The following is a 111,903-nucleotide window of genomic DNA, read 5'->3' on the forward strand; positions in this document are numbered from 1 at the left end:
CGCCACATGACGGTCTTCGCCGACGCGCTTGCAGAGCGGGGGATCCCTCACCGCATCCTGGGTCTCGGTGGGCTGCTCTCCACTCCCGAGGTCGTTGACGTCGTCGCCGTGCTGCGCGTGTTGGACGATCCGCGTCAGGGGTCCGCGCTCATCCGCATCCTGTCGGGTCCGCGCTTCGGGGTGGGGTTGTCGGACCTGGCAGCCCTCCGCCGGCTCGCAGACACCCTTGCGCGGCGCGGGGCCGATCTCACTCCGCTTGCACCGGAGGTACTCGCACGGATGCGGGACTCGGTCGGGCCCGACGAACAGGCATCGATCGTCGACGCGCTCGACAGGATCCGATCGCTGCGGCCAGGCAGCGCACTGCTCTCAGAGGTCAGCCCCGAAGGCGTCGAGCGACTTCGGGGTGCATCCGGCATGTTTCATCGCCTGCGCGGTGTGCTCGGTGGTCCGATCCCCGAAGTGATCCGAGCAATAGAACGCGAACTGTTGCTCGATATTGAACTCGCGGCGAACGAGACTCGCGGCCCGGCAGGTCTTGCCACTGCGCAGCTGCGATCGTTCCTCGACGAGATCCAGGGATTCCTCGCCGTTGACGAGCGGGGGTCACTCTCGAGTCTGCTCGCGTGGCTTGACCATGCCGAAGAGACGGACGAGCTCATGCCGCGAACCGAGCCGCCCGAGCCGGGCGTCGTTCAGCTGCTCACCATCCACGGTGCCAAGGGATTGGAGTGGGACGCGGTCGCGGTTGTGCGGATGGTGCAGGACGAACTGCCGGCGCGGCCCCGGTCGACGCAGGGATGGATGGGGTACGGCACGTTGCCCTACCGGTTCCGCGGTGATCGTGCCGCACTTCCGGCGCTCGCGTGGGAGGAGGCGACGGACCGAAAGGCGCTACGGAGCGCGATCACGCAGTTCAAGGCGTCCGTCAAAGATCACCTCGCCGCTGAGGAGCGACGGCTGGCCTACGTCGCAGTAACCCGGGCGCGCAGTGATCTGCTGTTGACCGGCTCGCGGTGGGGAGGGCAGCGCGACCAGCGCGCTCCCAGCGTCTTCCTCGATGAGATCGGCGCCGCCCTGGGGTGGGAATCCACCGGCTCGACTGACGACAGCGCGAATCCCTACGAGGACCGCCGTGGGCCCGCGGTGACCTGGCCCATGGACCCGCTCGGGACACGCGCCGACCGGGTCCATCGCGCGGCGCAGCGAGTGCGACACATTCTGGATCGGTGGCAGACAGAGCCCTCCATCGAGCCGGACATCGAGCCGGACATCGATCCCGAGATTGTGCAGTTGCTGGCAGAACGCGACGAGCGTGCCGCGCTGCATCGTGCCGCCAGCGAGGGACCCCGCCGGGTCGCTGCCTCACGCTTCAAGGACTTCGTCGTCGATGCCGGCGCTGCGCTTGACGACTTCGTCCGTCCCATGCCGGAACGGCCATACCGCGCGACGACCCTCGGGACGCGCTTCCATGCCTGGGTCGAGTCCCGGTCGGGCAAGACGGGCCGCGGGTCGTCCCTGGACGATGCGCTGTGGGAGCTCGACCTCGACGACGAGGGCATCGACCTCGGCAGCGACGACGCTAGCGCCGCGGAATCAGAGGACGCGGCCCTGACCAGGCTCCAGGAGACATTCCTGCGCTCCGAATGGGCGGGGCTCGCTCCGATCGAGGTGGAGACAGAGATCGACATGTCGCTGCGCGGTGCGACGGGGGTGGAGCAGGTCATCTGCAAGCTCGATGCGGTCTACCGGCGTGAGGATCGCGGCGGAAGGATCGAAATCGTCGACTGGAAGACCGGTGCCCCGCCGCGATCGGAAGCCGACCGGAGCAACCGGATGCTGCAGCTCGCGCTGTATCGCCTCGCCTATCACAAGCGAACGGGCGTGCCCCTGGACGAGATCGATGTCGTGCTGTACTACGTCGCCGACGATCTCACGATCCGCTCCGACCGGGTCTACTCGGAACCGGAGCTTGCCCACCTCTGGAACGCCGCGCGCGCGGCGCGGGCCGGCTCGTCGGCGTCAGAACCATCCTCGGACCCGAACAGTGCCGACGAGGCTGTCGCCGGAAGGATGATGGGAGCCGTGACGAGGTCGGGCGTCGCAGCACTCTCACGCTCGTTTTCGAGCACGGGCACGGCCTCGTCATCCGCTGCGGGCAAGTCACCATCGGGGTCGGGCGTGTCGGACGACTCGTTGAGTTGAGCGTCGTCCTCGGTGGGGAGCCACATCGCGAGTTCTTCGGGATCGTACGCGTCGGTGTGCATCGACGTGTCTGCGAGCTGCGCCTCGGTATCAGCGAGCGCTGCCGACGTGTCGGGAACGCGACCCAGCACCGCCATGGCATCGTCCATACCCGACGTCGTCCGAACAACCAGATCGTCGCCACCCACGGTGTCGGCCAGTGACGAGAGCAGTGCTTCGGCGTCGGCCACGATCGCGCGATCGTCAGCGTCGTGGCCGTGCACGAGCCACGCCGCGAACTCGAGCTCTGCGTGCAGGCGAGCTCGGGAGCGCAGCAGGCCGTCTGGGGCTCGGCTGCTTGCGGCGATGTAGGCGTCCAGGACATCGCCGGCCGCGGCGGGTGCCGAAGCCAGCCACTGCAGGTCTACTGCCGGATCGCCGACCGCGACGGCGTGCCAATCGGCGACGCCGACCACGGTGGGAACCCCGCCCTGATCGGCGAGGAAGAAGCTGGAGGATGACGCGCCGCCGAGGACCACGGTCGGTTCGAAGCGCCAGAGGTCATCGTCGGCGATTGCTCGACGCCACCTCGACACCAGGGCGCGCGGCATCCTCTTGGTGTGCTCGGCCCGGTCGACGAGGCGCGATGCTTCGTCTCTGACCTGCTCCGCCGAACGAATGACCAAGCCCGCCTCGCGAGCCCACGACACGGGGAGGGCGTGTGTGGCGGCGAGAGCGTCGGCCAGTGCTGGGGCGACGCCGGGGCCGGCGGGGACCTCGCCGGGGTCGACGCGGTAGCCGGCGATGAAGCTTGTGATCACGGCGGTTTCGTCGGCAAGCGGAACTTCGCCCAGGAGTTCGGGTGCAGCGTATGGCAGCAAGGCGCGTACGCCGGGCGTGAGCGCGCGCAGAGCCCGTGCGTCGGCGCGGAGGTCGTCGGCAGCCTCGGGGTCCGTTGCCACACGGATGACGACCTGGGCGCCGGTGTCGAGGGTTGCTTGCACGGCATCCATCCGGCCCGCCGAGTGCTCGGTCAGCGGGGCGACGGCGACGATGTCGGCATCCGGCGCGACGGCCGAGACCGCCGCGGCTAGAGTGAACAGGGTGCGCGCCATGTGCCCAGGGTAGGTCTGGCAAGCGCCGCAGCCGTCGCGCCACGCCCTTGAGGGAGGTCCTCGTTCTCATGCGCTCCTTCGCCGTCCCGCCACTGGCCCGCGGCGGGTTCGACCGTGCTGAGCACCGCAGAACGGCGATCGGATCCGCGCCGGATGACGCAGCTCTCGTGCTTCCGGTGCACCGCGACAACGCTCCGGTGATCGCTCGCGATGGAGATGCGCCGGCCTTGCAGTGGTGGCCGAGCACCGACCCAGCGCTGGCAGGAGCCGATGGCGAGTACGCCTTCCTGGGCACCGGGTCCGATGGCACCGACCGCTGGGTTCTCGCGCTCCGCGAGATTCCGCGTGGCTTCGGTGACCGAGTTACGTGGGCGTCGCTGCGCGTCATCGGGGGAGAGCTCGGCGACGCCGACGGTGGAGCCTTTGTAGCGGCGGTGAGTCTCGGGCGCTGGTTACTGGATTCGGCCTACTGCCCCCGCTGCGGATCCTTGAGCGCACTGCAGTCCGGTGGGTGGTCGCGGCGCTGCTTCTCGTGCGAGCAGGACATCTTTCCCCGGACCGATCCTGCCGTCATCGTCGCTGTCACCGACCCTACCGGCGCCAGGCTGCTGCTGGGATCCCATGTCGCCTGGGGGATGGGCAGGTTCTCGTGTTTTGCCGGGTTCGTTGAGGCCGGCGAATCCCTCGAGGCCGCGGTCACGCGAGAGATTCTCGAGGAGGCCGGTGTCCACGTCCAAGACATGACGTACGTCGCATCGCAAGCATGGCCCTATCCGCGCTCGCTCATGGTCGGCTTCCACGCGGTGACGAGCACCGAGATCCCCGTCGCCGATGGCGAGGAGATCATCGAGGTCCGCTGGTTCGATCGCGCTGAGATCGGGGCCGCGCTGGGCGGCGATTCGGATGTCCAGCTTCCCGGGCTCAGCTCCATCGCGCGCACCCTCATTGAGCAGTGGTACCGGTCGGCGCAGCAGTGAACGCGCTCGAGGGTCTTGACGAGCAGCAGCGTGAGGCGGTGACGGCCCTCCGCGGGCCGGTGTGCGTGCTCGCCGGCGCCGGCACCGGCAAGACACGCGTGATCACCCGGCGGATCGCGCACGGCGTCGACACCGGCGCGTACTCGCCGGGTCGTGTCATGGCGCTCACCTTCACCAGTAAGGCCGCTGGTGAGCTGCGGGGGAGGCTCCGGATGCTGGGCGTCGACGGCGTGGCAGCCCGTACCTTCCACAGCGCGGCGCTCGCCCAGCTCAACTACTTCTGGCCCACCCTCGCCGGTGATCGCCCGCCCGCGATCATCGACAACAAGGTGCGGGTTCTCGCGCACGCTGCCGATGGCATCGGACTGGAGCTTGACACACCGACTCTGCGCGACGTGGCCTCCGATATCGAGTGGCGCAAGGTCACGATGCGCACGATCGACGAGTACGCGCGCGTCCGCGCGGGCGCCACCGTTGGGAGACTGCCGGCCTCGAGCGCAGTTGAGCTTCACCGCGCCTACGAGGCGCTCAAGGACCAGCGCCGACAGATGGATTTCGAGGACGTGCTCCTGGCGTGCGCCGGGATGCTCGAGACTGAGACCCACGTGCTCGCGGCCGTCCGCGAGCAGTACCGGCACTTCACCGTCGATGAGTATCAGGACGTCTCGCCTCTCCAGCAGCACCTGCTCGAACTGTGGGTGGGGGATCGGCGCGACCTCTGCGTGGTCGGCGACGCGAGCCAGACCATCTATTCGTTCGCAGGCGCAGACCCGCGGTTTCTCATCGAGTTTCCACTGCGGTGGGACGATGCCCGGGTCGTCGAACTGCACCGCAACTATCGTTCGGATGCAGCGGTGCTGGCCGTGGCCAACGACCTCATGCGAGAACGCCCCGGGGCCGTGCACCTGACGGCCGCGGCGGCGAAGACAGCACCTGATTCCACGCCGACCGTGTCGACCTATCGCGACGAGGCTGACGAAGCCCGCGGCGTGGCTGTGCGCATCGCTGAGCAGCTCCGGGCGGGAGCAGATCCGGCATCCATCGCCGTCCTCTACCGCACCGGAGCGCAGTCTGCGGAGATCGCGGCAGCGCTGGCAGACGCCGGGATCGCCACGACAGTGCTGGGAGGCCGGCGGTTCTTCGACCTTCCCGAGGTTCGTCAGGCGGTGCTGGCGCTGCGCGGCGCGTCAGTCGCACCGCTCGAGCGAGGATTCGTCGACGCCGTTCGCGACATCCTGCGATCTTTGGGCATGACCGACGAAGCGCCGCCCGCGGGAGGAGCCGTGCGTGAATCGTGGGAGGCGCGCGCGGCGATCCTGCGGCTTGCCGAAGAGGCACCGGCCGGAACGACCATGCGTTCGTTCACCGACGAGCTCATGTCCCGCGCACGGGCCCAGGATGAACCGACCCTTCGTGCCATCACGCTCGCGACCCTGCACGCAGCCAAGGGTCTGGAGTGGGACCACGTGTACCTCGTCGGTCTTGCCGAAGGGCTGCTGCCGATCGCATACGCCACGCACTTCGACCAGATCGACGAAGAGCGGCGCCTTGCCTACGTCGGCATCACGCGGGCACGGCGATCCCTGTCGCTGTCGTGGTCCGCGGGATCGCGGGGGCGCTCGCCGTCGCGTTTTCTGCAGGAGATCCGCACGAGCACTCGGGATGCTGCTCCCACTGCCGGCTCTCGGCGCCGTCAGTGAGCGTCAGACGCAGACTGAGCCCGCTGCGTCCCGCCAGCAGCAGCCTTCCCGTGTGAAGTGCTGCCTCGGCGGCGAGGGATGCCGGACCCGCCGGATCGCCGCGTCCGACCAATTGCGCCGCCACCAGCGGCCATGCCGGATCCCGGTCGCGTTCGTGAGCTGCCACGCAGACCAAGCACGCGCTCTGGCCCGGCAGGACGAGCGGGCCGACATCTGCTTCACCAGCTCCCAGGACGATTCCGATGTGCGGGATGTCCTCGCCCATCCAGGGCGCAGCTCGCCGCGGATGCAGCCCGTGCGCGGCGACCATCACGACGGCATCCTGCTCCCGCGACGTGTCGAGCGAGGCGTCGATCCCCAGGTCCTGCAGTCCGTCGCGGATGTACGTTCCATACCGGGCCGCGGGATCATCGACGACCTCCACTCCGACCCGCAAAGCGGTCCCGGTGCTGACGATGACGGGGCTCAGCCGCCCGAGCAGTGCATCGACGTCGGCCGCCGCGACCCCGAGGGATCGGGCGAGCGCACTCACGCCGACCTCCGGGATGCCTTTGACCAGTTCGCGGATCACCTGCAGTTGCCACAGATCCGGCTCGTCGAGCCGTACGCGATCACTCCTGCCGAACTGGAGCATCGTCGGGGTGCGCCACAGGGGCGGGTAGGCGGGGTCGATGCGCAGCATGCCCCGATTGTCCGGGGCGAGGGGGCCTCGGCGGTGGCGCTGTCCACAGAAATCTCCCGGCGCGTGGATGATCGCTCCTGGGGAGGAGCGGTTGTCGCACCGACGCTGAACGCCCCCGTGCCGCGTGCCTAGACGGGGTGCTCGTCGGGGCCGTCGGCCGCAGGGCCGCCCTCTTCGGAACTCCCGCTCGTCGTCGACCCGCCACTGTCTTCGCCGGAGAGCAGTCGGGCCAGCGCGTCGTCGAACTCGTCCGGTGCCGGTTCCTCACCGCGGGCGCGCGCTTCGAGCCTCGCAATCAGTGCGCTCGGGTCGTCGATGTCGGCAGCCGTGGGGACCAGATCGGGTGAGTCCCAGAGTTCGTCTCGCGCCTCGATGCCGACGGCATCCGTGATCGCGCGCCACATGCTCGCGGCTTCACGGATGCGGCGGGGACGAAGCTCGAGTCCGACCAATGTTCCGAGCGCCTGTTCAGCCGGTCCGCCGACGGCGCGGCGCCGGCGGACGGTCTCGGCGATTCGGTCGGCCGCAGGAAGGCGGGTTGTGGCTTGCGCCGTCACGACGTCAACCCAGCCCTCGATCGTCGCCAGCATCGTCTCCAGGCGGGCGAGGGCTGCCTGCTGCGACTCAGACCGTTCCGGCAACAGCGCTCCGCTCTCCAATGCCTCGCGCAGTTCCTCGGGGTGCTGCGGATCGAACCGGCCCGCGAGCTCTTCGAGCGCTCCGGTATCGACCCGGACTCCGCGTGCGAAGTCCGACACCTGCGAGAGCACGTGCAGTCGCAGCCATCGTGCGTGCCGGAACAGCCGAGCGTGCGCGAGCTCACGGGTGGCGATGTAGAGCGCGAACTGGTCGTCGGGGATCTCGAGATCCTTCGCGAGCTGCGCGTAGTTCTGGGGCACAACGGCGGCTTGACCGTCGGGCAGCAGCGGAATGCCGACATCGCCACCGCTGACGACCTCTGTTGAGAGGTTGCCGACGACGGTTCCCAGCTGTGCGGCGAATAGAGAACCACCGATCGTGCGCATCACCCGCCCGGCACCGGCGATCATCTGCTGCATCTCGGGAGGTGACTGCTCTTGGAGCGCCGCAGTGAAGGCATCCGCGATGCTCGTCGCTACCGGCTCAGCCAGCTCTTGCCACACGGGCAGGGTGGCTTCCACCCATCCGCCGCGGGTCATGGTCACTCCCGGACCCGGGAGGTCCGAGATCGTCGTGGCTTCACCGAGCCACAGGGATGCAAGGGTGAAAGCGTCGTCGGCTGCCGAGCGGTCGGCAGCGGTGATCCCCGCGCCGTCTTTGTTCGCGATGTGCAGCGCCTGTGTCGTGGCGGCATCCCAGGAGATCCCGCCCTCACCGGCTGAGGCCATTGCGCCCTGCAGTTGCTGCATGGCCCGCTGGATCATCGCGGGGTCGAACCCCATCTTCTGCAGTTCGGCGAGCTGGTCGCCGCCCATGCCGTCCTGGCCGAACAGCTGCCGGAACAGCTCGGGAAGGTCGTCGTCGGGGTTCCGGTCGTCGTCAGCCACGGGTACCGCCTTTCAGCCGGTTCTTGAGCTTGGCATCTACGCTAGTCGCACGAATGATCGCACCCGCGGGCCCCACCTGAATCGCCTTACGCCGGTCGCGAACGACGGCCGAGAGGATGACGTGGCGCTGTTCGACGAGAACGTATCGGTGACGCCTGCGCGGCGGGCGCCTATCAATCGCCGCACGCGCGTGGGATTGTGGGCGCTGGTCGTCGCGCTGCTGGCCTTGCTGGCGATGTCGTTCCTGCCAACTGCGTATGTCATCGAGCTTCCCGGCCCCGTCTACAACACGCTCGGTACCGTCAGCACGAGCGACGGTGAGGAGGTTCCCCTCATCGAGGTGTCGGGTGCCGAGACCTACCCGACCTCTGGCGCCCTGGACCTCCTGACTGTGCAGATCGCGGGAAGCCGCGAGCGTCCGCCGTCGTGGTTCGATCTCGCGGTTGCCTGGTTCGACCCCTCCCGCGCCGTCGTTCCGATCGAGTCGGTCTTCCCCGAGGGGCAAACCAGTGAACAGCGCAGCGAGCAATCAGCCGCTCTCATGGTCGACTCCCAAGAGGAGGCCACAGCGGCAGCGCTCACTGAGCTTGGCTACGACGTCGGCAGGCAGGTGTCGGTCGTCTCTGTCGGTGAGGATGCCGCAGCAAACGGCATCCTGGAAGAAGGCGATGTCGTGCTGCGCGCCGACGGCGAGCCGGTGACCGATGCCGCGGCCCTGCGCGAGCAGGTGCAGCAGGGCGGTGGGGCTCCGCTGAGCCTTGACATCCTGCGCGATGGAAAGCCCCTGACGGTCGAGGTCACGCCGGCCGCCACCACCGTGGACGGCCAAACGATGTGGCTCATCGGAATCACCCTCATCACCGACTATGACTTTCCGATCGACGTCACGATCCAGCTGAACAACGTCGGTGGGCCGAGCGCGGGGATGATGTTCGCTCTGGGAATCATGGACACGCTGACGCCCGGCAACCTCAACGGCGGCCAGAACGTCGCGGGGACCGGCACGATCACTGCTGACGGGACAGTCGGGCCGATCGGCGGCATCCAGCAGAAGATGTGGGGTGCCTACCGAGCGGATGCCGACTACTTCCTCGCGCCCGCCGCCAACTGCTCGGAGGTCGTGGGTGAGATTCCCGGCGACCTGCAGGTGTTCTCGGTTCAAACTCTCGATGACGCGCTGACCGTTCTCGACACGATCAGTTCGGGCGGAGACCTGGCGCAGCTTCCGACCTGCGAGTGAGTGCCGGGCCGAACAGGCAGGGTCGCTCAGAGCGAACAGGATCAGGGCATCTGCACGGCGATCGCTCAGAACCTGCCGCCTAGGATGAAACGGTGACCACGACCTCAGCGCCGAACAGGGCCACGCCTTCGCCGTCCCGCCGCATCCTCGCCATCTCCCTTGCGATCATCGCCGCGCTCGTTGTCGGCTTCTTCATCTTCGCGAGCCTGTACGCGGATTGGCTCTGGTACGACCAGCTCGGATTCCAGGAGGTCCTGGTCACGCAGTGGGTAGCCCGCGTGATCATGTTCGTCATCGGCTTCCTCGGGATGGCGGTTCCGGTCTGGGTCACCATTCAGCTCGCCTACCGGTTGCGACCGGTCTACGTGCGGCTGAGTTCGCAGCTGGATCGCTACCAAGAAGTCGTCGAGCCGCTGCGTCGCCTGGCGATGTGGGGGATTCCCGTCTTCTTCGGCTTCTTCGCGGGATTCGCGGCATCCACGCAATGGCAGACGACCTGGTTGTGGCTCAACGGCGTTGCCACCGATGTGACGGATCCGATCTTCAATCTCGACACCGGCTTCTACATGTTCGCCATGCCGTTCTACAGCGCGCTGCTCGGCTTCGTCTCGGCGGTCCTGCTGGTGAGCCTGCTGGTGACCGTGGTCGTGTCCTACCTCTACGGCTCTGTCCGGGTGGGCCAGCGCGAACTGCGCATCTCGAAGTCCGCTCGTATTCAGATTGCCGTGATCGCGGGACTCTACGTCTTGGTGCAGGGTGTGAGCCTGTGGCTGGATCGCTACCTGCTGATGGTCCAAAACGATGACCGCATCACCGGGCCCGCCTACACGAGCGTCAACGCTGTCATTCCGGGTCTGTCGATCCTGGCCATCAGTGCGATCGTCGTTGCGATCCTCTTCTTCGTCACCGCCATCATCGGCCGCTGGCGGTACCCGCTGGTTGCCACTGCGGTGCTCGTGGTCGCAACGGTCGTGGTCGGTGTCGGCTATCCCTGGGTGGTCAACACGTTCCAGGTGACCCCGAACAAGATCAACTACGAGGCGCAGTACTACCAGTACAACATCGACGCCACGAAGGCCGCCTACGGTGTCAGCGGTCTCGAGCAGATGGAGTTCTCGGCGGCAACCGATGCCGAGGCCGGGCAGTTGCGTGAGGATGCTGCAACGACGGCTCAGATCCGCATCATGGACCCGACAATCATCCCTCCGACTGTGCGGCAGCTCGAGCAGTACCGTGCGTACTACCAGTTCCACAATCCGCTCGACGTCGACCGCTATGAGATCGACGGCCAGTCGCAGGACACCGTCGTCTCGGTGCGCGAACTCGACGTGAACCAGCTGGATGCCGCGGCGCAGACCTGGCAGAACACGAGCCTCATCTACACCCACGGTTACGGGCTCGTGGTCGCCAAGGGTAACGACCGCACCACCGAGGGTGAGCCGGTCTTCCTTGAGCGCGGCATCCCCGCTGCGGGGTTCCTCTCCGATCAGGAGGACTTCGAGCCGCGCGTCTACTTCGGTGAGATGTCGCCGCAGTACTCGATCGTCGGGGCCCCCGAGGGGACGGCGCCCATTGAGCTTGACTACCCGACCGGCTCCTCGGAAGGCTCCGGCGACGTCAAGACGACGTTCGAAGGAAACGGCGGCCCGAGCGTCGGAAGCGTCTTCAACCGTCTGATCTACGCGCTGAAGTTCCAGTCCGAGCAGATCCTCTTCTCTGACGACATCAACGAGGATTCGCAGATCCTGTACGACCGGGACCCGGCGACGCGCGTGCAGAAGGTCGCGCCGTATCTGCAGCTGGACTCCGATCCGTACCCGAGCGTCGTCGATGGTCGCATCGTGTGGATCATCGACGGCTACACCCGTAGCGCGAACTACCCGTACTCGTCGACGGTGAGCCTGCAGGAAGCGATCTCGGACTCGAACACCGCTCAGCAGCGGTTCGGTCTGGACAACATCAACTACATCCGCAACTCGGTGAAGGCCACCGTCGACGCGTACGACGGATCGGTGACCCTGTACGCGTGGGATGAGACCGACCCGGTGCTACAGACGTGGCAGAAGGTCTACCCTTCGACGCTCAAGCCGATCTCTGACATGTCGGCAGACCTCATGAGCCACGTGCGGTACCCGACCGATCTCTTCAAGGTGCAGCGCGCGATCCTCGGTGTCTACCACGTGAGCGATGCGCAGTCGTTCTACCAGCGCGACAACGCCTGGGAGACGCCGAACGACCCGCAGAACGACTCTGAGCTCCAGCCGCCGTATTACCTGACGATGCAGATGCCGGGTCAAACCTCGCCGACGTACTCGATGTTCACGACGTTCATTCCCTCGTCCGAGGCGGGGAACGCCCGAAACGTGCTCATGGGCTATCTGGCGGTTGACTCGAACGCGGGAGCCACTGCGGGTGCGCCCAGTGACGACTACGGCAAGCTGCGCATGCTCGTGATCTCTGCTGACACGACGGTGCCCGGCCCCGGACAGGTTCAGAACACCTTCAACGCCGACCCGCTGATCTCGTCGCAGATCAACCTGCTGAAGCAGGGACAGTCCGACGTGCTGAACGGAAACCTCCTCACCCTTCCCGTGGGCGGTGGACTGCTGTACGTCCAGCCGGTCTTCGTGCAGTCATCGGGGGCGACAAAGCTTCCGACCCTGCAGAAGGTGCTCGTGTCGTTCGGTAACGACATCGCGTTCGAAGACACCCTGTCCGAAGCTCTCGACGCCCTGTTCGGCGGCGACGCCGGTGCCACCGGTGGTGACAGCGATGTGACGCCCACGCCGGGAGCTACGACGCAGCCGACGCCCGAGCCGAGCCCGACGGAGACGACGACACCGACCGAGCCGACGGATGCCTACCAGGTGGCGCTGCAGGAGGCTCAGCAGGCCATGCTCGACCGGGACGCGGCTTTGAAGGCTGGCGATCTGACGGCATTCGCCGAGGCTGACGCGAGGCTGACGGCGGCGGTGGAGCAGCTGATCGCCCTGGGCGCACAGTAGGCGCGCTCAGGCGGTCAGGATCCACCACCAGATCAGCAGCAGCGTCACCACGAAGCCGGCGAACTGGTTGATCCAGAGAAATCGGCGCCATCCGATGGTGGCACGTTCGGCGTCGGCGTCACGGATCGATCGGTACGGCCAGACCGCGACGAGGTACGGGATGGCGGCGATCGCGGACAGCGGTCCCGGCCACGCCGTGCCGAGCATGACGAGCCCGGAGAGGGCGTAGCAGACGAGGGCGAACCTCACCGTCCACCGCGCCCCGCGGGCCGTGGCGATCGACGAGATTCCCGCTTCCCGGTCGGCCACGACATCCTGGACGGCGCCGAACGCGTGCGAGGCGACACCCCACAGGCCGAAGGCCAGGATGATGAGTCCGAGCTGCCACGTCCAGGTCGCCCCGGCCAGGACCAGACCGTAGACGGCGGGGGAGAAGAAGTGGATGCTGCTGGCGACGGAGTCGGCGAAGGGCCGCTCCTTCAAGCGCAGCGGCGGGGCACTGTAGAACACCACGAAGAACAGGCTGAGGGCGAGGACCAGCCACGATAGTGGTGACCCGACGATGGCCAGATAGATCACGAACGGGGTGCACGACAGGCCTGCAGCCCAGAGGGTGATGGGGTGCATCCGTCGATCGAGGACCGCGCCGTGGGCGCCGCCCTTGCGCGGATTGCGGAGATCCGACTCATAGTCGAACACGTCGTTGATCCCGTACATCGCGAGGTTGTAGGGGATGAGGAAGAACAGGGTGCCGATGACGACAGTCGCGTCGATGTGCCGGGTTGTCAGGAGGTAGGCGGCAGCGAACGGGTAGGCGGTGTTGATCCAGCTGACCGGGCGCGACGAGACGAAGAGTTCGCGGATCACTCGCCCGGGCCCGAGAGTTGGCTCAGCGCTGCTCACGAGTGACCCCCGTGCGAGCTTTGGGTAGCAGGACATAAACGGCAGGCACGAGGTAGGCGGCGCAGATCGCGTACGAGAAGTCCTCGATTGGTGCGACCCCGATGCGGATGCCACTCGAGGTGCCCTCGGGATAGGCGACGAGCCCCGCGGAAATGATCACGTTGTCGAAGATCGCGGTGAGGATGACGAGAACGGCGGCGCTGATCGTCGATGCCAGCATCCGGCGTTTCATGCCCGGCTGCGTCGCCGACAGCAGCGTCACGACAAGCGTGAATAGCGCGAACGGAATGATGATGAGCGCGTACGTCATTGCTCACTCACCGCCCCGTCCGCGCTCGACCGCGCGGCGCGGGAGTCCATGTAACGGAGCGCACCGGCGTAGATCACGAGCCCGAGGTAACACAGGAACGCGAGGAAGAAGGGCTCTTCCAGGGGAAGCTCGGGTGCCAGATCGATCCCGATGAACAGCCCGCTGTCGCCCTTGATGAACGCGCGGGTGAGGATGCCGACGGCATCCCACGCGAGAAAGAACATCACCCCGATGGCGACAGCTGCGAGCGTCCGAACAGGCGCAGCGAAGGCTGCCAGTCGCCAGCGCGCGTCGATCACGGCAATCCCCGCCGCAGAAACCAGGATCGCCAGAAGATACAGACCCGGCATCTCAGACGGCCGCCGGCTCGGCAATCGGCCCCGGGGAGCGGTCACCGCGCAGGCGCTTGACGACGAGCTCGGCCGAGATCAGGCACATCGGTAGTCCGATTCCCGGCAGCGCCGACGCTCCCGCGTAGGCGAGGGAATCGACCTTCTTCGAGGCGTTGCGGGGGCGGAACACGGCACTCTGGCGCAACGTGTGTGCAAGGCCCAGTGCGTTGCCGCGCCACGCATGGAAGTCGTGTTCGAAGTCTCCGGGTGCGATCGTGCGGCGAACGGTTATCCGTTCCGCAAGGTCCGGGATGTTGCACCACTGAGAGATCTGCGCGATCACCCGATCGGCGGCTGCTTCGATGCGAGGTGAGCCGCCGCGGTCGACACCGCCGTAGCCGAGACTCGGATCCGCGGGGATGGGAACCAGGACGAACAGGTTCTCGCTGCCCGCGGGAGCGACTGTCGAGTCAGTGGCGGAGGGCTTGCAGACATAGATCGATGCCGGGTCTGGGATGCGGGTGTGCTCGCCGAAGATGTCATCGAAGTTCGAGCGCCAGTCTTCGGTGAACAACAGCGTGTGGTGGGTGAGCTGCGGCAGCTCGCCCTCGACTCCCAGCAGCAGGAGCAGCGCACCGGGACTGGGTGTGCGCTTGTCCCACCACTTCTCGGGGTAGGTGCGTAGCGGCTCGGGAAGCAGCTGGGTTTCCGTGAAGTGCAGATCTGCCGAGGAGACCACCAGGCCGGCATCCACCCGGCGCCCGTCCGCGAGCGTGATTCCCGTTGCCTGGGCGCGCCCGCCGGCGGTGGGGGTTGTGACGATCGAGGTGACCTCGGCGCCCGTTTCGATGGACACGCCTGCCCCCCGCGCGACGCGCTCGACGGCGCGGATGACTTCGTAGAGCCCTCCTTGCGGGTAGAGCACGCCGTCCGCGAGATCCAGGTGGCTCATGAGGTGGTAGAGGCTGGGCACCCCGTACGGGGAGCCGCCGAGAAACACCGCCGGGTAGCCCAAGACCTGCTGGAGCCGTTTGTCGGAGAAGCGGCGTTCGACGTGACGCGAGAGCGTCGTTGTCAGCAGGGGCGCGAGCTGCGGCACGCGACGCAGCAGCGCGGGGTCGCGAAGACCCGCTGTCGTCTCGTACGTGTCATACAGGAACCGCGTAACCGCGAGATCGTAGGCATCCTTTGCCGAGTCGAGGTACTCGGCAAGGGCAGCTCCCGCTCCCGGTTCGATGCTTTCGAACAGCTGTGTGGAAAGTTCTCGGCCTGAGCGGATGTCGATCGGATCGCTCGCGGTGCCGGCTGGCGGCTCACTGTAGACGCGGTAGGCGGGGTCCAGGCGCACGAGGTTGAGCTGCTCGGCGGTACTCGTCCCGAGCAGCCGGAAGAAGTGGTCGAACACCTCGGGCATGAGGTACCAGCTGGGTCCGGTGTCGAAACGGAAACCGTCAGCCTCCCAGACTCCGGCGCGACCGCCGACCTGCTCGCGGGCCTCGAACAGGCTCACCGACCATCCCTCGCGGGCGAGAAGCGCGGCAGTAGCCAGGCCCGCGATCCCGCCTCCGATAACGACCGCTGTTCCTGCGTCTTTCGGTGCCCTCGGCGTGTGGGCGCTAGCTGTCTCGCTCATGCGGACTCCTCATTCCTGGGCTGGTCGATTCGGGGCGACGTGATCGGCGCTCCCGGCCCTCACGTGCCGGTGCGGCGTGGCGCGACCCCCACCAGGGCGCGGGCGATGAGCCCTGCCTTGACGATATCGGGCACGCGCACCCGAACGGTCGGTGCGGGGTCGGCTCGGAGCCGGCGCGAGAGCTCGGCAAACAGGTCGTGTGCCGCGATCACGGCGCGCCGACAGTCAGCTGGCAGTTGGGGGATAACCGCGGCAGCAGCGGCGAGGTCAGCATCGATCCGGTCGAGGATCGCTTCACGGTCATGATCACCTGTCGCGATGCCGAGATAGTCACGTCCGAGCGTTGCCTCGTCGTGGTCCAGGTCGCGCAGGAAGTTGACGTCCTGGAAGGCAGCGCCCAGACGCCTGGCGCCGTCGACCAGTTCGGGCGTGGGACCGGACGGTGAGGGCTGGCCGGCATTGACGAAAACCTGCAGGCACATGAGTCCGACGACCTCGGCCGATCCGTACACATACGAGTCGTGGGAGGCGTCGTCGTGGGAGGCGACGGTGAGGTCGGTTCGCATCGATGCAAAAAAAGGATCGATGAGGTCGGCGCCGATGACGCACTCGCGTGCGGTGCGTGCGAAGGCGTGCACCACGAGGTTGCTGCTGAAACGCCTCTCGATCGCGCCCATCGTCTCTTCCTGTAGCGCATCGAGGAGGGCAGCGGCTTGCGTGGCATCCAAGCCCGCTTCGATGGCGGGGCCGTCGACAATCTCATCGGCGACGCGCACGAGGGCGTAGATGTTGCGCACGTGCGTGCGGGCTCGGGATCCGAGGAGGCGCGTGGCCATGCCGAACGAGGTCGAGTACGCCGCGATCACGGCGGCGGCAGCCTCGTCGGCTGCGTTGTCGTAGAGGGCGATTCCTGTCGGCTGATGGCTCACGGAATGCGCTCCTCCACTGCCGCGGCGAGCGTGTCGGCCAAGGTCACCGCACGAGGCGGGAGCGTCGAGCGGGAGGCGCGTCGTCGCACATCCGAGAGGTTCTCGGCGATGAGCTGATGAAGTCTTTCCCGGGCGCCGCTGGCTTCGAGAGCGGATTGAGCGTGTCGGATCGCGATCGGACCGGTATGGGCAACGGCGAGCGTGCTGGTCACCAAGGGCCACTGTGCGCTCTCGCGGGCGAGTGCGATGAGTGGCGTTCGCTTGGACTCGCGGAGGTCGCTTCCGGCAGCTTTGCCGGCTTGTTCCGCAGTGCCGAACGCGCCGATGAGGTCATCGACCAGTTGGAATGCCAGGCCCAGGGACCCACCGATGCGTTCGAGGTCGGCGATCCAGGTCGATGGTGCGCCGGCGAGTATCGCACCGGCGCACAAGGGGGCGGTGAACGAGTACACGGCGGTCTTGTTGTAGGTGGCGGCGAGAATATCCGCCTGTTCCGCGAGGTCGGGGGCCACGCTGTTCTCGACGTCGGCGAGTTCTCCGGCTGCCGAAACGAAGACCGCGTCGTCGAGCAAGTCAAGCAGCCGGGCCCGTTGTGAGTCGGGGACTTCGGCCAGCGCCACCATGCGGGTCGCTTCGTGAAGCAGCAGGTCTCCGGCGAGGATCGCCGCAGCATCCCCGAGCAGCGCGGCGCCCTTTGCGTCAGCGCCCTGCGTCTTCGCTCGAATGCGGAATCGACCGGCGACGTTGGGTACGCCTCGCCTGGTGACGTCATGGTCGATGACGTCGTCGTGGATGACGAATGCGCTATGCAGCAGCTCGAAGGCTGCGGCGACCGAGGGCAGGCTCGGTGCGCGCTGCAGGTCGCCGCCGACCGCGAGAAAGGATGCCACGACGAGCTGCGGCCGCAGGCGCTTGCCGCCGGCGGTCGCGCTGCTCACGGCTGCCGTGAGCGCCGACATGGACTCTCCCTGTGTCGTCGCCCGTGCGGCAAGTCGCGCGAGGGCGTCGTCGATAGCGGTGTCGACGGCGATGCGGGCGGCGTCGGGAATCATGACGCTCTTCGCTGCAATTGCGGCGATTCGAAGAGGCGGAGCTGCTGGGACTGCAAGACGAGCCACGGGCTGAAGGCCCACGGAGTGGTGATCAGCGACGCGCCGAGCTCGTCAGGACCCACCCAGCGCGCCTCGGCGACCTCGAGCGGGTTCGGCGCCACTTCGTCGTCGGTGCGTGCGATGTATACGGGGCAAATCTCGTTCTCAACGATTCCGCCCGCATCGACCGCGCGGTAGCGGAAGAGGGGGAGCGCGAGCTCAATGTCTGTCAGACGGATGCCGAGCTCGAACTCGCCGCGACGCTGAACTGCCGACAGCAGCGGCTCTGCAGGCCGGGGGTGACCGCAGAACGAGTTGGTCCATACGCCCGGCCAGGTCTTCTTGTCGAGTGCTCGGCGAGTGACGAGAACCTGGCCGTCGGCGTTGAGGACATGGCACGAAAAAGCGAGATGGAGGGCGGTTTCGGTGCCATGCACACTGCTCTTCGGGGCGGTGCCTACCGGGTTGCCGTCGTCGTCCAGCAAGACCACATGGTCGCCATCCGTCATTGCTCCTCCTCCTATATCGCTAGTTTAGCTAGCGATATCTCCCGTCTGATGATAACAAGGAGTGGAAAGGGGTGTCCATCATGACCACGCCGTGGGTTCCGCAGACTCCACACCAGCAGGCTGTGCTGGAGGTTCTGCTGAGCATCCGTGCGCTCAATGATGCCATGGACCGCATGAACGGCGGCATGAAAGATGACATGGACATGAACGCGACGGATCTCGCGGCCTTGCGCATGATGATCGTGCGAGAGCAGCGGGGCGACTCCGTGAGCCCGCACGAGGTCGCGAAGCACCTGCGAATATCGACGGCTTCGACGACGAAGCTGCTGGACCGGCTGGAGAGTGCCGGCTATATCGAGCGACACCCGCATCCCCGTGATCGCCGGGCGCGCATCCTGACGTTGACCGCGCACTCGCGGGCGACCTTCTTCAAGCACTTCTCCGAGCACCTCGAGCAGATGCGTCGCGTGACGGAGCCGTATACGGAGGATGAGCTGAAGCTCATTGGGCGGTACTTGAGCGACGTGAGCCAGGCGATTGACCCCAGCTGAGCTCACCTCGGTGCGCTGCCGGAGCAATGCAGAAGGCCCCGGATCTTGTGGATCCGGGGCCTTCTCTTGGTTGCGGGGGCAGGATTTGAACCTACGACCTCTGGGTTATGAGCCCAGCGAGCTACCGAACTGCTCCACCCCGCGGCACAAGGATCAACTTTAGCACGGTTCCCGAAGCCTCGCACATCGGACGGCGGAGCCGGGGTTGCCGGTTGCCTCGACTCGTCCGCTCCGAGGAGGATGGCCGCATGATGGCAACCCCGGGCGAGATTTCGGCGGCATCATCCGGCGACGCCGCGTTCGACGGACGATCCGAGACGCCGAGCCAGCGCGCCGATCGCAACTGGGATGACGTGCTGCAGGAGTTGCGCGTGCTCCAGACCGGCACGCAGATCCTCACGGGATTTCTGCTGGCTGTCGCGTTCCAACCAGCGTTCGGCGATCTGACGGACCCACAGCGTGCCTTCTACCTCGTTCTCCTGGTGCTCGCGGCTCTCAGCGCGATCATCGCCTTGGCGCCGGTGGCGATGCACCGCAGCCTGTTCCGTAGGCTCGCCAAACCCGACGTCGTGATCTTCGGCCACCGCGCACTCATCGGTGCTCTGGCGACGGTGGGTATCCTTCTGGTCGGGGTTGTCGCTTTCGTCTTCGACGTCGTTCTGGGGTTCGACCCAGCCTGGATCGCGGCAGCTGCCCTCGGCGCCGCCGTTGTCATCCTGTGGCTCGTCGTGCCGGGGTATTTGCGCAGACACCATTCGCGAAAGGCAGACCGCTCATGACCCGGATGCCGGCACCGGCCGTCGCCGTGGCGATCGCGCAGTTCGCGCCGTCTGCAGACAGCGAGGCCAACGCGCGCCAGATTGATCGAATGGTCGACGTGGCAGCTGATCGCGGCGCGAAGCTCGTCGTGTTCCCCGAGTACTCCAGTTACTTCGTGGACCCGTTCGACCAGACGCTCGCTCGTCACGCGCAGGACGTGGATGGGCCGTTTGTTGCGGCATTGCACCAGTCAGCGCAGCGCACCGGCGCGGTGATCGTCGCTGGCCTGATCGAGACAGCCAGCAACCCCGGGAAGGTGCGCAACGCAGTCGTCGCCGTCGGTCCGGGCGGCCTCCTGGCTGTATACCGCAAGCTCCATCTCTACGATGCATTCGGGCAGCGGGAGTCTGATTGGGTCGAAGCGGGCGAGATCGCGCCGCCGCAGACCTTTGAGGTTGGCGGGCTGCGCTGGGGACTCATGACGTGTTACGACCTGCGCTTCCCGGAGGTCGCACGAACTCTCGCGGATGCCGGAGTGGAAGGCATGGTGGTGCCCGCAGCCTGGGTGCGGGGACCACTCAAAGAGTTTCAGTGGCAGACGCTGCTCGCGGCCCGCGCGATCGAGAACACGGTGTTCGTCGCGGCAGCCGACCACCCGCCGCCGCTGGGTGTTGGGGCCTCGGTGGTGCTCGACCCTCAGGGCGTGGCGATCGCCGGGGTTGGGACCGGTACCGACGTTGCGGTCGGCTACGTGGACCCGGATGCCGTGGATCGCGTCCGGCGCGTCAACCCGGCCCTCCGGCTGCGTCGGTTCGACGTGATCCCGCGCCCGTAAACGGTGTCGTCGGTGCGGCACCGAACGAGAGCATGACGACTGCATAGTCCGCTCCCGACTCAGCCATAGGATTCACACAGCATCCGGCGGCACCGTTGATGGTGCTTGGAAGGAGCATCCATGAGCACCGAGAACACCGCAGACCCCACCGACTCGCAGCGTCCCGCTGACGCCGCGGGAACAGACCTCCCCGAACAGGGCACCGACGCCTCCGCTTCGACCGCCGACGCCGCGGCGCCGACCACCGACGCGACCGAGCAGGTCGCCGATGCGGTGGCGGCTCATGCTCCTGCACCGGCAGGGTCGACGCAGCCGACCGAACCGCTGCCGCCTGCCCCCGGGGCATCCTCTGCCGCAGGCGCGTCACCGGTGTGGGCTCCTCCAGCGGCTGGTACCCACCACCCGCAGTCCCCCTACGCGCAGGCGCCGTTCACCTCTCCGGGTACTGCCCCGCAGTATGCCTTCGCTCCCACCACGACGGCGGCGCCCCGCGCCAAGGTCGGCGCAGGCGCGGTCGCCGGGATCATCATTGCCGCAGCACTCGTGGGCGGTGCCGCAGGCCTTGGCGGCGCCTACGCCGGGGCCGCGTTGTTCGCCCCCGACACCGTGACGACGGCATCCGGACCCGCGAGTGTGACAGTCAATGACACGTCGTCTGTGACGCAGACGACGGGGATCGCGACCAAGGTTCTCCCGAGCGTTGTGACCATCGAGGCAACCTCCTCCAGCGGCGGCGGAACCGGGTCAGGCGTCGTGCTGACCTCTGACGGTTACGTCGTCACCAACACGCACGTCGTCACCCTCGACGGTGCGACCGGAGACGCGACGGTCCGGGTCACCACGTCAGACGGGCGCGTCTATGACGCTGATGTCGTCGGCACCGACCCCACCTACGACCTCGCCGTGATCAAGCTCGTGGGCGCCGAGGACCTGACGCCGATCGAGTTCGCGGACTCCTCGGACCTGAACGTCGGCGACCAGGCTGTCGCCATCGGCGCGCCGCTGGGGCTGTCGAACACGGTGACCACGGGTATCGTGAGCGCACTCAACCGGTCGATCCAGATCTCCTCGTCCGCTGCGCCCGACACCGAACAGAGCGACCCCAACTCCGAGGGCAACGGGACGCAAGGGCCGTTCTACTTCGACTTCGGTCAGGGTAACCAGGGCAGCACCGGGTCGAGCGAAACGATCTCGATCGCGGTGATCCAGACGGATGCCGCCATCAACCCCGGAAACTCGGGTGGTGCCCTGGTGGACTCCGATGGCAAGCTCATCGGCATCAACGTCGCCATCGCTTCTGCGGGCGGATCTTCAGGTCAGTCGGGCTCCATCGGCGTCGGCTTCTCGATCCCCTCGAACGTTGTCGAGCGCGTGACGCAGGAGATCATCGACACCGGTTCGGCGACGCACGGACTGCTCGGTGCGAGTGTGCAGAACGCGGCAGCGATCGCTGATTCGACGATCACGGGCGCGTACATCGCCGAGGTGACCGACGGCGGCGCGGCTCAGCGCGGTGGCCTGCAGGCAGGTGACATCGTGACGGGCTTCAACGGTGTGCCGATCTCGGACGCAACGGATCTCACCGCCCAGGTGCGTGCCGCGGCGGCCGGAAGCGATGCAAAGGTGACCTTCGTTCGCGATGGTCAGACCCGCACGGTCGACGTGACGCTCGGCCAGCTCGGCTCGTGATCGCAGCCTGAGGTTCGATCTCCACACACCCGACCGACGCCGCCCCGGACTATTCCGGGGCGGCGTCGGTCGCCTGCGTGCCTGGGTCTTTGTCGGGACGACGCGTGATGCTCCGAGCCGCACCGCCGATCGCCGTCGTGCCCTTGGAGACACCACTGCCGATCACTGACGCACCCCGGCTCACGCCGCTACCCACGGCAGAACCTGCTCTCCGCACGGCCGAAACCGCAGAGTGCTCCAGCCGCCGGGCGCCGGGAAGCGGCGCGGTCTCTGGGGGCAGAGCCTGCGGAGGAATGCCGAAGGCTCGGCGCGAGCCCGCGAGCACCCGGCGGCCGAGGATGTGATTGCCCGTGCCGCCGATAGCCGCACCGATACCGAACGGGAGGGCTTTGCCGATCCAGGAGGCTCCGCCCTTGGCGGCGAACTGGCGGACGAAGGTGGTCTTCAGGCGATCGACGAGAGGCCCCATCGCTGCCTTCGGGATCGTCTTGGTGACCATCTCGCCCCAGTAGGTCGAGCGCGTCGGCCCACGCCCGGTCGCCTGGTTCGCCAGCTGCGAGACGAGGTCAATGCCTTCTTGTCCGAGCAGCAGCATCAGCACGAGCGCGCGGGCGCGGTTGGGATCCGAGACGGGAATGCCGTGCACTTCGGCGACAGACTGCGCGAACAGTGTCGTCGCTTCGAGGAACCCGATGGTTTCGACGCCGCTCAGCGCGAGGGTGACGCCGGTGCCGATACCGGGAATGACGGCCGTGGCGCCTACCGCCGCGCCACCGGTGGTCACCGCGGCGAGGTAACGCCGCTCGAGGGTGCGGATGATCTGGGTGGAGGTTGCGTTCGGTTGGCGAAGACGGATGCTGCGCACGTGAGCGAGCACGACCGGTCGCTGGATTGCCAGCACACGATCAAGCGCTCGGATGAACATCGGGTGCTCGTCCGATCCTTCCGGAGGAAGCCCACCCGACCAGGGGGCGTCATCCGGCAGCGAATGGATCTGATGGACCTTGTCGGCCATGGCGTGATCCTAAGCGCTTCGGCTGGGCATCCGCCTGGCATGGAGTGTCATCGGGGGGTTGATGCAGGGGTCGATTGATAGTTTGGAGCGGTGACTGAGGCGACGGATCTTCCCGACGAGTCCTCCGGCGAGACCGGCAAGACACCGGGGGAGGGATCCGCGAAGAAGCCGGCATCGCCCCGCACGCCGCGCGCACCGCGCAAAACGTCCACCTCTCGGACGACCGCCTCGAAGGCGTCGGGCTCCAGTCCCCGCACGCCGCGCAAGCCCGCAGCGACGCGGCCGGCGACCCCGCGCAAGAGGCCTGTCTCGGCAGCGAGGCCGCCCGAGCAACACGATGCGGCATCCGCTGAGCCTGAGGTGACCGCGGTCGATGGCGTGCCGGTTGATCCTGCACTCGAGTCCGCGCTGGAGTCCATCGCAGCGAGCGAGACCCGCGATGACGTCGACGAGGCCGTGGCGCCGAAGGTCGACGATGCCGTAGCCCCGGAGGTTGACGAGACCGAACCGGTGGAGGTCGCCGTGGCAGATGACTCAGCGACAGCTGAGGAGCCGGCGCCCGCGCCCGCGTTGGTGCTGCGCGACATCCGTAAGTCGTTCGGAGATCTTCAGGCACTGGACGGGATCAGCCTCGAGGTTCCCGTCGGCAGCTTCTACGGGATTGTCGGTCCCAACGGGGCGGGTAAGACGACGACCCTGTCGATCATCGCGGGTCTGCTTCGCGCCGACTCCGGCGAGATCACCATCGCTGGCGTGGATGCCGCGGCCAAGCCCGTGGCTGCGAAGCGGCTCATGGGCGTGCTTCCCGACCGATTCCGCACGTTCGACCGGCTGACCGGTCGTCAGCTGCTCTACTACTACGGCGCACTGCGAGGTCTCCCACCAGCAGAGGTCGAGCGACGCACGATTGACCTTGCCCGCGCCTTTGACCTCACGGAATCACTCGGCCGAGTCGTCTCCGATTACTCCGCCGGTATGTCCAAGAAGATCATGCTCGCCGGCGCTCTCATCCATTCGCCCCGCGTGCTGGTACTCGACGAGCCCTTTGAAGCCGTCGATCCGGTCTCGAGTGCGGCCATTCTCGACATCCTGCACGCCTACGTCGCGCACGGCGGAACCGTCATCCTCTCCAGCCACGGCATGGAGTTGGTCGAGCGGGTGTGCTCTCGCGTCGCGGTGATCGTCGCCGGCTCTCTGGTGGCCGAAGGAACGATCGATGAGGTGCGGGGCGAGGCCAGCCTCGAAGAGCGATTCGTCGAACTCGTCGGCGGGGCGGGCGAGCTGGAGGGCCTCGAGTGGTTGCACACGTTCTCCGACTGAGACTCGCGCTGCTGCTCGGTGCTTTCCGCGGAGATCCGCAGAAGGTCACTCGGGGTGTGGTCGGGGGGCTCCTGCTGCTGGCGGCGACCGTCGCTGCCTGCTGGGCTCTCCTGGGGGTGCAGGAGTCATCGACCGCCGCTGTCGCGGCAATCACCGTTTTCTGCGGGGCAACGCTGACGCTGGCCTTCGCGTTGGCGCCCATCGTCGCCGCGGTCACCGATCCGCTCGATCCGCGCCGGTTCCGGGTCTTCGCGCTTGCTCCTGATCCTCTGGCGGGAGCGCTCGCCCTCGCCGGGCTGTTCAGCGTGCCGGTGCTCGGCTTAGTCGCGCTCGCCGTGTGCGCGGCTGTTGTCTGGGTGGCTGCGGGGGCTACCGTCATAGCGGCGATCATGGCCACCATCATCGGGGTGGCGACCTGTGTCCTGTTCGCCCGTGTCGCGCTCGGGGTTGCCGGCCTCATCTTCGGTGATCGCCGGTCGAGAGAGCTCTCCGGGCTTCTGCTCGTCACGGTTCTGGTGATCGTCGTCCCCGTGGGCGTCTTTCTCGCATCGCTTGACTGGCGTGGCACCGTTCCTGGCCCGTTGCAGCAGGTGGTCGACGTCCTGAGTTTCACTCCCATCGGCGCCGCGTGGGCCTTTCCTCTGCTGTTCACGCGGGGCGACGCATCCGGGTTCCTTGCCCTGATCGTCGCGCTGGCAACTGTCGTCGCGCTGGGGTTTGCGTGGCTCGCGCTAGTGCGTCACTTCCTCTCGAGTATCGAGAAGCCGCTGACAACGCGGGAACGCGGCGGACTCGGGTGGTTCAGCGTCGTTCCCGGCACCCCCGGGGGAGCTGTCGCCGCCCGAAGCCTGGTGTACTGGCTGCGCGACCGGCGGTACCTCGTGAACACCCTCGTGATTCCTGTCGCCGCCGTGGCGACCGTGGTGCCCCTGTTGATCGCCGGCGTTCCCGCCAACGTCGCGGCGCTCGTTCCGATCCTGTTCGTCGCGCTCTTTTTCGGATGGCTGCCGCACAACGACCTCGCGTACGACTCGACGGCGATCTGGATGCATGTCGCGAGCGGCCTGCGCGGCCTTCCCGACCGCGTCGGGCGGCTTGTTCCGATCCTCGTCATCGCCATACCGGTGCTGGCCATCGGTATTCCGGTGTCTGTCGCCCTTCACGGACGGTGGGCGATCGCACCGGCCATCGTCGGCGTGTGCGTGTCACTGTTTTTCTCAGGCCTCGGCTTGTCGAGTATCGCCTCGGCTGCCTCGCCCTATCCCGTCACACCGCCGGGCGAGAGCCCGTTCCAGCAGCCGCAGCGCACCGGATCCAGCGGAGCGGTGTCCCAGGCCCTCGTCATGCTCGGTGCCTTGGCCGTGTCGGCGCCGAGCCTGTGGTGGACCTGGCTCGCCCTCACGCGCACGATCGAGGCCGCCGCGCTCGCCCTCTGGGTCGGTGTTGCGACGGGGCTCGGAGTGCTCGTGCTCGGCGTGGCCATCGGGGCTGCCGTGTTCTCACGCCGCACCGGGCGGATCATGGAGTTCGCCGAGGCATCCTGACGGCTCTTCTGCGCCGCCGCTCGTGCCGGATGCGGGCAGGTGAGCCCGAGCCGGGGCCGGATGCCGGGACTACACTGACTGACCATGAGCACTCCGCTGGACAGCCCCGACCAGGGCGGACTTGCGACCCTCGATCGCGAGCTCGAAGAGCTCCTCCGAGAAGAGACCGTCGAACCCGGGGACCACGAGCGGTTCTCGCACTACGTCAAGAAAGACAAGATCCTCGAGTCGGCTCTCACCGGAAAGCCCGTCAAGGCGCTGTGCGGCAAGAAGTGGACCCCCGGCCGCGACCCCGAGAAGTTCCCGGTGTGCCCGACCTGCAAAGAGATCTACGAGCGGATGCAGCACTGACCCGCAGCGCTCGGGCGGTCAGCCCGCGTGGTACGTGGTCTCCAGGGCAGGCTCGGAACGGCTGAGTGCCAGTGCCGCGAGCGGAAGTTCGGCGCGGACGCGTGCGTGGTGATCCCGAGCGACGCTGGCCCCATGGGGTCCCTCGGCCGAAGCATCGATCTCGCCGTGGACCACGAGCGGAACCTGCAGGGCACGGGCATCCGCATGCGGCGCCGGCGTCTCGCGGTGCTCGAAACCTTCGGCGACGACGATGAGCTCTTCGCGGGCAATCCCGTCCTCAAGGATTCGAAAAGCCGTCTTTCGCCCGCCCTGCGAGGCTTTGGCCGTTGAGGTCTTCGCCACCGGAATCCACGCTCCGCCGGCATCCTGGCGTGCCACGAGCTTGTAGACAAGGCCCGCCGTCGGCGAGCCGGAGCCCGTCGCCAGCGCCGTGCCGACGCCGTAAGCATCCACCGGGGATGCCGCCAGCGCCGCGATCGCAAACTCGTCGAGGTCGCTGGTGACCGTGATGCGGGTGTCGCGCGCGCCGAGGGCATCCAGTTGCCGCCGCACCTGCGCGGCGACGACCGGGAGATCACCCGAGTCGATGCGTACCCCGCCGAGCCCGCTGCCGGCAACCGTGATCGCCGTTGCCACGCCGGTTTCGACGTCGTACGTGTCGATGAGCAGTGTCGTCTGGTCGCCGAGGGCCCGCAGTTGCGCTGCGAAAGCATCGGCTTCGGTGTCGTGGAGCAAGGTCCAGCTGTGTGCTGCCGTGCCCATCGTGGGGATGCCCCACTGGCGCCCCGCCTCCAGGTTGCTTGTCGCGCCGAATCCCGCGATGAAGGCGGCCCGCGCGGCAGCGACAGCTGACCATTCGCCGGTTCGCCGCGAGCCCATCTCGGCGAGGGGGCGGTCACCGGCGGCGATGCTCATGCGTGCCGCGGCCGCGGCAACCGCGGAGTCGTAGTTCAGAACGCTCAAGGCAAGGGTCTCGAGGATGACGGCCTCAGCAAAGGTTCCCTCGATCGTCAGCAGCGGCGACCCCGGGAAGTAGAGCTCTCCTTCGCGGTATCCGTGGATCGATCCCGTGAAGCGGTACTGCTCGAGAAAGCGCAGCGTCTGGGCATCCACGACTCGCTCGTCACGCAGGAAGCGCAGCTCGTCGTCGCCGAACCGGAAGTCGCGGAGGAGGCTCAGGAGGCGCCCGGTGCCTGCCACGACGCCGAACCGGCGGCCGCCGGGGAGGCGGCGCGCGAAGACGTCGAAGACGCATCGGCGCGAGGCAGTGCCGTCGTGCAGTGCGGCATCGAGCATCGTCAGTTCGTACCGGTCGGTGAGCAGTGCCGTGCTGACGGATGCTGTCATGCGCGCCAGCCTAGTGATGGGGCCGCCGCGGCATCCATCCCGTGCCGGGTAGCGGCGCGTGGGAGACGAGCGCTGGCGTAGGCTGGTGCACCGTGAACAACGCGCCGATCGGGATCTTCGACTCCGGTGTCGGCGGGCTCACCGTAGCGCGGGCCATCTCGGACCAGCTGCCCCGCGAGTCGCTGCTCTACATCGGTGACACCGCCCACTCGCCCTACGGGCCCAAGCCGATCGCCGATGTGCGCCGCTACTCGCTCGAGGTGCTCGACGCCCTCGTCGCGCAGGGCGTGAAAATGCTCGTGATCGCCTGCAACACGGCATCCGCTGCCGTCTTGCGCGATGCCCGCGAACGCTACGACGTCCCCGTCGTCGAGGTGATCGGCCCCGCAGTCCGGACGGCGATGTCGACGACCCGGTCGGGACGGATCGGCGTCATCGGCACGACCGGCACGATCGGCTCGCGCGCGTACCAGGACATGCTCGAGGTCAACGACCGGCTCGCTGTGTTCGCGCAGGCGTGCCCGCGTTTCGTCGACTTCGTCGAGGCGGGCGAGACCGATACCCCCGACGTGCTCGCAGTCGCCGAGGAGTACCTCGCGCCGCTCCGGCACGCCGCCGTGGACACTCTCGTGCTCGGCTGCACGCACTACCCGTTCCTGAAGGGTGCCATCAGCTACGTCATGGGGCCGGATGTCTCGCTCGTCTCCAGCGACACCGAGACGGCGAACGACGTGTACCGGCAGCTCGTGAGCCGGGATCTGCTGGCGGGAACGGATGCCACGGCGACCCACACCTACGAAGCGACCGGCGACTCAGCTGACGAGTTCGTGCGACTTGCCCACCGACTCATGGGTCGCGAGGTGCGAGACGTTCGCCTCGTACAGACCGGAGCCATCGACCTGCGGCGCTGACCTGCCGCACTGACCGACGCCCCGCCGAGGCGGAGCATCCGACCCGAAAGAGAACCCGCATGAGCGAGATCACCCGCGCCGATGGCCGCGCCGTCGACCAGTTGCGCCCCATCACGATCGAACGAGGCTGGTCGGCCCAGGCAGAAGGATCAGCGCTGATCAGCTTCGGTGGAACCCGCGTGCTGTGCACGGCATCCTTCACCAACGGTGTGCCGCGCTGGCTCACCGGCAAGGGCAAGGGCTGGGTCACCGCTGAATACGCGATGCTGCCGCGCGCGACCAACGATCGCAACGACCGCGAAAGCGTCAAGGGCAAGATCGGCGGGCGCACGCACGAGATTTCGCGCCTTATCGGCCGGGCTCTGCGGGCCGTCGTCGACACGAAGGCACTCGGCGAGAACACGATCGTGATCGACTGCGACGTGTTGCAGGCCGACGGGGGAACCCGAACCGCGGCAATCACCGGAGCCTACGTGGCGCTCGCCGATGCGATCGAGTGGGGCCGGCGCAAGAAGTTCATCGGCCAGAAATCGCAGGTGCTGCTCGACTCAGTGGCCGCCGTCTCGGTCGGCATCATCGACGGTGAGCCGATGCTCGACCTCGCCTACGTCGAGGACGTCCGTGCCGAGACCGACATGAACGTCGTCGTGACGGGGCGCGGGTTGTTCGTCGAGGTGCAGGGCACGGCCGAGGGTGCGCCCTTCGACAAGCGGGAGCTTGACGCACTCCTCGAACTGGGTCTGTCGGGATGCGCGACCCTGCGCGACATCCAGACCGACACGCTCAGCACTGACTCCCGAAGCGCGGGTGAGTGACCGGATGCCGCAGCAGATCGTCCTGGCAACCCACAACCCCCACAAGGTAGCCGAGTTTGGCCGGATCGTCGCGGCGACCCGTCCCGACCTGCACGTCATCGGCTACGACGGGCCCGAGCCCGTCGAGGACGGCGTCAACTTCGCCGAGAACGCCCTGATCAAGGCGCGGGCGGCCGCCCGTCACACGGGCCTCGCGGCGCTCGCCGATGACTCCGGCATCGCTGTCAGCGTGATGGGCGGGGCGCCGGGAATCTTCTCGGCGTACTGGGCAGGTCACAAGAAGGATGCCGCCGCGAACATGCATCTGTTGCTGGACCAGCTCTCTGACATCGCAGACCCGCATCGCAAGGCATCGTTCGTGTCGACCATCGCGCTTGTCGTCCCCGAACCGGGGTCGACGGCCTTCGCCATGGAGCACGTGGTCGAGGGGCACTGGCACGGGCGCCTTGCCACGGAACCGCGCGGCGACGGCGGGTTCGGCTACGACCCGATCTTCATCCCCGACGGCCAGGAACCGGGCGCAGAGCGCACTGTCGGACAGTGGAGCCCGGAGGAGAAGACCGCGGCATCCCACCGCGCCCAGGCCTTCATCGCCCTCGCGCCCCTGTTGTCGGCGCTCTGAGCGCGGGTACGGAAGCGAGAATCAGACTCGTTCCCGATTGGGCGTAAAGCCCTGCCGCGGCCTGCTCTCGCCCCTACGCTGGGTGCCGTGCATGATCACGCTCCCGGCATCCGTGGTGCGAGCAACCGTCGCCTGCTGACGGCCTCGCTCACGATCACCTCGGTCGTTCTCGTCGTTCAGGTGGTCGGTGCGTTCCTCAGCGGCTCGCTTGCCTTGCTCGCCGACTCCGTCCACATGCTCACGGATACGGCGGCCCTAGTGATTGCTCTGATCGCGAGTATCGTCGCGGCACGGCCCGCCACCGACCGGCAGACCTACGGTTACCAGCGAGCTGAGGTGTTCGGCGCCCTGATCAACGCCGTCCTGCTGATCGGTCTGTCGGCGTGGATCGTCGTGGAGGCGATCCAGCGCCTGATCGATCCGGGAGAGGCCGAGGTGCGCGGCGGCATCATGCTGATCGTCGCGGTTGTCGGACTTCTTGCCAACGCCGCGGCGATGTGGCTGCTCTCTGCCGCGCAGCGTACGAGCATCAATGTCCGCGGCGCCTACCTCGAGGTGCTCGGCGACCTTCTGGGGTCGGCTCTGGTCATCGTCGCAGCGATCATTGTGCTGATGACCGGCTGGCAGCCAGCGGATGCTGTCGCGTCGCTGCTGATCGCGGCACTCATCGTGCCGCGCGCGGTCGGGCTGCTGCGCGAGGTCTTCCACGTCCTGTCGGAATCGGCGCCGAAAGGCACCCACGTCGCCGAAATCCGCGAGCACATCCTCTCGGCAGAGGACGTCGTCGCCGTGCACGACATCCACGTGTGGCAGCTGACCCGGGGAGCTCCCGTCTTCACCGCTCACGTCGTCATCGACCCGGATGCCATCGCGGCTGGGCGATCGGGTGAGATCCTCTCGCGCCTGCAGACCTGCCTTGCCTCGCACTTCGACGTCGAGCACTCGACCTTCCAGCTCGAGCCCGCGGGCCACGTCGATTCGGGCGACGCCACGCACGCCTAGGGGCTGTCCTCCCGCACGACGGTGTCGGGGGAGCGATCGGGGCGAAGCCCGCGCCAGCGGGCGTGGCGCAGGATGCCGCCGGGTGTGAACTCGGCGAACTCGACGTCGCCGACGAGCTCTGGCCTCACCCAGATCGCATCCTGTGCGTCAGCCTCCGGCACGCCGACGAACGGATTCTCGTCGTTCCCGAGAGGGGCGAGCAGGCGCCCGAGGGCCGCAAGCGCGGCATCCGAGAAGCCCGTACCGACGCGTCCCGCGTACCGTAAGCCATCCGGACCCGGGATACCGACCAGGAGCGATCCAATCGCTCCCGACCTGCCACCCTGACCGGGCCGGATGCCGCCGATGACGACATCCTGGGTGCGGGTGAACTTGATCTTGAGCCAATCGGGCGAGCGCTCGCCCGGCCGGTAGCGCGACCCGGGGTTCTTGACGACCACCCCCTCGAGGGCGGCCTCGCGTGCCGCGTCTAGCGTTGCTTCCAGATCGTCGAAGACCGGCGGGACCGCAACGCGTTCGCCCGCCCCATCGGCAAGACGCTCCAGCAGTGCGCGGCGATCACGCAGCGGCAACGCCGTCGCATCCCGCCCGTCGATCTGGAGCAGATCGAACAGGTAGTACCTCACCGGCGTGCGCGCGGCCTCGCGGACGATCTCGGCCAGATTCGCGAGGTTCATCCGCTTCTGCAGCAGCGGAAAGCTCGGTCTGCCTTTTTCATCCAGCGCGACGATCTCGCCGTCGACCACGCACGGCGCCTCGCCCAGCGCAGCATCCTGCAGGTCGGGATAGGTCGCTGTCAGGTCGTTGCCGCTGCGGGCGCGGAGGGTGAGGGAGGTTCCATCCCAGGTTCCGACAGCACGGATGCCGTCCCACTTCATTTCCACCCAGGGCTCGCCTCCCCAGCGGGCGATCGCCCCTGCGGCAAGCCCTGGCGTCGACAGGGTTGCAAGCATCGGGGCAACCCTGTCGTCACGCTTGGGGGACTCACGTGGTTCGGGAACCGCGCGTGCCGCGGGCTTCTTCGCAGTGGGCGCGTCCTTCATCCGGTGGAGGAGCCACTGCGACTTCTCGCCCTCGCCGGCGGTACGGATGAGCGCGAACCGCGCGTCATCCATGGCTTCGCCGGGCGTGCCGTGGGTACGGAAGATGACCTCGTCGGCGCGCCACTTCTCGGTCTCGTAGGTGCCCGTGTCCCACACCGTCATGGTCCCGGCGCCGTACTCGCCCTTCGGGATGGTGCCGTGAAAGGTCAGGTACTCGATCGGGTGGTCTTCGGTCATCACGGCGAGGTTGTTGCGGTCAGGAGTCTCGGGGATCCCGTGTGGCACCGCCCAGCTCACCAGCACGCCGTCCTTCTCCAGACGCAGATCGAAATGCAGGCGCGACGCGTGATGCTCCTGCACGACGAAGCGCGGCGGATCACCCTCGCCACGGGCGGTCGGCCGGGCGCCGACATCCGGAACCGGCTCCGGGGTTCTCGCAGCATCGCGCTTCTCGCGGTAGCGATCCAACGAAGCGGCAGCCGACGCACCGAAGAACGGTGCCATCCCCGCTGCCGCACGCTCGAGAACCTCCGAGAAGAGCAGCTGCCGCAGATCCGGTTCGGCGAGCTCATCCCAGGTGCGCGGCGCTGCCACGGTGGGATGCTCGCGCCCTCGAAGCGAGTACGGGCTGATCGTCGTCTTCTTGCCGTTGTTCTGGCTCCAGTCCAGAAAGACCCTTCCCGCACGTACCGCCTTGGACATGGAGCTGACGACCAGATCCGGATGATCCGCCTCGAGCGCACGAGCTAACTCCCGCGCCAGGTTCGAGGCGGATTCGCTCGTGAGGGTTCCCGGAAGCGGCGCGTACAGATGGATGCCTTTGCTGCCGCTGGTGACAGGGATGCTCTCCAGCGACATCCCGCGCAGAATCTCGCGCACGAGCCGAGCAACCTTGGCGCACTCGGCCAGACCCATACCGGGTCCCGGATCGAGGTCGAGGACCAGCCGATCCGGATTCGCCGGTGATCCGTCTGCGGCGAAGCGCCATTGGGGCACGTGGAGTTCGAGGCTCGCTACCTGCCCGAGCCACACGAGCGCCGCCTGCGAATCGATGAGCGGGTATGTCTTCGTTCCGGAGGAGTGCTCGATGGGCATTCGGGGGAGCCACTCGGGAGCGCCGCGCTCGAGATCCTTCGTGAAAAACGACATGCCCGGATGCTGCGCGTCGCCCACACCGTCTGGCCATCGCTTTCGGGTGACGGGGCGCCCCGCCAGCAGCGGCAGGATGGCCGGGGCGATGCGGCTGTAGTAATCGATGACCTCGCCCTTGGTGGTGCCCGTTGCCGGATACAGCACCTTGTCGAGGTTGGTGAGACGCAACCGGTGCCCCTGCACCTGCACAGTCTGCTCCCGACCCGCCATGGGCCCAGGCTAGCCCGCGGTGCCTGAGACGGGTCGGATGCTGGCACTGGGCGCCGCGAACGTGTGTACTGGTGTGATGAGGTCCATCTGGAAGGGTGCGTTGACGTTCGGACTGGTCAACGTTCCGGTGAAGGTCTATGCCGCCACCGAGGACCACGACGTGTCGCTGCATCAGGTCCATGCCGCCGACGGGGGTCGCATCCGCTATCAGCGCGTGTGCGAACTCGACGGTGAGGTCGTGCCCTACAGCGAGATCGACCGGGCCTACGACGACGGCGAGAAGACCGTCATCTTGACGAAAGAGGACTTCGCGGCGCTTCCCTCCGAACGCAGCCGCGAAATCGAGGTCGTCGAGTTCGTCCCGACCGAGCAGGTCGACGTCCTGACGCTCGACAAGGCGTACTACCTCGAACCGGACTCGAAGTCGCCCAAGGCCTACGTGCTGCTGCGCAAGACGCTGGAGCAGACCGACCGCACTGCGATCGTGCGGTTCTCGCTGCGGCAGAAGACACGGCTCGCGGCGCTCCGGGTGCGCGGCGACGTCCTCGTTCTGCAGACCCTGTTGTGGGCAGACGAGGTGCGGGAGGCAGCGTTCCCGTCGCTGAGCGAGTCGGTGAAGATCTCCGACAAGGAGCTCGAGCTGTCGGCATCCCTCGTCGAGAGCTTCTCGGGCGATTTCGACCCCGCCGACTTCGTCGACGAGTACCAGCAGGAGCTGCGGACCCTCATCGAGGCCAAGCTCGAGAAGGGGGATGCGCTCGACACCTCCGAGACGTTCGGTGAGCAGCCCGAAGACCAAGGTGGCGAAGTCATCGACCTCATGGAGGCGCTGCGCGCCAGCGTCGAACGCTCGCGAGCCGCACGCGAGAAGAAGTCCGGTTAGTCAGGACGAACCGGGAAAGGCAGCGGCGAACAGCGCGTTCGCATCGGCGGTGAGCGCCTCGGTCTGCGCGCGTAGCTCCGCCGCCTGGACTTCTTGCTCGATGATGGCAGGTTCCCGTGCGGCGAGGTCAGCGGCCAATCCGTCGAGTTCGTCGGCTCGGAAGCGCAGGTACTCTTCCCACGACGTCTGACGGCGCTCGCCCGCGAACGTCGTGAACGTCACGACGTACGACCCGCGCTCGGCCTCCGGTGTCGCCTCGAACTGGGCGAGATCACTGCTGTACCGGGTCAGCGCCTGGTCGTACCAGCTCTGGTCGGCGTTCCACTGCGCGCGTGCCTGCCCGGCCGCGGTCTCGGCCTCGGCGACCCGAGACCACGCGGCCTCGACGTCGGCCCGCACGCCGTCGAGCACGGCGATCGACGCCGCGTGCACCGCGACGAGGGCCGAGCGGTCGGCAAAGGTCTCGGCATAGAGCGACTCAAGTTCAGGAGTGAATCCGCCCTCGAGCTCGACCTGTGAGCCGAGGTACGCGAAGAGCTCGTTGCCGCGACGTGATTCGTCTGCGCCCACCGACGCCTCGATCTGTGCGAGCACCGGATCACCTTCGGGGATTCTTGCTGCTTCGGCGGCGACGAGCGCATCGACCTCCCGCTGCTGGTCAGGGCTCATGCGGCCGTAAACGGCGTGGAGCAGTTCGTGCGCGGCGAATGTCACCGTGAAGCCCGTGAGGCGCTCGTCGCCCGGCTCGAAGAGGTACATGCGATCCGTACTCGGCCGGTAGCAGCCGAGGGTCACCGCGCCGCCTTCTGCCTCGCCCCCCTGCGATGGAGAGGGGGACGGATCGGGCTCACCGCCGTGCCCTCGTTCGCACAGGGTCAGGATGTCGTCGCCGACCAGCTCTGGTTCGGTGCGATAGAACACCTCACGCCCCGAATCTGTCAGCGACATCTGATCGGCGAGCGTCGCGACTGCGGCTGACGGCTCGGGCACAGGCCCCCAGTCGCCGGGCAGATCGAGCGTCTGCGCAACCCACCCCTGAGCGGGCAGCAGCCAGCCACGCACCGGTTCAGGCAGGTGCTGAGCGAACATCACGCTCGCGCCGAGTCCGATCGCAATGACGAGCGCGCCTAGCGCAACCCACCATCCGGTGGTGCTGCGTCGCCGGCTCGGCGGATCCGACGGATGATCGTCGCCCGCCGGATCCGGTTCGTCAAAGAGGGTCATCGGGTCTCCGTAGGTGTGCGCTACGAACAGTAGCGGGCAGAGGATGGAGATCGCTGATGCTGATGGTGTCGGCATCCGTTCGTCTCGCATCGCTATCATCTGGGCGACTCGACATGACTGAACCGATGAACCACTCACCCGACCCGCCAGTGCGCTCTGGAATCGGTGGCACGCTCGGCCTGCTTGCAGCGATTCTTGTGATCGCAGGGACGCTCGTCTGGGTGTTGCTGAATGTCTCTGCGGCGGTGTCAGCTCCCGCGGGGGAGCGCGGGTCGGAGGCGCCGCCTGCCGTGGCGCCGGAACCGCCCGTCGCAGACACGGATGCTGCGGCAGACACGGTGCACGATGCAGCGACCTCGAGCCCGGCACCCATGAGCTCAGGGCCTGATCCGGCCTGGGTGGCGCGTGTAGCCGCCGCGACCGGCATCCCGGAGCGGGCCATGACCGCGTACGCGTCAGCAGCACTGGCGATCTCGACGATGCAACCCGGCTGCGGACTGGGGTGGAACACGATCGCCGCGATCGGATCGGTGGAGTCAGATCACGGGCGCCACGGGGGAGCGGTGCTCGGGACAGACGGATTCCCCGAGCCCGCCGTTCGGGGTGCCGCGCTGGACGGGAACGGGGTTCAGGCGATCCCCGACACCGATGGTGGGCGGTGGGATGCCGACACCGTCTGGGATCGCGCCGTGGGGCCCATGCAGTTCATCCCCTCGACGTGGTCGAGCTGGGGCTCAGATGGCAACGGCGACGGCGATGCCAACCCGAACCAGATCGACGATGCCGCGCTCGGCGCAGCTCGCTATCTGTGCGCCTCCGGATCGGTTGCAACCGCTGAGGCTTGGCGGGCTGCGGTGTTCAGCTACAACAACCTGGACAGCTACGTCGATGAGGTGGCTCGGCGCGCGAACGAATACGCGGCGCGCGCCGGCTGACCGACCCTTACTGAGAGTCCTCGGGGCGGTGCTCGAACACGTCGGGCTCCAGAGCCAGGTCGCGCGCTTCGGCGGCATCCGTCTCGAGCTTCTCGCCTGACGCTGCTTCTTTCCGCGACTTCCACTTCTCGCTGAAGTAGTGGTAGGCGACGACCAGCGCCGTGCCGCCGACCGCAATCAACAGGATGATGTCGATGTACTCGGTTACGAGGTCACGAACCCACGGGATGTAGGCGATGAGGTAGCCGACCATGGTGAGACCGAATCCCCACAGCAGCGCGCCGATCAAGTTGTAGAGCGTGTACCTGCGCCAGGGCATGTGTCCAACGCCCGCAGCGACGGGGGCGAAGGTGCGCACGATCGGAACGAATCGGGCGAGGATGACGGTGATTCCGCCGAAACGTTCGAAGAAGGCGTTGGTGCGCTCGACGTTGCGCTTGCTGAAGATCCCGGATTCCTTGCGTTCGAACACGGCAGGTCCGCCCTTGTGTCCGATGTAGTAGCCGACCTCCCCACCGAGGAAAGCGGCGAGGGCGATCAGCGAGCACACGACCCAGATGTTCACGCCGAAGACGTCGTTGGTGTGGGTCAGCAGCCCCGAGATGATCAGCAGAGTGTCGCCGGGGAAGAGGAACCCGATGAGCAGGCCCGTTTCGGCGAAGATGATCAGGCACACCACCAGCAGAGCCCACGGGCCTGCCGCGGAAATGATCGTCTCGGGGTCGAGCCAGGGGATGAGAGCCAGTGAGTGCACGTGGGTTCCGTCGGTGTCGGCGGTCAAGGGCGCGGCGGGATGCCTTGCGTGCGGAAGGTGGGACTTGAACCCACACGCCCGAAGGCACAGGAACCTAAATCCTGCGTGTCTGCCAATTTCACCACTCCCGCGGGTGCGATCAGTCTACTGACGCTCATTTGACGATCTCGACGTTTGCTCTCAGCGCCGAGCTCGTGGTCCGGATTCAGGGAGCCGCCGCCACGACATCGACCCCTTGCGCTGGCCGCTCCACCGCGACAGGGTGTGCAGTAAGACTGCACCAGGCAGTGTCGCTTGGCGAGAGGAAACGATGGTGACGACCGAACAGGTACAGCAGTGGCTGGATGACTACCGCACGGCGTGGGAGACGCGAGACGCGGATGCCGCGGCCGCGCTGTTCACGGATGATGCGACGTACCGCGAGCAGCCGTACGAGGAGCCGTACCGCGGGCGCGAGGGCGTGCGCGCCTATTGGACGCGCGTCACAGCGACGCAGTCAGACATCAGTTTCCGCACGGGGAGAGTGGTGGCCGCCGGTTCTCATGCGGCTGTCGAGTGGTGGGTCACGTTGCGCAATGACGGAGCCGAGGTGACGCTCGCGGGGGAGTTCTTCCTGGAGTTCAACGAGGGCGGCCTCGTGCGTCACTTGCGCGAGTACTGGCACTTCGCTCCCGGACTCATCGAGCCTCCGGCGGGTTGGGGGCAGTAGGTCGCGGGGCCGGCAACGGATTGGTCACGGTCGCGTACCCGTCGTTCGGAACCCTTGCGTTAAGTGTGGCGACACGGCAGAGTGTACGCCAGCGCTGAACACTGTCCAGGCCGGCTTTCGGGAGAGAGCCGCAGGGGCCGCCCACCGTGTACCCGATTTCAAAGGAGAAGTCATGCCACTCAGCACAGCTATTCCACGGCGAAGAGGGGTGCTCGCCGGTGCGGGGATCGCCGTCGCCGCACTCGCCCTCGCAGCGTGTTCGTCGGGCACCACCGACGCATCGGGCTCGGGAGAGACGTCGGCGCCCAGTGACGAGCCGTTGCAGATCGCCTACATCTCGTTCGCGGTCGCGAACACCTACGACGAGCCGATGCTGGCTGCCGCGCAGGAGGTCGCCGCGGCCAACAACGCCGAGATCACCGTGTTCGACGGAAACCTCGATCCGGCTACCCAGGCCACGCTCATCGAAGACGTCATCGCATCGGGCGACTACGACGGCATGATCGTGCAGCCCATCTACGGCCCCGCGATCATGGATGTCGTGGCCGAGGCAATGGATGCCGGGCTCACCGTGGTCAACATCGACCAGATCCTGGGTGAGGACTTCACCTCCGGGGCCACTCAGTTGCCGGGCCTCGCATCGAACATCGTGTTCGTTCCGACGGTTCTCGGCCAGAAGCTCGGGGAGCAGACCGTCGAGGCCTGCGCGTCGATGAACCTCGACCCCTGCAACGTCGCGTATCTGCACGACCTGAAGACCTCCAGTGTGAGCATTGCGCTGTGGGATGCCTTCAGCGAGGCGATCGCGGGAACACCCGTGACTGTCGTCGCCGAGGGGGAGACGTTCTGGAACCCGGCAGCCGCGCAGACCGCGGTGGCCGACATCCTGACCGCGAACCCCGACATCGATGCGATCGTCACCTCGGACCAGGGGCTGCAGGGTGCCGTTCTGGCGATTGGTGACTCGGGCGCGGACGTTGGTGACTACCTGCTCGTCGGGTACGGCGGCTCGCAGTGGGCCCTCGACGCGATTTCGGAAGGCATCGTTTACTCGGACGTCATCATGGCGCCTGCCACGACCGGTCGCCTGGGGATGGAAGCGATGATCGCGGCGCTGCGCGACGGCACCGACATGGGAGATGTCGACCCGTTCGCAGACTCCCCGAACAACGGGGTCATGACCCCCGACACCGTCACCCAGTTCACCGGCGAGTGGCCCGGTTGATCCATGCCGCACCAACCGGCTGACGCCGGCGTCCCGCAGCTCACCGTCGAGCTGCGGGACGTCGGCAAGTCCTTCGGCGGTCTGCCCGTCCTCCGCAATATCGACCTGACGATTCGTCCCGGAACCGTCCACGCCCTGGTCGGCGAGAACGGCGCGGGCAAGTCGACGCTCGCGAAGATCATCGCCGGCCTGTACAGCGCCGACGAGGGGGAGGTGCTCGTCAACGGCGAGCGCGTGAGCTTCGGGTCGCCCCGGGAGGCGCTCGATCGCGGCATCGCGACGATTGCTCAGGAGTTGGCTCTCGTTCCTGCCCTGTCGGTCGCTGAGAACGTCTTCCTCGGACGCGAGCCGCGGCGGATCGGGTTCATCGGTCGCAAACGGCTCGGCGCGCAGTACCGGGCACTGAGCGAACGCACCGGGTTCGACCTGCCCGCGGATGTCCCGGTGGGCGCATTGCGTACGGCCGATCAGCAGAAGGTCGAGATCATGCGCGCCCTCGCCCGGGGTGCGTCGGTCATCATCATGGATGAGCCGACGGCGGCGCTGTCGGGGGCGGATGCCGACCTGCTGCACGCCGTCGTGCGTCAACTCGCGGCATCCGGGCACACCGTCGTTCTCATCTCGCACTTCCTCAGCGAGGTGCTCGAACTTGCCGACGACATCACCGTGCTTCGCGACGGTCGCCTCATCCGCACCGGCGCCGCGGCCGACGAGACCGAGGCAAGCCTCATCGAGGCGATGCTCGGCCGGACGCTCGGCGCCGTGTTCCCGGAACAGCCTCCCGTTCCCACGACAGGCGACCCGGTGCTGACCGTGACAGATCTCGTGGCACCCGGGGTGCGCGGAGTGTCGTTCTCGGTGCGACCTGGCGAGATCGTGGGGCTCGCCGGACTCGTCGGTGCCGGTCGCAGCGAGATCGTGCACGCCATCTTCGGAGCCGCGGGCCGCCACGGCGGTTCCGTCGAGCTGATGGAGCCGGGGCGTGGTGATGGTGAGAAGCGAACTCCGGTGGGCGCGTCGGTTCCAGCCGCGCTCAACGCTGGTCTGTTCCTCATTCCCGAGTCCCGTAAAGACCAGGGGCTGGTGCTCGGGCGGTCGATCCGCGACAACGTGACGCTGTCGAACCTCGCCGCCTTCGCCCGTGCAGGATGGGTGCGCACACGTGCCGAACGCGTCGACGCGAAAGCAATGCTCGATCGTGTCACCGTCGCCGGAGACGATCGCCGCAGCGTCTCGAGTCTCTCGGGCGGCAACCAACAGAAGGTGCTGTTCGCGCGAGCTCTGCAGCGCCCCCGCGCCGTGCTCATCGCCGACGAACCGACTCGTGGCGTCGATGTCGGGTCGCGTCGTGCGATCTACGACCTCATCGTCGCCGAAGCGTCCCGGGGCATCGGGGTGATCGTCGTCTCATCCGATGTGGAAGAGGTGCTCGGGCTCGCGCATCGCATTCTCGTCATTCGCAGCGGCCGCATCGTCGCGGAGCTCGCGGGCGACGACAGAACTGAAGAAAACGTCCTCACCGCAGCCTTTGCGGATCCGATCATGAGTGGAAAATCATGACCCTGACCACCGGCACCGTGCCCACCCAAGCGCAGCAGAGCGTCCTGTCGCGCATACCGTGGCGATCGGTCGCGATCGTCGTTCCGTTCCTTGCCGTGTTCATCGCTCTCTCTATCGGAAGCCCCGCGTTCCTGTCGTTCCAGAACATCGGCAACGTGCTCGACCGGCAGTCGGGCATCCTGATCATCGCGGCAGCGAGCACCCTGGTGCTGATCGCCGGTGGAATCGACCTCTCGGTCGGTGCCACCTACATGTTCACCGCCGTCGTCTGCGGCACCGTGATCATCAAGGTCGGCGGCACCGAGGGTGCTGTGCTCGGCATCCTGGCGGGGGTCCTCTCGGGCCTTGCCGTCGGAATCATCAACGGCGTCATCAGCACGTACCTGCGGATCAACCCGCTGATCGCGACTCTGGCGATGAGCTTCATCATCCTAGGCGCGACGAAGCTTGTCTCCCAGGCAGGCAAAGAGGGCATCGGGCAGATCCGCGTCGACGTGCCCGAATTCACGTGGATCGCGAAGACCGAGCCGCTCGGGATGTCGCTGCCGATCTGGATCGCTCTGGTCGTGGTGGTAGCCCTCGGGATCGTGCTGTGGCGCACGACCTTCGGGCGCTACGTCTATGCGGCAGGCGGCAACGCCGAAGCCGCGCGACTTGCCGGCATCCGAGTCAACGTCGTCCGCATCGCGACCTTCGCGCTGACCGGTCTCGGCGCCGGGCTTGCCGGGGTCATCGACCTGGCGCGCACGCCTTCCGTCCCCGAGAACGACGCGATCGCGACGACGCTGACGTTCACGGTGCTGGCTGGCATCGTGGTCGGTGGTACCTCGATCCTCGGCGGTGAGGGTGCGGTATGGCGGACGGTGCTCGGCATCCTGTTCATCGCGATGCTCTACAACGGATTCACGCTGCTGAAGATCGATCCGCTGTTCCAGGGCATCGCGCTGGGCGCCATCATTCTACTCGCCGTCGGCTTCGACGCCTGGTCGCGGATCAAGCGCCGTTGATCGGAACTCTCAGCGCTTGGGAGCGAAGAAGAAGTAGATCAACGGGCCGATTCCGCCGAGAAGGATCACGAACGCCCAGATCGGCTTCTTGCCGTTGATCTTGTTCTCGGGACGCAGATAGAGGTCCCAGAAAGCCAGTCCCGCCCAGGCGGCGCGGATGACTCCTCCAACCAGTCCGCCGACGATTCCCGTGCCGGTCTTCCGTGCCACGTGGCTCGGCGTCTTGATGGTCATGTTCCCCGCCTTTCGGGCTCCGCATCCGAATGCTCTGGTGCCATTGTGCAACGCATGGGGGCCCGGCGATAGCGGTACCGCGGCTCGGGACCAGAGGCCCTGGTGCACTGAGACATGCGCTCGTAGGCTCGGGGCTCCGACACGGATGCGGCGCGGCCACGACGGTCATCGCTGGCGGACCCGTGCCGTGGGAGGTCCGCATGAAATACGTGCGCTGGATCTGGGCGTATCCGCTAGTCACGACTACAGCGCTGGTCCTCCTCGCCGTCGGGGTGCTGGCGGCATCCGAGCTGCCTGACGCGGCGCGGTGGGTCGCGACGGTCTGGGTCGCCGGGGTCATCGTCTGGACTCTTGTGGGCATGGTGCGCGACGTGCTGCGCGGGCACGTCGGGCTCGACGTTCTCGCCGTCACCGCGATGATCGCGACCCTCGCGGTCGGGGAGTACCTGGCGGCGCTCGTGATCGTCTTGATGCTCGCCGGCGGCGCGGCGCTCGAGGATATCGCCGGCCGGCGTGCGCGGCGCGATCTTCGTGCGCTGCTGGACAGATCACCGCGCACGGCGCACGTCGTGACCGGCGGCGAATCGGGGGCTGTCGAGAGCGTGAAGGATGTGCCCATCGATGAGGTCGCTGTTGGCGACATCCTGCTGGTGCGTCCGGCCGAGATCGTGCCGGTGGATGCCGTGCTGCTGAGCGCAGACGCGGAGTTCGACGAATCGTCGCTGACGGGGGAGAGCCTTCCCGTGCAGCGCAGCGAAGGCGACGAGGTGTTCTCGGGGGCCATCAACGGATCTCGGGCCGTGCGAGTACGAGCGACACGACGCAGCGCCGACAGCCAGTACCAGCAGATCGTCGCGCTCGTCCACGCAGCCGAGAGTTCTCGGGCGCCGGTCGTTCGCCTGGCCGACCGATTTGCCGTGCCGTTCACGGCGGTCTCGCTCGTGCTCGCGGGAACGGCCTGGGCGATCTCGGGAGACCCGGTGCGTTTTGCCGAAGTGCTGGTGCTGGCGACCCCCTGCCCGCTGCTGATCGCCGCGCCGGTGGCGTTCTTGGCGGGTCTGTCGCGAGCGGCGAAGGCCGGGGTCATCATCAAGAGCGGCGCGGTCATCGAGCAGCTCGCGCGCGTCAGCTCGGCCGCCTTCGACAAGACGGGGACTCTGACGTGGGGTCGACCCGCTCTGGTAGCCGTGCGGCCCTCGGACGGGTTCACCGCCGACGACGTGTTGCAGTTCGCTGCCTCTGCTGAGCAGTACTCCACGCACGTGCTGGCAGAGAGCGTGCGCCGCGCCGCCCTCGACCGCGGGCTCGATCTGCTCCCGGCGACTGACGCCTCGGAAGAGGCCACCAACGGCGTCACCGCATCGGTACAGGGCCGTCCGGTCACCGTCGGCAAGCCCGCCTATGTCGCGGCACTCACCGGCACGGCGGCGCGCGAGACCCTGGATGCCGGACAGGCCGCGGCCTACGTCGCGATCGATGGACGGTTCGCGGGAACGATCATCCTGGCCGATGATCCCCGGCCCGATGCGCCCGGTGTCGTTGCCTGGCTCCGAGAGACCGGTGTGAGCCGGGTTGCGATGTTCACCGGTGACGTCGGCGCTACCGCGCAGTCGGTCGCGACGGCGGTGGGGATTGACGAGGTGCACGCGGAGCTTCTGCCCGGCGACAAGGTCGAGCTTGCCGCCGGTCTGCAGCCTCGGCCGATGATGATGGTCGGGGACGGGGTGAATGACGCGCCTGTGCTCGCGGCATCCGACATCGGTGTCGCGATGGGCGCGCGCGGCGCGACTGCTGCGGGGGATGCGGCGGATGTCGTCATCCTGTTGGATGCTCTTGCCCCGGTCGCCGACGCTGTTGCGATCGCCCGCCACACTCTGCGCGTTGCGCTGACTGCGATCGGCGTGGGGATCGGGCTGAGCATTGCACTCATGATCGTCGCAATGACGGGGGTCATCCCCGCCGTCGCGGGCGCCCTCATCCAGGAACTCGTCGACGTCGCCACGATCCTGTACGCGTTGCGAGCACTCGGTGCGCCACGCGAGGTCGCGCGACCCACCGCGTCCTCGTCGGGATGACAGAGCCCGCCGCCGCCCTGTGGATAACTCCCACGGCGCGCAGCGCGGCCTTGTCAGGATGCACGGGTGACCCTCACCTCGCCCGCCGACCCGACAGTTACGGTCGTCGCACGCGTGCGCGAGTCGCTGCGGGCGGCACAAATCGACCCGCAGCGTGACCCCGATCGGGCGAGTCAGATCGCGAGGTCCGAGGTACGTCGGCACAACGATTTCGCGCTGGCTCGCGGCGAGCGGACCCTCGATGACGAGGCCCATCACGTGCGCGACATCCTGGCTCAGCTCTCGGGATTCGGTCCGCTGCAGGCCTACCTCGACGACCCCGAGGTCGAGGAACTCTGGATCAACGCGCCAGACCGGATCTTCGTCGCGCGTGCCGGGGTCGCGTCCCGGGTCCCGCTCGCGTTGACCGACACGGCGATACGAGATCTCGTCGAACGGATGCTGCACGCGACCGGCCGCCGCGTCGATCTCAGCCAGCCCTTTGTCGACGCCTCACTTCCCGACGGGAGTCGCTTGCACGTCGTCATCCCGGACATCACGCGGCGTCATTGGGTCGTGAACATCCGCAAGTTCCTCCCGCGGTACCGGTCGCTCGATGACCTCGTCGCGGTGGGCAGCGTGACGGCGGCGGATGCTGACCTGCTGGCGATCGCGATGCGGGAGGGGCGCAGCATCCTCGTTTCGGGTGCTACGCACGCCGGCAAGACGACGCTGCTTGCGGCGCTCATTGCCGCGTGTGCGCCGTCGCAGCGCATTGTCACGGTGGAGGAGACGTTCGAACTCGCCGTAGAAGCCGCCGATCTGGTCGCGCTGCAGGGGCGTCAGCCGAGCCTCGAAGGGGGAGGGGAGGTGACGCTGCGCCGCCTCGTGAAAGAGGCGCTGCGGATGCGGCCAGATCGGCTGGTCATCGGCGAGGTGCGAGACGCCGAAGCGCTCGATCTCGTCCTCGCACTCAACACCGGTGTACCGGGCGCCGCGACAATCCACGCCAACTCCGCAGCCGATGCACTCCGCAAGCTCTGCTCACTTCCGCTGCTGGCGGGCCGCAACATCGACAGCGGCTTCGTGGTTCCGGCGGTCGCGGAATCCGTCGATCTTGTCGTCCACTGCCAGCGGGACGCGACCGGCCGGCGACGGGTGACCGAGATCGTCGAGCCCAGGGGAATCGAGGATGGCGTCATCCAGACCCGCCCTGCGGCCCGACGGGAACGGCAGCCACTGATGCGGAGCAGGGACCGATGATTCTGCTCGTGGGAGTGATGCTCGGCACAGGAGTCCTGCTCATCGTGTCGCCATGGCTGTGGCCGGCGGGACGCGGCTCCGCATCACCGGCGGCCCCCTCGGCGCTGACCCGGCTGATCGGTGAGGCAGGCTTCGCGGAGCGGGCGAGCTCTCGCAACGTTCTTGCCTCTTCTGCCCTTGTCGGTGTGATCGCCGCCGCACTCGCGTGGCTCGTGTTTCCTACGCTGCCCCTGTGGCTTCTCGCGGGTCTCGTCGGCGCATACGCTCCCATCGCCTGGTTGCAGTCTCGGGCTCGGCGACGCGCCAAAGAGCGCCGTGGACTCTGGCCCGATGTCTGTGACCTTCTCGTGTCGTCGGTTCGGGCCGGGATGTCGCTCGCTGACGCGGTCGCGAGCCTTGCCGTTTCGGGTCCCGAGCGACTTCGACCCGACTTCGTCAGGTTCGCCCGCGACGTCTCGGCGTCTGGGCACTTGGATGCCGCGCTCGCCGGCCTGAAGACCCGCCTGGCTGATCCGATCGCGGACCGGATCGTGGAGACCTTGCGCATGGCGCGTGAGGTCGGCGGGACGGAGCTCGTGCCCACACTGCGCGCACTCGGGGCGGCGGTTCGCGCCGATGCGACCTTGCGCGCCGAGGTCGAGGCCCGCCAGTCGTGGATACGCGCCGCGGCGGTTCTCGGAGCCGTTGCTCCGTGGGTGATTCTCGGGCTTCTCGCGCTTCGTCCCGAGGCTGCTGCCGCGTACGGCTCGCCCCAGGGAGTCGCGCTGATCCTCGGCGGCGCCGTCGTGACTGTTGTCGCGTTCCGGCTCATGCTTCGTGTGGGAAGGCTCGCTGAGCCGCAGAGGTGGTTCGCGTGAACCCGACGGATGTCGCCCTTGCCGTGGTCTTCGGCGGCGCGCTCGCTGGGGGCCTTCTTCTCGTCTTCTCGGCGTCGCCACGCTGGCGCGCCCGTGGATTGACGGCGCGCCTTGCTCCGTACCTGCGCGATGTCACGGACGGGGACCCCGGCCGCGCGTTCAGCGCCATCACCGTGCCCGTTCTCGGATCGGCTGCGCCGGCGTGGGAGGCCGCCGCCCAGCGGCTGTCGAGCATCCGTTCCTCGTGGCAGCGTTCGCGCGCACTTGTCTGGGCGCTGCTCGGAGCGGGAGTGGGAGCGGCGCTGGCGACAGCTGTTGCGCTGACGCAGGGTCCGCATCCAGGCCTACTGGCGCTGCCCCTGGTCGGTGCGACCGCTGCCGCGGTCGGCGAGCAATCCGTGCGCCGCGCCGGCGAGCGCGCCCGTGCGAGGCGGCTGCACGAAGAGCTCCCCGTCGTTCTCGAATTCCTTGCGCTGTGCTTGTCTGCGGGTGAGGGGCTTCTCGACGCGCTTCGACGCGTCGGCAGCCGGGGGACCGGAGAGCTTGCGGCAGGCATCCGCGAAGTCGTCGTTGAGGTCGGGACCGGATCGGCGTTGACGGATGCCTTGCTTGCGTTCGCTCGTCGAGAAGACAGCCCGGCCCTGTCGCGCGCGATCGATCAACTCGTCGCAGCGGTCGACCGGGGAACGCCCCTCGCTGATGTGCTCCACGCCCACGCCGCCGATGCGCGCTCGGGGGAGCAGCGCGAGCTCATTGAGCAGGCCGGCCGCAAAGAGATTGCGATGCTCATCCCGCTTGTCTTCTTGATTCTGCCGGTCAGCGTGCTGTTTGCGATCTTCCCCGGCGTCGTGATGCTCGACCTCGGATGAGTGCCCACCAATAGCGATAACCGAACCGAAGGAGATGATGATGAGACGGATGCTGAACCGCCTGCGCGAAGCGATCGCGCCGCGTGCGGGAACCGATCTAGAGGACGCCGGCGTGGCAGCCGCGCTGCGTGAAGACCGTGGTGACGTACCCGGCTGGGTGCTGATAACGCTGATGACCGCGGGGCTGGTCGTGTTGATTTGGGCGCTCGCGGGTCCTGCGCTGTCGGGTTTGTTCGAACAGGCGATCTCCCGCGTATCGGGGTTCTGAGGCGGCTGGCTGTGAGTGATTGTGGCGTCTGGGATGACGATCGGGGTTCTGCACCGGTCGAGTTCATCATGGTCGCCGCACTGCTCACGGCCCTCACGCTGGGTGTGATTCAGCTCGGCATCGCCACCTACGTCAGAAACGTCGTGCACGACGCGGCGGTCGAGGGCGCCTATTACGGCGCACTCGCCGACACCGCTACCGGCTCAGCCGTCGATCGCACGCGCGAGGTGATCACCCGGGCAATCGGAGCCGAGTATGGAACGGATGTCGGCACCCGCGAGGTCATGATCGACGGTCAGCCTGTCGTTGAGGTCACGGTGCGCACCAGCATCCCGCTCGTCGGCCTCTGGCCAAGCGGCCTGCAGACGGAGGTGACAGCCCATGCTCCGCTGGAGTCGTTCGATCGCTGACCGGTTGCGTTCACGACTGGCTCGGATGCTGCGCGAGGACGACGGCTCTGCATCTCTCGAGTTCCTCACGGTGGGCCTCCTGATGCTCGTGCCGCTCATCTATGTCGTCGTCGCGCTCGGTCAGATTCAGCATCAGGCGCTCGGCGCCGAATCCGCAGCCCGCCACGTCGCGCGGGCGATCTCGCTGTCGTCGGATGCGACATCGGCCAGTTCGAGCGCCTCCGAGGTGCTGTCGGCAGTGATGGCGGAGTATGACCTGGACGCCTCCGCCACGTCCCTATCGATCTCGTGTGTTCCGGCGTCGGTATCCTGCCCGACAGCGGGGGCGGCGGTGCGGGTTTCGGTTGCGACGCGCGTCTCGCTGCCGCTCGCGCCACCGGTGCTCGGGCTCGATCAGATCGCGAGCGTTCCGGTCGAGGCGAGTGCGGTGCAGCGGATGTCCCGGTTCTGGAGCGGGGGATGAGGGCGGTACTGAGGCGGCTTCGCGATTCGCTGCCTGCCGCGGGTGACGAGGAGGGCAGCATCCTGCCGCTGGTGCTGGGATACGCGATGCTCGCGCTCGTGCTGATCCTCGTGACTGTCGACGCGACGAGTCTGTACCTCGCGCAGAAGCGGCTCGACAGCGTCGCCGACGCTGCTGCCCTTGCCGGCGCTGACGGATTCACGCTCACGATCGCGGGTGGCTCGCCGCGCGCCGAGCTCTCCTCGGGCGATGTGTACGCTCAGGCGAGTGCGCTGCTGGCGCAGTCGGATGCCGACGCAAGCCTGGTCTCGGCATCCACGCCCGACGGGTTGTCAGCGCGGGTGACGGTTGCTGGGCAGTGGCATCCGCCAGTCTTCAGTCTCTTCGTGCCCGACGGCGTCTCGCTCGAGGCCACTGCCACCAGCCGCAACGCCCTGCGGTAAAAGTCCTGAAACGTACGTAATGCAGCGAAACGGGAGTACCGTGTGGTCATGACTGATATCCCGATCACGGATGCGCGCGATCGGCTCGCCTCCGTGATCGATGAAGCCCGCCGCGGGACCGTCTATTTGACCCGACGTGATAGGCGAGTTGCGGCGATTGTTGACCCAGAGACCCTCGCCCAGCTCGAAGCCGACGCCGAGGAACTCAGTGACATTCGCGCCGTCGATGCGGCCTGGGCCGAGACCGAGCGACTGTCCGAGACGCCAATCCCGTGGGAGGACGTGAAGCGCGAGCTCGGGCTGTGACCTACCGCATCGAGGTCCTCCCGGCGGCGGTTCGCGAGATCCGCAAGCTTCCGCCGGAAGCGAAGCGGCGCGTACAAGCCGTCATCGTGCTGCTGAGCGAGAACCCGAGGCCGCCAGCGGCGACCACGCTGACGGCGCGGCCCGAGTGGCGGGTGCGCACTGGCGATTACCGCGTGCTTTACCGCATCGAGGACGACATCCTGACGATCGTTGTCGTGCGTGCCAGTCATCGGCGGGACGTCTACGAGAGATGAGTCAGTCGGAGTCGTTCACCTCGATGACGATCCGGCCGTCGGCTCCGATGACCCCGGGGCCCTTGTCGGGAGTTGGCGCTGGCACCGGAATGATCTGCTCCTGCTCCCACGCCAACCGTGCGTTGTGGGCTGACGGGTGGAAGAGCTCGTCCATCCCGAAGGTTCCTCCCGAGCTGAACGACGACTGCAGTGCTCGGCCCTGCCGCCACGCGATTGCGCCGCCGATCGCGAAGCTCACGGGGGCGAGCGCGAGGGCGGCGATCGTGAGCCACCCAAACACATCCGACATGTGCCGAGAGTACGTCCGCCGCGAGGAAGACGGATCCCCCTTAAGACGGATACCGCGCGGTAGCGTTCGATCGTGGATGTGTCCCGCCGCTCGCTGATGCTCGGCAGCCTCGCTCTTGGCGTCTCCGCCGCGCTCGCGGCTTGTACTCCGCGAGGCACCGACCCGGGGATCCGTTCGCGAGTGCCGGATCGGCCGACGTCGTTCCTCCGGACGTCCTGGTCGGCGGATCCGTTCGCCTTCGGTTCCTACTCATACCTCGCCCCGAGCGACCTCGGCTCGAGCGCTCGGGAACTGCTCGCTGCTCCTGTGGGGCGCCTCTTCTTCGCCGGTGAAGCGACCTCGACGAGCGCGCCCGCGACCACGACCGGCGCCTGGCAGTCCGGTGAGCGGGCCGCCGCACAGGTGACGGACACGACGGGGCCGGTCATCGTCATCGGTGCGGGGTTCGCAGGACTCGCCGCCGCCCGCGCGCTGGTCGCCGCCGGACGAGAGGTCACGGTTGTCGAGGGGCGCGACCGGATCGGCGGCCGCGCTCACACGGTTCCGTTCGCGGGCGGGGTCGCCGACCTCGGCGCATCCTGGATCCACGGCACCGCTGACAACCCGATAACCCTGCTGGCAGCGGATGCCGGAACCGCCCTCATCCCGTTCGACTACGACAACCAGATCGGCGCCGACGAGGACGCTCTCGATTGGCTGGAAGAGATCACTTGGGAGGCATCCGACGAGGACGATCCTGAGGCACGGCCGATGTCGGATCTGCCTCCCACCACTCTCACCGCGGGACAGACGTGGGCGGTAGCCGTCGAGGTCGCAGGGGAGTACGGAGCAGACCCCGATCGCCTCGCCATCGCCGCCTTGGACGAGGGCGATGAGCAGCGCGGCGGCGACGCCTTGCTGAGCGACGGCTATGGTGCCCTGGTATCCGAGGCGGCCGCCGGTCTCGACATCCGCACGGGATGGCCGGTGACCCGGATCACGCAGGATGCCGCCGGAGTCACCATCACTGCGGACGACGGTCAGACCCTTTCCGGCGCGGTCGCCATCGTGACGGTACCCCTCGGCGTTCTCCAGGCCGGCGCCATCGCCTTCGACCCACCGCTTCCCGACGAGAAGACCGCCGCGATCTCGGCCCTCGGGATGGGTCTGCTCGACAAGCTGTGGCTCGCGTTCGACGAGGTCTTCTGGGACCCTGACGTCGACGTCATCAACATCGTGGATCCCGAGAACCCGGGCGCATGGCCGTTCTGGGTCAATGGCTACAAGGCGTTCGGGCTACCCGTCCTCCTCGGGTTTGCCGGCGGCGCTGCTGCGGAGCGAAACGCGCGGCTGACCGATGACGAACTCGTCGCCAGCGCCATGACCACGCTGCGGACCGCGTTCAGCCCTGGTAGCCGATGAGCCAGCGGACGCCGTACCGGTCGCGGACCATGCCGTCGTAGTCGCCCCACGGGCGCTGCTGCAACGCATCCACGATCTCGCCGCCGTCGGCTAGAGCGCCGAACCATGCGGTCAGCTTTTTCAGCCGAGGCGGTGCCGAGAAGCGAGAACTCGACACCGGCCATAGCCACGGACTCTTCGCCGGCTGCGGCATCCGCGGCGAACAGGGTCACCAGGCCTGAGAGGGCTCCGTGGGCGATCGCTTCCTTCGGTCCGTCCGTGCGCGAGAACTCGCCGAACGTATACAGCTCGAGGTCGCCGCCGAAAACCGACTGGTAGAAGGTCAGCGCCTCTCTGGCGGTGCCGTCGAAGTGGAGATAAGGGACGAGTCCGCTCATGCTGCGTGCCCCCGGGCCAGCGACCGACGGATCAGCTTGTCTCCCTCGACCACGATCGGGGGAATCAGGGCGAGGCCGATCGCGAGCCACCATTGCGCGGCATCCAGCGGCGTCGTCATGAGCAGCGCGTTCATGAAGTCGAGTTCGACCGAGAGGACTGTCAGCACGATCGGGATCCACATCCACTTCAGGGCGTTGCTGATCGGGGCGGCAAGACCGGATGCGGGATCGCGGCGCATCGCGAACCCGGCGAGGACCATGCCCAGGCTCAGCACGACGAAGGTCATCGTGACGGGGACCGACGGCTCGGTCTGACTCGGGGTTCCCGGCGAGAGCAGCATTGCGGCAAGCGCGGCGCCGAAGATCGCGACGCCGTACAGCAGCCACTGGCCGATCGAGCGGGGGTTGGCCAACGGAATCTTCGTGTTCCGTGGCGGCTGCGACATGAGTCCTGCCGGGCTCGGGTCGAGCGTGATGACGAGCACGGGGAAGAAGGTGATGAAAAAGCTCAGGAACAGCACCATCAGTGGTGTGATCGGGGTGCCGTTGTTGATGTCGAAGATGCTCGAGACCAGGAACAGCAGCACGAGCGAGAACAGGCCCGCCATCTGGTAGCGGATGTAGCTGACGATCTTGTCGTAGATCGTGCGACCGAGCCGGATCGCCTCGACGAGCGTGCCGAAGTTGTCGTCGGTGAGGATCATCTTGCCGGCCTGCTTGGTCACCTCGCTTCCCGATCCCATCGCGACGCCGATATCGGCCTGCTTGAGGGCTGCGGCGTCGTTGACGGCATCCCCGGTCATCGCCACGACATCGCCGCGCTCCTGCATGAGGCGGGCGATCCGCAGCTTGTCTTCGGGGGTGACGCGCCCGAACACGTGGAGTTCGGGCAGGCGTGCGGTGAGCTCTTCGTCGCTGAGCGCCCGCAGCTCGGGGCCACTGATCGCGCCGGGGCCGAGGCCCAGCTCCCGCCCGATCGCGGCTGCCGTCACGGCGTGGTCGCCGGTGATCATCCGCACTTCGATGCCCGCCTCGCCCGCGACGCGGACCGCCTCGATTGCCTCGGGGCGCAGCGGGTCGATGATGCCGACGAGGGCGACGAAGGTGAAGTCCTCGGCAAACGACATGGGATCGGTCTTCGCCGCTGCTTCCCGACCCTCGAGGTCGCGCACTGCGATCGCGAGGACTCGCAGGCCGTTGCGGCTGAGCTCGGCGTTCGCCTCCAGGATGCTGTCCTTTGCGTCCGCGATAGGGACGACGCCCTCAGCGGTGACGGCGCGCGAGCAGCGGTCGATGACGACATCCGGCCCGCCCTTCATCGTCGCGAGGAACGTCTCGTGTCCAAGCAGCGGAGCGTGGTGGAAGGTCACCATGAACTTGTATGCCGAGTCGAACGGCACCTCGGCTTCGCGCGGGTAAGCGCGGCGGCTCTCTTCGGCATCGACGCCGAGCTTCGCGGCCAAGACCACGAGGGCAGCTTCAGTCGGGTCGCCGACCACGACCCCGGCATCCGAGACCGTCGCATCGGAGTTCAGGCACAGGCCGTACGCGAGGGGCGTGAAGTCGGGAACCTCTTTGCCGGCGGCATGACGAAGCGCGCCGGTCTTGCGATAGCCCTCGCCTTCGACGGTGAACCACTGCCCGAGCGCATAGAGCTTGGTGGCGGTCATCTGGTTGAGGGTCAGTGTTCCGGTCTTGTCGGAGTTGATCGCGGATGTCGCACCGAGCGTCTCGACGTCGCTGAGGTTCTTCACGACAGCGCGGTGTTCGGCAAGCTGCCGAGCACCGTAGGCGAGCATCCCCTGCACGAAGGTCGGCAGGGCGGACGGGATCGCCGAGACAGCCATCGCGATTCCGACGAGCAGCACCGTCGCGATGGTTTCGCCGCGCAGGAGACCCAGGATGATCATGATCGCCACGGCGCCCCACGCGATGAAGCCGAGCACCTTCGTCAGGCCGTCGAGCTCGCGCTGCAGCGGCGACTTGGAGGGCGCGACGGCGGTGAGCATCGCCGCGATCTGACCCATCTGGGTCGACATCCCGGTTCCGGTGACGACCATCGCAGCGGTACCGCGCGTGACAGTCGTGTTCTGCCACAGCATGTTGGCGCGATCGCCGAGCGCGACATCGTGTCCATCGATCGTCGCGACATCCTTATCGACCGGCGCGCTTTCACCGGTGAGCGCCGCTTCTTGGGTCTGGAGGTTCGCCGAGCGCAGGATGCGGCCATCGGCCGGCACGAGATCGCCCGCCTCGAGCTGCACGAGGTCGCCGGGCACGATCTCGGGTGCGGGCACCTCGCGCAGCGATCCGTCCCGCACGACTTTCACGTGCGGGATCTGCAACTTCGAGAGCCCGTCGACGCTCGCGCGGGCGGCAAGCTCCTGCCGGGTGCCGAGCACGACATTCAGCACGATGAGGGCAGCGACGATGAACGCCACGGCGAACTGGGCGATGATGAGGCTCACCACGACCACCGCGACCAGCATGAGGTTCATCGGATCGGCGAGCAGGCGCAGGGCTATCGTCCAGGCGCTCGGCGCCGGGGGAGCGGGGATCGTGTTCGGGCCGCCGGTCGCCAGGCGACGAGCTGCATCAGCTGAGGTCAGGCCGTTCGCGGCGTCCGTGCCGAGGCTGCGGACGACGGCATCCGTATCGAGGGTCCACCACGCGGTGGTGTCGGATGTCCGCGCCGGTGTCGCCTGGGTGGATTGTGGTCTGGTCTGCTCGGTCATGCCGGTCCCTTCGCCGGGCCCGATCCTATCGGGGCTCGCGAGTCGCGGACAGTGCCATCTGTCGCGCACTCCGGGTGCAACGCCCAGCATTCTCACGGGTGGTCTCCGAGCCTTCTCATAACTGCCGGACGTACCGTCGAAGAGTGCGTTTGGCAGTACACGAGTTCGGCAGCGGCGACCGTACGGCCGCCATCGTTCACGGCATCAGCGGATCGGGCCTGCTCTGGCAGGATTTCGCCGAGCGACTCTCGCGCAGACACGGGATGCGGGTGCTCGCCGTCGACCTTCGCGGTCACGGCTCCAGCCCTCGATCGGAGCACTATCGCCTCCGGGACTTCACCCACGATCTCGTCGAGACGCTGCCGACAGGCCTAGACCTTGCGATCGGGCACTCTCTCGGTGGGCGAGCCCTCGCCGACGCCGCTGAGCGGCTGCAGCCGCACCGTGCGATCTACCTCGACCCGGCACTCGACGTCGATGCGGGTGTCGCCGGGCGGCGCCTGCTGACCTACCGGATGGCGGGCCCGGTTGTGGCACGCATGCTCTCCGTTGTCGACCCGGCCGTACCGGCGCCGCTGCGTCGGCGCCTGCGGGCGAGTACCCGGCGCTGGGACCGCTTCATGGCGCTGTCGGTCGTGCAAGAGCTGGATGCCCACCGGGTTGAACCCGCGCCGCCCCCGGTGCCGTCAACGATCGTGAAGGCGACCAAGTCGCGGCTTCTTCGGAGCCGTTACCTCGAGCGCCTGAAAGGGTACGGCTGGGACGTTCGCGAGTTCCTCAGCCGCCACGAGATGCAGCTTCTGAAGCCCGAGGCGCTGCTCGACGCTCTCGAGGATGTGCTGCGCGCACCGACGCGAGCCCTGAGCGCGGTCTGAGTCTTCGCTGGCAGACCTCAATCGAGGTCTATGCGTTGACGCGCCTCGGGAACATCCCAGACGTTCGGACCGTCTTCCGCTGACTCGGTTGCCGTAACCCCGGGGCACCATCCGGTGATCGCCATCGCCACGAGGGCGAGTGAGCCAAGAGCCGCGGGAACAGCCAGAGCCCAGACACCCGTGGTCGCCGCGCTCCCGGCGATGACTGCGACAAAGACGGCCGCCGCCCACCGTGCGATGCGCTCGCCGCGCGTGATCGTGCAGACCCGGAGCAGGCTCACGGGGTGCTCGTGGCGTCCTGGGCCGCGTTCTGCTGCGCGATCTGGCGGCGCACGTCATCCATGTCGAGGCCTTCGACCGCGGTGATCACCTGCTCGAGCTGCGGTGCCGCGAGGGCGCCGGGTTGTGAGAAGACGAGGATGCCGTCGCGGAAGGCCATGAGCGTCGGTATCGAGGTGATGCGAAAGCCCGCCGCGAGTTGTTGCTGGGCCTCGGTGTCGATCTTGCCGAACACGATCTCGGGGTGAGCCTCGGAAGACTTCTCGAACACGGGACCGAACATGCGGCACGGCGCGCACCACGCTGCCCAAAAGTCGAGCAGCACGATGCCGGAGTCATTGATGGTCGTCTCGATCGTCTCGAGGGTGATCTCACGGGTTGCCATGATCTGTATCATACCCTAGGGGGTATACCCCTCGGGTGGATTCCGTACTGTTCGTGTCGGGAACTGCCTGCTCTGCTCAGTAAGGACCCCTCATGCGCCGCATCCGTCTTGCCGTGGCCGCACTGGCCGCCGTCGTTCTCGCGACGAGCCTCGCGGCCTGCTCGGCGACGCCATCGGTCGAGGTTCCCGAGGGCGCTGTCATCATCGACGTGCGGACGCCCGACGAGTATGCCGAGGGGCACCTCGAGGGTGCGATCAACGTCAACCTGCAGTCGGGTTCGTTCGAGCAGGAGATTGCCGAGCAGCCCCTCGACGGCACCTACATCGTGTACTGCCGCACCGGAAACCGGTCGGCACAGGCCGTCGCGATCATGACTGACCTCGGCTTCACGGATGTCACCGATGCCGGCGGCGTCAGTGACGCCTCAGCTGCGACCGGCATCCCGATCGTCACCGACTGACCTGCTCAGCCCGCGCGACCCGACCGCGGCACGAAGCGGGGAACCCAGCGCACGAAGGCGGCCGCGCCCAGGAGCCCGAGTACACCGACCGCGCCGGTTGCCACCGACAGGGTCGAGACCGCCGCGATCCCCGAGACGAGCAGCGGTGCTGCGGCCCCACCGGCGTCGGTGAACATGCGCCACGACCCGAGGAACGGGGCGGGGTCCGTGCGCGGGGCGACGTCGGCGCCGAGGGTGAGCAGGATGCCGCTGGACAGCCCATTGCCGACACCCAGGACCGCGGCGAACATCGCGAACCACATCGCCGACGAGTCGAGGTCGTGCGTGAAGGCGAGTGCGAGGAATCCGAGGCCCATCAGCAGCATCGCGGGAAGGGCTGCCCACAGCCGTCCGAAGCGGTCCATGACCTGGCCGCTCGCATAGAAGAGGGCGAAATCGATCGCGCCCGAGACGCCGACGACGAGCGCAATGGTCTGCGCGTCGAGCCCGATCGACACGCCCCACAGTGGCAGAACCACCTGACGGGCAGATCGCACCGCAGCCAGCGACGCCGCAGCAACCCCGAGCCGTGACAGGACGGCCCGGTAGCGCCAGGCGACGGCGAAGACGCTCTCGCGGCTCCCCGGAACCCGGATGCTGCCGGTGATCGCCTCGCCCGTGTCCTCTTCATCGAGTTCTTCTCGGGTCTTCTCCGCAGCCGCATCCGATTCGGCATCCGTCTCGACCGCCGAGAACAGCTGTTCGGGGTCTGCCGCGAAGACGACGAGCAGGACGGTGGCCAGAAGGCACACTCCGAAGAACCAGATTGCAGCGTGTTCGTCACCGAAGGCGGCAAGAAGCGCAGCCGCGACGAAGGGACCCACGAACATGCCCAGCCGGAATGTGCCGCCCAGCAGCGACATCCCGCGGGAACGGAACGACAGCGGTACGCGCGTGGTCATGAACGAGTGCCGGGCCAGTCCGAAGGCAGCGGCGCACACCCCGATGAGCAGCACGGATGCTGCGAACACGCCGAGCACGGGAGCCACGATCATGCCTGCCACCCCGAGCAGGGCAAGTGTGCCGGCAACCGCCATCGTGATGCGTTCACCGAAACGCGCGACGGCCCAGCCGGCAGGGAGGTTCCCCGCGAGTTGGCCCACCACGAGGGCCGAGGCCACGAGCGCTGCCCCTGCGACATCGGCACCCAACTGCGCCGCGATCACGGGAATGAGGGGGATGACGGCGCCCTCACCCAGAGCGAAGAGCACCGTCGGGAGGTAGACCATCGGTCCGAATCGCCACAGCACATCCCGCGCGCGGATCGGGGCGGGAGGATCGGACATCGGTTCCACGTTAGTCTGGACTGTCATGCTCGAACTCGATCTATCCGCCGACATCCAGGCCCTGCGCTCCACTTTCAACGACATCCAGTCCGTCGTCGACGTCGATGCGCTCGCCGCAGAGATCGCGCGGCTGAGTGACGAGGCTGGCGCGCCGGACCTCTGGGACGACCCCGAGCAGGCGCAGAAGGTCACGAGCGCCTTGAGTCACCGACAGGCTGAGATGTCTCGCATCACCGCCGTCGCCCAGCGGCTCGATGACCTCGAAGTGCTCGTCGAACTTGCCAACGAGATGGAAGACGAGGAGTCGGCGGCCGAGGCGCGACGTGAGCTTGTCGAGCTCGAGAAGGTCATCGGCGACCTCGAGGTGCAGACCCTGCTTGACGGGGAGTACGACGATCGGTCCGCGGTCGTGACGATCCGCTCGGGCGCCGGGGGCGACGATGCGACCGATTTCGCCGAGATGCTCATGCGCATGTACCTGCGGTGGGCCGAGCGGCACAAGTACCCCGTGAAGGTCATGGACACCTCCTACGCCGAGGGTGCCGGCATCAAGTCGGCGACGTTCGAGATCGACGCCCCCTACGCCTACGGCACGCTCTCGGTCGAGGCCGGAACCCACCGCCTTGCGCGGATCAGCCCCTTCGGTGCTGCCGACAAGCGGCAGACCTCGTTCGCGGCTGTCGAGGTGATCCCGGTCATGGAAGAGGCGGTCGAGGTCGACATCCCCGAAGGGGACATTCGCGTCGATGTCTTCCGCTCGTCCGGTCCCGGCGGCCAGTCGGTCAACACGACAGACTCCGCCGTTCGCATCACCCACATCCCCACCGGGATCGTGGTGTCGATGCAGAACGAGAAGAGCCAGATCCAGAACCGCGCCGCCGCCATGCGCGTTCTGCAGACCCGGCTGCTGCTACTCAAGCGTGAAGAAGAAGCGGCCAAGAAGAAGGAACTGGCAGGCACCATCACCGCCAGCTGGGGCGACCAGATGCGTTCCTACTTCCTGTACGGCCAACAGCTGGTCAAGGACCTGCGCACCGGTCACGAGGTCGGAAACCCTGCTGTCGTGTTCGACGGCGACCTCGACGGGTTCATTGCCGCAGGCATCCGCTGGCGCAAGCGCAAGGATGACGACGACTGACGCTTCGCTCCCGCGTCGACGGCGGGGAGCCTGAACGTTCTCGATGAAGACTGCGCCGCCACGGGTGTCGCACCCGGCGGTGATCACCTGCGCGCTTAGGCTCAGATCGCCATGATCCGGTTCGAGAACGTCACCAAGCGATACCGGGGCACCGCGAAACCCGCCCTCGACCAGGTGAGCTTCGAAGTGCTCCGCGGCGAGTTCGTGTTCCTCGTGGGTGCGTCGGGGTCGGGTAAGTCATCCTGTCTGCGCCTCATTCTGCGAGAGGACATCGCCACCTCTGGCAACGTCCTCGTGCTCGGGCGCGACCTGCGCACCCTCGCCAACCGCAAGGTGCCCTACTTCCGCCGCCACGTCGGCGCCGTCTTCCAAGACTTCCGGCTGCTGCCGAACAAGACGGTCTTTCAGAACGTCGCGTTCACACTGCAGGTCATCGGCTCCTCGCGCGGGTTCATCAAGCAGGCGGTTCCCGAGGCGCTCGCCCTGGTCGGACTCGCCGACAAGCAGAAGCGGATGCCGCACGAACTCTCGGGTGGTGAGCAGCAGCGCGTCGCGATCGCCCGCGCGCTGGTGAACCGCCCTCAGGTGCTGCTGGCCGATGAGCCCACCGGGAACCTTGACCCTGCGACATCCATCGACATCATGCAGTTGCTCGCGCGGATCAACGCCGGCGGCACCACGATCGTGATGGCAACCCACGAGGCGGGCTTTGTCGATCAGATGAAGCGGCGCGTTATCGAGCTGCGCGGCGGCCAGATGATGCGTGACGAGCGCCACGGTGGCTACGGCGACACGTCGGGTCTGCCGCGGCTTCAGCCCGAGCAGGTGCGCGGTGCGGCTGCTGCTGCTGCGCTCACCGCGGTCCTCGAACTGCAGCGTGAGGTCGGCATCGAGCCGACAGTGACGGATGCCGAGATCGCCGTCGCCGCGGCAGTGGATGTTGCCGACGACCCATCGACGGCGTCTGTGGGCTCCGCCCTCGCTGAGGTGCGCCCGGCTCCCGTCGACCCCGATGTGCCGGCCCCGGCCGTTGCAGAGGCTCCGGTGGAGGCGGCTCCGGCACCTTCGCCCGAAGAGCGACCCGCATCCGCGCCGAATGCACCGTCGGTGCCGCCCGAATGGCAGGTCTCCGCGGCGCAGTCCGCAGCAGCTCCGCGACCCACGACGCAGCCTGTGCCTGTCATCGACATCCCCGAAGTCGAGGTCGAAGAGCTGGGGCTGGCAGAGCGGCTGGGGTTGGCCGGCGAGCACGGCGATGATGAAGTCGGGCCCACCTCATGAGGGCCGGGCTCGTCTTCGGTGAGGCGCTGAGCGGCCTGCGCCGCAATGCGTCGATGGTGATCTCCGTCGTCTTGGTGACCTTTGTTTCTCTGACCTTCGTCGGCGCTGCGATGCTCATGCAGCTGCAGATCGGCACGATGCGCACCTTCTGGGCCGATCGTGCCCAGGTGCAGATCTACATGTGCAGCTCCCTGTCGCAGGTTCCCACCTGCGCAAACGGAGTCGCGACGCAGGAGCAGATCGACGGCGTCCGAGCCAAACTCGATTCGGATTCGCTTGCTCCGCTGATCAGTGACCTGCAGTTCGATAGCGCCGAGCAGGCCTACCAGGATGCGATCGATCTGCTCGGAGAGGAGTACAACGGCATCCTCACCGCCGACCAGATCGGTGCGCAGTTCCGAATCACGCTCGCAGACCCGACCAAGTCAGCAGTGATCTCCGAGGCGTTCTCGGGATCGGACGGGGTGGAAGAGGTCAAGGACCAGCTGCAATACCTCGAGCCGTTGTTCTCTGCGCTGACCGTCGCGACATACGTCGCCGTCGGGATCGCGGGGCTCATGCTCATCGCGGCCGTGTTGCTCATCTCGACGACGATCCGCTTGTCGGCGTATGCGCGAAGACGCGAACTCGGCATCATGCGGCTCGTCGGAGCATCCAATCGGTTCATCCAAACGCCCTTCATCCTCGAGGGTGTGTTCGCTGCGCTCATCGGCTCGGTACTGGCGAGCGTCGCCGTCGTAGCCGGAGTGCAGTTCGGTGTGCAGGACTACCTGCGTTCACGCATCCCGTTCGTGGCGACCTGGGTCGATACCGCCGATGTGCTGGTGGTCATTCCCGTCCTCATCGGGATCGGCATCGTGCTCGCCGCGCTCTCGGCGGGCTTCGCGATCCGGCGCTGGCTTCGGGCCTAGTCGGCGGGAGCGAGGAGAACAGCGATGGCGCAGGATCCGCGAGCACCACAGCCGGTGGGGTCCGCGCCGGCTTGGGGGATTGCGGGCATCATCCTCGGGCTCGGCCCTCTGCTGCTGTTCGCGGTGGCCGCTGCGGCAAGTCTCGGTGGCCCGCTGATCTCGGTAGCAGTGTTCGGGCTTCCGGTGCTCGCGACGACGGTGTTCGCCGTGCTTGTCATCCGTCGCCTCCTGCGAGCCCGGCAGATCGGCTGGGGTTACACGGTGGCTGCCGTGACGATCTTCGCCGGCGTTGTCGGCTACCTGCTGTGGTTCTTCCTCGCACTGTTGGCGATCCAGTTCGGCAACGGGCCGGCCTGACCCGCCGACTGCCGCGCAGCCAGCGCTTGGTACACTGGTGGGCTGCGTCGAAAGGAGGAGCCATGCCACGCGAACGCGGAGAGAAAGTCATCGCGACCAATCGTCGTGCGCGCCACGAGTACTCCATCGAGAAGACGTACGAGGCAGGCTTGGTGCTCACCGGCACCGAGGTGAAGTCGCTGCGCCAGGGACGTGCGAACCTGAGCGACGGATACGCCTACATCGATGGCGGTCAGGCGTTTCTGGATGCCGTGCATATCCCCGAGTACTCGCAGGGGCACTGGACCAATCACGCGGCCAAGCGGGTGCGCAAGCTTCTGCTGCACAAGGACGAGATCATCAAGCTCAGTCATGCCGTCTCGGCTGGCGGCTACACCCTCATCCCGATGAAGCTCTACTTCTCGGACGGGCGCGCCAAGGTCGAGATCGCGGTGGCCAAGGGTAAGGCCGAGTACGACAAGCGTCAGACGCTGCGCGAGCGCCAGGACAAGCGCGAGGCCGAACGCGCCATGCGCACCAAGAACCGCCTGGGGGAGTAGCCGGCGTCCGTCAGTGGGCGCTGAAGCGTGCCTCGACGGCCGAGCTGACCACGATCTCGGCGGGCTGTAGTTCCAGAGGGGCGCCCGCGTCCATCGAGCTTGCCGCCATCATCATTCGGGGAGACGGGCCGGGTGCTGCACCCGCGGCTCCGCCTCCGAGCAGGCCCACGTCGGCCACCTCGACGGCGGTGACTTCAGCGAGTCCGAGGGCCGCAGCGTAGGCGGTCGCGCGGGTCATCGCGATCCGGACCGCCTGGGCTGCGACATCCGCCTCGACAGCCGCGCGGGTCGCGTCGGTGAGCATCCACTGCACCCCATCGACCTGGATCGCGTCGAGCTCGGCGATCTCACCCAGCCATCCCGAGAGCGCGTCGAGGTTGGCGAACGTCGCCGACACGTCCAGCGACGCGTGGTGCACGAGCGGCAATTGCTTGCCCTCGGAGTTCCACGGGCGCTCGGAGCGGACGGCGAGCCGACCGGTGGACCACTCGCGGATCTCGCCCGCGTCCTGGCGGGCGGTAAGCGCGGCGCGAAGCATGCTCGCGGCATCCGTCGCTCTGCCCATGACGTCGGTGCGTTCCCCACCCTCGGTTCTGATCGTGAGCCGCGCCACGGCCTCTTCGGGGGCAACCCGGGTCTGGTGGTCGCCGCGGACGGTGATGATGACATCGCGCATGAGTGTGACTCTACGTCGTGCGACTGAGCGCCGGGAATGCGCAGGATGCAGCATCCGTTGTATCCTGTAATGCTCGGGTGCTTTCGCATCCTGAACCTTCGAAACTCCACAGTGTGACAGCGGCCCTTCGCAAGAAGGACTCACGGGGATGATCGGTTTCGACATCGTCTGCGAATTCGCGAGAAGCGGGCCGAGGATGCGGGGTTATCTCGTAAACGCCCCCTGCAAAAAATAACTGCCAATAAGAAGCAGTCTGACTTCGCCCTCGCTGCCTGAGCAGCGAGCCCGAGTCCGTTAGTCCGTAGGCGATCCCGCTACGGTTCCTAGCGTCATCTAAGGGATCTTGCTGCGTGACGGCGTCTGGACGTCACGCGGGACTTCTCCCAGGCTGGGCTTGTCGACTTAGGTGTCTGTGACAAAGGTCGGAGCCGAGCAGAACGCTTTCACAGAATGCGCCCGGAGAAGGCGCGATGACCCAGCGATGGACGGGGGTTCGATTCCCCCCATCTCCACCACGGCACCATCATCGGATGCCGAAGCCGCTGTCACACTGTCGGAGGGAGCCTCCTGGACCGCGCGATTTGGGCCGATCCGGGAGTCTCTTCGTTTTCCCCCGCGTGCGAGGATGCTGATATGCCCGGCTCTCCGCTCATCTCGGCCCACGAACTTCACGATCTGCTCGAGGCGGGGGCCGGCATCCGTCTTCTCGACGTTCGCTATCGCCTCGACAAGCCGGACGGCCGCGACGACTACCGCGCGGGGCACCTCCCCGGTGCCGTGTACGTCGACATGGACACAGAACTTGCGACGCACGGTGCGCCGTCTGAGGGTCGGCACCCGCTCCCGTCGCGAGAGACGCTGCAGGATGCTGCCCGCCGCTGGGGTCTGCACGCGGGCGAGTCGGTGGTCGTCTACGATGACTTCCGCTCGGTCTCGGCGGCACGCGCGTGGTGGCTGCTTCGCGGCGCCGATGTCGCCGACATCCGGGTCCTCGACGGCGGCCTGTCGGCGTGGCGGGCGGCAGGATTCCCGCTCGAGACGGGTGAGGTGTCGCCCGAACCAGGATCGATCGTGTTCAACGGTGTCGATGCGGGCATCTCGATTGACGAGGCTGCAGCCTGGCCGCAGCACGGGGTGCTGCTCGACGCGCGTGCACCCGAGCGTTACCGCGGAGAGGTCGAGCCGCTTGATCCTGTTGCCGGGCACATCCCCGGCGCGCTGAACCTGCCCGCCGATGCGGTGCTCGAGGGAGCGAACTTCGCGTCGCCCGCGGTGATTCGCGCAGCGTTCGAGAGTGTCGGGGTGAACGACCTCACCCCGGTCGCTGCCTATTGCGGCTCGGGCCTGACCGCCGCGCACACGGCGCTTGCCGGGGCGGCTGCCGGTGTGGAGGTCGTCGTCTATCCCGGCTCATGGAGCCAGTGGTCAAACACGGCCGGTCGCCCCATTGCGACAGGTGCCGAGCCGGGAGCCTGAGGCGCACGCACGGCAGCGAAGGGGCTCGATCGCGATCACACCCGGTGTCACACTGCCCCTATGGCGAAGTTCATGATCTCGTTCCCAAGCTCCGCTATGGTGGTGCCTGACGACGAGTGGGAAGCCGTGGGGGAAGCTGCGCATGCGGTGATTCGCGACGCGAAGGCGGCAGGAGTGTACGTCTTTGGCGGTGGTATCAATGAGAGCGTCGCGCCCGTGACCGTCGACGGCGAGGGCGTGGTGACCGAGAGCACGTATCCGAGCACCGGTGACATGTTCGGCGGATACACGATCATCGAGGTGCCGACGGCCGCCGAGGCGTACGAGTGGGCCGCGAAGATCGCGGTCGCATGCCGCTGCCCGCAGGAAGTGCGCGAGTTCCAGTACGACCCGGAGTCCTAGGGCCCCGCGGGTACGTCAGCGCCAGAGCGTCTCGATCGCGATATCGTGACCCGCAATCCGCTCGGCTGCGCGGTGGCCCGAGAACATTGCCGCCGGAACCGTTGCTGGATCGTCGGTCCAGGTCGCCTCGCCCGCCAGGTGCAGCACGCCGCCGATCGGCGTTGCGAGGTCGTCGTGGTCGGCGGTGGTCGAACCGAGCGTCATGTAGGCGTACGATCCGCGCGCGAACGGATCGTCGTGCCAGGACGTGATCGCGACGCTGGTGGGCTCGACGACGCGATCGCCATACAGCCGGCGAAGCTGCGTCAAGATGTCGGCGACGATGCGCTCGGCATCCCACCCGGCGACCTCGCGCGCCGTGGGGCCGGCTGCGAAGGTCAGCAGCGTCGGCGTCCCGTGGAGCGCGGTCAGGTCGTACCAGGAGTGCCAGGCCCGGCTCTCCGGGCCCTGCTGGCGGATGGCGTACACACCCTCGTCCCAGAACTTCGTCGGGAAGCGAAGGAACACCTTCTCGAACGCGTTCATCGTCAGGCGTGACAGTGCGCCCGCGACGGGCTCGGGAAGCGGGGGGCTGATGACGAACTCGTCCGACCGCAAGACCCCCACAGGAACCGTGACCACAGCGGAGTCGCCGCCGAACAAGCCGTTCGACGTCGACACCACGACCCCGTCATCCGACCAGTCGACGCTCGTGACAACGTGTTCGAGACGGATGTCGAGCCCGTCGGCCAGCCGCGTCGCGAGCACGTCGTAGCCGTCCGGGAAGACGACCTCGTCGCCCTCGATCGCGTCGTCGTCGAGGCCGTGGGCTGCGAGATCCTCGATCCAGGCGCCGTACTGCTCCTCGGCCCGGTGCTCCAGGTATTCCCGCACCCGCTGGGTCCGCTCGGCATCCCAGCCTTGGTCGTTGAGTGCTTGCTCGGTGACGTCGCGGTACGAGGCGTCGGGCGCGGATGCCGCAATCACCGCGAGCAACGCCGCGTCGACTGTGTGTACGTCGTCCGCGAAGGCGCGGGCCTCAGCATCCGAGAGTCGCACGCCGTCCGGGCCGTAGTAGGCAATCGGTCGGCTGTCGGGCTGGTAACCGCCGACGGTGAACTCCACCGTGCGCATCCCGAACGCCTCGGCCGCAGCGGCGACGGGGCTGTCGGTGACGCCGTGGATCCAGGAGGCGCCGAGATCAGTCACCTCACCATCTGTGCGATCGGTCTGCACGCGACCGCCGACGCGGTCCCTCGCCTCAAGGATGACGACGTTGCGGCCAGAGGCAGCGAGCAATCGTGCGGCGGTGAGCCCCGCAATCCCGGCGCCGATGACGACGGTGTCAAAGCGTTCCATGCCCTGATTCTGCACTGTTCGGGTGCTCACGGGCAGCAGGTGTCAGGGGCGGCGTCCGAGCAGAGCGTCCACGGTCGCCGTGACGAAGGAGGCCGCGGCCCCGAGCGCCAGCGCGACACCGGCGGCAACGGGGGAGAGCGATCCCCCCTCGAACGGCGGAAGCACGAACATCACGAACGACGCGACGGTCAGCATCCCGCCGAGGATCACGGTCGACACGCGACGGATGACGCCCGTGACGACTCGGCGATCGCGATCGTCGGCGAAGAGGCGGATCTTGACGGTGAGTTTGCCGTCGGCAAGATCACCGACGATGGTCTCGATCCGATCGGGAAGCCGCCGGAAGCGCGGGAAGGCGCCGAGCGCAGAGCGGCCGATCGCTCCGGCGAGCGCCCGCGGCCGCAACTGCGACAGAATGAGCGCCTGCGCGGCATCCCGGGACTCGCCGATGACATCCATCGTCGGTGCCGCGGTTCGGAGCGTCCCCTCAAGGATCGCGAAAGCGCGGCCGGCTGCGACCAGGTCGGGGGGAAGCGCGGTGCCGTAGCGCGTGAACAGGTCGCTGGCGTTGTCGATCGTATGCAAGGTGACCCGGGACCCGCTGCCGAGATCGTGGGTGACGAACTCCGCCAGCGCACGCCGGAACGCCGGCTCATCGGCGGGGTTGGCCAGCGGCATGATCGCCAGCGCGGCATCCGCAACGCGTCGGGTGTCGCCCTGCAGGAACGCGATTGCAAGGTCTTGCACTGTCTGGCGCAGATCCCGGTCGAGACGCCCGACCGAACCGAAGTCGATGAGGCTCGGCGTGCCGTCGGGGTCGATGATGACGTTTCCCGGATGCAGGTCGGCGTGAAATACCCCGTCGATCACGAGCTGGCGCAAGAAGCTGCGCAGAACCGTGCGCAGGGCATCCTCGATCTCGTCCGTGTGCCCCTCACGCCGCAGCGCCGTGATCGTCTCGCCCTCGACGAACTCCATCGTGAGGACACGGTCGGTGGAGAGATCGGGGAAGAACCGCGGGATGCGGACCTCATCACGAGCCGACCGAGCCGACTGGGCGAGACTCTCGAGGTTGCTTGCCTCACGCGCGAAGTCGGCCTGGTTGCGCAGATCCTGCGCGTACTGCTTCGCGATATCGAGCGCACCGAACTGGCGGGCCTGCTTGATGCGACGCGTCGCCCAGCCGGCCAGCCGCAGCATGATGTCGATATCGCAGTCCAGCAGGGCACGGATGCCGGGACGCTGCACCTTCACAGCCACGACGGTGCCGTCATCCAGCGTCGCGCGGTGGACCTGGGCGATGGATGCCGCAGCCAGCGGCTCCACATCGAAGGTCGCGAAGCGCCTGCGACGCTCGCCGAGTTCGCGCTCGAGGAGTTCTTCAATTTGCGCGGCCGGAGCGGGGTTGACTTCCTTCTGCAGGCGCGAGAGCTCGCGAACCCATTCGGTCGGCAGGATGTCGTCGCGGGTGGACAGGAGCTGCCCGGCCTTGATGAAGCCGCCACCTGCTTCTTCGAGCGCTTCGCGCAGGCCCCGTGCCTGGCGCGCGCGAAGACCGGCAGTCGCCGGGTCGTAGCTGAAGTCGAGCTTGCGGAAGGGGAGGAGGCCGTGGCGCCGAGCGAGCCCCCAGATCTGCCGGAACCGGGCACGACGCTGTCGCCAGGTCAGGGGCTTCTCACCCGCTGCCGCAGCGGCGAGGTCGGAAAACCGAGGTGGCGCAAACAGCGACGAGCTCACGGTTCGATTCTTCCGTGTCTTGCGGTGCCCCGGGTCATCCGGGTTACGGTGGGGCGATGACTCACGTGGATGCCGACACCCAGGCATCCGTCACCGGAAGCTCGGTGCTACCCGGTGTCGAAATCGTCGCTGCCATCCGTCGCGTTGCGACGGTGACGGCCCTCGCGCTCCTCGCTTACGTGACCTTCACGCGAGGCAGCGCAGGAACGTGCGTGGGCGGAGTCGGTGCGGACGGTGGCTACATCGACGCGAACGGCGATCCGACCGACACGGTGCCGCAGTGCCTCTCGCTGACGCTCGAACCGAGCCCGGTCGTGATCATCGCCGCCGTCCTCACCTTCATCGTCGCGCTCACTCTCGTGATTCGACGAGCACAGACGGTTCCGGCGGCGCTGCGGATCCTTGACCGCGCGACCATTGTGATCCTCGCTATCACGGCGGTGTCGCTGGTCGTTTCGCTCGCCTGGTTCGGACTTCTCCCCATTCGCGACTGGAGCCCGGACGGCCCGTGGGAGTTCGTCTTCCCCTTCCCGTTCGGGTCGGTCGATCTCTCGATCACGCCGATGCAGGCATCCGTTAGGGGCTAAATCACGCGCGGTCGCGGCGCGGCGTGGCGAACCACGTTGCAATGATGAACGCGCCGACCAGGCCGAAGACCAGCCACGTCAGCGCTGCACCGACCCAGCCGGTGACGAAGAAGCCGAACATGAGCGCTGCGAACCACAGCAGCGCCGCAAGGGCCACCGTCATGAGCGTGAGCAGGATGCCGCGCAACGGTGCACGTGCGAACAAGCCGAAGCCCCAGGCGGTGCGCTGCGGAACCCCGAAGACGGCGGGCAGCATGATGCCAGCGACCGCGACTGCGGGAATCACGAGCCATGCGGCGACCAGAGCGCTCGCCGAGACGGCAACCGTGAGCAGCAGCACCGCAAGCCATTCGCCCCAGCTCGGCCACCGCCCGCCGCCGCCGAGCGCCGACCGGAACCCCGCGGCAACCAGCGCAATGCTCGCCACGACACCGGCAAGCGAAGCGAGCGCGAGCAGCACGAAGACGACGGATGCCGCGGGCGTGGCGAACGGCACCACGAGCAGCGCCTGCACCGCGGTGTTCAGTAGGGTCACTGGCACCCATACCCGCCAGGTTCGTCCGAGCAGCATCCAGGTGCTCATAGGTCACCTCGCACCGCGTCATCCAGGATGTCCCAGTACTTGCCGCTGTAGACGGTCTCGTCGCCCACGGTAACCACGACCGTGTCGGTCGCATCGGCGGGAGAGGTGACGGTGATTGCCTGGCCGTCCGCGGTCTCACCCGTGCACGACACCGCCTCACCGTCCTGCTCACACACCGGCGCGACCAGCACGTCGATATTTTTCGCGAGCAGGATGTCGATCGCGGCGTACCGGATCTCGGTCATGTGGTTGCCGCCGACGGGAGCCAGCGCCTCGACCTGCGAGCATCCCGCCACCGCCACCATGCTCGCCGCGAGCACGGATGCCGTGATCAATCGCCGCTTCACAGTCCACGCTCCGTCTCATACGCCAGGATCCGAGCGTTCTCGCCTAGATGCTGCTTCTCGAGCGCGGCATCCGTGATTCGTGACAGATCGAACGGGGCCTTCAGCAGCAGCTCGGTGTTGCGATCCAGCGGCGATCCGCGGCGCATCATCGGGCTTTCTGCCCAGTCATTCGCGGCGAACTCGCGCGAGCGTGAGGCGAGGTCGGCGACGCTGCCGCTGGAACCGGGAACAGCGGGGGAGGCGTGATCGAGCACCGTGGTGAACAGCGACAGGGTGCCGTCGCGGTTGTCGACGATCTCGACCACCTGGTGCTGTTGCGGGAAGTCGATGCACGAGGCCGTGGTGATCTCCCAGAAGCCGCGCTCGCCGTCGCTGTGGGCGAGGATCTGGTTCAGGTGGGTGTGGCCGTTGAGCCACGCGATCGCGACGGGATACTTCAGCACCATCGCGATGAACTCCTCGGCGCCGTAGAGCTTCTGTGTGTCGTCGAAGCGCTGCGCCTTGTTCTCGAGCGTGAGGCTGTTGTGGTGACTGAAGATGAGCGCGAGCTTGTTCTCGGCCTGTGCCTGCTGCAGCTGCGCCTCGAGCCAGCGGAACTGGACCTCGGGCACACCGCCGTCGGGTCCGGCGACCTGGTTGCAGGTGTCGAGGCCGAAGCCGCGCACGTGAGGCGAGAGGTCGGCAGACCACCAGGTCTCGCCGGATTCGAGGTTGTGCTGGGTGAAGCCGTGCCCCACGGGACCGGGAGAAAGCTCCGTCCTGAAGTGCTCAGCCATGAACTCGCGCTGCTCGAAGAGGTAGCGCTCGGCGCTCGCGGGCACCCCTTTGAAGCCGGGCCGACCCCACGCGAGGCTCAGAGCATCCGCCGCTTGCTGAAGGATGCCGGTGCTCGCCGCCCATCCCGCCAGCGCCGACCCCGCCGTCCCCTCCAGGGTGTAGGACTTCTGTCCGCCCACAGCCAGGGCGTGCATGCTGGGGCTCATGTCGAACGTGCCTAGCAGCAGCGTGTCGTGGTTGCCGTACACCGCGTACCAGGGGGCGGGAAGCCCTGGTGAGGCCACCGGTGCCGCGAGGGATTGGGCGAGCAAACGAGGAAGCTGCGGGAAGCCGTAGTCCCCGAACGCGCCGCCCGCGGGATCGCCGGGACGGTAGGCCCACACGGCTTCCGCCCAGGCCTGCACCCCCTGGTAGGAGGGACCGGCGTAGGCGGGATCCACGCTCAGTCCATCCATGAGATCGATGTACCACCGCAGCTCCATGTGAGAGTGCATGTCGGCGGAGTCGCCCGTGACGATCGCCGCACTCATGGGCGCGCCCGTGAGGGGGCTGTACCGGGCATCCGAGAACGCCTGGACCATCGCTGCTGTCGCGTGCGGGCTCAGGGGGTCTTGCGGGTGAAAGGCCGAGCCCCACGCCGAGTGGTCTTGCATGATCATCGGTTCGATGCGCCCGGGGGACTGTGCGTCGATGACGTGCAGGTCGGAGAGGTGCCCGAGGTACAGCAGCGAGCGTCGTGCCGTCGTGCGCGCGCCCGCGGGCGCGGCACGCAGGATGTCGAGACGAGGGATGTACGGCTCGCCCGGCCCGGTCACGAGTCCCCGGTAGGACCCCTGGATGACGCTGCCCTGCAGGATCGTCTGCTGCAGGGTCGTCGGGATGCCGGCAGCGGTCTGTGCGGTGGTCTGCGCGCGCGCCGCAAGACCGCGTCCGAGCACGTCGACGTTCAGTCCGGTGGCGGCAGCGAGCGCTGCAACGCCGGTAAGGAAGTGGCGGCGGGACAGTCCGGGCATCGATGCCGTCCGTTCGGGTCAGGCGACAGTGCTCTGACTTTATCGGAACGGCGCGCGCCTCAACCGGAGCGAACTCACGCGTCGGGTCGTTCGATCAGCACGAGGCCTTGCTTGGTCAGTGCCACAGTCACCCATCCGTCGCCGAACAGGTAGGTCATGCCGTACCCGTCCTCATCGACCGCGACGGCGTATTGCGGGTCTGTCGTGATGTAGGTGCCTTGGGCGCCGTCCTCGCGCAGCCAGCCTTGACCGATGAGTTCGGTCTGCAGGCGCGTTGCCTCGCTGCTGGCGATCGGTGCCCACCCGAAGAGCAGCAGGTTGTCGGTCGCGGGCCCGTCGAAGTCCGCCCACGTGCACTGCAGGCCTCCCTCGACGACCGTCGCGCCGACGAGGAAGTCATCGGCGCGTGAGGTCCACCCGTAGCTGGTGAGTTCGTCGACGAGCGAGGAGGAGATGAGGGTGTCGCACGTCGGTGCTGATGCCTCCGCGGTCGCGCTGGGGGAGGCATCTGGGGTCTCGATCGGCCCTGCGGGCGGGGCGGATTCGGTGGTTGCCGACGTGGGCTCCGGAGTGGGGGTTGTCGAGCACGCAGCAAGGACCAGTGCCGCCAGCAGGATCGGTGCCAGCAGCGCCGCGCGCGGTGCTCGGGTGATCATGACGCCGCCTCGTCGCCACGCAGCAGGTCGATAAAGGCGTCGTGCAGGATGCCGTTCGTGGCGATCCCGGATCGATCACTCAGCGTGTGGGTTCCGTCGACAGCCGTGAACCGGCCGCCGGCCTCTTGCAGGATCGGGACGTAGGGAGCGATGTCGTACTCCTTCACACCGAACTCGGCGACCATCTCGAGGCGGCCCTCGGCCAGCAGCATGTAAGGCCAGGCGTCGCCGTATCCGCGATCACGCCATACGGCGCGGGTCAGGCGGATGAGGTCATCGACGCGGCCTACCTCGTCCCACTGCCCGATGCTCTGAAAGCTGACACTCGCCCGGTCAAGGGCGTCGACGTCGGAGACCTGCAGCCGAGTCGCCTCGCCCGATGGCGTCGCCGTCCACGCGCCGAGTCCGGTGGCGCCCCACCAGCGGCGCCCGATCGCGGGCTGGCTCACGACGCCGACGCGGGGAACGCCGTCGATCGCGAGGGCGATGAGAGTCGCCCACATGGGGATGCCCTTGAGGTAGTTGGCTGTCCCGTCGATCGGATCGATGATCCATTGCCGCGCCGCATCGCCCGACGACCCGAATTCCTCGCCGAAGATCCCGTCTGAGGGGCGTTCGGCCTCGAGGATGTCGCGGATGGCCCGCTCGGTGGCAAGGTCGGCCTCCGTCACGTGCGTGGCATCAGGCTTGACACGGATGTCGAGATCAGCCGCGTCGAACCGGGCCATCGACACGGCATCAGCGGCATCCGCGAGTCGCAGTGCGAGGTCGAGCTCTGCCGAAAGATCGCCGTTGAACGGTGCGTCGAAGCTGTTCATCGCGGGGAGGGACATCACAGGATCAAGGATAGGCGGCCGCGCCTCCCGCGATTTCTCGGTGACGTAATCGTGATGCTAGAGTTGACCCTCGGTTCGCCGTGCAATCTGCCCGTCGCAAACCTCCGCACCTCTAGCTCAATCGGCAGAGCAACTGACTCTTAATCAGTGGGTTCAGGGTTCAAGTCCCTGGGGGTGCACCACCTTGTCATCGCTCTCGCGTGTTGCTTCCGCGATGCCTGCGCCGCTGCATCCGACCCCCTCGCGTGAGAGTGCTCTCACATAGCGTTCGCATAGCGCGCGCCAAGGGTAGGTTCGTTACCAGAGCAACACCTTCGCGGTATTCGGGTAACCGCGAAGAGGGCGGCCCGGGTGAGAGTTTTCTCCCCGGGCCGCATTTCTGTCTGCGGGCGGACCTAACCGCAGGATGCCTCAGCCGGCGTCTCCGATGAGCACTGCCGCACCTTCCTCCTGCGCGTCGGCGACGTGACGGTCGATGCGGGCAAGGGTGCTACGGCCGAGCAGGATGATCAGACCCGACAGCAGCACGGCGACGGCGGCGACGAAGTACGGAAGGCTCGCCGAGAACGCGTGCCACAGCAGGGCGGCCAGCGGGGGAGCGGCGGCGCCGCCGAGGAAGCGGACAGCAGAGTACGCCGACGACGCGACGGCCCGCGGGTGGTCCGTTGCTTCCATGACCGACTCGGTCAGCACGGTGTTCATGACGCCGAGTAGAAGCCCGCCGACGACGATGCAGGTGACCAGAGCCGCCGCCGACTCGACCAGCAGCCCGGCGACCAGCAGGTCGACGGCAAGCAGTGCCAGCACGGTCTGCATGATCGCTGTGCGAGGCATCCGTCGCGCGAGCGCAGGCGCGACCCAGACGCTCGTGATCGCGAGTGCAACGCCCCAGCCAAAGAAGGTCAGCCCGATCCCCATTGCGCCGAAGCCGAGCGGGAACGGCGAGAAGGCCAGCAGGATGAAGAACCCGATGTTGTAGAACAGCGCGGCGGCAGCAAGCACGGCAAGGGCGGGGGTGCGCAGCGCCCGTATCGGTGCCGACAGGGGGATGGGGGTTCGCCGTTCACCGGTCCCGCGAACGAGCACGGCGACCGCGATGAAGGCGATCGCCATGAGCACCACCACCCCGAAGAACGGCCCGCGCCAGCTGACCTCGCCGAGAAGACCACCGAGGAGCGGCCCGATCGCGATTCCGAGGCCCAGCGCCGCTTCGTAGAGGACGATCGCCGCGCCGCTGCCACCTGCGGCCGCCCCGACGATCGTCGCCAAAGCAGTGGAGATGAACAGGGCGTTGCCGAGTCCCCAGCCAGCGCGGAAGCCGATGATCGCGTCGACGCTGCCGGACAGCGCCGACAGCAGAGAGAAGACCACGATGAGCCCGAGTCCCATCATGAGGGTGGCCTTGGTGCTGATCCGGCTCGAGACCCAACTGGTCACGAGCATCGCAAGCCCCGTGACCAGCAGATAGCTGGTGAACAACAGCTCGGTCTCCACGGGTGTCGCGTCGAGCGAGGCGGCGATCGCCGGGAGGATCGGGTCGACCAAGCCGATTCCCATGAACGCGACGACACAGGCGAACGCAACGGCCCACACCTGTGCCGGCTGGCGCCAGACCGACGCGGCGGATGTCGGGGCGTGGGTGGATGCGGTCACTGGTTCCGTCCTGATGTGTTGAGGGGGACCTCGATCGTGCGTTCGCGCAGCAGCTGAGCAGTGCGCTCGAGCGCGGCACGGTCGTCTTCGGTGAGATCGGCGAACAGGGGTGCGAGTGTCTCGCTCAGCTGTGCCCGCCAGCGCGCAAGGGCTCCTCGCCCATCCGCGGTGATGCGCACCACGGTCGCGCGTGAGTCGTCGGGGTCAGGGGAGCGGGTCACGAGCGCCTCATCCGCCATCTGGCCGATCAAGCGCGTCATCCCGGGCTGCGTCGTTCGGGCGGCCGAAGCCAGTTCGCCGATCCGAAGCGCGCCCTCCCGCTCCAGAGTGGCAAGAGCCCGCCACTGCGCCGCGGGGGTGTCGTTTCCGGTGCGGTGTGCCGCGATGCGACCCAGTGAGTAGGCCGCGCTGATGATCGTCTCGATGGGGCCGGGGTCTGTCACGGTCTCGACTATATACCTCAGATATATAACGCAGGTATGTAAATGCGATCGGTCGCGAATGGGTAACGGATGCCGACATCCCGCTGCCACGACTTGCCCCGCGCCACTCCGTGACCTACTGTAGGTGCCACCTGAATCAGCTTTCAGGTATGCCCCTTCCAACGGTGAAAGGCACGCACATGCGGGTTACGAAGAAGTTGCTCCTGGGCACGGTGGTCGCCACCAGCGCCCTTGTTATGGCGGCCTGTGCGCCGCAGGCCGACGGCGGCGACGCCGGTGGCAGCGAGACGGCGGGACCCTCCGAGGTCACTGTCGGCATCGTCTCGAGCGAAAGCGGTCCACTTGCCGGCTACGGCGAGCAGTACCTGTGCGGTTTCCGCGCCGGGATGTCGTACGCGACCGACGGGACGAACGAGATCAACGGCACGACGATCAACGTCGAATACCGTGACGACGCCGGCGATCCCGACAAGGCTGTGACCGCCGTGAAAGAACTCATCGGTGACGGCGTCAACATCATCGCTGGCACGGCATCATCGGGTGTGGCGCTGGCGGTTGCGGAGCAGGCCGAACAGAACAAGGTTCTCTACATTTCCGGTCCTGCGGCGGCCGACGGGATCACCGGCATCAATGACTACACGTTCCGCTCGGGTCGCCAGAGCTCGCAGGATGTTGCGACGGCAGGCACCTTCCTCGACGACATCGAAGGCAAGACGGTGACCGTCTTCGCACAGGACACCGCGTTCGGTCAGGGCAACGTCGCCGCGGTCGAGTCGATCCTCGGTGGCCAGGGTGCGACGGTCAACTCGGTGCTCGTTGCCGAGGACGTCACGGAGTTCACACCGTTCGCGCAGCAGGTGCTCGCAGGCAACCCCGACCTCGTCTTCGTCGCATGGGCAGGTGCCACCTCGGGCGCGATGTGGCAGGCGATGAGCCAGCAGGGTGTGCTCGACGCGATTCCGGTGGTCACCGGCCTCGGCGACTCCGCGACGTTCGGCGCGTACGGTGAGGCTTCGGAAAAGATCAACTTCCTGAACTACTACTTCCCCGGCGCCCCCGACAACGCCGTCAACACCGAGATGATCAGCCTGCTCGAAGAGGACGGCTGCACGCCCGATCTCTTCAGCCCCGACGGCTTCAACGCGGCGCTCATGATCGTTCACGCGATCGACGAGGGCCAGGGTGATGTCGATGCGATGATCGCGGCCCTCGAGGGCTACTCCTTCGACGGTCCGAAGGGCACCCTGACTGTGCGCGCGGGTGACCACGCGCTGCTGCAGGAGATGTACCAGGTCAAGCTCGTCGCCGACGGTGGCAGCTTCGTTCCCGAGCTGATCGACACGGTGTCTGCCGACGCGGTAGCCCCCGCCGAAGCGCAGTAAGGCCGAGAACCAATGAGCACTCCGGTTCCGTCCGCGCCCGCGCAGCATCCGGCTCCCTCTGCCCTGCGGGTGGAGAAGCTGGGTCTGCAGATCGGCGGCGCGACAATTCTGAAGGATGTCGACCTCGATGTGGCCCCGGGTTCCCTGGTAGGCGTCATCGGGCCGAACGGTGCGGGCAAAACCACGCTGTTCAACGTCGTCTCCGGCATCATGACCCCCACAGCAGGTCGGGTTCTGATGAACGGTGAAGACATCACGAGGATGTCTGTGCCCGCCCGGGCGCGGGCGGGGCTGGGGCGCACCTTCCAAACCTCGAGCCTGTTTCCCAAGCTCAGCGTGCTCGAGAACGTGAGGCTCGCCGCCCAGGTGGCTGTCGGGCACGACTACTCGCTCTTCCACTTTCCGGCGAGCAAGGATGCCGCAACCCGGCGCGCCTTGCAGAACCTCGAGGAAGTGGGCCTGACACACAAGCTCCTGACGCCAGCGGGAGACATCTCGCACGGTGACAAGCGCAAGCTCGAGATCGCGGTACTCCTGGCGATGGATTCGAAGATCGTGCTGCTCGATGAGCCGATGGCCGGTGTGGCATCCGGCGATGTCGCGGGCCTTGTCGACAACATCCGCGAGCTGCAAGAGAGAACCGGATGCACGGTCCTGATGGTCGAACACCACATCGACGTGCTGATGGGTCTCGTTGAGAAGGTTGCCGTGATGTACTTCGGCTCGATCATTGCGTTCGACTCACCCGCCGAGATCATGGCCAACCCGCTCGTGCAGAGCGCCTACCTCGGGAACGCCGCATGAGCGCCATCCTCGAAGTCAGTGACCTGCGCTGCTCGATCGCGGGGCAACCTGTCGTCGAGAGCGTGACCTTCTCGGTTCCGGCGACCGGCATCACGGCAGTCCTCGGCCGCAATGGCGTCGGGAAGACCTCGACGCTGCGCGGCATCCTGGGTCTCATCCATCGCCGGGGCGAGGTGCGGCTCGCGGGCGAGCGGATCGACGGACTTGCCACCCACCGGATCGTCCAGCGCGGCGTCGGGTACGTTCCAGAAGACCGCGAGGTGTTCGCCAAACTCACGGTCGCCGAGAATCTTGCGCTGGCCGAAAGGCAGCGCAATCCGCGCCGCGAGTTCGTCGCCGAGCTCTTTCCCGACCTCGTGAACCGTCGCGACCAGATGGCCGGCACGCTCTCGGGCGGACAGCAGCAGATGGTCTCGGTTGCCCGAGCGCTCATGAACGACAACAAACTGCTGCTGGTCGATGAGCCGACGAAGGGCCTTGCCCCCAAGATCGTGACCGAGGTGGCTGACGCCCTCGAAGAGGCTGCCAAGACGGTGCCGATCCTGCTGGTCGAACAGAACCTCGAGGTCGTGAAGCGCCTCGCGCACGATGCGATCGTCATCGACAGCGGCCGCGTCGTCCACGTCGGACCCGCCCGCGAGATCCTCGACGACGAGGACCTCACCCAGCGCTTGCTCGGTGTCCACGCCGAGCGGCAGGCGGATGCCGGAACCGCACCATCCTCGGAGGCGCACTCGTGAGCACCATCATCCTGACGCTCGTGACCGGTGTCGGTCTCGGCGCCCTCTACTTCCTCGTCGCCTCGGGGCTGAGCCTCATCTATGGCCTCATGCACGTCCTCAACTTCGCGCACGGTGCGTTCCTGACCCTCAGCGCCTTCCTCGGATGGATGGTCGCGCAGGCGCTCGGGACCGAGTCCTGGTGGTCGTTCCTGGTCTCAATCCTGGTCGGCGCCGCCGTCGGTGCCGTTTTCGCGACTCTCACCGAACTCGTCCTGATCCGCCCCCTCTACGAGCGACACATCGAGCAAGTGCTCGTCACGGTAGGACTCTCCTTTGCTGCCGTCGCCCTGTTCGAAGGGGTGTGGGGCACTGACGCCATTCCGATCTCGGGGCCGCCGTGGCTCAAAGAAACGACCGAGATCCTCGGTGCACGCATCCCCAACGTGTACTGGATCCTGATGCTCGCCGCCGGACTCGTTCTGGCAGCACTGGTGCTGTTCCTCAAGAAGACGCGGTACGGCATGATCATCCGCGCCGGCGTCGAGAACCGCTCGATGGTGACGGCTCTCGGGATCGACGTTAGGCGCTCGTTCACCCTCGTCTTCGCGATCGGTGGGGCAGCTGCCGGCATCGGCGGCGTGCTGGCGATGCACTACTCGACCTTCGTCTCGGCGCACCTCGGATCGACGCTGCTGATCTTCGCGTTCATCGTCACGGTCGTCGGCGGCCTCGGGTCGCTGACTGGGGCGGCGGTGGCATCCGTGCTGGTTGCCGTGCTGCAGCAGTTCGCGAACTTCTACCTCGGCGGCACCGGAGACTTCATCGTCGTCATCCTGCTGGCGGTCGTGCTGCTCGTACGACCCTCTGGACTTCTCGGGAGGAAGGCATGAGCATCCGTCGATACTGGCCGGCCCTCGTCGGCGTCGGGCTCGTGATCTTCATGGCGGTTCTGCCGCTGCTGAACATCTCGATTCCCGGCATCCTTCCGACCCCCACCTACCAGCCCGGCACCCTCGCGCTGCTCTCGCTGTGCATGGTGTTCGCCTCGCTCGCACTGTCGTACAACCTGCTGCTGGGGACCTCCGGGATGCTGTCTTTCGGGCACGCCCTCTACTTCGGCGCCGGTGCCTATGGCCTCGGCATCGCGCTCGAGCACTTCGGGGTACCCCTGTTCCCCGGCGTGTTCGTGGCCCTGATCGGAGGAATGATCATCGCCTTCGTCACGGGCGCGGTCGCCATGCGCGTCTCGGGAATCCCCTTCGCGATGGTCACGCTCGCGTTCGCGCAGGCCGGCTCCGTGCTCGTGCGCCGCAACTCCGCGATCACGGGCGGTGAGGAGGGGCTGAGCCTGAACACCGAGCAGGTTCCCGACTTCCTCGTCGGCGTGATCAACACGCGCAACCTGTATTGGTTCGCCCTAGCGGTTTTGGTGATCGTGTACCTCGTGACGCTCTGGGTCGATACCTCTCGCCTCGGTCACCTCGCCCGGGCCACCCGCGAGAACGAGCAGCGCGTTCGGGTCCTGGGCCTGCGGCCCTACCGGGTGCGACTCATCGTCTTCGTGATCGCCGCGGTGCTCGCGAGCCTGGCCGGGGTCGCCTACATGCTGCTGCAGTCGGGAACAGTTCCGCGCTCCGTCTCTGCCGATCTCACCATCACGGTGCTCGTCATGGTCGTGCTCGGTGGCGTCGGATTCCGGTGGGGTGCGATCGTCGGGGGAGTGCTGTACACCCTGCTCGATCAGCGGCTCACAGTGCTCGCCGGCTCTGAAGCCATCGCGTCGCTGCCCGACTTCCTGCGCATCCCCCTATCGGAGCCGCTGTTCCTGCTCGGGGCGCTGTTCATCATCGTCGTCATGTTCCTGCCCGGCGGCATCGCCGGCACGATCGACGGCTGGTGGCGTCGTCGTCACGGCGAACGCCACGTGCGCGATAGTCTGCGGAGCATCGACGACGCGGAGGCAGATGCCGACGCGGTCGGTGCCTCGGAGGTTCGAGCGTGAGCAACGACGTACAAGACGAGTCGCACACGATCGGCCGGTGGCTGATCGAGCGCGCCGCGCATACACCGCATCGTGTTGCAATCGATGATCGCGGGGTGACGATCACCTATGGCGAGCTGGCCGACCGGGCGCGGGAGCTCGCCGGGAGCCTCGCCGCTGCGGGCTTCGGCCCGGGATCACGCATTGCGACCCTTGCAGGCAACTCCATCGACCATGTCGTGCTCTTCTTCGGATGCGCACTGGTCGGTGTCGCGTTCGTTCCGCTGTCGTGGCGCCAGAGCACGCGCGAGCTCGTCGACACGCTCGGGCGCAGCGACCCGCAGCTGCTGGTGGTGGATGACGAGTTCGCGGCATCCGCAGCCGAGGCCATCCGCGAACTTGCCGAGCCGCCGCTGCTTGTCGCGCTGGGCACCGCAGGGATCGAGCGGGAGGTGCCACCGGCGCGGGATCCTCGGCAGGCCCGGCCGGTGCGTGACGACGACCCGCTGCTGATCGTGTTCACCTCGGGGAGCGAAGCCGCGCCCAAGGGCGTCATCCTCACCCACGCCAACTGCTTTTGGAACAACCTGGCCCTGGGTCGCGCGCTGCCGCTGGGGGAGGGGGATGTCGTCCTCACCGTCCTGCCGCAGTTCCACGTCGCCGCCTGGAACTGTCAGCCGCTCCTCGCATGGTGGGGTGGGGCGACCGTCGTGCTCGAGCGCTCGTTCGATACCGAGCGGGTGCTGCAGCTGATCCGAGATCGGCGGGTCACCGCGATGATGGGCGTACCGACGCAGTACGCGATGCTCGCCGAGTCTCGCGGCTGGGAAGCCAGCGACCTCTCGTCGATTCGCCTCGCGCTCGTGGGTGGGGCGACACTTCCGGGCGCGGTTCGGGACGCGTGGCAGGCGCGCGGCATTGAGCTGGTCCAGGGCTACGGCCTCACCGAGGCCGGCCCCAATGTGCTGCACTGCCCGACCGGTGTCGCCGACGGCCACGAGGGAGCGGTAGGGCGGCCCTACCCGCACGTCAGCGTTCAGGTCGTCGACCCCGACACGCTCCTTCCACTCCGGGGCGATGCGACCGGCGAGCTCTGGGTGCGAGGGCCGAGCGTTTTCGCGGGCTACCTGGGTGACCCGGATGCCACGGCCCGGGCCATGCACGGAGACTGGTTGCGCACCGGCGATCTCGTCCACCGCGACCGCGACGGCGTGTTCACCGTCGTCGATCGGCTCAAAGACATCTTCATCTCCGGCGGCGAGAACGTCGCCCCCGCCGAGGTCGAGCACGCGCTGTGTCTGCATCCCCTCGTCACCGGCGTGGCCGTTGTCGGCGTCGCCGACCCGGTGTGGGGCGAACGGGGCGTCGCCTTCGTTACGCTTCGAACGGGCGCGCTCGTCTCCCAGGACGAGATCTTTGCTCACGCGCGGCGCACCCTCGCCGCCTTCAAAGTTCCCATCGCTGTCGAGATCGTCGACCGGTTGCCTCGGTCGTCGATCGACAAGCTGGCCAGGTCGCGCCTCCGCGAGCGTGCCAGTGCGATCGTGGCATCGGCTCAGGAGGTGTCGCATGAGCGTTTCCGTTGAAGATGAGGATGTCACGCCGGTCTCGTCGGCCACGGGTCGGCCCCTGACCAAGCGGGGTGAGGCCACGCGGCGCCGGCTACTCGAGGCTGCCGAGACGGTATTCGCCGATCAGGGGTATCACGAGGCATCCATCGTCAAGATCACCGAGCGCGCCGGCATCGGCCTCGGAACGTTCTACCTCTACTTCGACAGCAAGCAGGCGATCTTCGAAGCGCTCGTGATCGATCTGAACCGGCGGGTTCGGCACTCGATGTCGGAAGCGATGGCTGGAGCGTCGAGCCGGCTCGAAGCCGAACGCGCGGGCTTTGCCGGGTTCTTCCGTTTCACGGCCGCGCATCCCGCGCTGTACCGGGTTGTGCGCGAGGCGGAGTTCGTCTCACCCGAAACACTGCGACTGCACTACACCCGCATCGTCGAGGGGTACGAAGCGGGGCTCCGTGCCGCCCAGGGGAGCGGGGATGTCGACCCCGCGCTCGATCCCGAGGTCACAGCATGGGCACTCATGGGCATGGGAGAGCTGATCGGCATGCGGTTCCTGCTCTGGGAGCGGGATGCCGAGGGTCGCCCGCCCGCCGAGCTTGACCCCGCCGTGATGGCGTCGATGTCAACCCTTATCGACAACGCGCTCGCGCCCCGGACGGGCGGGCCGACAAGCACGAAGGAGTCCCGATGACCGAGAAGGACCTTGCGGGGCGACGGGCCCTGGTCACCGGCGGCGCGAGTGGCATCGGCTTTGCGTGCGCGACCGAGTTCGCCTCCCGGGGTGCAACTGTCGTCGTTGCCGACCTCAACGCGGATGCCGCTCACGCAGCTGCCGAACAGATCGGCGGCGAAGCCTGGGTCGTCGACCTCTCTGACACCGAAGCGCTCGATGACCTGAGCCTCGAGGTCGACATCCTGGTCAACAATGCCGGCATCCAGCGCGTGAGCCCCATCGCCGAGTTCGACCCGGGAACGTATCGAATGATGATGCGGCTGATGCTCGAATCGCCGTTCCTGCTGGTGCGCGCCGCCCTCCCGCACATGTACGCGAACGGTTGGGGCCGGATCATCAACATCTCCAGCGCGCACGGGCTGCGCGCGAGTCCCTTCAAGGTCGCGTACGTGTCGGCCAAGCACGGCCTGGAGGGACTCTCGAAGGTGACGGCGCTCGAGGGCGGGCCGCACGGCGTCACCAGCAACTGCATCAACCCGGCTTACGTGCGAACACCGCTCGTCGAGAAGCAGATCGCCGATCAGGCCAAGGTGCACGGGATTCCCGAAGACGAGGTCGTCGAGAAGATCATGCTCACCGAGACCGCCGTGAAGCGCCTCGTGGAGTCGGACGAAGTCGCATCCCTGGCGGGATGGCTCGCCTCCGACAAAGCCGGTATGGTCACTGGCGCTTCATACACGATGGACGGCGGGTGGACCGCACGATGAGCGCGCACACCTATCGCACTGTCGACGTCGCCGTCCCCGGGGGTGACCTTCACGTCGGTGTCTGGGACCCGGTGGCTCCGCAGACCGCGCAGGTGCTCCTCGTCCACGGGGTCACCTCATCGCACCTGGCTTGGCCGTTCGTCGTCGAAGAGCTCCCCGGGATTCGTGCCATCGCCCCCGACCTTCGCGGGCGCGGACGCAGCAATGAGGTCGCGGGACCTGCGGGTCTCGCGGCCCACGCCGACGACCTGGCGGCTGTGCTCGACGATCTCGGAATCGAGAGCATCCCGGTCGTCGGGCACTCGATGGGCGCCTTCGTGTCGGTCGTTTTCGCGCACCGGCATCCGTCTCGCGTCGAGAGCCTGTTGCTCATCGACGGAGGGCTGCCCCTCGACGTTCCCGCGGGTATGGACGCCGATGCCGTCGCCGACTACGTGCTGGGACCGACCGCGGCGCGACTGTCGATGCGGTTTGGATCGATCGATGACTATCTCGAGTTCTGGCGCCCACACCCCGCCTTCGCGCACGCCTGGTCTCCCGAGCTCGAGAGCTACTTCGCCTACGACCTCGTCGAGGACGGATCGGGAATGCTGCGACCGGCGACGAGCTACGCGACGATGGTCGATGACACTGTCGACATGAACACGGGATCCGCACTCCCGGAGGCACTCGCCGACCTGCAGCATCCGGCTGCCCTCATCACGGTGCCGCGCGGACTGCAGAACGAGGAGCCCGGGCTCTACGCACCGGAGTACCTCGAGGGTGTTCTCGCGGCGTATCCGAGCATCAAGCACACGCGGCTCGATGACCTCAACCACTACACGATCGTGATGAGTGAGCCGGGTGCGGCTGTCGTCGGTGAAGCGGTCCGGGCGCTCGTTGCGCACGAGCATCCCGTGGGGTGACGGGGTCACCGTTCGCCCGAATCGTCTCAGCCGCGTGCTGCCGCCACCCGCGTCGTGAGCTGGTGGGCGTGGGCAAGCAGGATGCGGCCGAGCTCGGGGAGCCGGTCGGGACCGAATCGGAACTCGACTCCCGTGAGGCTCAGCGCCCACTGCGGGTGCCCCTCGCGCGTGAAGACCGCAGCTCCCACCCCGAAGCTCCCCGCCACGATCAGGCCCGGGTTGACGGCATAGCCGCGCTCGTGCGTCTCACGCAGGCGCCCTCGAAGCCGCGGTGGGGCGTGAGCTACGCCCCACCGCTCCGACAGCTCGGGATGCCGCTCGAAATAGGCGTCCACATCGTGGTCTGGGAGGAACGACAGAATCGCGAGTCCCGCCGAGGCGACGCCCAGAGGAAACCGCACCCCCTCAGCCAGCACGAACGAGCGGATGGGAAAGCTTCCCTCCTCGCGCAGCAGACATACTGTCTCGTCGCCCCGACGGACCGAGAGGAAGGCGCTCTCCTCGGTGCGCACCGCGAGCGAGCGCACGATGTCGCGAGCGAGGCTCGTGATGTCATAGCGCGATGCCGCGGCCGCGCCCATGAGATAGAGCTCGGGACCCGGCATCCAGGTGCCACGTGCCTCGTCTTGGTCGACGAGCCCTTCGTGGCGCAGCGCGGTGAGGAGCCGGTGGGTGGTCGGCCGAGTGAGGTCTGCCCGCCGCGCCAACTCCGACACGGTCAGTCCCGCGGCGCCCCCTGCCGACACCAAGCGCAGCAACGCGGCTGCGCGCGCGATCGCCTGCGCGCCCGGCACGGATCGATGGGTGTCCATGATGTGGACGGTAGTCGCGGTGGTGTCCACATCGCAAGCGGATGCTGGCGTCAGCGCGCGCCGCGCGGCAACGATGGCCATGCGGGTGCGGCGCAATGCGGCGACCCGGAACGAACCGGCAGACCAAAGGAGTTCATCCGTGATCGACAAGTCCTGGGAGTCGCCGGCCGCGGCCGTCGCCGACATCCCCGACGGCGCAACCCTTGCCGTCGGTGGGTTCGGCCTATCGGGCAACCCGATGGCACTGATCGAAGCCCTGCACGCCCGCGGCGTCGGCGACCTGTCGATCGTGTCCAACAACTGCGGCGTGGATGACTGGGGCCTCGGCATCCTGCTCGCCGACAAGCGCATCCGCAAGATGACCTCGTCGTACGTTGGTGAAAACAAGGAGTTCGAGCGGCAGTTCCTCTCGGGTGAACTCGAGCTCGAGCTGACCCCTCAGGGGACCCTCGCCGAGAAGCTGCGCGCTGGCGGTGCCGGGATCGCCGCGTTCTACACGCAGTCCGGTGTGGGAACGCAGGTCGCCGAGGGCGGATTGCCGCGTCGCTATGACGGGTCCGGTGGCGTCGCCGTCGCTTCACCGGTGAAGGACGTGCGCACGTTCGAGGTGTCGGGTCGCGAGCGCGAGTATGTGCTCGAGGAAGCGATCGTCACCGACTACGCCCTGGTCCATGCGCTACGGGGCGACCGCCACGGCAACCTCGTCTTCAACAAGGCAGCTCGAAACTTCAACCCGCTCGCCGCGATGGCCGGCCGGATCTGCATCGTGCAGGTCGAGGAACTGGTGGAGCCGGGTCAGATCGATCCGGATGCCGTACACCTGCCCGGCGTCTACGTCCACCGCATCGTCGAGGTGGGTCTCGACATTGAAAAGCGCATCGAGCGACGCACTGTCTCGGTGACCTCGGAAGGAGCCTGAGATGGCACTCACCCGCAACGAGATGGCCGCCCGCGCCGCGCAGGAACTCGCCGACGGCGCCTACGTCAATCTGGGGATCGGCCTGCCGACCCTCGTGCCCAACTATGTCCCAGACGGCGTCACCGTCGTGCTGCAGTCCGAGAACGGCATCCTGGGCGTGGGGCCCTACCCGCAGGAAGCTGACGTCGATCCCGACCTCATCAACGCCGGGAAGGAGACCGTGACGACCCTGCCGGGCGCCGCGTTCTTCGATTCCGCGACGAGCTTCGGGATGATCCGCGGCAGCAAGATCGACGCCGCCATCCTCGGGGCGATGCAGGTTTCGGCATCCGGCGACCTTGCCAACTGGATGATCCCCGGAAAGATGGTCAAGGGTCCCGGCGGGGCGATGGATCTCGTGCACGGCGCCGCGAAGGTGATCGTTCTGATGGAGCACGTCGCCAAAGACGGGACGCCGAAGATCGTCAGCGACTGCTCGCTGCCGCTGACCGGCAAGGGTGTGGTCGACCGCATCATCACCGACCTGGCGGTCCTCGACGTGACGCCCCAGGGACTCGTGCTCGTCGAGCTTGCGCCCGGCGTCAGCGTCGAGGATGTCGTTGCTGCGACCGAGCCCGAGATCACCGTGTCGAGCAACCTTAAGGTGGAGGCATGAACCACGAGGATGTCGTCATTGTCGGCGCCGCACGCACCCCGCAGGGCCGCCTGAAGGGGCAGCTGTCATCGCTGCCATCCACCGCCCTCGGCAGCATCGCGATCCGCGGTGCGCTCGAGAAGGCCGGGATCGGCCCCGAGGTCGTCGACGCCGTTCTGGTCGGCCAGGTGCTTCCCGCGGGTGCGGGACAAAACCCTGCCCGCCAGGCCGCGATCGGCGCCGGGATCGGCTGGGATGTTCACGCATCGTCGATCAACAAAGTGTGCCTGTCGGGCCTCACTGCCGTCATCGACGCCGCCCGCATGGTGCGCCTCGGAGATGCCCGGGTCGTCGTCGCGGCGGGCATGGAGTCGATGTCGCAGGCGCCGCATCTGCTCATGGGCTCGCGCGAGGGCTGGTCGTACGGATCCATCGAGGTGCTCGACCACATGGCCCACGATGGTCTGACTGACGCGTTCGACCGCGAGAGCATGGGCGGCTCGACAGAGCGACACAACGCCCGCTACGAGGTCACGCGCGAAGATCAGGATGCCGTCGCCGCCCGCTCCCACCAGCGCGCAGCTGCCGCGTGGGAAGCAGACGTGTTCGCCGACGAGATCGTTCCCGTAGAGATTCCGCAGCGCAAGGGCGACCCGAAGCTGGTGACGCGAGACGAGGGCATCCGTGCCGAGACGACAGTCGATACCCTCGCCGGCCTCCGTCCTGCCTTCTCGAAAGACGGGTCGATCACGGCGGGCAACTCGTCACAGATCTCCGACGGCGCCTCGGCCGTGATTGTCACGAGCCGAGCGCACGCCGACGAGAACGGCTGGCCCGTGCTCGCCGTCATCGGGTCGGCGGGTCAGGTCGCTGGCCCCGACAACACCCTTCACGCCCAGCCCGCCCGGGCGATCCTCGCCGCCTGCGAGCGAGAGGGGATCACCGCTTCCGACCTGGACTTCGTCGAGATCAACGAGGCATTCGGTGCCGTGGTTGCGCGCTCTCAAGCAGAGCTCGGCCTCCCCGACGAGGTCGTCAACATCCACGGTGGCGGCATCGCGATCGGTCACCCGATCGGCGCCTCGGGCAACCGGCTCGTCGTGCACACCGTGTATGAACTGCTGCACCGCGGGGGTGGGACCGCCGCAGTCGCGCTTTGCGGGGGCGGCGGTCAGGGCGACGCGCTGATCCTCAAGCGCTGAGCGGGATCAGCGCCGCCTAGTCCTTGAGGCGCCGCGCGGCGGGGGAGTCGGCGGGGACCGGCTTGCCCTGGTCGATGCGACGCATGTCGATGATCGCCCCGACAGCCAGTGCGACAGTGATGGCCCAGCTGATCCATGCCAGCGCGGTTCGCCACGTGAATGTTTCCTCCCGGAGCGCGCGAAGGAGCGAGAAGCCCGAGATGACTGCTCCGATGATGCCGGTTCCGAAGAGGTACTTGCCCATGCGAACCACGGTACACATCAGCTCGCCGCTGTCCACCCCCGGCCTGCAACCCGGTGAAGCAGCTAGCCTGGGAGCGCCCGCGTCCGCCACTGTGAAGGAGCTCGCGTGTCGCAAGCTGATTTCGTCGTCGTTGCCAACCGCCTCCCTGTGGACCGTGATGACGACGGCGGATGGCGGCGCTCTCCGGGTGGTCTGGTCACAGCGCTCGAGCCCGTGATGCGCAAGGCCGAAGGTGCCTGGGTCGGGTGGGCCGGCAAGCCGGGCCTCGACCTGGAGCCGTTCGACTTCGAGGGCACGCATCTGGTGCCGATCACCCTCAGTGCCGAGGAGATCCAGAACTACTACGAGGGGTTCTCGAACGACACGATCTGGCCCCTGTACCACGATGTGATCGCCGCTCCCCGGTATCGCCGCGTGTGGTGGGATGCCTACGTCGATGTGAACCGGCGCTTCGCCGAAGCGTCGGCCGACGCCGCCGCCGAGGGTGCGACGGTCTGGGTTCAGGACTACCAGCTGCAACTCGTGCCGGCGATGCTGCGCTCGATGCGGCCCGACCTCACGATCGGCTATTTCCACCACATCCCTTTCCCGGCATATGGCCTGTTCTCACAGTTGCCGTGGCGACGTCAGGTACTCGAGGGGCTCCTCGGGGCCGATGTCGTCGGCTTCCAGCGGGTGGCGGATGCCGGCAACTTCGCCCGCGCCGTGCGTCGCCAGTTCCACTACACGACCAAGGCCTCGGGCATCACCGTGCCTCTTGAGGACGGCAGTACGCGCAACGTCCTCGCCAAGGCGTTCCCGATCTCGATCGATGCCGAGTCGTACATCGAACTCGCCCAGCGGCCCGAGATCCAGGCACGCGCCAAGGAGATCCGCGAGAGCCTCGGCAACCCCAAGACCGTGATGCTCGGCGTCGACCGGCTGGACTACACGAAGGGCATCCGCCACCGCCTGAAGGCGTTCGGCGAGCTCCTCCAAGACGGCAGGCTCAGCGTCGAGGACGCGACGCTCGTGCAGGTCGCGAGCCCCAGCCGCGAACGCGTCGAGGCCTACATCCAGTTGCGCGATGAGATCGAACTGACTGTCGGCCGCATCAACGGTGACTTCGACACCATGGATCACACCGCCATCCGCTACCTGCACCAGGCGTTCCCGCGCGAAGAGATGGTCGCGCTCTACCTGGCAGCTGATGTGATGCTCGTGACGGCACTGCGCGACGGCATGAACCTGGTCGCAAAGGAGTATGTCGCGAGCCGCATCGACAACCGCGGGGTGCTGCTGCTGAGCGAGTTCGCCGGTGCCGCCGACGAACTGGGGTCGGCGATCCGCATCAACCCGCATGACATCGGTGGCATGAAGGACGCGATCATGCGCGCGATCGAAATGCCCGGTGCTGAGCAGGGGCGACGGATGCGATCATTGCGACGGCGCGTGCTCGACCACGACGTCAGTGACTGGTCCAAGTCCTTCCTGGAAGCGCTCGCCGCCGCGAAGCGCTGAGACACCCCCACGTCCGAACCCGAAAGCCCGAGATGACGACTCCCGACGCCCATCCCGTTTCCGACGCTGTTGCCCCCGAGGTGCGTGAAGCTCTCGCTACTGTCGCGGGTGTCCCGACCCTGCTGGTCGCCCTCGACTTCGACGGCACGCTCTCGCCGCACGTCGAAGACCCCATGACGGCCCGGATGCTGCCCGCGGCGCGCGACGCGGTCAATGCGCTGGCCGCGCTGCCGAACACTGTCGTGGCCCTGGTGTCGGGACGGAGCCTTATCGACCTGCGGATTATCGCCGAGCACACCGACGACTCGCCGATCACCCTGGCCGCCTCGCACGGTGCCGAGTACTGGTTCCCGGGCGAGGGCCCCGTCGAACCCGCCGAGGATGACGCGGAGCGGGGTCTGCGCGATCTGCTGCGCGCTCGTGCCGAAGAGATCGCCTCGGACTACGAGGGCGTCTGGATCGAGCCGAAGACCTTTGGGTTCGGCGTCCACACCCGCAATGCCACCGAGGAGGCCGGCGAGAAGGCAGCCGCTGCCGTCGACGAGATGGTCGCCGGCGCAGCTCCCGACTGGCGGCGCCGGACCGGCAAGAAGATCGTGGAGTATGCGTTCCGTCACGAGGGCAAAGACAGCGCCATCGCGAACCTTCGCGAGCGGGTCCACGCCGACGCCGTGCTGTTCGCTGGCGATGACACCACCGACGAGGATGCCCTGCGAAGCCTGCAGTCGCAGGATCTCGGCATCCACGTCGGCGACGGCGAGACCGCGGCGCGGGTGAGTGTGCCCAACATCCCTGCGATGGCCGCAACGTTGGCGGAGCTCGCGGAGCAGCGGCGCCACGCGCAGGAATAGACTTCGAGCATGGCCCCGCACGACAGCACCATTGACATCAAACCTCGGAGCCGGGTCGTCACCGACGGCATCGAAGCCACCACCTCCCGCGGAATGCTCCGCGCCGTGGGGATGGGTGACGAGGACTGGGAGAAGCCCCAGATCGGCATCGCCTCGAGCTGGAACGAGATCACCCCCTGCAACCTGAGCCTGGATCGCCTCGCTCAGGGAGCGAAAGAGGGTGTGCACTCCGGTGGCGGCTACCCGCTCCAGTTCGGCACCATCTCCGTCTCCGACGGCATCTCGATGGGCCACGAGGGGATGCACTTCTCCCTCGTGAGCCGCGAGGTCATCGCCGACTCTGTCGAGACTGTCGTCATGGCAGAACGCCTCGATGGGACCGTTCTGCTGGCTGGCTGCGACAAGTCCATCCCCGGGATGCTGATGGCCAGCGCGCGCCTCGACCTTTCGAGCGTCTTCCTCTACGCCGGTTCCATCGCGCCGGGCTGGGTCAAGCTCTCGGACGGCACCGAGAAGGACATCACGATCATCGATTCGTTCGAGGGCGTCGGCGCGTGCCTGTCGGGTCGCATGAGCGAGGCTGACCTCAAGCGCATCGAGTGCGCCTTCGCGCCCGGTGAGGGCGCGTGTGGCGGCATGTACACCGCCAACACCATGGCATCCGTCGCCGAAGCGCTCGGCCTGAGCCTTCCCGGCTCCGCTGCCCCGCCATCGGCTGACCGCCGCCGTGACGCCTTCGCCCACCGCTCCGGTGAGGCAGTCGTGAACCTGCTGAAGCTTGGGATCACGACCCGCGACATCCTGACGAAGGAAGCGTTCGAGAATGCGATCGCCCTCGCGATGGCCCTCGGCGGTTCGACGAATGTCGTGCTGCACCTCCTCGCGATCGCGCGTGAAGCTGACGTCGACCTCGATCTGCACGACTTCAACCGCATCGGCGACAAGGTTCCCCACGTCGCCGACATGAAGCCGTTCGGGCAGTACGTCATGAACGACGTCGACCGCCACGGCGGCATCCCGGTGATCATGAGGGCGATGCTCGATGAGGGGCTGCTGCACGGTGACGCGCTCACCGTGACCGGCAAGACTCTTGCCGAGAACCTCGCTGACTTGAACCCCGACCCGGTGGACGGCACCGTCATCCACGCGTTTGACAACCCCATCCACGAGACAGGCGGCATCACGATCCTGCACGGCACGATGGCCCCCGAGGGAGCCGTCGTGAAGTCTGCGGGCTTCGACGGTGATGTCTTCGAGGGCCCCGCACGGGTTTTCGAGCGCGAGCGCGCCGCGATGGATGCCCTCGAGGCTGGCGAGATCTCTGCGGGCGATGTTGTCGTCATCCGCTACGAGGGGCCTAAGGGTGGTCCCGGTATGCGGGAGATGCTCGCGATCACGGCTGCCATCAAGGGCGCTGGGCTCGGAAAAGATGTACTACTCTTGACAGACGGCAGATTCTCGGGCGGCACAACCGGCCTGTGCATCGGCCACATAGCACCCGAAGCGGTCGACGCAGGTCCGATCGCCTTCGTGCGCGATGGTGATCTGATACGGGTCGATATCGCAGCTCGCTCCCTCGACCTACTCGTCGACGAAGCTGAGCTGAGTTCCCGCCGGCAGGGCTGGGAGCCGCTTCCTCCGCGCTATACCCGTGGCGTTCTCGCCAAGTACACGCGACTCGTGCGTTCGGCATCCGAAGGCGCGACGACGAACTAGGCGTTCTCTCTCGCAACTCTCGACATCCATCGCAAGGAATCATCATGTCTTCCGACATCGCCACGGCCGTGCCCCGGCCCCCCGCTCGCAGCGCTTCGGCGCCTGTGATGACCGGGGCTGAGGCGGTCGTCCGTTCCCTCGATCTGCTGGGGGTGTCCGATGTCTTCGGGCTGCCCGGCGGCGCCATCATGCCCGTCTACGACCCGCTCATGGACGACGAGGCAGTCCGTCACATCCTCGTTCGCCACGAGCAGGGTGCAGGTCACGCAGCCGAAGGATATGCCTCGGCATCCGGCAAGGTCGGCGTCGCCATTGCGACCTCGGGTCCCGGGGCGACCAACCTCGTCACGGCGATCGCGGATGCCTACATGGACTCCGTGCCGCTGCTGTGCATCACGGGCCAGGTCTTTTCGAGCCTCATGGGAACCGACGCGTTCCAGGAAGCTGACATCGTCGGCATCACAATGCCGATCACGAAGCACTCGTTCCTCGTGAAGCGCGCCGAAGACATCCCCGGTGCGATCGCCGCGGCCTACGAGATCGCGTCTACGGGTCGCCCCGGTCCCGTGCTCGTTGACATCACGAAGGATGCCCAGCAGGCCGAGGCACCGTTCATCTGGCCGCCGCAGATCGATCTGCCCGGGTACCGGCCGGTCACCAAGGCGCACGGCAAGCAGATCCAGGCTGCAGCGCAGTTGATCGCCGAAGCCGAGAAGCCGGTGCTCTACGTCGGCGGCGGAATCATCCGCTCGCGCGCCTCGGAGCAGCTCCTCGCACTGGCCGAGGCTACCGGTGCGCCGGTGGTCACGACGCTCATGGCTCGCGGTGCGTTCCCCGACTCCCACGAGCAGAACCTCGGCATGCCCGGCATGCACGGCACGGTCCCCGCCGTGCTGGCGCTGCAGGAGTCCGACCTCATCGTGGCTCTCGGCGCCCGATTCGATGACCGGGTGACCGGCAAGGCGTCGCACTTCGCCCCGCACGCGAAGGTCATCCACGTCGACATCGACCCCGCCGAGATCTCCAAGATCCGCGCTGCCGACGTTCCGATCGTGGGCGACCTGCGTGAGGTGCTGGTCGATCTCGAGGCCGCGTTCCGCGCCAACACCGACGATGGCCGCGCCGACATCACCCAGTGGTGGGCGTACCTCAAGGGCCTGCGCAACGAGTTCCCCCTCGGCTACGCCCCCACGACCGACGGCCTCCTGGCGCCGCAGCAGGTCATCCAGCGGATCGGCGAGCTGACCGGCCCCGAGGCCGTCTACGCCGCAGGCGTCGGACAGCACCAGATGTGGGCTGCCCAGTTCATCAAGTACGAGCGCCCCAACGCCTGGCTGAACTCGGGCGGCGCCGGCACCATGGGCTACGCGGTTCCCGCCGCGATGGGCGCGAAGGTTGCCGAGCCGGATCGCGTCGTGTGGGCGATCGACGGTGACGGATGCTTCCAGATGACCAATCAGGAGCTTGCCACCTGCGTGCTCAACGACATCCCGATCAAGGTCGCGATCATCAACAACTCGTCACTCGGGATGGTGCGTCAGTGGCAGACGCTGTTCTTCAACGGCCGCCACTCCAACACCGACCTGAACACAGGTCACGGCACCGCGCGGGTACCCGACTTCGTCAAGTTGGCTGAGGCGTACGGATGCCTCGCGCTGCGCGTCGAGAAGGAAGACGAGATCGACGACGCGATTCGCACAGCACTGGAGACCAACGATCGCCCTGTCGTCATCGACTTCGTCGTGTCGGCCGACGCGATGGTGTGGCCGATGGTGCCGCAGGGTGTCGGAAACAGCGAGATCCAGTACGCGCGTGAACACGCCCCGAGCTTCGATCAGGAGGACTGAGCTATGACAAGTCACGTGCTGAGTCTTCTGGTCGAAGACAAGCCCGGCCTGCTGACCCGCGTCGCGGGCCTGTTCGCTCGCCGCGGCTTCAACATCGAATCCCTTGCCGTGGGAGTCACCGAGGTGCCGGGGTTGTCCCGCATCACGGTGGTCGTCGACGTCGAAGGGCTCCCGCTCGAGCAGGTGACCAAGCAGCTGAACAAGCTCGTGAACGTCATCAAGATCGTGGAGCTCGACCCCGCGGCATCCGTGCAGCGCGAGCACATGCTCGTGAAGGTACGCGCCGACAACGCGAGCCGTTCCAGCGTTCTCGAGGTCATCAACCTGTTCCGCGCGTCGGTCGTGGACTACGCGCCCGAGGCGATGGTGGTCGAGATCACCGGCGACAAGGGCAAGGTTGAGGCATTCCTGCGCGCGATCGAGCCGTTCGGCATCAAGGAGCTCGCCCAGTCGGGCATGCTCGCGATCGGCCGCGGCGGCAAGAGCATCACCGAACGAGTCCTGCGGGGCTGAGAAGACGACGCCGATCCGCTCCCGGTCGTTGAGCGGGCTCGGCGAGAACAAACGACCACAATCGCACAGTCAAGGAGAGACACCCCCATGGCCGAAATGATCTACGACCAGGATGCCGACCTCGCCCTCATCCAGGGCAAGAAGGTTGCCATCGTCGGTTACGGTTCGCAGGGTCACGCTCACGCGCAGAACCTGCGTGACTCGGGCGTCGAGGTCGTCATTGCCCTCAAGGACGGCTCGAAGTCCGCGCCGAAGGCACAGGAGGACGGCTTCGAGGTCAAGTCCGTCGCCGACGCCACCGCGTGGGCCGACGTCATCATGATCCTCGCGCCCGACCAGCACCAGCGTGGCATCTACAACAACGAGATCAAGCCGAACCTCGCGCCCGGCAAGACCCTCGCCTTCGCGCACGGGTTCAACATCCGCTTCGGCTACATCGAGGCTCCCGAGGGCGTCGATGTCATCCTCATCGCTCCGAAGGCTCCCGGCCACACGGTTCGTCGTGAGTACGTCGCAGGTCGCGGCATCCCCGACATCATCGCTGTCGAGAAGGATGCCTCGGGTAGCGCCTGGGACCTCGCGAAGTCGTACGCGAAGGCTATCGGTGGCACCCGTGCCGGCGTCATCAAGACGACGTTCACGGAAGAGACCGAGACCGACCTCTTCGGTGAGCAGGCTGTGCTCTGTGGTGGCGTGTCGCAGCTGGTCCAGTACGGCTTCGAGACCCTGACCGAGGCGGGCTACCAGCCCGAGATCGCCTACTTCGAGGTGCTGCACGAGCTCAAGCTCATCGTTGACCTCATGTGGGAGGGCGGCATCGCCAAGCAGCGCTGGAGCGTCTCGGACACCGCCGAGTACGGCGACTACGTCTCGGGCCCGCGCGTGATCGACCCGCACGTCAAGGAGAACATGGCGGCAGTCCTCGCCGACATCCGTTCCGGTGCCTTCGCCGAGCGCTTCATCACCGACCAGGACAACGGCGCCGTCGAGTTCCTCGAGCTGCGCGAGAAGGCTGCAAAGCACCCGATCGAGGCGGTCGGCAAGGACCTGCGTTCGCTCTTCTCATGGAAGCAGCAGGACAAGGACTACGTCGAGGGCTCGGCCGCGCGCTGAGCTTCATCCCCTTCTGCCGAACCCACACGCCCTGCTGGGGCGTGTGGGTTCGTGCGTGGGTAGGCTGAACTCGTGAGCACCGACCGCGACGACGACGCCCTCTCGTGGGGTGATGACGACCCGACGCTCGACGCGGGTTCCGCGCTGCCCCCGGGCTACGTGGCCGTCGGCAAGGGGAGCGAGACGGTCGCGCCGAAGCAGGCGGCGGCCACGGATGCCGAATCCAGCTCTCGCACGGATGCTGCAGTCTCCGTGCCGGGAGACGAGCGGGGCGATGCCGACACCGGCGCTGCGCCCGCCGCAGGCATGAGCAACGCGGCGCTCATCACTCTCGGCATCTTCGGCGGCGTGTACGCCCTCGAGAGCATCGGGTGGATCATCGGCGGCCTGCGTCTGCAGCAGTACGCGGAGTTCCTCGTCGCGCCCCTGGCCTATCAGGTGAGTCTGTGGCTGGCGGTGCTGACACCGCTCATCTGGTTCGTGACCGTGCTGCTGCTCACCAGGGGCAGCAGGTCGTGGGTTCGGGTCCTTCTGCTCGCCGCAGGGGCGCTGCTCGTGCTGCCCTGGCCCTTCATCATGGTGGGGGCGATCGGACAGTGAGCGAGAACACCAACGAGCCCACACACATTTCGGCGTCGTCATCCGTTACAGAATCAACGTCGGTCGAGCGCCGCACCGCACTACCGGTGTGGCTCATCGCCACGATCGCCGGCTTTTTCGGCCTGTTCTATGCATACGCCGTCTGGAATGCCGTCGCGTTCCTGATCTCCCAGGCGACCGGGCCGCTGGGGCTCAACGGTGGGGGATGGGCGCTGCTGCTGACGGCCATCGCCTTCCCGATCATCGTGTTCGCTCTTGCCTTCGCGATCGGATGGAAGCGCCGGGCTGGCGCCTTCGTTCTCATCATGCTCTCGGGTCTGGGCATTGTCGCGGTGTTCTGGATGAATGTGATCGCCTACGCCACGGTCTACGGCGCGTCGCTGCTGGGCGGCTGATCCCTGAGGGACCTTCGGCTCGTCATGTGGTCGGGGCGACCGACGCGCCCACGATAGGCTGGCCACGGCCCGTCGTCATGGCGTGCGGCGCGGCATCCCCGTCATCCTGTGCACGGTTCATGCGTGCGCGTCTGCTCCGAAGGATCCACCCGTGTCCAAACCGGTCGTGCTGATCGCCGAAGAACTGTCCCCCGCCACGATCGAGGCCCTCGGCCCGGACTTCGAGGTCCGTAACGTCGATGGCACTGACCGGCCCGCGCTGCTCGCGGCCCTCGCCGAGGCTGACGCGGTCCTGATCCGCTCGGCGACGAAGATGGATGCCGAGGCCATTGCGTCGTCGCAGAAGCTTCGCGTGATCGCCCGCGCGGGAGTCGGACTCGACAACGTCGACATCAAGGCGGCGACTGCCGCCGGTGTCATGGTCGTGAACGCGCCGACCTCCAACGTCATCTCGGCCGCGGAGCTCACTGTCGGACACATCCTGAGTCTTGCCCGCCACATCCCCGCCGCCCACGCCTCTCTCGCGCAGGGCCAGTGGAAGCGCAGCTCGTTCACGGGTGCTGAACTGTTCGAGAAGACCGTCGGCATCCTGGGCCTCGGTCGCATCGGCGCCCTCGTGGCCGAACGGCTTCGTGCCTTCGGTGTGCGCCTCGTTGGGTACGACCCCTACGTGACTCCTGCCCGCGCTCAGCAACTGGGAGTCGAACTGCTCAGCTTCGACGATGTCGTCCGTGAGAGCGACTTCCTCACGGTGCACATGCCGAAGACGCCCGAGACCACCGGCATGATCAGCACCGAACAACTCGCGGCGATGAAGCCCACGGCGTACGTCATCAACGTCGCTCGCGGTGGTCTGTTCGACGAAGAGGCGCTGCTGGAAGCTCTCACCACCGGTCAGATCGCCGGAGCCGGCCTCGACGTCTTCACCGCCGAGCCTCCGAAGCCCGACTCGGCAGCCGCAAAGCTCGTCGCCCTTCCCAACGTCGTCGCAACGCCGCACCTGGGTGCCTCCACCGACGAAGCGCAGGAGAAGGCCGGCGTCTCGGTTGCGAAGTCGGTCAAGCTCGCGCTCGAGGGTGACCTGGTTCCGGATGCCGTCAACGTCGCCGGTGGCGTCATCGACCCGTTCGTGCGCCCTGGCATCGGGCTTGTCGAGATGCTCGGACAGTACTTCACGGGCCTGACCCACAGTGCGCTCACCTCGCTGGACATCGAAGTTCGCGGCGAGCTGGCCGCGTTCGATGTCAGCGTTTACCGACTCGCGGCACTCAAGGGCATCTTCACGAACATCGTCAGCGAGAACGTGTCGTACGTGAACGCGCCGCTGTTCGCGGAGCAGCGCGGCATCGAGACTCGCATGATCGTCGAGGCCGACAGCCCTCAGTACCGCAACCTCACGGTGCTGCGCGGGACGATGTCGGACGGCACGACGCTGAGCGTTGCGGGAACGCTCGCCGGCACGCGGATGGTCCCGAAGATCGTCGCCATCAACGGCTACGACATCGAGGTGCCCATCGCTGGTCACCACGTCGTGATGCGTTACCAGGACCGCCCGGGCATCGTCGCCATCTACGCCAAGACGCTCGGTGACGCGGGAATCAACATCGAGGGACTGCAGGTTGCGCACCCGGATGCCTCCGGTCACGCGCTTTCGGTGCTCACCGTGGATGCTGCGGTGCCGGACGAGTTGCTCGACCAGATGCGCCAGGCCGTCGGGGCTGACCTGTTCTGTCAGATCGAGATCGTCGAGCCCTAACGCGGAGCGGTTGCCCGCGCGATGAGCTGAACCAAGGCATCCATCTCGGCATCGCGGGGGACTGGCGTTGCCAGACCATCGTGCTGGAGCGCGTTGTTGTAGTACACGCCGTCGCTGATGAGCATGACGAGGTCGAGCGCGGTGTTGTCTGCCACGTGCGGACGAAGCGTCTCAGCCCAGCGCTCCCGAACCGAGCGCAGAGCGTCGCTCGCGGTGCCGCGCCCGGCCTGTGCGAGACGTGAGACCGCGAGGATCGCGCGGTCGAGCGCCGTGCCGTCCATCGCCGAGGTCCGCACATAATACGCAACCGGACCTTCTTCGGCGGAGGTCATGCGGGCGAGATCGTCCTCGACGCGCTCCTCGAGCCGTGCGAGCAACGCCGCTTCGAGCGCCTCCTTCGAGGCGAAGTGGTAGAGCAGGCCGCCTTTGGAGACCCCGGCGGCTCGGGCGATGGCATCCATCGTGGCGGCCCGCTCACCCTCGGCGATGAGGAGGGACTCGAACGCGTCGAGCACCTTCTCTCGGGCGTGCGGGGGACGACTCATGCGCTCAAGGCTAGCCAGGTCGACTCCATGCCTGTTACTATACCAGCCAGACGGTATAGAAATTCTGACGGTGACACCATGACAACCCTGACCGAAGACATCCGCATCGCCGAAAGCGAGGGGCGGCCGGTGACCTGGCGCGGCTGGGCCGCGCTGGTGGTGCTGATGCTGCCCGTGCTGTTGATCTCGGTCGACAACACGGTGCTGAGCTTCGCGCTGCCCGAGATCGCGCTCGCTCTCGAGCCGACAGCGGCGCAGCAGCTGTGGATCATCGATGCCTACCCGCTCGTCCTCGCTGGTCTGCTGGTGACCATGGGAACCCTCGGTGACCGGTTCGGGCGGCGACGGATGCTGCTGATCGGCGCCACTGGATTCGCTACCGTGTCGGCGCTATCGGCCTTTGCGCCCTCGGCCGAATGGCTGATCGCGGGGCGTGCCGCCATGGGTCTGTTCGGTGCCATGATCATGCCCTCGACGCTTGCGCTGCTGCGCAGTATCTTCACCCTCCGCGCGCAGCGACGCCTCGCGATAGCCATTTGGGCCTCGATGTTCTCGGCAGGGGCGGCGCTCGGCCCGATCGTCGGGGGAGTGCTGCTGGAACACTTCTCGTGGGGATCCGTGTTCCTCATGGCGGTTCCCGTGCTCGTCCCGCTGCTGGTGTTCGCGCCGCTGCTCGTGCCCGAAAGCCGCAACCCGGATGCCGGACGCGTCGACGCCGTCAGCATTGTGCTGTCCATGGCGATGATGGTGCCGATCGTGTGGGCCATCAAGGAGTTCGCGGTGGATGGGTACTCAGCCACTGTGGCCGTTGCCGCAATCGCGGGGGTGGGGTTCGGCGTCATGTTCGTGCGGCGACAGCTGCACGCCCGCTCACCGATGCTGGATATGCGGCTGTTCACGCGGGGGAGCTTCAGCGGCGCCCTGCTCGTGAACCTGTTGAGCGTCATCTCGCTCGTTGGCTTCATGTTCTTCATCGCGCAGCATCTGCAACTGATCGTCGGGCTCTCCCCGGTTCAGGCGGGCTTTGCGCTGGTGCCCTCGCTGGCCTCGGTCATCCTCGCAGGGCTGCTCGTCGTGCCCATCGCGTCCCGGATCCCACCCCGCGTCGTGGTACCCGCGGCGCTCATGTTCTCGATGAGCGGCTACCTTCTCGTGGCAGTGACGGCCGGTGGCGGGGACCTCGGCTGGCTCCTGCTCGCCAGCGTGCTGCTGGGTATCGGAATCGGTGCAGCCGAGACCGTCTCGAACGAGCTCGTCCTGGCAAGCGCTCCGCCGAGCAAGGCGGGGGCCGCAAGCGCCGTGTCTGAGACGGCGTACGAGTTGGGTGCTGTGCTCGGAACTGCTGTGCTCGGCGGCATCCTCACCGCCTCGTACCGGTCGGGCATCGCGATCCCCGCGGGAGTGCCCACCGACCTCGCGGCGCAGGCGCGGGAAACGCTCGGAGGTGCGTATGTCGCGGCAGGCGAGCTCGCCGCACCGATCGCTGACGCGCTGCGTGCCGCCGCGGCTACGGCCTTCGACTCCGGTGTTGCGGTCACTGCCGCCGTCGGGGCCGGTCTCATGGTCCTGGCCGCCGTGATCGCGGCCACTACGCTGGGATCGGCGCCGTCATCTGTGAGTCAGGCGGCACGATCCGAGAACGAGGAGAACAATGTCGCGCGAGGTGAAGCTAGCCGTCATCCCCGGTGATGGCATCGGTGTCGAGGTGGTCGCCGAGGCCATGAAGGTTCTCGATGCGGTGACCGCAGGCAGCGACATCCGTTTCACGAAGACCCCCTTCTCGCTGGGCGCCGCGCGCTACCTCGAGACCGGTGACACGCTGACGGATGCCGACCTCGACGCGATCAAGGAGCATGACGCGATCGTCCTCGGAGCTGTCGGCGGTGTTCCCGGCGACCCGCGCCTGAAGGATGCCAACATCGAGCGCGGGCTGCTGCTGAAGCTTCGTTTCGAGCTCGACCACTACGTCAACCTGCGGCCCTCGAAGCTTTACCCCGGCGCTCCCGGCCCGCTCGCGAACCCCGGTGAGATCGACTTCGTCGTCGTCCGCGAAGGCACGGAGGGGCCCTACGTCGGCAACGGCGGCGCGATCCGCACGGGCACCCCGCACGAGGTAGCCAACGAGACATCCGTCAACACGGCGTTCGGTGTCGAGCGGGTCGTCAGGTACGCGTTCGCGCTGGCTGAGCGTCGCCGCAAGAAGCTGACACTCGTGCACAAGACCAACGTGCTCGTCCACGCCGGCGGAATCTGGCAGAGAATCGTGCGCGAGGTGGCAGAAGAGCACCCCGAGGTCGCCGTAGACTATCTGCACGTCGATGCGGCAACCATCTTCCTGGTCACAAACCCTGACCGCTTCGACGTGATCGTCACCGACAACCTCTTCGGCGACATCCTCACCGATTTGGCCGGCGCCGTCACCGGAGGCATCGGCCTCGCCGCTTCGGGGAACATCAACCCCGACGGCGCGTTCCCCTCGATGTTCGAGCCCGTCCACGGATCGGCGCCCGATATCGCGGGTCAGCAGAAGGCCGACCCCACCGCTGCGATTCTGTCCATCGCGATGCTGCTCGATCACCTCGGGCTGCACGACGATTCCGCCCGCGTCACCCGCGCAGTGGAGGAGGACATCGCTTCCCGGGGCGAGGCCGCTCGCACAACAGCGCAGATTGGTGACGCGATCGTCGCCCGCCTGCAGGCGTAGCCTGGAACCACTCGGCTCCTTGCCGCGCCGGACGGACCCGCCACCGCCGCGCACGAACGACTGGATTTCGACATGACACTTCTTGACACCGACCCCGACGCCGGCCTTGCACCCCTGCAGTTCCAGGTGATGCGGAACCTGCAGGCCAAGACGGATGCCGAGCGTGAGGCGGTTCTCGCCAACCCCGGCTTCGGTCAGCACTTCACCGACCACATGGTCGACATTTGCTGGTCGGTCGGCGGCGGGTGGCACCGCCCGCAGGTGAAGCCCTACGGTCCGCTTTCGCTCGACCCGGCGGCGGCAGTTCTGCACTACGCGCAAGAGGTCTTCGAGGGCATCAAGGCCTACCGTCACGCCGACGGTTCGGTCCACACCTTCCGTCCTGACCAGAACGGACGCAGGCTGCAGCGCTCGGCGCGGCGGCTGGCCCTTCCCGAGCTGCCGGTGTCGTACTTCATCCAGTCGCTCGAGGAGCTCATCGCGGTCGACGGCGCCTGGGTACCCTCGGGTGAGAACCAGAGCCTCTACCTGCGTCCGTTCATGTTCGCCAAAGAGGCCTTCCTCGGTGTGCGTCCTGCCAACAAGGTCGGCTACTACGTCATCGCCAGCCCCGCGGGTGCCTACTTCAAGGGTGGCGTCACCCCCGTATCGATCTGGCTGAGCGAGGACTACTCGCGCGCCGGCAAGGGAGGCACCGGGGCTGCCAAGACCGGCGGCAACTACGCGTCGAGCCTGCTTCCCCAGTCAGAGGCCTACGAGAACGAGTGCGACCAGGTGGTCTTCCTCGATCAGGACGGCAACGTCGAAGAACTCGGCGGAATGAACATCGTGTTCGTCTTCAAGGACGGCACCGTCGTGACGCCGCAGTCGGACTCGATCCTCGAGGGAGTCACCCGCGACTCGATCCTGCAGCTGGCAGCCGACCGCGGTCTTCACGTGCAGGGTCGCAACATCACGCTGCGCGAGTGGCGCGAGGGTGTGGCATCCGGTGACATTGTCGAGGTCTTCGCATGCGGCACCGCCGCCGTTGTGACTCCGATTGGTGTGCTCAAGGGACGCGATTTCGTCGACCAGCAGCCCGTCGGCTCACTCGCGCTCGAGCTGCGACAGGAACTCACCGACATCCAGTACGGCCACGCCGAAGACCGCCACGGCTGGATGCACCGCCTCGACGCCCCCGCCCAGGCATGAGAATCGCGCGGTTCCGGCACGAGGACGCGATCGCCTACGGCATCCTCGACGAGGGCGAACTCGTGGTGCTCGCGGGCGACCCGATGTTCGCCGGCTACGAGACGACGGGGGAGCGCGTGCCGGTCGGTGAGGTGACGCTGCTCGCCCCGGTCATTCCCCGCTCGAAGGTCGTGTGCGTCGGCAAGAACTACCTCGATCACGCCGCGGAGATGGGAAGCGACGCTCCTGGCGAGCCGCTGCTGTTCCTGAAGCCCAACACGGCGGTCATCGGGCCAGACGAACCGATTGTGCGCCCGTGGCAGTCGGAGCGCACCGACTACGAGGGTGAACTCGCCGTTGTCATCGGCCGCATCGCGAAGAACGTGACGGCGGATGCTGCGCTGGACTACGTTTTCGGTTACACGATCGGCAACGACGTGACGGCGCGGGATCTGCAGCGCTCGGATGGCCAGTGGTCGCGTGCGAAGGGGTTCGACACGTTCTGCCCGCTCGGCCCCGTCATCGAGACGGAGTTCGACCTCGCGGGCGGCGCAAAGCTGACAACGCGCGTCAACGGCGAGGTCCGTCAACGCGGGGCGATCAGCGACATGATCCATTCGGTGCCAGCGATCATCGAGTACGTGTCGGCGGCGTTCACGCTGCTGCCGGGCGATGTGATCCTCACCGGAACCCCGGCGGGCGTTGGCCCCTTCGTGGCTGGGGATGTCGTCGAGGTCGAGATCGACGGGCTCGGCATCCTGCGCAACACTGCGCGGGATGCGGAGCCGCGTCAGTGACACTCTCTGAGGACTGGGTCGACGACCATCACGAGGCGAGTGAGCTCGCCGGCATCCAGCGGCGCACCGTCTGGGTTCTCTCGGCTGGTCAGGTGCTCGGTGGGCTCGGGTTCGGCGCGACAGTCTCCCTCGGCGCTGTGCTTGCGGCAGACATCGCCGGTGACGAGTCCCTCTCGGGACTGGCCGCTGCGGGTGTCACCCTCGGCACCGCCGCGCTGGCCGTGCCGCTGGCTGCGCTCGCGCGTCGGCGCGGCCGACGAATCTCGCTGGCGTCGGGAATGGCCATCGCGCTCGTGGGTGTGTCGCTGGTCGTGGTCGCGGCGGCGTTGCGGTCGTTTCCGCTGCTTCTGCTGGCCTTCGGGCTCGTCGGGGCCGGGCAGACCGCGAACCTGCAGTCCCGATTTGCTGCCGCTGATCTCGCGACGGATGCCACGCGTGGCCGCGACCTCTCGATCGTCGTGTGGGCGACAACCATCGGTGCCGTTCTCGGACCGAATCTCGTACAGCCGGGGCAGGCGATCGGCGATGCCCTGGGGATGCCGCCCCTGACGGGACCGTACGTCTTCACGATCGCGGCACAGGCGCTGAGCATCGTCGTGTACCTGTTCGCGCTGCGACCGGATCCGCTCCTGGTTGCCCAGGCGGTGGCGCAGCGCCGCCGCGATCGTGTGGTCGAGCAGATCGTCAAGCCCGATCGGCCGGTCTCTGCTCGCTACGCGATCTTCGCGAACGCCGCAGCGCACGGCGTCATGGTCTCGATCATGGCGATGACACCCGTGCACATGCTGCATCACGGGGCGAGTCTGACCATCATCGGTCTGACGATCAGTCTGCATATCGCCGGGATGTACGCGCTCTCGCCCGTCTTCGGCATCCTGGCCGACCGTGTGGGCCGAATTCCCACGATCATGGTCGGTCAGGCGCTGCTCGCGGCATCCCTTGTCACGGTCTTCTTCGGCGCCGAGTCCAACACGGCGGTCACCGTCGCGCTCATTCTGCTCGGCCTGGGCTGGAGTGCCGCCACCGTTGCTGGATCAGCGCTACTGACCGAATCGTCGTCGGAGGAGCGCCGCACGACACGGCAGGGGCGCAACGACCTCTCGATGAGTCTCGTGGGCGCTATTGGTGCGATCACGTCAGGCGTCGTCCTCGGCTGGATCGGGTTCACGGGGCTTGCGCTGGTCGTTGGTGTAGCCGTGATCGCGACGGTGCTTCTCGCGCCGTACGGTCGCATCCGTCAGGTGGCGTAGTCGTCCCGACCCCCGCGTTGTGGCGTCCGCGTCGCAACTAGACTCGGTATCTATGCCCGGAACGCCGCATCCCGCCACCACGACCGCCACCGGATCCGACGTTCGGGTCCGCTTCTGCCCGTCACCGACGGGTCTGCCTCACGTCGGGCTGATGCGCACCGTGCTGTTCAACTGGGCCTACGCGCGGCACAACGGCGGCAAGCTCGTCTTCCGCATCGAAGACACGGATGCCGCCCGCGACTCCGAGGAGAGCTACCACCAGCTGCTCGATGCGCTGCGGTGGCTCAAGATCGACTGGGACGAGGGTGTGGAGGTCGGCGGTCCGCACGCGCCGTACCGACAGTCGCAGCGCCACGAGATCTACCGAGGCGTGCTCGAGAAGCTCATCGATGCCGGTGTCGTGTACGAGAGCTACTCGACTGCCGAAGAGATCGATGCCCGAAACGAGGCCGCGGGGCGCGCGAAGCAGCTCGGCTACGACAACTACGACCGCGACCTTACGGATGAGCAGAAGGCAGCGTTCCGTGCCGAGGGTCGCGAGCCCGCCTGGCGCCTGCGGGTACCCGACCACGACCTCACCTACGTGGATCTGATCCGCGGCGAGGTGACCTTCCCGGCGGGATCCTTCCCCGACTTCGTCATCGTGCGCGCCGGCGGAGTTCCGCTGTACACGTTCGTGAACCCGGTCGATGACGCTCTCATGGGCATCACTCACGTCATCCGCGGTGAAGACCTCATGCCGTCCACGGCGCGCCAGCTCGCGCTCTATGACGCGCTCGTGACCGCCGGTGTCACCGAATTCGTGCCACGCTTCGGCCACATGCCGCTCGTGCTGGGGGAGGAGGGCAACAAGAAGCTCTCCAAGCGTGACCCGAAGGCCGACCTCTTCTTGCAGCGCGAGAAGGGTTTCATCCACGAGGGGCTGCTGAACTACCTCGCTCTGCTGGGCTGGTCGATCGCTCCCGACCGCGATGTCTTCTCGCTCGATGAGCTCGTGGCTGCGTTCGACATCGCCGACGTGAACCCGAACCCGGCCCGCTTCGACCAGAAGAAGGCGGAGTCGATCAACGGCGACCACATCCGGATGCTGGGGGCCGAGGATTTCGCTTCCCGTCTCGTTCCGTACCTGGTCGCCGCCGGGGTCGTGTCGGATCCGATGACTGACGCACAGGCGCAGATGCTCGCTGCATCCGCCCCGCTCGTGCAGGAGCGGATGCAGCTGCTCGGTGACGCCCCCGGCCTCCTCGGCTTCTTGTTCACGGACACCGTCGCCTACGAGGACGATGCACTGACGTCTCTGCCCGCGAACGCCGGCGAGGTCCTCGTCGCCGGTGTGGGCGCGATCGAGCTGATTCCGGAGGCGGAGTTCACCGCCGCCGCGATTCAGGAGGCTCTCGCCGCGGCGCTCATCGAGGTGCTCGGCCTCAAGCCGCGCGTCGCCTACGGGCCGCTGCGGGTAGCGCTCAGTGGCCGCCGCGTCTCACCGCCGCTGTTCGAGTCCATGGAGCTTCTGGGCAAGGATGCGTCGGTTCGCCGCTTTGGAGCGCTGGTCGATCACCTCGCCGCAAACTGAGACGCGCCGCTGTCGGGTCTGGTTTGGCGGGGCGTTTCGCGTCGTCTAGACTTGACCCTTGGCGCCCGTTCCGGCGGGAACCCTTGGGGTATGGTGTAATTGGCAACACGGCTGATTCTGGTTCAGTTGTTCTTGGTTCGAGTCCAGGTACCCCAGCCAACAGAAACCCGCGGAGTTCCGCGGGTTTCGGCGTCTACGGGAATGTGGCGGGGAGGGCAACGATGGTCCGTCGGATCCCGCTCGAGCAGCGTCGCGAGGAGCTCGTGGCAGCCGCGATCCGCGTGATCTCTCGTGACGGCGTCGGGAAGGCGACCACGCGACGAATCGTTGCTGAGGCAGAGATGCCGCTGGGCGCATTCCATTACGCCTTCGCGTCGCAGGATGAGCTCATGCGCGCCGTCGTTGACACCGTCACCGAGCAGGAGCGCTTCGCTGCCCAAGCGGGGTCATGGGACGCCCGTTCATTGGAGAGCGCCCTCCGCAGCGGCTTCGAGACCTACATCGGTCTCCTGGAGGCAAATCCCGAGCGTGAGCTCGTGCTCATGGAGCTCGCGTTGTTCTCCCGACGTCATTCCGCGGACGGGATGCGCGACCAGTGGTCAACGTACTTCGAATCTGCCGCCGAGATGCTCTCGTACGCGGCCGAGCTCACGGGGTCCGAGTGGACCTCGCCTCTGGACGAGCTTGCCCGCCTGCTCGTCGCGCTGCTCGACGGGATCACGCTGGCATGGCTGGCTGACCGCGACAGCGCCGCCGCGCGCCGCACTGCCGAGTTCGCGGCGTCAGGACTCGCCGCGCACGCGCGATCGATCTCAGACTGACCGCGCTGGGTTCTGGGCCTCGATGAGATCCCGGTACCAGTAGTACGAGTCTTTCGGAGTGCGCGCGAGCGTGTCGAGATCCACATGGACGAGCCCGAACCGCTCGCTGAAGCCGGCAGCCCACTCGAAGTTGTCGAGGATCGACCAGACGTAATAGCCCACGACGTTCGCGCCAGCGGCCATCTCGTCGGAGAGCGCCCGCAGATGCGCGTCCAGGAACCTAATGCGTCGCTCGTCGCGCACGCGCCCATCCGCACCCGGCCCATCCGAGAAGGACGCCCCGTTCTCGGTGATGATGATCGGGGGCAGCTCTGGGTAGCGCTCGCGCAGTTGCCGGAGGATGTCGCCCAGCCCAGACGGCACGATCGACCAGCCGAAGTCCGTGCGCTCCACACCCTCGATGGGCACGGCGGCAAACGGCAGCCCCTCGGGGATGTCGACCTCGAGCACGCCGGACGAGTCCCGATCGGCTTGGGGAGCCCCGATGCGGGTCGGCTCGTAGTAGTTCACCCCGTAGACGTCCAGCGGTTCGGAGATCACACGTAGGTCGGCTGCCAGCTGTTCCGGCGACACCCCGGTCAGCTGCAGGATGCCTCCCGCGATCTCGTCGCTCGGGTAGACGCCGCGCAGAATCGGGTCGGCGAAAGTCCAGTTGGTGAGGTCGGCGAAGACGTGGGCGGCAATCAGGTCGGCGTCGTCGTCGCTGGCGGGGATGACGGGGAAGTGCTGGTTGGCCACGCCGATGCGTTGTGCCCCGGCAGCCCGCAAGCGCTGCACAGCCAAGCCGTGTGCGAGCAATTGGTAGTGCGCCGCGGGCAGTGCGGCAAGTTCCAGCCCGAGACCGGGCGCGTGCTCGCTCAGACCATGGCCGTACAGCGTGTGGACGCTCATCTCGTTGAGGGTGAGCCAATCGGTGACGCGGTCGGCGAAGTGCTCGCCGAGGAGGGAGGCATAGTCAGCGAATGCCTCGGCGGTCTCTCGCGCCATCCACCCACCGGCTTCTTGTAGTGCCAGCGGAAGATCCCAGTGATAGAGCGTGGGCACGGGGTTGATGCCTGCCGTGAGCAGCGCGTCGATCAGCCGGTCGTAGAAGTCGAGCCCTCGCTTTTCGACCGTGCCGCGACCGGTCGGCAGGATGCGAGGCCAGGCGAACGAGAAGCGGTAGTCCTGCACGCCGAGCTGTGCCAGCAGCGCGACGTCTTCGGCGTAGCGGTGGTAATGGTCGATCCCCACGGCAGGGGAGTCGCCGCCAAGCACACGTCCGGGCTCCGCCGCAAAGACGTCCCAGATGCTGACGCCTCGGCCATCGGCATCCGTTGCCCCTTCGATCTGGAAGGCCGAGGTCGAGGTTCCGAAGCGGAAGCCCGGGGGGAAGACGAGTGAGCTGGGCATGGAGTCCTTTCAGGGGCGGGAGCGGAGCGCGGGAACGCAAGCCAGTGCGAGGAGGGAGGCGATCGCGGCTGCTCCGTAGAGTCCGGTGTAGCCACCCCAGAGCAGCACGATGGGAGCTGCGACGACGGGGGCGAGCACCTGGGGGAGGGATGCGGCGATGTTGGACAGGCCGAGCATCGTGGCGTACGTGCTGTCGGCGCGCAGGGTCGAGGTGATGATCGCGAGCTCGACCGCGATGTACAGTCCCCAGCCGATGCCGATGAGCGAGGCTGCGAGCAGCACGACGGGCAATGCTGGGAAGAACGCCAGCAGGAGGGAGCCCGCCGCGACGATGATCGCCGCGCTCGCGACGAAGGGCAGGCGGCGCCCCCAGCGATCAGACAGGGGACCGAAGACGCTTGCGACGGCTACGGTTACCACCACGTTCACGAGGGTGATGATGAGTACCCATTCACCGGCGTCGACGAGACCGACACCGTCGGTCAGGTAGTAGTACATGTACAGCAGCACCAGGGCGTTGGCGAGATTCATGAGGAAGCGGATGGCCCACATCCAGCTGAAGTGCGCGGTCGGGCGAAGTCCCGCCACGAAGGTGCGCATCGGCCGTCCGCTGCTGCTCGTGACGGTATCGGTGGTGGGCGGTTCGTGATGGACGATCGCGAACGAGAGCACGAGCGCCGGTACGGCGAGAGCGAGCGCCGCATAGCCGAGACTTCCTTCGCCCAGGAGCACGGCGATCGCGGTGCCCAGAACGACGCCGATCGTCTGGGCCACGCCGAACAACGCGCCGACAAGGCCGCGCTGAGCGTCGGGGACGCGATCGGCGATGACAGCGGCGAGGGCGGCGAAAGGACCGTTCAGGCCGATCTGCACAGTGACCCACCCGACAGCCATCCAGACCGGGTCGGGGGCCACGGCAAGGATGACCATGCCGAGCGAGCCCATCACCGTGCCGACGACGAGGATCGGGCGGCGCCTGCCCCACCGTGACCGAGTACGGTCCGAGATTGCGCCCCAGAGTGGGTTCGCGACCATTGAAGCTGCGGCGCCGATACCGGTGACAACCGCCAGGATCGCCTCCTTGGGCACTCCGGCCGATTCGAGCGCCGCGGCTTGCGCGGGAAGCAGGATCTGCAAGGGGCCGAACCACCCGGCAGCCACGCCGACCATGGCCAGCACGAAGGCTACGATCCACCGGGGTGTTACGCGGGTGAGGATCTCGGGAGTAGGCGCCGAGGTCGCCGGGGTGTCAGCACTCATGCTGAGCGTTGAGATCGATCGTCGGGATGGAGCCGGTGGGGTGGTGCCTAGCCGACATCGGATGCCTTTCCTGGTGCCGTCGGGTCGGGGAGGGCATGGCGGGCGTGAGAGTTGGACGCTTGACCAGGAACATAGGGGATCCGCCTCGACCCGCGCAAGCAATGGCGCGACTTTCGTCGAGGGGAAGCGAGCGACGTAGGGTGGGAGACCGAGCGCCCGCGGCGAATCGAGTTGTCGGGCTCTTGTATCGGGAATCGGCGTCGTCGTGTTCAGTTCAGTGCATCTCATCATCCTTCTGGTGGTGCTCGCCATCTATGCCCTGTCGATTTGGGCCCTGGTCGTCACTGTGCGCTCTGACCAGCTCATGACAAGCGAGAAGATCATCTGGTCGGCGATCCTGCTGCTGGTGCCAGGAATCGGGCTGATCGTGTGGGCTCTGCTGTGGTTCACGCGGAGGTGGCCGCGCCACTCGGTCTGAGGGCCTGCCCCTGCATCAAGGTGAGTCAGGCTTTCGGGTAATGCGGCCGCAGCGTGCGGGCGATCGCCCGGTCCATCATGCGGTCGGGGAGGATTCGGGCGAGGCGAGTGAGAAGGGCGGCGTCGCGCCCGATCGTGTAACGGGTCCGCGGGCGACGGTCCGTTGCGGCTCGCGCGATGACCTTGGCTGCCTCTTCTGCAGACACTCCCTCGCTTGCGAACGTCGCGGAGTGGCTGAGGAACGCTGCCATGAGCCGGTCGTACCTGTCGTGCTGTTCGACGGTCATCTGCGAGTGGAGGTCTCTGGCGACGGCGGAGCCGCGGTCTCCCATCGCCGTGCGCACGCCGCCCGGTTCCACGATGACGACCTGGACGCCCTGAGGCGCGAGCTCTTGCCGCATCGCGTCACTGATGGCTTCGATCGCGAACTTGCTGCCCGAATAGGCGCCATACGCCGGCATCGCGATACGTCCGCCCGTCGAGCTGATGTCCACGACGCGTCCGCCGCTTCGGTGCAGCGCCGGTAAGAGCGCCTGTGTAAGAGCGATCTGCCCGAACACGTTGACCTCGAACACGCGGCGCGACACCTCGAGCGGCAGGGTTTCGACGGGTGCGGTGGCCCGCCCCATGCCGGTGGATGCTCCGCTGACGACGGCATGCTGTGAGCTTTCATGTGACAGTGTCATGCGAGTGACGATAGCACCTCGGATGACATTGTCAAATAGAATCGGAGGATGATCGCTCGAGTCGAATCTGCGGCAGCGACGCGTCGCGCGCTGTTGGAGGCCACCGCCGAACTCCTGGATGAGGGTGGCGTCGACGCCGTGACCCTGCGGGCCGTGGGCGCTCGTGCCGGGGTCTCGCGCGGGGCTCCCTACGGTCACTTCGCCGACAAGGAGGAGTTGCTGGCAGCCGTCGCGATAGAGCGGTGGAATCGTCTGGCGGATGACTTGGCTCAGCTTCGGGCGCGACAGGAGCTTTCCGCACGTTCGCGCCTGGAGTCTGCCCTCGCCGCCATGCTCACTATCGCGCGTCGTCAGCCGCATCTTCACGCACTGATGTTTACGGCGCCACAGCGTGATCCCGAGTCGCTGGCACGCGCTGCTGTCGCGTCGCAAGACGAGTTCCTCGCGATCGTTGCCGCTGTCGTGGGCGAGTCGAGGGCGCGGGGGATGGGTGCCCTACTTCTGAGCGGCACGCTGGGTGTGGCAGGGATGGAGCGTGCCGGGCAACTCGATACCCAGAAGTGGGGCGTCAGTGGCGACGATCTCGTGGGTATGCTTGCCGACCTGGCCGAGGCGTCTTAACTCGGTCGGACGACCTGCGCCACGCGCTCAAGCGCGCTCGGAACGAGTCGGTAGTACGCCCAGGTGCCCCGCTTGGATCGTGTGAGAAATCCCGCGTCCGTCAGCACCTTGAGGTGGTGCGACACCGTGGGCTGAGCCAGCCCGACGGGTTCGGTCAGGTCGCACACGCATGCCTCCCGACCCTCGCTGGCGGCGACGATCGACAGCAGTTGCAGCCTGGCGGGGTCGGCAAGTGCCTTCAGTGCGGATGCGAGCTCCTCAGCATCCGTGCGCGAGAGCGGAGTCTGCGCGAGAGGCGCGCAGCACGCCGCGGGGTCCGCCGGGGGAAGGATGTCGAGCGAGGTCATATATCGATCATAGTGAATATTGACAGATATCGATATAGCGACGCATACTGGCTCTCCACACTCGCCTAAGTTGACCGGAGACTCCCGTGACACTGCTCGACCTCACTGCCCGCCCAACCAGCGACGCCCGCCTCGCGACTCTGCCCGTGGTCATCATCGGTGCAGGTCCCGTCGGGCTCGCCGCCGCCGCTCACCTGCTCGAGCGCGGCATCGACGTCGTCGTACTCGAGGCGGGGGAGCAGGTCGCTTCCTCGATCCGCCGGTGGGGCCACACCCGGCTCTTCTCGTCGTGGCGGCACCTGATAGACCCCGCGGCGCGGCGTCTGCTCGAGGCCGGAGGGTGGACCGACCCGGTTGATCTCGACCGGATGCCGACAGGCCAGGAACTCATCGACGAGTACCTCGAGCCGCTTGCCACGCTCGATCCCCTCGCTTCGCGGATTCGACTGTCGACGCGCGTTGCTGCCGTGGGTAAGGACGGCATCGATCGCACCCGCACGGAGGGACGCGCGAACACCCCGTTCCTCCTACAGATCGAGGATGCCGAGGGGATGACTGTCGAGCTACGGGCCCGAGCCGTGATCGATGCATCAGGAACCTACGAGACCCCCAATCCGCTTGCCTCCTCAGGGCTCGACCTCCCGGGCGGCGCGAGTATCGCCGACCGGGTTTCGCACGCGCTTCCCGACGTCGCGGGTGCGGATCGTCACCTCTTCGCCGGGCGGCACACCACCGTGGTCGGTGCGGGACACTCTGCGGCGAACACTCTGCTGGCTCTCGCCGACCTTGCCGACCAGGTGCCCGGCACCCGCGTCACCTGGCTGTTGCGCACACCTTCGGCCACCCGCGTCACGGCATCGGAGGCCGACGAACTCCCCGGCCGCGCGCGGTTGGGGGCTCGAACTGACGAACTCGTTGCATCCGGCCGCATCCAGCTTGTCGATTCCTTCCGGATCGCCCGCGCCGAGCGCACCGAGAGCGGGGTGCGACTGATCGGCACCCGAGACGGTGCGCCTGCCGTGCACGAAACTGATCACGTCGTCAGCGCCACCGGCTTCCGCCCCGACCTGGCGATGCTGCGCGAGATCCGTATCGAGCTCGACGAGGTCGTGGAGGCGCCCCGCAGGCTCGCGCCCCTCATCGACCCCAACATCCACTCCTGCGGCACGGTGCCTCCGCACGGATTCGCCGAGCTGCAGCATCCGGAGCGCGGCTTCTTCATCGTCGGCATGAAGTCGTACGGGCGGGCGCCGACGTTCCTGCTGGCGACGGGGTACGAGCAGGTGCGCTCGATCGCAGCGTGGCTCTCGGGTGACCTCGCGTCGGCATCCGCGGTGCAGCTGACCCTCCCCGCGACGGGTGTGTGTTCGACGGATGCCGCGGGCACCGGATCGTGCTGTTGAGCGCCACGGTTCGCTCGATGACCGCGCAGGACTGGGGACAAGTCGAGCTCATCTTC

Annotated in this window: 112 protein-coding genes, 4 tRNA genes and 1 other RNA gene (2 of these 117 cut by a window edge); 78 read left to right on the top strand and 39 right to left on the bottom strand. The window is 67.2% G+C overall.

Translation table 11 applies throughout. The features are described from left to right. The 3 genes from ACQVDU_RS01650 to ACQVDU_RS01660 all read left to right on the top strand — a co-directional run. Positions 1-2,205, top strand: partial view of a UvrD-helicase domain-containing protein gene (locus ACQVDU_RS01650; protein ID WP_443476122.1) — the 3' portion only. 1,329 nt of this gene lie to the left of the window's left edge; only the last 2,205 of its 3,534 coding nucleotides appear in the window; its start codon lies off the left edge, out of view; its stop codon occupies positions 2,203-2,205. A 1,162-nt stretch (positions 2,206-3,367) separates the two neighbouring features. Next, complete coding sequence (nudC, locus tag ACQVDU_RS01655) at positions 3,368-4,276, top strand: NAD(+) diphosphatase (RefSeq protein WP_300592604.1); 909 nt, start codon at positions 3,368-3,370, stop codon at positions 4,274-4,276. Further along, entirely contained in the window at positions 4,273-5,976 is a 1,704-nt protein-coding gene (locus tag ACQVDU_RS01660; RefSeq protein ID WP_443476123.1) for an ATP-dependent helicase, read from the top strand. Before nudC ends, ACQVDU_RS01660 begins: the two co-directional genes overlap by 4 nt. 810 nt (positions 5,977-6,786) lie before the next feature. Here ACQVDU_RS01660 and ACQVDU_RS01665 read toward each other — a convergent pair. Then, the gene (locus tag ACQVDU_RS01665) at positions 6,787-8,184 is read right to left on the bottom strand and encodes a zinc-dependent metalloprotease (protein WP_443476124.1); all 1,398 of its coding nucleotides are present in this window, start codon (positions 8,182-8,184) and stop codon (positions 6,787-6,789) included. 121 nt (positions 8,185-8,305) lie between these two features. Here ACQVDU_RS01665 and ACQVDU_RS01670 point away from each other — a divergent pair, with 121 nt between their 5' ends. Further along, the gene (locus tag ACQVDU_RS01670) at positions 8,306-9,424 is read left to right on the top strand and encodes a YlbL family protein (RefSeq protein WP_443476125.1); all 1,119 of its coding nucleotides are present in this window, start codon (positions 8,306-8,308) and stop codon (positions 9,422-9,424) included. A gap of 92 nt (positions 9,425-9,516) precedes the next feature. After that, positions 9,517-12,429: a UPF0182 family membrane protein gene (locus tag ACQVDU_RS01675; protein WP_443476126.1), complete on the top strand. Its 2,913-nt coding sequence runs from the start codon at positions 9,517-9,519 to the stop codon at positions 12,427-12,429. 6 nt (positions 12,430-12,435) lie between these two features. Here the strand turns inward: ACQVDU_RS01675 and ACQVDU_RS01680 are convergent, their stop codons facing one another. Genes ACQVDU_RS01680 through idi form a run of 7 tightly spaced genes read right to left on the bottom strand, consistent with a single transcriptional unit; the run spans position 12,436 to position 18,136 of the window. Continuing rightward, positions 12,436-13,332 carry a prenyltransferase gene (locus ACQVDU_RS01680; protein WP_443476127.1) on the bottom strand — a complete coding sequence of 299 codons (897 nt, stop codon included), beginning with the start codon at positions 13,330-13,332 and terminating at the stop codon, positions 12,436-12,438. Then, positions 13,319-13,642 (bottom strand): lycopene cyclase domain-containing protein, encoded by a 324-nt coding sequence (locus tag ACQVDU_RS01685; protein WP_300590863.1) that lies wholly within the window; start codon positions 13,640-13,642, stop codon positions 13,319-13,321. The genes ACQVDU_RS01680 and ACQVDU_RS01685 overlap by 14 nt, the downstream gene beginning before the upstream one ends. Further along, entirely contained in the window at positions 13,639-13,992 is a 354-nt protein-coding gene (locus tag ACQVDU_RS01690; protein WP_443476128.1) for a lycopene cyclase domain-containing protein, read from the bottom strand. The genes ACQVDU_RS01685 and ACQVDU_RS01690 overlap by 4 nt, the downstream gene beginning before the upstream one ends. A 1-nt stretch (position 13,993) precedes the next feature. Next, positions 13,994-15,607: a phytoene desaturase family protein gene (crtI, locus tag ACQVDU_RS01695; protein WP_443476129.1), complete on the bottom strand. Its 1,614-nt coding sequence runs from the start codon at positions 15,605-15,607 to the stop codon at positions 13,994-13,996. Between the two features lie 59 nt (positions 15,608-15,666). After that, entirely contained in the window at positions 15,667-16,536 is an 870-nt protein-coding gene (locus ACQVDU_RS01700) for a phytoene/squalene synthase family protein (protein ID WP_300590860.1), read from the bottom strand. After that, positions 16,533-17,588 (bottom strand): polyprenyl synthetase family protein, encoded by a 1,056-nt coding sequence (locus tag ACQVDU_RS01705; RefSeq protein WP_300590859.1) that lies wholly within the window; start codon positions 17,586-17,588, stop codon positions 16,533-16,535. Before ACQVDU_RS01705 ends, ACQVDU_RS01700 begins: the two co-directional genes overlap by 4 nt. After that, entirely contained in the window at positions 17,585-18,136 is a 552-nt protein-coding gene (gene idi, locus ACQVDU_RS01710; protein ID WP_443476130.1) for an isopentenyl-diphosphate Delta-isomerase, read from the bottom strand. The genes ACQVDU_RS01705 and idi overlap by 4 nt, the downstream gene beginning before the upstream one ends. Positions 18,137-18,216: 80 nt before the next feature. Here idi and ACQVDU_RS01715 point away from each other — a divergent pair, with 80 nt between their 5' ends. After that, entirely contained in the window at positions 18,217-18,687 is a 471-nt protein-coding gene (locus ACQVDU_RS01715) for a MarR family winged helix-turn-helix transcriptional regulator (RefSeq protein WP_300590857.1), read from the top strand. A 67-nt stretch (positions 18,688-18,754) separates the two neighbouring features. Here the strand turns inward: ACQVDU_RS01715 and ACQVDU_RS01720 are convergent. Then, positions 18,755-18,831: transfer RNA gene (locus ACQVDU_RS01720), tRNA-Met, on the bottom strand. A gap of 104 nt (positions 18,832-18,935) precedes the next feature. Between ACQVDU_RS01720 and ACQVDU_RS01725 the strand changes: the two genes are divergently transcribed. From ACQVDU_RS01725 to ACQVDU_RS01735, 3 genes are all read left to right on the top strand, one after another. Next, entirely contained in the window at positions 18,936-19,466 is a 531-nt protein-coding gene (locus tag ACQVDU_RS01725; RefSeq protein ID WP_443476131.1) for a DUF6328 family protein, read from the top strand. A gap of 5 nt (positions 19,467-19,471) precedes the next feature. Next, the gene (locus ACQVDU_RS01730) at positions 19,472-20,281 is read left to right on the top strand and encodes a carbon-nitrogen hydrolase family protein (RefSeq protein WP_300590343.1); all 810 of its coding nucleotides are present in this window, start codon (positions 19,472-19,474) and stop codon (positions 20,279-20,281) included. A gap of 120 nt (positions 20,282-20,401) precedes the next feature. Then, positions 20,402-21,970: a S1C family serine protease gene (locus tag ACQVDU_RS01735; protein ID WP_443476132.1), complete on the top strand. Its 1,569-nt coding sequence runs from the start codon at positions 20,402-20,404 to the stop codon at positions 21,968-21,970. Between the two features lie 49 nt (positions 21,971-22,019). Here ACQVDU_RS01735 and ACQVDU_RS01740 read toward each other — a convergent pair whose 3' ends face one another. Then, positions 22,020-22,985 (bottom strand): hypothetical protein, encoded by a 966-nt coding sequence (locus ACQVDU_RS01740; RefSeq protein WP_443476133.1) that lies wholly within the window; start codon positions 22,983-22,985, stop codon positions 22,020-22,022. Positions 22,986-23,075: 90 nt separating this feature from the next. Between ACQVDU_RS01740 and ACQVDU_RS01745 the strand changes: the two genes are divergently transcribed. From ACQVDU_RS01745 to ACQVDU_RS01755, 3 genes are all read left to right on the top strand, one after another. Then, the gene (locus ACQVDU_RS01745; protein WP_443476134.1) at positions 23,076-24,305 is read left to right on the top strand and encodes an ATP-binding cassette domain-containing protein; all 1,230 of its coding nucleotides are present in this window, start codon (positions 23,076-23,078) and stop codon (positions 24,303-24,305) included. Then, the gene (locus tag ACQVDU_RS01750) at positions 24,281-25,849 is read left to right on the top strand and encodes a hypothetical protein (RefSeq protein ID WP_443476135.1); all 1,569 of its coding nucleotides are present in this window, start codon (positions 24,281-24,283) and stop codon (positions 25,847-25,849) included. The genes ACQVDU_RS01745 and ACQVDU_RS01750 overlap by 25 nt, the downstream gene beginning before the upstream one ends. Before the next feature lie 84 nt (positions 25,850-25,933). Further along, a complete protein-coding gene (locus tag ACQVDU_RS01755; RefSeq protein ID WP_292708570.1) occupies positions 25,934-26,200 on the top strand; it encodes a DUF3039 domain-containing protein in 267 nt (88 codons plus the stop codon). A gap of 18 nt (positions 26,201-26,218) precedes the next feature. Here ACQVDU_RS01755 and ACQVDU_RS01760 read toward each other — a convergent pair whose 3' ends face one another. Continuing rightward, complete coding sequence (locus ACQVDU_RS01760) at positions 26,219-27,547, bottom strand: nicotinate phosphoribosyltransferase (protein ID WP_443476136.1); 1,329 nt, start codon at positions 27,545-27,547, stop codon at positions 26,219-26,221. Positions 27,548-27,639: 92 nt separating this feature from the next. Here ACQVDU_RS01760 and murI point away from each other — a divergent pair, with 92 nt between their 5' ends. The 4 genes from murI (at position 27,640) to ACQVDU_RS01780 (ending at position 30,897) form a co-directional block, all read left to right on the top strand. Continuing rightward, a complete protein-coding gene (gene murI / locus ACQVDU_RS01765) occupies positions 27,640-28,458 on the top strand; it encodes a glutamate racemase (protein ID WP_300590338.1) in 819 nt (272 codons plus the stop codon). A 59-nt stretch (positions 28,459-28,517) separates the two neighbouring features. Further along, complete coding sequence (rph, locus tag ACQVDU_RS01770; RefSeq protein WP_300590339.1) at positions 28,518-29,273, top strand: ribonuclease PH; 756 nt, start codon at positions 28,518-28,520, stop codon at positions 29,271-29,273. Between the two features lie 4 nt (positions 29,274-29,277). Then, entirely contained in the window at positions 29,278-29,895 is a 618-nt protein-coding gene (locus tag ACQVDU_RS01775; protein WP_300590340.1) for a non-canonical purine NTP pyrophosphatase, read from the top strand. Positions 29,896-29,982: 87 nt separating this feature from the next. Continuing rightward, positions 29,983-30,897, top strand: coding sequence for a cation diffusion facilitator family transporter (locus ACQVDU_RS01780; protein ID WP_443476137.1), 915 nt, complete (start codon positions 29,983-29,985; stop codon positions 30,895-30,897). Here ACQVDU_RS01780 and ACQVDU_RS01785 read toward each other — a convergent pair. Then, on the bottom strand, positions 30,894-33,302 hold the full coding sequence (locus tag ACQVDU_RS01785; RefSeq protein WP_300590342.1) for an ATP-dependent DNA ligase: 2,409 nt from the start codon (positions 33,300-33,302) through the stop codon (positions 30,894-30,896). The genes ACQVDU_RS01780 and ACQVDU_RS01785 overlap by 4 nt on opposite strands. Positions 33,303-33,378: 76 nt before the next feature. Between ACQVDU_RS01785 and ku the strand changes: the two genes are divergently transcribed. Then, positions 33,379-34,185 (top strand): non-homologous end joining protein Ku, encoded by an 807-nt coding sequence (gene ku, locus ACQVDU_RS01790; RefSeq protein WP_443476138.1) that lies wholly within the window; start codon positions 33,379-33,381, stop codon positions 34,183-34,185. On the opposite strand, the gene ACQVDU_RS01795 is transcribed toward ku, so the two are convergent. Beyond that, entirely contained in the window at positions 34,186-35,409 is a 1,224-nt protein-coding gene (locus ACQVDU_RS01795; RefSeq protein ID WP_443476139.1) for a hypothetical protein, read from the bottom strand. It lies immediately after the preceding gene. A gap of 113 nt (positions 35,410-35,522) precedes the next feature. Here ACQVDU_RS01795 and ACQVDU_RS01800 point away from each other — a divergent pair, with 113 nt between their 5' ends. Continuing rightward, entirely contained in the window at positions 35,523-36,344 is an 822-nt protein-coding gene (locus ACQVDU_RS01800; protein ID WP_300590850.1) for a lytic transglycosylase domain-containing protein, read from the top strand. A gap of 7 nt (positions 36,345-36,351) precedes the next feature. On the opposite strand, the gene ACQVDU_RS01805 is transcribed toward ACQVDU_RS01800, so the two are convergent. Both ACQVDU_RS01805 and ACQVDU_RS01810 read right to left on the bottom strand, forming a co-directional pair. Then, entirely contained in the window at positions 36,352-37,098 is a 747-nt protein-coding gene (locus ACQVDU_RS01805) for a DedA family protein (RefSeq protein WP_443476384.1), read from the bottom strand. Positions 37,099-37,147: 49 nt separating this feature from the next. Further along, positions 37,148-37,229: transfer RNA gene (locus ACQVDU_RS01810), tRNA-Leu, on the bottom strand. Positions 37,230-37,411: 182 nt separating this feature from the next. Here ACQVDU_RS01810 and ACQVDU_RS01815 point away from each other — a divergent pair. The 4 genes from ACQVDU_RS01815 (at position 37,412) to ACQVDU_RS01830 (ending at position 41,599) form a co-directional block, all read left to right on the top strand. Further along, positions 37,412-37,807 carry a nuclear transport factor 2 family protein gene (locus tag ACQVDU_RS01815; protein ID WP_443476140.1) on the top strand — a complete coding sequence of 132 codons (396 nt, stop codon included), beginning with the start codon at positions 37,412-37,414 and terminating at the stop codon, positions 37,805-37,807. Positions 37,808-37,979: 172 nt separating this feature from the next. Further along, entirely contained in the window at positions 37,980-39,032 is a 1,053-nt protein-coding gene (locus ACQVDU_RS01820) for a sugar ABC transporter substrate-binding protein (protein WP_363498129.1), read from the top strand. 3 nt (positions 39,033-39,035) lie between these two features. Beyond that, the gene (locus tag ACQVDU_RS01825) at positions 39,036-40,592 is read left to right on the top strand and encodes a sugar ABC transporter ATP-binding protein (protein ID WP_363498132.1); all 1,557 of its coding nucleotides are present in this window, start codon (positions 39,036-39,038) and stop codon (positions 40,590-40,592) included. Beyond that, the gene (locus ACQVDU_RS01830) at positions 40,589-41,599 is read left to right on the top strand and encodes an ABC transporter permease (RefSeq protein ID WP_363498135.1); all 1,011 of its coding nucleotides are present in this window, start codon (positions 40,589-40,591) and stop codon (positions 41,597-41,599) included. The genes ACQVDU_RS01825 and ACQVDU_RS01830 overlap by 4 nt, the downstream gene beginning before the upstream one ends. A 9-nt stretch (positions 41,600-41,608) precedes the next feature. Here ACQVDU_RS01830 and ACQVDU_RS01835 read toward each other — a convergent pair whose 3' ends face one another. Continuing rightward, positions 41,609-41,833 (bottom strand): PLDc N-terminal domain-containing protein, encoded by a 225-nt coding sequence (locus ACQVDU_RS01835; RefSeq protein ID WP_300592091.1) that lies wholly within the window; start codon positions 41,831-41,833, stop codon positions 41,609-41,611. 200 nt (positions 41,834-42,033) lie between these two features. Here ACQVDU_RS01835 and ACQVDU_RS01840 point away from each other — a divergent pair, with 200 nt between their 5' ends. The 10 genes from ACQVDU_RS01840 to ACQVDU_RS01885 all read left to right on the top strand — a co-directional run bounded on the left by ACQVDU_RS01840 (position 42,034) and on the right by ACQVDU_RS01885 (position 49,020). Further along, the gene (locus ACQVDU_RS01840) at positions 42,034-43,908 is read left to right on the top strand and encodes a heavy metal translocating P-type ATPase (RefSeq protein ID WP_443476141.1); all 1,875 of its coding nucleotides are present in this window, start codon (positions 42,034-42,036) and stop codon (positions 43,906-43,908) included. Positions 43,909-43,974: 66 nt separating this feature from the next. Continuing rightward, positions 43,975-45,150, top strand: coding sequence for a CpaF family protein (locus ACQVDU_RS01845; RefSeq protein ID WP_300592095.1), 1,176 nt, complete (start codon positions 43,975-43,977; stop codon positions 45,148-45,150). Further along, positions 45,147-46,007 carry a type II secretion system F family protein gene (locus ACQVDU_RS01850; protein ID WP_300592097.1) on the top strand — a complete coding sequence of 287 codons (861 nt, stop codon included), beginning with the start codon at positions 45,147-45,149 and terminating at the stop codon, positions 46,005-46,007. Before ACQVDU_RS01845 ends, ACQVDU_RS01850 begins: the two co-directional genes overlap by 4 nt. Next, a complete protein-coding gene (locus ACQVDU_RS01855) occupies positions 46,004-46,876 on the top strand; it encodes a type II secretion system F family protein (protein ID WP_363498148.1) in 873 nt (290 codons plus the stop codon). The genes ACQVDU_RS01850 and ACQVDU_RS01855 overlap by 4 nt, the downstream gene beginning before the upstream one ends. A gap of 37 nt (positions 46,877-46,913) precedes the next feature. Then, complete coding sequence (locus ACQVDU_RS01860) at positions 46,914-47,144, top strand: hypothetical protein (RefSeq protein ID WP_300591891.1); 231 nt, start codon at positions 46,914-46,916, stop codon at positions 47,142-47,144. Positions 47,145-47,155: 11 nt separating this feature from the next. Next, positions 47,156-47,554: a TadE/TadG family type IV pilus assembly protein gene (locus ACQVDU_RS01865; RefSeq protein ID WP_443476142.1), complete on the top strand. Its 399-nt coding sequence runs from the start codon at positions 47,156-47,158 to the stop codon at positions 47,552-47,554. Beyond that, the gene (locus tag ACQVDU_RS01870; protein WP_443476143.1) at positions 47,526-48,017 is read left to right on the top strand and encodes a TadE family protein; all 492 of its coding nucleotides are present in this window, start codon (positions 47,526-47,528) and stop codon (positions 48,015-48,017) included. Before ACQVDU_RS01865 ends, ACQVDU_RS01870 begins: the two co-directional genes overlap by 29 nt. Further along, positions 48,014-48,460 (top strand): pilus assembly protein TadG-related protein, encoded by a 447-nt coding sequence (locus tag ACQVDU_RS01875; RefSeq protein ID WP_443476144.1) that lies wholly within the window; start codon positions 48,014-48,016, stop codon positions 48,458-48,460. The genes ACQVDU_RS01870 and ACQVDU_RS01875 overlap by 4 nt, the downstream gene beginning before the upstream one ends. 48 nt (positions 48,461-48,508) lie before the next feature. Beyond that, complete coding sequence (locus tag ACQVDU_RS01880) at positions 48,509-48,766, top strand: type II toxin-antitoxin system Phd/YefM family antitoxin (protein ID WP_300591881.1); 258 nt, start codon at positions 48,509-48,511, stop codon at positions 48,764-48,766. Further along, entirely contained in the window at positions 48,763-49,020 is a 258-nt protein-coding gene (locus ACQVDU_RS01885) for a type II toxin-antitoxin system RelE family toxin (RefSeq protein ID WP_443476145.1), read from the top strand. Before ACQVDU_RS01880 ends, ACQVDU_RS01885 begins: the two co-directional genes overlap by 4 nt. 1 nt (position 49,021) lies before the next feature. On the opposite strand, the gene ACQVDU_RS01890 is transcribed toward ACQVDU_RS01885, so the two are convergent. After that, positions 49,022-49,309 carry a hypothetical protein gene (locus tag ACQVDU_RS01890; protein ID WP_443476146.1) on the bottom strand — a complete coding sequence of 96 codons (288 nt, stop codon included), beginning with the start codon at positions 49,307-49,309 and terminating at the stop codon, positions 49,022-49,024. Positions 49,310-49,381: 72 nt separating this feature from the next. Here ACQVDU_RS01890 and ACQVDU_RS01895 point away from each other — a divergent pair, with 72 nt between their 5' ends. Next, positions 49,382-50,710 carry an FAD-dependent oxidoreductase gene (locus ACQVDU_RS01895; RefSeq protein ID WP_300591887.1) on the top strand — a complete coding sequence of 443 codons (1,329 nt, stop codon included), beginning with the start codon at positions 49,382-49,384 and terminating at the stop codon, positions 50,708-50,710. Here ACQVDU_RS01895 and ACQVDU_RS01900 read toward each other — a convergent pair. Further along, positions 50,691-50,867, bottom strand: a complete 177-nt coding sequence (locus ACQVDU_RS01900; RefSeq protein WP_366945425.1) for a hypothetical protein — start codon at positions 50,865-50,867, stop codon at positions 50,691-50,693. The two genes, ACQVDU_RS01895 and ACQVDU_RS01900, sit on opposite strands and share 20 nt — an antisense overlap. 216 nt (positions 50,868-51,083) lie before the next feature. Then, complete coding sequence (locus tag ACQVDU_RS01905; RefSeq protein ID WP_443476147.1) at positions 51,084-53,822, bottom strand: cation-translocating P-type ATPase; 2,739 nt, start codon at positions 53,820-53,822, stop codon at positions 51,084-51,086. Between the two features lie 143 nt (positions 53,823-53,965). Here ACQVDU_RS01905 and ACQVDU_RS01910 point away from each other — a divergent pair, with 143 nt between their 5' ends. Further along, positions 53,966-54,697 carry an alpha/beta fold hydrolase gene (locus ACQVDU_RS01910; protein ID WP_443476148.1) on the top strand — a complete coding sequence of 244 codons (732 nt, stop codon included), beginning with the start codon at positions 53,966-53,968 and terminating at the stop codon, positions 54,695-54,697. 17 nt (positions 54,698-54,714) lie between these two features. Here the strand turns inward: ACQVDU_RS01910 and ACQVDU_RS01915 are convergent, their stop codons facing one another. Next, positions 54,715-54,978, bottom strand: a complete 264-nt coding sequence (locus tag ACQVDU_RS01915; RefSeq protein ID WP_443476149.1) for a hypothetical protein — start codon at positions 54,976-54,978, stop codon at positions 54,715-54,717. Next, positions 54,975-55,361, bottom strand: coding sequence for a thioredoxin family protein (locus ACQVDU_RS01920; protein WP_443476150.1), 387 nt, complete (start codon positions 55,359-55,361; stop codon positions 54,975-54,977). Before ACQVDU_RS01920 ends, ACQVDU_RS01915 begins: the two co-directional genes overlap by 4 nt. Positions 55,362-55,453: 92 nt before the next feature. On the opposite strand from ACQVDU_RS01920, the gene ACQVDU_RS01925 reads away from it, so the two are divergent. After that, entirely contained in the window at positions 55,454-55,822 is a 369-nt protein-coding gene (locus ACQVDU_RS01925) for a rhodanese-like domain-containing protein (protein WP_300594740.1), read from the top strand. Between the two features lie 5 nt (positions 55,823-55,827). Here ACQVDU_RS01925 and ACQVDU_RS01930 read toward each other — a convergent pair whose 3' ends face one another. Then, positions 55,828-57,147, bottom strand: coding sequence for an MFS transporter (locus tag ACQVDU_RS01930; RefSeq protein ID WP_443476385.1), 1,320 nt, complete (start codon positions 57,145-57,147; stop codon positions 55,828-55,830). A 25-nt stretch (positions 57,148-57,172) separates the two neighbouring features. Between ACQVDU_RS01930 and prfB the strand changes: the two genes are divergently transcribed. The 5 genes from prfB (at position 57,173) to smpB (ending at position 61,373) form a co-directional block, all read left to right on the top strand. Then, the gene (gene prfB / locus ACQVDU_RS01935; RefSeq protein ID WP_331791454.1) at positions 57,173-58,285 is read left to right on the top strand and encodes a peptide chain release factor 2; all 1,113 of its coding nucleotides are present in this window, start codon (positions 57,173-57,175) and stop codon (positions 58,283-58,285) included. A gap of 111 nt (positions 58,286-58,396) precedes the next feature. Next, the gene (ftsE, locus tag ACQVDU_RS01940; protein WP_363499007.1) at positions 58,397-59,566 is read left to right on the top strand and encodes a cell division ATP-binding protein FtsE; all 1,170 of its coding nucleotides are present in this window, start codon (positions 58,397-58,399) and stop codon (positions 59,564-59,566) included. Then, positions 59,563-60,477, top strand: a complete 915-nt coding sequence (gene ftsX, locus ACQVDU_RS01945; protein WP_292708647.1) for a permease-like cell division protein FtsX — start codon at positions 59,563-59,565, stop codon at positions 60,475-60,477. The genes ftsE and ftsX overlap by 4 nt, the downstream gene beginning before the upstream one ends. A 24-nt stretch (positions 60,478-60,501) precedes the next feature. Next, a complete protein-coding gene (locus ACQVDU_RS01950; RefSeq protein ID WP_300591268.1) occupies positions 60,502-60,834 on the top strand; it encodes a hypothetical protein in 333 nt (110 codons plus the stop codon). A gap of 62 nt (positions 60,835-60,896) precedes the next feature. Further along, entirely contained in the window at positions 60,897-61,373 is a 477-nt protein-coding gene (smpB, locus tag ACQVDU_RS01955; protein ID WP_300591267.1) for an SsrA-binding protein SmpB, read from the top strand. 10 nt (positions 61,374-61,383) lie between these two features. On the opposite strand, the gene ACQVDU_RS01960 is transcribed toward smpB, so the two are convergent. Then, positions 61,384-62,049, bottom strand: a complete 666-nt coding sequence (locus ACQVDU_RS01960; RefSeq protein ID WP_443476151.1) for an SIMPL domain-containing protein — start codon at positions 62,047-62,049, stop codon at positions 61,384-61,386. Positions 62,050-62,193: 144 nt separating this feature from the next. Between ACQVDU_RS01960 and ssrA the strand changes: the two genes are divergently transcribed. The 3 genes from ssrA to ACQVDU_RS01975 all read left to right on the top strand — a co-directional run bounded on the left by ssrA (position 62,194) and on the right by ACQVDU_RS01975 (position 63,927). Beyond that, positions 62,194-62,564: a transfer-messenger RNA gene (gene ssrA, locus ACQVDU_RS01965) on the top strand. Positions 62,565-62,682: 118 nt separating this feature from the next. Further along, complete coding sequence (locus ACQVDU_RS01970; RefSeq protein ID WP_443476152.1) at positions 62,683-63,525, top strand: sulfurtransferase; 843 nt, start codon at positions 62,683-62,685, stop codon at positions 63,523-63,525. 60 nt (positions 63,526-63,585) lie between these two features. Then, the gene (locus ACQVDU_RS01975; RefSeq protein WP_443476153.1) at positions 63,586-63,927 is read left to right on the top strand and encodes a YciI family protein; all 342 of its coding nucleotides are present in this window, start codon (positions 63,586-63,588) and stop codon (positions 63,925-63,927) included. Between the two features lie 15 nt (positions 63,928-63,942). Here the strand turns inward: ACQVDU_RS01975 and ACQVDU_RS01980 are convergent, their stop codons facing one another. Together ACQVDU_RS01980 and ACQVDU_RS01985 are read right to left on the bottom strand one after the other, a co-directional pair. Beyond that, entirely contained in the window at positions 63,943-65,265 is a 1,323-nt protein-coding gene (locus ACQVDU_RS01980) for a flavin monoamine oxidase family protein (RefSeq protein ID WP_443476154.1), read from the bottom strand. Between the two features lie 42 nt (positions 65,266-65,307). Then, complete coding sequence (locus ACQVDU_RS01985) at positions 65,308-67,002, bottom strand: ABC1 kinase family protein (protein WP_443476155.1); 1,695 nt, start codon at positions 67,000-67,002, stop codon at positions 65,308-65,310. A 56-nt stretch (positions 67,003-67,058) separates the two neighbouring features. On the opposite strand from ACQVDU_RS01985, the gene ACQVDU_RS01990 reads away from it, so the two are divergent. Next, on the top strand, positions 67,059-67,589 hold the full coding sequence (locus tag ACQVDU_RS01990) for a hypothetical protein (protein ID WP_443476156.1): 531 nt from the start codon (positions 67,059-67,061) through the stop codon (positions 67,587-67,589). 1 nt (position 67,590) lies between these two features. On the opposite strand, the gene ACQVDU_RS01995 is transcribed toward ACQVDU_RS01990, so the two are convergent. The 5 genes from ACQVDU_RS01995 to ACQVDU_RS02015 all read right to left on the bottom strand — a co-directional run bounded on the left by ACQVDU_RS01995 (position 67,591) and on the right by ACQVDU_RS02015 (position 71,798). Beyond that, positions 67,591-68,172 carry a hypothetical protein gene (locus tag ACQVDU_RS01995; protein ID WP_443476157.1) on the bottom strand — a complete coding sequence of 194 codons (582 nt, stop codon included), beginning with the start codon at positions 68,170-68,172 and terminating at the stop codon, positions 67,591-67,593. Next, positions 68,169-68,519: a hypothetical protein gene (locus ACQVDU_RS02000; protein WP_443476158.1), complete on the bottom strand. Its 351-nt coding sequence runs from the start codon at positions 68,517-68,519 to the stop codon at positions 68,169-68,171. The genes ACQVDU_RS01995 and ACQVDU_RS02000 overlap by 4 nt, the downstream gene beginning before the upstream one ends. Beyond that, complete coding sequence (locus ACQVDU_RS02005; protein WP_443476159.1) at positions 68,516-70,309, bottom strand: TIGR03767 family metallophosphoesterase; 1,794 nt, start codon at positions 70,307-70,309, stop codon at positions 68,516-68,518. Before ACQVDU_RS02005 ends, ACQVDU_RS02000 begins: the two co-directional genes overlap by 4 nt. Positions 70,310-70,383: 74 nt before the next feature. Continuing rightward, positions 70,384-70,965, bottom strand: a complete 582-nt coding sequence (locus ACQVDU_RS02010; protein WP_443476160.1) for a hypothetical protein — start codon at positions 70,963-70,965, stop codon at positions 70,384-70,386. Then, a complete protein-coding gene (locus tag ACQVDU_RS02015) occupies positions 70,962-71,798 on the bottom strand; it encodes an inositol monophosphatase family protein (protein WP_443476386.1) in 837 nt (278 codons plus the stop codon). The genes ACQVDU_RS02010 and ACQVDU_RS02015 overlap by 4 nt, the downstream gene beginning before the upstream one ends. Positions 71,799-71,907: 109 nt before the next feature. Between ACQVDU_RS02015 and ACQVDU_RS02020 the strand changes: the two genes are divergently transcribed. After that, positions 71,908-71,983 (top strand) — tRNA-Lys (locus ACQVDU_RS02020). Between the two features lie 229 nt (positions 71,984-72,212). Here the strand turns inward: ACQVDU_RS02020 and ACQVDU_RS02025 are convergent. After that, positions 72,213-73,454, bottom strand: a complete 1,242-nt coding sequence (locus tag ACQVDU_RS02025) for an MFS transporter (protein ID WP_443476161.1) — start codon at positions 73,452-73,454, stop codon at positions 72,213-72,215. Further along, complete coding sequence (locus ACQVDU_RS02030; RefSeq protein ID WP_292712187.1) at positions 73,451-73,897, bottom strand: MarR family winged helix-turn-helix transcriptional regulator; 447 nt, start codon at positions 73,895-73,897, stop codon at positions 73,451-73,453. The genes ACQVDU_RS02025 and ACQVDU_RS02030 overlap by 4 nt, the downstream gene beginning before the upstream one ends. Positions 73,898-74,076: 179 nt before the next feature. Between ACQVDU_RS02030 and ACQVDU_RS02035 the strand changes: the two genes are divergently transcribed. From ACQVDU_RS02035 to ACQVDU_RS02075, 9 genes are read left to right on the top strand one after another with little or no spacing between them, the layout of a single operon-like run. Beyond that, a complete protein-coding gene (locus tag ACQVDU_RS02035) occupies positions 74,077-75,279 on the top strand; it encodes a substrate-binding domain-containing protein (RefSeq protein WP_292712286.1) in 1,203 nt (400 codons plus the stop codon). 12 nt (positions 75,280-75,291) lie between these two features. After that, positions 75,292-76,083 (top strand): ABC transporter ATP-binding protein, encoded by a 792-nt coding sequence (locus ACQVDU_RS02040; RefSeq protein WP_292712189.1) that lies wholly within the window; start codon positions 75,292-75,294, stop codon positions 76,081-76,083. Further along, positions 76,080-76,823, top strand: a complete 744-nt coding sequence (locus ACQVDU_RS02045) for an ABC transporter ATP-binding protein (RefSeq protein ID WP_443476162.1) — start codon at positions 76,080-76,082, stop codon at positions 76,821-76,823. Before ACQVDU_RS02040 ends, ACQVDU_RS02045 begins: the two co-directional genes overlap by 4 nt. Next, complete coding sequence (locus tag ACQVDU_RS02050; protein ID WP_292712193.1) at positions 76,820-77,695, top strand: branched-chain amino acid ABC transporter permease; 876 nt, start codon at positions 76,820-76,822, stop codon at positions 77,693-77,695. The genes ACQVDU_RS02045 and ACQVDU_RS02050 overlap by 4 nt, the downstream gene beginning before the upstream one ends. Further along, positions 77,692-78,807: a branched-chain amino acid ABC transporter permease gene (locus ACQVDU_RS02055; RefSeq protein WP_292712195.1), complete on the top strand. Its 1,116-nt coding sequence runs from the start codon at positions 77,692-77,694 to the stop codon at positions 78,805-78,807. Before ACQVDU_RS02050 ends, ACQVDU_RS02055 begins: the two co-directional genes overlap by 4 nt. Beyond that, positions 78,804-80,372, top strand: coding sequence for a class I adenylate-forming enzyme family protein (locus ACQVDU_RS02060; protein ID WP_443476163.1), 1,569 nt, complete (start codon positions 78,804-78,806; stop codon positions 80,370-80,372). The genes ACQVDU_RS02055 and ACQVDU_RS02060 overlap by 4 nt, the downstream gene beginning before the upstream one ends. Further along, positions 80,356-81,045 carry a TetR/AcrR family transcriptional regulator gene (locus ACQVDU_RS02065; RefSeq protein WP_292712199.1) on the top strand — a complete coding sequence of 230 codons (690 nt, stop codon included), beginning with the start codon at positions 80,356-80,358 and terminating at the stop codon, positions 81,043-81,045. The genes ACQVDU_RS02060 and ACQVDU_RS02065 overlap by 17 nt, the downstream gene beginning before the upstream one ends. Further along, positions 81,042-81,794 carry a 3-hydroxybutyrate dehydrogenase gene (locus ACQVDU_RS02070; protein WP_292712201.1) on the top strand — a complete coding sequence of 251 codons (753 nt, stop codon included), beginning with the start codon at positions 81,042-81,044 and terminating at the stop codon, positions 81,792-81,794. The genes ACQVDU_RS02065 and ACQVDU_RS02070 overlap by 4 nt, the downstream gene beginning before the upstream one ends. After that, entirely contained in the window at positions 81,791-82,699 is a 909-nt protein-coding gene (locus tag ACQVDU_RS02075; RefSeq protein WP_292712203.1) for an alpha/beta fold hydrolase, read from the top strand. Before ACQVDU_RS02070 ends, ACQVDU_RS02075 begins: the two co-directional genes overlap by 4 nt. Positions 82,700-82,725: 26 nt before the next feature. Here the strand turns inward: ACQVDU_RS02075 and ACQVDU_RS02080 are convergent, their stop codons facing one another. Then, positions 82,726-83,511 (bottom strand): IclR family transcriptional regulator, encoded by a 786-nt coding sequence (locus ACQVDU_RS02080; RefSeq protein ID WP_443476164.1) that lies wholly within the window; start codon positions 83,509-83,511, stop codon positions 82,726-82,728. Between the two features lie 139 nt (positions 83,512-83,650). Here ACQVDU_RS02080 and ACQVDU_RS02085 point away from each other — a divergent pair, with 139 nt between their 5' ends. From ACQVDU_RS02085 to ACQVDU_RS02095, 3 genes are read left to right on the top strand one after another with little or no spacing between them, the layout of a single operon-like run. Beyond that, entirely contained in the window at positions 83,651-84,430 is a 780-nt protein-coding gene (locus ACQVDU_RS02085; protein WP_443476165.1) for a CoA transferase subunit A, read from the top strand. Between the two features lies 1 nt (position 84,431). Further along, positions 84,432-85,085 carry a CoA transferase subunit B gene (locus ACQVDU_RS02090; protein WP_443476166.1) on the top strand — a complete coding sequence of 218 codons (654 nt, stop codon included), beginning with the start codon at positions 84,432-84,434 and terminating at the stop codon, positions 85,083-85,085. Further along, complete coding sequence (locus ACQVDU_RS02095) at positions 85,082-86,266, top strand: acetyl-CoA C-acetyltransferase (RefSeq protein WP_443476167.1); 1,185 nt, start codon at positions 85,082-85,084, stop codon at positions 86,264-86,266. The genes ACQVDU_RS02090 and ACQVDU_RS02095 overlap by 4 nt, the downstream gene beginning before the upstream one ends. 16 nt (positions 86,267-86,282) lie before the next feature. On the opposite strand, the gene ACQVDU_RS02100 is transcribed toward ACQVDU_RS02095, so the two are convergent. Continuing rightward, on the bottom strand, positions 86,283-86,510 hold the full coding sequence (locus tag ACQVDU_RS02100; protein ID WP_292712213.1) for a hypothetical protein: 228 nt from the start codon (positions 86,508-86,510) through the stop codon (positions 86,283-86,285). A gap of 105 nt (positions 86,511-86,615) precedes the next feature. On the opposite strand from ACQVDU_RS02100, the gene ACQVDU_RS02105 reads away from it, so the two are divergent. From ACQVDU_RS02105 to serA, 9 genes are all read left to right on the top strand, one after another. Further along, positions 86,616-88,010: an alpha,alpha-trehalose-phosphate synthase (UDP-forming) gene (locus ACQVDU_RS02105; protein ID WP_443476168.1), complete on the top strand. Its 1,395-nt coding sequence runs from the start codon at positions 86,616-86,618 to the stop codon at positions 88,008-88,010. 32 nt (positions 88,011-88,042) lie between these two features. Next, on the top strand, positions 88,043-88,861 hold the full coding sequence (gene otsB, locus ACQVDU_RS02110) for a trehalose-phosphatase (RefSeq protein WP_443476169.1): 819 nt from the start codon (positions 88,043-88,045) through the stop codon (positions 88,859-88,861). A gap of 9 nt (positions 88,862-88,870) precedes the next feature. After that, complete coding sequence (gene ilvD / locus ACQVDU_RS02115) at positions 88,871-90,577, top strand: dihydroxy-acid dehydratase (RefSeq protein WP_443476170.1); 1,707 nt, start codon at positions 88,871-88,873, stop codon at positions 90,575-90,577. Positions 90,578-90,621: 44 nt separating this feature from the next. Beyond that, entirely contained in the window at positions 90,622-92,424 is a 1,803-nt protein-coding gene (locus tag ACQVDU_RS02120) for an acetolactate synthase large subunit (protein ID WP_443476171.1), read from the top strand. A gap of 3 nt (positions 92,425-92,427) precedes the next feature. After that, positions 92,428-92,937 carry an acetolactate synthase small subunit gene (gene ilvN / locus ACQVDU_RS02125; protein WP_228178082.1) on the top strand — a complete coding sequence of 170 codons (510 nt, stop codon included), beginning with the start codon at positions 92,428-92,430 and terminating at the stop codon, positions 92,935-92,937. Between the two features lie 87 nt (positions 92,938-93,024). After that, positions 93,025-94,050, top strand: coding sequence for a ketol-acid reductoisomerase (gene ilvC / locus ACQVDU_RS02130; RefSeq protein WP_443476172.1), 1,026 nt, complete (start codon positions 93,025-93,027; stop codon positions 94,048-94,050). 72 nt (positions 94,051-94,122) lie between these two features. Beyond that, entirely contained in the window at positions 94,123-94,650 is a 528-nt protein-coding gene (locus tag ACQVDU_RS02135) for a DNA polymerase III subunit gamma/tau (RefSeq protein WP_300590939.1), read from the top strand. Continuing rightward, a complete protein-coding gene (locus ACQVDU_RS02140; RefSeq protein WP_300590940.1) occupies positions 94,647-95,045 on the top strand; it encodes a bacitracin resistance protein in 399 nt (132 codons plus the stop codon). Before ACQVDU_RS02135 ends, ACQVDU_RS02140 begins: the two co-directional genes overlap by 4 nt. Before the next feature lie 151 nt (positions 95,046-95,196). Beyond that, complete coding sequence (gene serA / locus ACQVDU_RS02145) at positions 95,197-96,801, top strand: phosphoglycerate dehydrogenase (protein WP_300590941.1); 1,605 nt, start codon at positions 95,197-95,199, stop codon at positions 96,799-96,801. Here the strand turns inward: serA and ACQVDU_RS02150 are convergent. Further along, the gene (locus ACQVDU_RS02150; protein WP_443476173.1) at positions 96,798-97,346 is read right to left on the bottom strand and encodes a TetR/AcrR family transcriptional regulator; all 549 of its coding nucleotides are present in this window, start codon (positions 97,344-97,346) and stop codon (positions 96,798-96,800) included. The genes serA and ACQVDU_RS02150 overlap by 4 nt on opposite strands. 78 nt (positions 97,347-97,424) lie before the next feature. Between ACQVDU_RS02150 and ACQVDU_RS02155 the strand changes: the two genes are divergently transcribed. The 8 genes from ACQVDU_RS02155 to ACQVDU_RS02190 all read left to right on the top strand — a co-directional run bounded on the left by ACQVDU_RS02155 (position 97,425) and on the right by ACQVDU_RS02190 (position 105,661). Further along, positions 97,425-99,035 carry an MFS transporter gene (locus ACQVDU_RS02155; protein WP_443476174.1) on the top strand — a complete coding sequence of 537 codons (1,611 nt, stop codon included), beginning with the start codon at positions 97,425-97,427 and terminating at the stop codon, positions 99,033-99,035. After that, entirely contained in the window at positions 98,998-100,050 is a 1,053-nt protein-coding gene (locus ACQVDU_RS02160; protein WP_363497322.1) for a 3-isopropylmalate dehydrogenase, read from the top strand. The genes ACQVDU_RS02155 and ACQVDU_RS02160 overlap by 38 nt, the downstream gene beginning before the upstream one ends. Before the next feature lie 72 nt (positions 100,051-100,122). Next, on the top strand, positions 100,123-101,241 hold the full coding sequence (locus ACQVDU_RS02165) for a branched-chain amino acid aminotransferase (RefSeq protein WP_363497319.1): 1,119 nt from the start codon (positions 100,123-100,125) through the stop codon (positions 101,239-101,241). Further along, entirely contained in the window at positions 101,238-102,017 is a 780-nt protein-coding gene (locus tag ACQVDU_RS02170; protein WP_363497316.1) for a fumarylacetoacetate hydrolase family protein, read from the top strand. The genes ACQVDU_RS02165 and ACQVDU_RS02170 overlap by 4 nt, the downstream gene beginning before the upstream one ends. Next, entirely contained in the window at positions 102,014-103,267 is a 1,254-nt protein-coding gene (locus ACQVDU_RS02175) for an MFS transporter (RefSeq protein ID WP_363497313.1), read from the top strand. The genes ACQVDU_RS02170 and ACQVDU_RS02175 overlap by 4 nt, the downstream gene beginning before the upstream one ends. A gap of 52 nt (positions 103,268-103,319) precedes the next feature. Continuing rightward, positions 103,320-104,840 (top strand): glutamate--tRNA ligase, encoded by a 1,521-nt coding sequence (gene gltX / locus ACQVDU_RS02180; RefSeq protein WP_292712240.1) that lies wholly within the window; start codon positions 103,320-103,322, stop codon positions 104,838-104,840. Positions 104,841-104,924: 84 nt separating this feature from the next. Then, a tRNA-Gln gene (locus ACQVDU_RS02185) sits at positions 104,925-104,999 on the top strand. A gap of 62 nt (positions 105,000-105,061) precedes the next feature. Beyond that, positions 105,062-105,661, top strand: coding sequence for a TetR/AcrR family transcriptional regulator (locus tag ACQVDU_RS02190; RefSeq protein ID WP_292712242.1), 600 nt, complete (start codon positions 105,062-105,064; stop codon positions 105,659-105,661). Here the strand turns inward: ACQVDU_RS02190 and ACQVDU_RS02195 are convergent. Together ACQVDU_RS02195 and ACQVDU_RS02200 are read right to left on the bottom strand one after the other, a co-directional pair. Then, complete coding sequence (locus ACQVDU_RS02195) at positions 105,653-107,053, bottom strand: GH1 family beta-glucosidase (protein ID WP_292712243.1); 1,401 nt, start codon at positions 107,051-107,053, stop codon at positions 105,653-105,655. The two genes, ACQVDU_RS02190 and ACQVDU_RS02195, sit on opposite strands and share 9 nt — an antisense overlap. A 9-nt stretch (positions 107,054-107,062) precedes the next feature. Beyond that, complete coding sequence (locus tag ACQVDU_RS02200; protein ID WP_292712245.1) at positions 107,063-108,313, bottom strand: MFS transporter; 1,251 nt, start codon at positions 108,311-108,313, stop codon at positions 107,063-107,065. Positions 108,314-108,590: 277 nt separating this feature from the next. Here ACQVDU_RS02200 and ACQVDU_RS02205 point away from each other — a divergent pair, with 277 nt between their 5' ends. Next, the gene (locus ACQVDU_RS02205; protein ID WP_292712247.1) at positions 108,591-108,791 is read left to right on the top strand and encodes a PLDc N-terminal domain-containing protein; all 201 of its coding nucleotides are present in this window, start codon (positions 108,591-108,593) and stop codon (positions 108,789-108,791) included. Between the two features lie 25 nt (positions 108,792-108,816). Here the strand turns inward: ACQVDU_RS02205 and ACQVDU_RS02210 are convergent, their stop codons facing one another. Next, positions 108,817-109,476, bottom strand: coding sequence for an SDR family NAD(P)-dependent oxidoreductase (locus tag ACQVDU_RS02210; RefSeq protein ID WP_292712249.1), 660 nt, complete (start codon positions 109,474-109,476; stop codon positions 108,817-108,819). Positions 109,477-109,524: 48 nt separating this feature from the next. On the opposite strand from ACQVDU_RS02210, the gene ACQVDU_RS02215 reads away from it, so the two are divergent. After that, positions 109,525-110,097, top strand: coding sequence for a TetR/AcrR family transcriptional regulator (locus ACQVDU_RS02215; RefSeq protein ID WP_292712251.1), 573 nt, complete (start codon positions 109,525-109,527; stop codon positions 110,095-110,097). On the opposite strand, the gene ACQVDU_RS02220 is transcribed toward ACQVDU_RS02215, so the two are convergent. Further along, positions 110,094-110,444 (bottom strand): ArsR/SmtB family transcription factor, encoded by a 351-nt coding sequence (locus ACQVDU_RS02220; protein WP_292712253.1) that lies wholly within the window; start codon positions 110,442-110,444, stop codon positions 110,094-110,096. The genes ACQVDU_RS02215 and ACQVDU_RS02220 overlap by 4 nt on opposite strands. 86 nt (positions 110,445-110,530) lie before the next feature. Here ACQVDU_RS02220 and ACQVDU_RS02225 point away from each other — a divergent pair, with 86 nt between their 5' ends. Together ACQVDU_RS02225 and ACQVDU_RS02230 are read left to right on the top strand one after the other, a co-directional pair. Further along, positions 110,531-111,847 (top strand): FAD-dependent oxidoreductase, encoded by a 1,317-nt coding sequence (locus ACQVDU_RS02225; protein ID WP_300591157.1) that lies wholly within the window; start codon positions 110,531-110,533, stop codon positions 111,845-111,847. Between the two features lie 17 nt (positions 111,848-111,864). Next, positions 111,865-111,903, top strand: the beginning of a protein-coding gene (locus ACQVDU_RS02230) for a GNAT family N-acetyltransferase (RefSeq protein ID WP_443476175.1). The gene runs 456 nt beyond the window's last position; only the first 39 of its 495 coding nucleotides appear in the window; it begins with the start codon at positions 111,865-111,867; its stop codon lies off the right edge, out of view.

Origin of the sequence: Microbacterium sp. F2 (genome assembly GCF_052274505.1) — a bacterium.
Taxonomy (GTDB): domain Bacteria; phylum Actinomycetota; class Actinomycetes; order Actinomycetales; family Microbacteriaceae; genus Microbacterium.

Bases quoted from the DNA above. Each gene is read 5' to 3' on its own strand.
- ACQVDU_RS01835 (WP_300592091.1), bottom strand. From the start codon at position 41,833: ATGACCATCAAGACGCCGAGCCACGTGGCACGGAAGACCGGCACGGGA.
- ACQVDU_RS02005 (WP_443476159.1), bottom strand. From the start codon at position 70,309: ATGCCCGGACTGTCCCGCCGCCACTTCCTTACCGGCGTTGCAGCGCTC.
- idi (WP_443476130.1), bottom strand. From the start codon at position 18,136: ATGACGGATGGCGACCATGTGGTCTTGCTGGACGACGACGGCAACCCG.
- ACQVDU_RS01820 (WP_363498129.1), top strand. From the start codon at position 37,980: ATGCCACTCAGCACAGCTATTCCACGGCGAAGAGGGGTGCTCGCCGGT.
- ACQVDU_RS01730 (WP_300590343.1), top strand. From the start codon at position 19,472: ATGCCGGCACCGGCCGTCGCCGTGGCGATCGCGCAGTTCGCGCCGTCT.
- ACQVDU_RS01995 (WP_443476157.1), bottom strand. From the start codon at position 68,172: ATGAGCACCTGGATGCTGCTCGGACGAACCTGGCGGGTATGGGTGCCA.
- ilvD (WP_443476170.1), top strand. From the start codon at position 88,871: ATGGCCCCGCACGACAGCACCATTGACATCAAACCTCGGAGCCGGGTC.
- ACQVDU_RS01980 (WP_443476154.1), bottom strand. From the start codon at position 65,265: ATGGAACGCTTTGACACCGTCGTCATCGGCGCCGGGATTGCGGGGCTC.
- ACQVDU_RS01760 (WP_443476136.1), bottom strand. From the start codon at position 27,547: ATGACAGCATCCGTCAGCACGGCACTGCTCACCGACCGGTACGAACTG.
- ACQVDU_RS01950 (WP_300591268.1), top strand. From the start codon at position 60,502: ATGGCGCAGGATCCGCGAGCACCACAGCCGGTGGGGTCCGCGCCGGCT.
- ACQVDU_RS02190 (WP_292712242.1), top strand. From the start codon at position 105,062: ATGGTCCGTCGGATCCCGCTCGAGCAGCGTCGCGAGGAGCTCGTGGCA.
- ACQVDU_RS02200 (WP_292712245.1), bottom strand. From the start codon at position 108,313: ATGAGTGCTGACACCCCGGCGACCTCGGCGCCTACTCCCGAGATCCTC.
- ACQVDU_RS02165 (WP_363497319.1), top strand. From the start codon at position 100,123: ATGACACTTCTTGACACCGACCCCGACGCCGGCCTTGCACCCCTGCAG.
- ACQVDU_RS02210 (WP_292712249.1), bottom strand. From the start codon at position 109,476: ATGACACTGTCACATGAAAGCTCACAGCATGCCGTCGTCAGCGGAGCA.
- ACQVDU_RS01970 (WP_443476152.1), top strand. From the start codon at position 62,683: ATGCCCGGCTCTCCGCTCATCTCGGCCCACGAACTTCACGATCTGCTC.
- ACQVDU_RS02040 (WP_292712189.1), top strand. From the start codon at position 75,292: ATGAGCACTCCGGTTCCGTCCGCGCCCGCGCAGCATCCGGCTCCCTCT.
- ACQVDU_RS02070 (WP_292712201.1), top strand. From the start codon at position 81,042: ATGACCGAGAAGGACCTTGCGGGGCGACGGGCCCTGGTCACCGGCGGC.
- ACQVDU_RS01715 (WP_300590857.1), top strand. From the start codon at position 18,217: ATGACCACGCCGTGGGTTCCGCAGACTCCACACCAGCAGGCTGTGCTG.
- otsB (WP_443476169.1), top strand. From the start codon at position 88,043: ATGACGACTCCCGACGCCCATCCCGTTTCCGACGCTGTTGCCCCCGAG.
- smpB (WP_300591267.1), top strand. From the start codon at position 60,897: ATGCCACGCGAACGCGGAGAGAAAGTCATCGCGACCAATCGTCGTGCG.
- ACQVDU_RS02170 (WP_363497316.1), top strand. From the start codon at position 101,238: ATGAGAATCGCGCGGTTCCGGCACGAGGACGCGATCGCCTACGGCATC.
- nudC (WP_300592604.1), top strand. From the start codon at position 3,368: ATGCGCTCCTTCGCCGTCCCGCCACTGGCCCGCGGCGGGTTCGACCGT.
- ACQVDU_RS01775 (WP_300590340.1), top strand. From the start codon at position 29,278: ATGCCGCAGCAGATCGTCCTGGCAACCCACAACCCCCACAAGGTAGCC.
- ACQVDU_RS01880 (WP_300591881.1), top strand. From the start codon at position 48,509: ATGACTGATATCCCGATCACGGATGCGCGCGATCGGCTCGCCTCCGTG.
- ACQVDU_RS01705 (WP_300590859.1), bottom strand. From the start codon at position 17,588: ATGATTCCCGACGCCGCCCGCATCGCCGTCGACACCGCTATCGACGAC.
- ftsX (WP_292708647.1), top strand. From the start codon at position 59,563: ATGAGGGCCGGGCTCGTCTTCGGTGAGGCGCTGAGCGGCCTGCGCCGC.
- ilvN (WP_228178082.1), top strand. From the start codon at position 92,428: ATGACAAGTCACGTGCTGAGTCTTCTGGTCGAAGACAAGCCCGGCCTG.
- crtI (WP_443476129.1), bottom strand. From the start codon at position 15,607: ATGAGCGAGACAGCTAGCGCCCACACGCCGAGGGCACCGAAAGACGCA.
- ACQVDU_RS01740 (WP_443476133.1), bottom strand. From the start codon at position 22,985: ATGGCCGACAAGGTCCATCAGATCCATTCGCTGCCGGATGACGCCCCC.
- ACQVDU_RS01825 (WP_363498132.1), top strand. From the start codon at position 39,036: ATGCCGCACCAACCGGCTGACGCCGGCGTCCCGCAGCTCACCGTCGAG.
- ACQVDU_RS01725 (WP_443476131.1), top strand. From the start codon at position 18,936: ATGATGGCAACCCCGGGCGAGATTTCGGCGGCATCATCCGGCGACGCC.
- ACQVDU_RS01920 (WP_443476150.1), bottom strand. From the start codon at position 55,361: ATGGCAACCCGTGAGATCACCCTCGAGACGATCGAGACGACCATCAAT.
- ACQVDU_RS02150 (WP_443476173.1), bottom strand. From the start codon at position 97,346: ATGAGTCGTCCCCCGCACGCCCGAGAGAAGGTGCTCGACGCGTTCGAG.
- ACQVDU_RS01685 (WP_300590863.1), bottom strand. From the start codon at position 13,642: ATGACGTACGCGCTCATCATCATTCCGTTCGCGCTATTCACGCTTGTC.
- rph (WP_300590339.1), top strand. From the start codon at position 28,518: ATGAGCGAGATCACCCGCGCCGATGGCCGCGCCGTCGACCAGTTGCGC.
- ACQVDU_RS01890 (WP_443476146.1), bottom strand. From the start codon at position 49,309: ATGTCGGATGTGTTTGGGTGGCTCACGATCGCCGCCCTCGCGCTCGCC.
- ACQVDU_RS01870 (WP_443476143.1), top strand. From the start codon at position 47,526: ATGCTCCGCTGGAGTCGTTCGATCGCTGACCGGTTGCGTTCACGACTG.
- ACQVDU_RS02195 (WP_292712243.1), bottom strand. From the start codon at position 107,053: ATGCCCAGCTCACTCGTCTTCCCCCCGGGCTTCCGCTTCGGAACCTCG.
- ACQVDU_RS02220 (WP_292712253.1), bottom strand. From the start codon at position 110,444: ATGACCTCGCTCGACATCCTTCCCCCGGCGGACCCCGCGGCGTGCTGC.
- ACQVDU_RS02155 (WP_443476174.1), top strand. From the start codon at position 97,425: ATGACAACCCTGACCGAAGACATCCGCATCGCCGAAAGCGAGGGGCGG.
- ACQVDU_RS01830 (WP_363498135.1), top strand. From the start codon at position 40,589: ATGACCCTGACCACCGGCACCGTGCCCACCCAAGCGCAGCAGAGCGTC.
- ACQVDU_RS02095 (WP_443476167.1), top strand. From the start codon at position 85,082: ATGAACCACGAGGATGTCGTCATTGTCGGCGCCGCACGCACCCCGCAG.
- prfB (WP_331791454.1), top strand. From the start codon at position 57,173: ATGCTCGAACTCGATCTATCCGCCGACATCCAGGCCCTGCGCTCCACT.
- ACQVDU_RS02075 (WP_292712203.1), top strand. From the start codon at position 81,791: ATGAGCGCGCACACCTATCGCACTGTCGACGTCGCCGTCCCCGGGGGT.
- ACQVDU_RS02010 (WP_443476160.1), bottom strand. From the start codon at position 70,965: ATGATCACCCGAGCACCGCGCGCGGCGCTGCTGGCACCGATCCTGCTG.
- ilvC (WP_443476172.1), top strand. From the start codon at position 93,025: ATGGCCGAAATGATCTACGACCAGGATGCCGACCTCGCCCTCATCCAG.
- ACQVDU_RS02045 (WP_443476162.1), top strand. From the start codon at position 76,080: ATGAGCGCCATCCTCGAAGTCAGTGACCTGCGCTGCTCGATCGCGGGG.
- ACQVDU_RS02065 (WP_292712199.1), top strand. From the start codon at position 80,356: ATGAGCGTTTCCGTTGAAGATGAGGATGTCACGCCGGTCTCGTCGGCC.
- ACQVDU_RS01755 (WP_292708570.1), top strand. From the start codon at position 25,934: ATGAGCACTCCGCTGGACAGCCCCGACCAGGGCGGACTTGCGACCCTC.
- ku (WP_443476138.1), top strand. From the start codon at position 33,379: ATGAGGTCCATCTGGAAGGGTGCGTTGACGTTCGGACTGGTCAACGTT.
- ACQVDU_RS01800 (WP_300590850.1), top strand. From the start codon at position 35,523: ATGACTGAACCGATGAACCACTCACCCGACCCGCCAGTGCGCTCTGGA.
- ACQVDU_RS02215 (WP_292712251.1), top strand. From the start codon at position 109,525: ATGATCGCTCGAGTCGAATCTGCGGCAGCGACGCGTCGCGCGCTGTTG.
- ACQVDU_RS01735 (WP_443476132.1), top strand. From the start codon at position 20,402: ATGAGCACCGAGAACACCGCAGACCCCACCGACTCGCAGCGTCCCGCT.
- ACQVDU_RS01690 (WP_443476128.1), bottom strand. From the start codon at position 13,992: ATGCCGGGTCTGTATCTTCTGGCGATCCTGGTTTCTGCGGCGGGGATT.
- ACQVDU_RS01990 (WP_443476156.1), top strand. From the start codon at position 67,059: ATGACTCACGTGGATGCCGACACCCAGGCATCCGTCACCGGAAGCTCG.
- ftsE (WP_363499007.1), top strand. From the start codon at position 58,397: ATGATCCGGTTCGAGAACGTCACCAAGCGATACCGGGGCACCGCGAAA.
- ACQVDU_RS02055 (WP_292712195.1), top strand. From the start codon at position 77,692: ATGAGCATCCGTCGATACTGGCCGGCCCTCGTCGGCGTCGGGCTCGTG.
- ACQVDU_RS02160 (WP_363497322.1), top strand. From the start codon at position 98,998: ATGTCGCGCGAGGTGAAGCTAGCCGTCATCCCCGGTGATGGCATCGGT.
- ACQVDU_RS01930 (WP_443476385.1), bottom strand. From the start codon at position 57,147: ATGTCCGATCCTCCCGCCCCGATCCGCGCGCGGGATGTGCTGTGGCGA.
- ACQVDU_RS02080 (WP_443476164.1), bottom strand. From the start codon at position 83,511: ATGGACACCCATCGATCCGTGCCGGGCGCGCAGGCGATCGCGCGCGCA.
- ACQVDU_RS01905 (WP_443476147.1), bottom strand. From the start codon at position 53,822: ATGACCGAGCAGACCAGACCACAATCCACCCAGGCGACACCGGCGCGG.
- gltX (WP_292712240.1), top strand. From the start codon at position 103,320: ATGCCCGGAACGCCGCATCCCGCCACCACGACCGCCACCGGATCCGAC.
- ACQVDU_RS02100 (WP_292712213.1), bottom strand. From the start codon at position 86,510: ATGGGCAAGTACCTCTTCGGAACCGGCATCATCGGAGCAGTCATCTCG.
- ACQVDU_RS01795 (WP_443476139.1), bottom strand. From the start codon at position 35,409: ATGACCCTCTTTGACGAACCGGATCCGGCGGGCGACGATCATCCGTCG.
- ACQVDU_RS01875 (WP_443476144.1), top strand. From the start codon at position 48,014: ATGAGGGCGGTACTGAGGCGGCTTCGCGATTCGCTGCCTGCCGCGGGT.
- ACQVDU_RS01925 (WP_300594740.1), top strand. From the start codon at position 55,454: ATGCGCCGCATCCGTCTTGCCGTGGCCGCACTGGCCGCCGTCGTTCTC.
- ACQVDU_RS01850 (WP_300592097.1), top strand. From the start codon at position 45,147: ATGATTCTGCTCGTGGGAGTGATGCTCGGCACAGGAGTCCTGCTCATC.
- ACQVDU_RS01860 (WP_300591891.1), top strand. From the start codon at position 46,914: ATGATGAGACGGATGCTGAACCGCCTGCGCGAAGCGATCGCGCCGCGT.
- ACQVDU_RS01975 (WP_443476153.1), top strand. From the start codon at position 63,586: ATGGCGAAGTTCATGATCTCGTTCCCAAGCTCCGCTATGGTGGTGCCT.
- ACQVDU_RS02120 (WP_443476171.1), top strand. From the start codon at position 90,622: ATGTCTTCCGACATCGCCACGGCCGTGCCCCGGCCCCCCGCTCGCAGC.
- ACQVDU_RS01785 (WP_300590342.1), bottom strand. From the start codon at position 33,302: ATGGCGGGTCGGGAGCAGACTGTGCAGGTGCAGGGGCACCGGTTGCGT.
- ACQVDU_RS02090 (WP_443476166.1), top strand. From the start codon at position 84,432: ATGGCACTCACCCGCAACGAGATGGCCGCCCGCGCCGCGCAGGAACTC.
- ACQVDU_RS01840 (WP_443476141.1), top strand. From the start codon at position 42,034: ATGAAATACGTGCGCTGGATCTGGGCGTATCCGCTAGTCACGACTACA.
- ACQVDU_RS02015 (WP_443476386.1), bottom strand. From the start codon at position 71,798: ATGTCCCTCCCCGCGATGAACAGCTTCGACGCACCGTTCAACGGCGAT.
- ACQVDU_RS02035 (WP_292712286.1), top strand. From the start codon at position 74,077: ATGCGGGTTACGAAGAAGTTGCTCCTGGGCACGGTGGTCGCCACCAGC.
- ACQVDU_RS01960 (WP_443476151.1), bottom strand. From the start codon at position 62,049: ATGCGCGATGTCATCATCACCGTCCGCGGCGACCACCAGACCCGGGTT.